Source organism: Corallococcus sp. AB045 (assembly GCF_003668895.1).
Taxonomy (GTDB): Bacteria; Myxococcota; Myxococcia; order Myxococcales; family Myxococcaceae; genus Corallococcus; species Corallococcus coralloides.
Genome location: NZ_RAWN01000006.1, coordinates 1 through 102525 on the forward strand (window position 1 = coordinate 1; position 102525 = coordinate 102525).

Sequence of the window (102525 nt, forward strand, 5' to 3'; positions counted from 1 at the left end):
GGACCTGGTTGTCCGCCCCCCGCCCGCGAGCCCCGTGGACTGAGTGGCTGGTCTCTTCCCACCTGCCGCGGTCCCGGCCCTGGACCGTTTGTTCCGGTGCGGGAACCCGCGTGCTATGCCCGCCGTCTCACCACGTGGAGCGCCTCTGACACCATGAAGCAGCCTGGGACATTCCGTCTGGCCCTTGGGGCCCTGGCGCTCGCGGCGCTCCTGCCGCTGACGGCGTCGGCGCAGGCCTTCGCGGGCGGGCGGCCTCCGGGCGGCAATGGCCTGAAGGTGGGCAACGGGCGGCTGCACCCGACGCTGGAGCTGGAGACGCGGCTGGACAGCGGCGTGGGCTACTTCCGCGAGGCGGGCACGGGCCCCCTGTCCCCGGACCTGTCGGGGGAGCTGGCGCTGCACATCCGCCCCGGGCTGATGCTGGACGTGCCGTCCCCCAAGCTGGCCATCGCGCTGCGTGGCAACCTGGACTACGTGGCCTACACGGGCCTGCTCACGACGGGCTCCGGCGCGGCGTCACACCTGGAGGGCGCGGCGGACCTGGCGCTGCGGTTCAACCAGGAGAGCGAGCTGTCCGTGGAGGTGGGCGACGAGCTGACGCGCTCGGACCGCACGCGCACGGCGGCGCTGGGCGCGGGCATCCTCAGCCTCTTCAACGAGGCGCGCGTGAAGGCGCAGTGGAAGCCCGGCGGCGGCGCGCTGGAAGTCACCCCGTCGCTGGCGTACGCGATGGAGTTCTTCGAGCCCCTGGGCGGCATGACGCCCATCGGTTGCACCGACGCCGCGTGTGATCCGCTCGCCGCCAGCCAGTTCAACTACGGCAACCTGCGCCTGGGCGCGGAGGGCCGCTGGCGCTTCCTGCCCAAGACGGCGGTGGTGGTGGACACGGGCCTGCAGTACCGGGGCTACTTCAACGACACCACCACGCCCAGCGCGGCCATCCTGCACGCCATGGCGGGAGTCTCCGGCCTGGTGTCCCCGCGGATTACCCTGACTGCGAAGGCCGGCTGGAGCCAGAACCTGGGCTCGAGCGGCGGCGGCACCATGGTGGGCCAGTTGGAAGGCACGTACCTCCTGGGCCCGTCGCTCACGGTGAAGGGCGGCTACCTGCGCGCCTTCCAACCGGTGGCCGCCTACGGCACCTTCCGCGACGACCGCGTCTACGCGGAAGGACGCTCCGTGATGGGCAGCCGGCTCGCGCTGCACGCCACGGGCGCGCTGGACTTCCTCTCCTTCGCGGGCGGCCGCGGCGACACGCTGGTGACGCTGGACCTGGGGCCCGAGTATCAAATCCGCCCGTGGCTGGTGGGCGCGGTGGGCTACATGCTGGGCACGCGCTCCTCGTCGCTGGGCGCCGCTGGCCTCAACTACACCCGCCACGAAGGCTACGCGCGGGTGTCCGTCTCCTACTGAGGCCTTCCGCGCCCATGCGTTCCTCGCGGCTCCGCTTCATCCTGCCGGTCCTCCTCGCGGTGTTGGCGGCGTGTCACGCGGACACGCGCCCGCCGCCGCCTCCGCCCACGCCCGCATCGGCCGCGGAGGCCGCGGCGACGTCCGGCGGCAACCTGGGCCCCGGGGACGTGGTGGAGGTGCGCGTCTTCCAGGAGCCCGAGCACTCCGGCACCTGGCGTGTGTCGCCGGAAGGCACCATCGACTATCCGCTGTGCGGCAAGGTGTCGCTGTCCGGCCTCACCGCCAGCGCCGCGGCGGACGCGCTGCGCGATTGTCTGGCGCGCTACCTGCGCCGCCCGCAGGTGTCCGTGCTGGTGCGGGAGTACAACTCGCAGAAGATCTTCGTCTTCGGGGAAGTGCAGAAACCCGGCACCTTCCCCGTCACCGGCGAGGTGTCCATCATCCAGGCGATTACGCTGGCCGGTGGCTTCACCAAGCTGGCGGCGAAGAACAACACGCTCGTCACGCGCGTGGTGGACGGGCAGGAGCGCAAGATTCGCGTGCCCGTGGAGGACATCGGCGTGGGCCGCGAGCGCAACTTCCTGCTCCAGGCCGGCGACATCGTCTTCGTGCCGGAGAGCTTCTTCTAGTCGCGCGACGTCCAGCCGATTTCATCCAGGAAGCGCTTCGCCTGGGTCATGAGCTGGGGCGCCAGGTTCGCGCCGCTCGCCAGCACGTCGCCCTTGAGCACGTCGAAGGGCCGCCCGTCGATGTGCACGATGACGCCGCCGGCCTCCGCCACCAGCAGGCCGCCCGCGGCGATGTCCCAGGGCTTGAGGCCGAACTCGAAGTAGCCGTCGAAGCGGCCGGCCGCGACGTACGCCAGGTCCAGCGCGGCGCTGCCGGTGCGGCGCATGCCCTGCGCCAGGAGGATGAGCTGGGAGAAGAGGCCCACGGGCAGGTCCGGGCGCTCGCGCACGTCATAGGGAAAGCCCGTGCACAGGAGCGCCCGCTCCAGCGTGGCCGTGGGGCTGGCCTTCAGGGGTACGCCGTTGAGCGTGGCGCCCTCTCCCCTCGCGGCGGAGAAGAGCTCGTCGCGCATGGGGTCGTAGACGGCGCCCGCCACGGTGCCCTCCGGGCTTTCCACCGCCACGCTGACGCAGAAGTGCGGCACCTGGTGCGAGTAATTGGTCGTGCCATCCAGCGGATCCACGATCCAGCGGAAGGTGTCGGAGCCCTGCGTGGCGCCGCTCTCCTCCGCGAGGATGGCGTGGTGCGGGTGGCGCTGGCGCAGGAAGTCCAGCAGCGCGGACTCGGAGGCGCGGTCCGCGTCCGTGACGAGGTCGATGCCGCCCTTGAACTCGATGGTGCGGTGCTGGGGGAAGCGCTCGCGGAGGATGCCGCCGGCCATGCGGGCGCCCTCCTCCGCGGTGCGGCGCAGCGCGGCGGGCGTTTCCGGTTCGTGGGCCATGGATGCGGTTCCCTCGGGTGCGCGCTAGGAGGCGGGCTCGGCGAGCAGCTGCTCGATTTCCGTCTGGAACTTCTGGAGGAACTCCTCGGCGAAGCCCTCGTGCACGTGCCGGATGACGCCCTTGCGATCAATGAGGAAGGTGGTGGGCATCAGCCGCACCTTCAGCAGGCGCTCGGACACCAGCGCGTTGGCGTCCAGGAGGATGGGCAGCTCCACCTTCGCCTCCTCCAGGAAGGGAGGAATGGCGCGCACGTCCTCGTCCACGTTGAGGGCGTAGGCCTTGAAGCCGCGCGAGCCGTACTCATTCTGGAGCTGCGCATACATGGGCAGCGCGTCCTTGCAGGGCTCGCACCACGTGGCCCACACGTCCAACAGGACGACCTGTCCGCGGTCGCTCTTCAAGTCATACGGGCTGTTGTCCGGGTAGCGCTTCACCTGGAAGACCAGCGGCTGGCCCGAGGCCTTGTTCGACGACTCCAGGGCGGAGCTGCTGGAGCGCGTCCCATCACCGGTGCGGTCCGTGAGCGGCGGCAGTGATGAAGGCGACGACGAGGCACAGCCCATGGCGAACGCCAGGGCTCCCAGCGAGAGGAGGAACGGACGGCGCATGGCTCAGGTCCCCTTCCCCGCCCGGGCCTTCAGGGCGGTGAGCAGCTTGTCGATGAAGCCCCCGAAGGAGCCGTTGCTCATGACGAGCAGCACGTCGCCGGACTTCGCCTCGGAAGCGACGCGGTCCACCAGCGTCTGCACGTCGGTGGCGCCGTCCGCGGCGATGCCCTGGCCCTTGAGCGCTTCGATGAGCTTGGGGACGTTGAGTTCCTCGCCCTCGGGCACCTTGTCGTGGCGCTCGGGCACCTTGAGGCTGGCGCGCGTGGCGCCGGGGAAGGCGTGCGCGTAGTCCTCCTGGTGGATGTTGCGGCGGCTGGTGTTGGAGCGCGGCTCGAAGATGGCCCATAGGCGCCGCTCCGGGTAGCGGTGGTGGATCGCGGCGATGGTTTCGCGCACGGCGGTGGGGTGGTGCGCGAAGTCGTCCACCACGAGCACGCCGTCCACCTCCGCGCGCACCTCCTGCCGGCGCTTCACGCCCTGGAAGGTGGACAGGCCCTGCTGGATTTCGGCGAAGGTGAGGCCCAGGCCGCGCGCGGCGGCGATGACCGCGAGCGCGTTCTCCACGTTGTGCGCGCCGGACATGGGCAGCGTCACGGTGCCCAGGTCCTGGCCCTTCTCCACGATGTTGAAGTGGGCGCCCTCGGGGCCGAAGGAGATGTTCTTCGGCGTGTAGTCCGCGTCCGCGCCCTCCTTGGCCACGTAGGTGCTGACGGGCGCGGCGCCTTCACGCGCGATGCGCACGGCGTTGGGGTACGCGGCGCAGACGACCAACTGGCCGTCCTTGGGCACCAGGCGCACGAACTTCTCGAACGTGGCCTCGTAGTGGGGCAGGTCGCGGAAGATGTCCGCGTGGTCGAACTCCACGCTGGTGACGATGGCGGTGCGCGGCCGGTAGTGGAGGAACTTGGAGCCCTTGTCCCAGTAGGCGGTGTCGTACTCGTCGCCTTCCACGACGAAGTGCGGGCCCTTCCCCACGCGGTAGTTGCCCGCGTAGTTCTGGGTGACGCCGCCCACGAGGAAGGACGGGTCCTTGCCCGCGGCCACCAGCACGTGGGCCATGAGCGAGGACGTCGTCGTCTTGCCGTGCGTACCGGCGACGACCACGGAGTGCGAGCGGTCCAGGAAGAGCGTACCCAGCGCGGCGGGGAAGCTCATCTGCTTGAGGCCCCGTTCGCGCACGGCGGTGGCCTCCGGGTTCACCCGGCGGATGACATTGCCGATGATGACCAGGTCCGGCTTCGCCGAGTCCAGGTTGGCGGGCGCGTACGGCGTGCTGACGGGGATGCCCCACGTGCGGAGCATGTCGCTCATGGGCGGGTAGACGTTCTCGTCGCTGCCGGTGACGTCGTAGCCGGCGGCCTTGAGCATGCCGGCGAAGGAGCCCATGCCGGTGCCGGCCACGCCCACCAGGTGGATGCGGCGCACGGACTGCGGGTCGAGTGAGTCGAGGACGTTGCCGTTGTCGTCAGCCATGCTGCGGTTTCCTCAGGGGAGGACGTGGAGGTCGAGCGCCTCCACGACGAGCTCGTGGAAGGCGGGGCGGAAGTCGCGGATGCGCAGGTCCTGACGGCCCTGGGCCACGCGGTTGGTGATGAGCGCGACGACGAGCGACCGCCTCAGGTCCACCCAGAGGCTGGTGCCGGTGAAGCCCAGGTGGCCCACCGCGCCAGGAGGCGTGTCGCCAATGAAGCGGCCCGCGCTGGAGTGGCCCTTCGACGGAGAGTCGAAGCCCATGGAGCGGGTGCTGCCCGCCACCAGAGGATCCGTAGCGAGCGCGCGGTGCCACAACGGCCCCGGAGCAATCGCGGCATGCGTGCCCGCGGCGCCCTCCAGCACGGCCTGGCCGAAGCGGGCCACGTCCACGGCGGTGCCGAAGAGGCCCGCGTGTCCCGCGACGCCGTCCAGCACCCAGGCGTTGTCGTCATCCACCTCCGCGGGGCGGGACGGCTGGGACGGCACGTCCTTCCACAGCGACTCCTGGCCGGGAGCGGGCTCGCGCGGACGCATGGCGCCGGTGGGCGCGGTGGCGCCGTCGGTGGGGAAGTCGGTGAGGCGGTGGAAGCGGGCCCCCAGTTCCAACGGCTCCGCGACGTGGCGGTGGAAGAGCACGTCCAGCGGCGCACCACCGGCGCGGGCGAGGATGTCACCCAGGAGGATGAAGCCCACGTCGCTGTACACGGACTTCGTGCGCACGGGCGCGTCGAGCGGCGTGGCGGCGGCGGCATGCAGGACATCCGCGTGGACCTGCGCGCGGACGGAGGCAGGGCAGCCGGCGTCGAGCAGCTCCGGGTGGGCCTTGAGCGCGTCCGCGAAGAACGGGACGAAGGCGGGCAGGCCGGAGCGGTGGTAGAGCAGGTCGGCGACGGTGACACCCGCGTCGCCCGCGGGCGACCCGGGGAAGTAGCGGGACACGAGCGTGTCCGGGCCCACCTTGCCCTCGGTCCACAGGCGCAGGAAGAGCGCGGTGGTGGACATGGCCTTGGTGAGGGACGCGAGGTCGAAGCGCGTATCGCCCTTCACGTTGCCGGCGACGCCGCCGAAGACCTGCATGCCCTTGTGGAGCACCACGGCCTGGGCGGAGGGGAAGATGCCCAGCTCCACTCCGTCATCGAGCACGGCCTGGAGGTTGGCGATGGGGTGCTGGCTCATCCGGGGCTCACCGCGCCTTCGAGGAAGGTGAGGCGCGCGGCGTCCGCGTCCAGGCGCACGTGGGTGCCCAGAGCCACGGGGTAGTTGATGGCGCCATGGCCGATGGGGAAGCCCGCGGCGCAGGGCACCTTCGCGTCGCGCGCCAGCTCGCGGAGCACGTCCGCGCTGGAGTAGTTCGCGTCCTTCTCCTCGCAGGCGGTGAAGTCACCCAGGACGATGCCGCGCACGCGGGAGAAGACACCGGCGAGCCGCAGATGGGTCCACATGCGGTCGATGCGATAGGGGCGCTCGGTGACGTCCTCCAGGAGGAGCACGGCGCCGTCGAGCGGCGGCATGTACGGCGTGCCCAGGAGCCGGGAGAACACGGACAGGTTGCCGCCCACGAGGACGCCCTCGGCGGTGCCGGGGACGTAGGTGGCGTTGCCGGTGAGGGGCGGCGGGGCTTCCGCAGATTCGAGCAGGCGGAAGAAGTAGTCATGCACCTGGGTGGACTGACGGCCCAGCTGCGTGAGGACGGGCGCGTGGATGGAGACGCGGCCGAGGGCCTGGAGCGCGCAGTGGATGGACGTCAGGTCGGAGAAGCCGGTGAAGGCGACGGGGCCGGCCTTGTCGATGGGCAGCTCCGGCAACAGGCGAGAGCTGCCATAGCCGCCCCGGGCGCAGAAGATGGCGCGGGAGGCGCGGTCGAGGAACGCATGCGACAGCTCCTCCTGGCGGCGGACGTCATCCCCGGCGAGGTAGCGGTGCGAGGCGCCGATATCGGGCCGGACCACCGGGGAGTAGCGCTCGGAGAGGATGCGCAGGCCTGCCTCGAAGGGGGCCTGTTCGAAGGGGCCCGCGGGGGCGACGACCTGCACCGTGTCACGGGGACGGAGCGGAAGGGGCTTGAGCCAACGCACGCAGCGCTTCATAGCACCCGGTGCGAGGGTGAAACGGTGTTTCAGGGAGGCCGGGGCCCGAAGCGTTGAGTACCGCAGGACGGAGGAACGAGGCCCCGTGGAGCGCTCGTCCGCCCGCTCGTCACCAGAAACCTGTCCGACTGTCGGACAGGTTTGGCGCTGAGCCGCCCTACCCCGCCGTGCTGCGTTCGAGCACCGCCGCGAAGAACCCGTCCGTGCCGTGGCGGTGCGGAGTGACGAAGAGGAAGCCGTCCTGGAGGCATGCGTCCGGAAGCCACCCGGCGCCCGGAGTGACGGTCCGGAAGTCAGGGCGGGAGCGGAGGAAGTCCGCGACCACATCCTGGTTCTCCGCCCGGTTGACGGTGCAGGTCGCGTAGACGACCCGGCCACCGGGACGCACCACGTCCCCGGCACGGCCCAGGATGTCCCGTTGGATGGCGGTGTACCGGGAGAGCGAGTCCGGGGTGAGCCGGAAGCGGAGGTCCGGGCCCCTGCGGAGCGAACCCAGCTCGGAACAGGGAGCATCCGCGAGGACACGGTCGGCGTTGAGTCCCGCCGAAGGAGGCGTCCGAAGCACCTGGACGCGGTTGAGCCCTGCCCGGGAGGCGCGTTGCTGGAGCCGGTCCAGCCGTTCCGCATCCGGGTCATAGGCAAGCAGCCGGCCGGAGTCCTTCATGGCTGCGCCCAGTTGGAGCGTCTTGCCCCCTGCCCCAGCGCAAAGGTCCAGCACGGTCTCCCCGGGCCGGGCCTCCACGAGGAGCCCCAGGAGCTGGCTGCCTTCGTCCTGGACCTCGAACAGCCCCTCACGGAGGGAAGACAGGGCGTAAAGGTTCGGCCGGGGCCCGTCGACCTGAAGAGCCAGCGGGCTCCATGCCCCAGGGCGGGTCGTGACACCCTCGGAGGCCAGGCGCGCGGCCAGGGCCTCACGGGAGATGCGGGCCGGATTCACCCGGAGCGTGATGGGGCCCGGGACGTTGAGATGGGCACAGAAGTCCTCCGCCTCCACCCCCAGCTCACGGACGAAGTGGTCCGCGAGCCAGTCCGGCAGCGAGGCCCGAAGCGCCAGCGACGGAGGCGTACCGGTCCGCAAGGGCACCGGAGCCTCCAGCCCCGCCCAGGCCGCGGCATCCGAGGCAGGAACGCCCACGAGGCCATGCAGGAGCGCGAAGAGGAGCTGGGAGGGCGACGGATCCGGCGAGTCCAGGAGGAACCCCAGGCGGTGGCGCCAGAGGCCCACGTTGAAGACGGCCTCCTTCAGCGCTTGGCGCCCCTCGCGGGATAGGTTGCGGTGGGAGCGCAGGGTCCGGTCGAGGACGCGCTCGGCGGGGTCGCCCGAGAGGACGCGAGCAAGCGCTTCGGACACGAGAGGGCTCAGTCCCTGGAGCGCGGACCAGGGCTGCGAAGTAAGCCGGGAGATCGGATCGAACAGGACAGTTGACAGGGCAGGCTCGGTTCTCTAGAAGTCGCATCCGTCACGGCAACGCACCGCCGCGACGGGACATATTCCCCGATAGCTCAGCTGGTAGAGCGGGTGACTGTTAATCACCATGTCCGTGGTTCGAGTCCACGTCGGGGAGCAAAAAAAGAAGGCCCTGCCCTAAACCGGCAGGGCCTTTTTGCTTTTCCCTGATTGCCGCCTTCTCATTGGCGCTCAGAGGCGCTGCCGCTCAACGAACTTTCTTGAGTCGCAACGCAGGCCACATCGCCCCGTCAAGGTCTTCCAAGAAAATCTATTGAGGCAGCTATAGTTCGCTTATGAGCGTTCATAAGCGAGGTGCGCATTGGGCCCCCATCCTGGTCCCAGCGCTCCATGATCTCAAGCAAGCCTACGACGAAGGGAATCTAATTGCCTTTGTTGGTGCTGGCGTATCTGCCGCAGCAGGGCTCCCGACTTGGCCGCAATTAGCACAAGAACTTCTCAAATACGGGCACGCACAACAACTCAACGAAGCGGCCACCTCTGAAATCGGCTCGCTAATCAATCACTACGAACTAATCGAAGCATTCACCGAACTAAAATCCGCACTCGGCGCGACAAGCTTTTGCAATGTAATCGAGAAACATCTCAACGACCGGGACTCCCAAGTCCCAGAAGTCGCAAATTCCATAGCCAGGCTAGCACCCAAACTCAGAGCCATCATCACAACAAACCTAGATCACCTATTAGAAAGGGCATTCGCCGGCTCGTGGCAAGCGACACCCAATCCTCCCGCCGACATAGCACAGCGGAGAAATTTCATACTCAAGGCTCACGGCACTCTACTTGACAGATCGACATGGGTGTTCACGAGGGACGAGTACGATCGGGCAGTGCACAACAACCACAATCTGAAAACGCCATCAGATCAATCCTCCATGCATTCCCCGTACTTTTTATTGGCTACGGCCTTTCAGATGGAGATCTTGATGCTGCCCTATCAGAAATACGAGCATTTTCCGGCAATCAACCACCGCGACATTTCGCAATACTACCTGAAAGCAATCTTCCCGCAAGCAAAGCAAGGCGCCTTGAGCAGTCCGGCATAATACTACCCGGTCACTTGAATCCAGGTGGCGGGCGTGATCTACGGTCGGGATGACACCCGGGCAGCTCAAGAAGCTGGACGAGGCGCTGGGCGCCTACCTTGAGGAGATGGTCGCCGGCATGGGGCGACTGGAGAGACGGCGCGCCATGGAGGCCTACGTGACGGGCCTGCTGCTGGATGGGGAGCGCAAGAGCATCGAGCCGATGGCGGCCCGGCTGGTGGAGGACGCCGGGGAGGTCGAGGCAATGCGCCAGCGACTGCAGCAGTGCGTCTCGCAAGGGACTTGGAGCGACGAGGCGCTGAGGGAGCGACTGGCGCGGAAGCTGGAAGCGCGGCTGCCGGAGGTGGAAGCGCTGGTGGTAGACGACACGGGCTTTCCGAAGAAGGGGAAGCACTCGGTGGGAGTCGCCCGGCAGTACTCGGGGACGCTGGGGCGCACGGACAACTGCCAGGTGGCCGTCAGCCTGCACCTGGCTGGGGCACGCGGCAGCGGATGTATTGGTATGCGGTTGTACCTGCCCGAGGAGTGGGTGACGGACAAGGCCCGGCGCAAGGCGGCCGGAGTCCCCGAGGAGGTGGGCGCCACGCGTAAATGGGAATTGGCGCTGTCGCAGTTGGACGACGCGCTGACGTGGGGCGTGCGCAAGCACGTCGTCCTGGCGGATGCGGGGTATGGCAACTGCCGGGAGTTTCGCGAAGGCCTCACAGCACGCGGCCTGCCCTACCTCGTGGCGGTACCGGGGCAGCACAAGGTGTGGCCTCCGGGGGCGACGCCGCGCCTGCCGGTGAAGAAGGCGGGCGCGTACGGACGCCCCCGGACTCGCTTCGTCGACGACAGCGGCGTACAGCCCTGGGCGATTGAAGAATTGGCGCGCCAGTTACCCGAGGAGGAGTACCGCCGTATCAGCTGGCGCGAGGGCAGCCGCGGCACGCAGTCTTCCACCTTCGCCGCGGTGCGAATCCAGGTCGCTGAAGGCCATGTCGTGCGCAAGGCGCCCGGCGCTCCCGAATGGCTCTTGTGCGAGTGGCCGCCGGGCGAGGCCGCGCCAACGAAGTACTACCTCTCGTCTCTGCCGGAAGACACGCCTCTCAAACGCCTCGTCACCCTGGCGAAGCTGCGCTGGCGCGTGGAGCGTGACTACCAGGAGATGAAGGGCGAAGTCGGCCTGGACCACTTCGAGGGCCGTACCTGGAGAGGCTTTCACCACCACGCCACCCTATGCATGGTGGCCCATGGCTTCCTCGCGCTCCGTCGAGCGCTTTTCCCCCCGGAGGCGGATTCCCTGGACGCTGCCCCAGGTGCGCCGGCGGCTTCAGCATCTACTGCTGCGCCGCCTCGGCCATTGTCCGATGTGCCTCCGCAGACTCGGCGCTCGAGCTCCTCCTCGAGGGCCGTCACGCATCTGATCAAGTAGTAATAAGCCTCATTCGTTATCCGAACTCAGCGCAAGACCACAGAGAAGTAGTCGACATCCTAAACGCTCTCACCACCACTACAGCAGAAGCGCCCCATAACAGTGAAGCCCCCGCAAGAGCCACGCCAGTCCAAATCCCCCCCATTACAAGCCCCCAGCAAGCCCCCACCACGGAAACACACCAGACACACAACACAAGATTACACACCGCAGAACAAGAACCACCCAAGCCCAAGCGCCTGCGGTGGCTAGCCACGGCGACCGCATCAGTCTTTTCGCTTGGCATTTTTTATCGACAAGCAAAACAGCCCCCTCCTTCCCCTGCAGACTCCCAACTTCCGCAGGCATCGCCCTCCAAGCCCCAGCACACATTCCCTTCTGAATCCCCCGCTCCAAAAATACAAACCAACTCCCCACCAATAAACCCCCTAACACCACGGCAGATAGAGAACTACATTGGCGACGCATCCAAAACGGACATGCAGCGTCAGCATTTCCGAAACAAACACAAGGGAACCAGAGTCCAATGGCGAGCGATCGTGGACAACATCCACGAAAGAAGCACCTACCCCAACATCATCAGCTTTATCATGGTTTTCCACTCCGCCGAGCAGGCCGACAAGCCTTTCCCTTCCTACTATGCGGCCACATTCCCTTTCTCAGAACAAGCGAAGCTCGCAGGACTTGAGAAGGGCTCGCAAGTTCTCATTGAAGGGCGGCTAGAATTCATGAGCAATCTAAACAACGATGCAAACCTGGAAGACGCCATGCTCGTAGAAGCACAAGCCATCAACAGAGCCGATACTCAGTCAACTGACTAACGGTTCCTAGCGAAAGCGATGACCGGTCTGGCCGGCGGCAAGAGGCCTCTCCAGCTGGCACGTCACAGAGTTGGGCAACGTCAAGCAGATCCGGAGCGAGGCCATTGAGTTCCTGCGCCGACGAGGCGTAGGCGGGTTCGCCAACGGCACAGGGCCACATTGAGGTTTGGGTTCCTGCTGTCCGCTACCTGTGAGAACTTCCGAGGCGTCGACAAGGTGGCGGAGGTGAGCGCCAGGCCGAGTTGGGCTCCTGCTGCGGTGGAGAGACTGCGTCCCAAGCCGCGTCAGTTCGTTCCAACCACGGCGCAGGGGTACCCTCGACCTGCCGACAGTGGAACAGCCCGCGCTATCGCCGCTGGCGGCATAACGTTCCGCACAGGGCCAACAGCGCGGGCCTCAAGCAAGGTCCCCCATCGGAAGGTAGGAGCGTGAAGGCCATGAGGAATTGGCGTCTGCTCTTTTCCCTTCGGCACGGAGCCTTGCCTGCGTAGGGCGCCATCGAAACGCGTCCGCGGATCCACGGGACGGCTACCTCTTCGGCTCCGTGATCAATGTGCGGTGAATCCGCCATCGACCGGCAGGCAGACGCCGACCACGAAACTCGCGCCCGGACTGCACAGCCACAACACGGCGGCTGCAACCTCGTCAGCCCGACCGAGCCGTCCAATCGACTGCTCCTTCAAGATCCCCTCCATCGCGTCTGCCTGGCCCTTCAACATGTCCTGCACCATCGGCGTGTCGATGGTACCGGGGCAGACCGCGTTGATGCGGATGCCGCGCGGCGCGTACTCAACGCCCGCGCTCTTGGTCATGCCGAGCACGGCGTGCTTGGAGCCATGGTACGCCGCGCGCTGTGGGAGTCCGACCAGGCCGCCCAGCGACGAGTTGTTCACAACCGTGCCAGACCCCTGCTTACGCATGACGCGCAGCTCGTGCTTCATGCTCGCCCAAACACCGAACTGGTTGACCGCCGTAACACGATGAAAATTCTCCGCCGACTCCTCCGCGGCGTCACTCGGGGGGACCTGAATGCCAGCATTGTTGAACGCCATGTCGAGCCGGCCATACTCCGTCACTGCCCGATCGACCGCGGCGGCGACCTGCGCCTCGTCGGTGACGTCACAGGCCACACCGATGGCGATACCGCCTTCTTCGACGATCTTCGCTGCTTCCTTCGCGGCAAGATCCCCATCACGATCTGCCAGCACTACAGATGCTCCGCTCTGTGCGAAGGCTCGCGCCGTGGCGAGGCCCATTCCCATTGCAGCGCCGGTCACCAGGGCCACCTGCCCCTTGAAGTCATACGTCGGATTCATGTCTCATTCTCCAGATTGATATTGGAATACAGACCGCGAGGGAGGCCCTCGCGAACCTGCGGCCGCACGGCTACCAGGCGTAGGCTTCGGGCGCCTGGCCTCCCGGCCCCGGCCAGATTCCATCCAGCCTCGTCATCGTTTCGCTGCCTTCCGGACTCAACATGTGCCCAACGCCCTTGATGCAAAAGGGCCCAGAAATGGATGCCTTGGTAACCTGAACTTGACAATCAAGGCCGCACGCGCCGAAGCAAGGGCATGGACGACATCCCGTTCACGCAGCTCCAGGCATTCCTGGCGGTCGCCCGCGCCAACAGCTTCATCGGCGCCGCTCGCGAGCTCAGCATCTCGCGCTCGGCTGTTAGCCAGTCCGTGCAGCAGCTCGAGGAGCGCCTGCGGGTGGTACTCGTTCAGCGCACGACGCGGAGCGTCTCTCTTACGGACGCTGGGCGCCGCCTCGTCGAACGTGTCGGCCCCGTTTTCGCCCAGACCGCCGCCGCGCTCGCGGAGGTCTCCGCGAAGCCCGGTGAGGTCGTCGGGCGACTCCGGCTCTCAGTGCCGCATGCGGCGGTGTCGCTCATCCTTGAACCCGTGCTGCCAACGTTCCGCGAGAGATACCCTCGTGTCGAGATCGAGCTCGTTCTCGAAGAGCGCTTCGTGGACATCGTCGCAGGCGGCTACGACGCCGGCGTTCGCCTCAGCGAGAGCATTGAGCGTGACATGGTGCAAGTGCGACTCACAGAGCCGTTCCGCTTCGTCGTGGTCGGCTCACCCGGCTACCTGGCCAGGCACGGCCGTCCGCGGCGCCCCGAGGACCTGCTCAAGCATGAGTGCATCACGTTCCGGTCGCCGACAACTGGCGCGCTGTACGCGTGGGAACTGGAGCGGGGTCGCAAGTCCTGGCGCGTTCCGGTGCGCGGCGGCATTGCAACCAACGACGGACTCCTGTGCTCGACTCTTGCGAAGCGAGGACTCGGCCTCGCGTACTCGCCGGAAGCCTGGATTCGCGATGAATTGCGTCGGGGAGAACTCGAGGTCGTGCTCGAAGAGTATGCCCCTGGTGTGCCGGGGTACTTTCTCTACTATCCAAGTCGCAACCAGCAGTCGGCGCTCCTGCGCCTCTTCGTGGAAACCGCGAAGGGACTGCTGTTGGGGCGGTAACTGTCGGACAGGTTGACCGAGCCCGCTGCTCAGGCCATTACCAATCCACGATCATTGGCACCTTGCTCTCCCGTGAGTCCATGAGAGCAGCGCGGAGGCTTTCGGCCGCGGCCTCAGCTCTTGCGAATCCCGAGGAACGACCACCAACATGGAGATGACGCTGGCGCGGCGAGCAGGCGCCGCCGGGCCGCCGAATGGCTGACCTTCAGGGAGATGCCTGGCACCTTCCGGTCCGATGATGGAGTACGGGACACCGCTCTCCCACGCGGAGCGCATCGCCGGCGTGATGAAATCGCCGACGATGTAGCAACTGATGGGCATGCTCATGAAGTCGATTGCCATGAAGGCCTTGGATACTAGCCGAGGCGCTCTCGGCCAGGGCGAATGGGACATCCCGGAAGGAACCGACACGTCAAAGCGGATGGCTGACACGTCATTCCCCGGGCAAAGCCGCCTCCTGTCGAAGGCACTGGGAGTCATTCCCGCCATTTGAAGTGCTGGCACATCCCCTGCATTTCCCACCGAGTCGTTTCCACGCCGAACCGGAGGAACCCCATGTCCACCCTCACCCCTGTCCTCAATCTCTGTCAGAAAGCCTTTCTCCTCACCCGGGAATCCAACCGGGTGGGTGACATGCAAGGCGATACCCGGACACTGGCCAAGGCCCTGCAAACCCAGTTGAGCTCCTTCCTGGCCCTGCCGGACGTCCAGAAGGCCATGGGGGGACGATGGTCGCTGGTGTGGGGGCCGGCGGTCTTCGAGACCCAGGAGAGCGCGACGAGCTACGCGGACAATGTGATGTACGTCGCGGCGAGCCCTGACCAGTCCTCCTATGTCGTCGCCATCGCGGGGACCAACATGCATTCCGACTATGACAAGGACCAGGAGGACAACGGCGTCAACACCACGAAGCTCTGGACGGATGCGTTCCCAGGCCTGCCGTCCTACGGCGTGCCCCTGGGCATCAACCCCTGGCCCGTTGTCTCGACGGGGACCGCGTTGGGGGTCAACAACCTGCTGGGCATGACCGACACGCTGACGACCCAGAAGAGCCTGCTGGACTTCCTGCGCTCGCTCAGCGGGACCAAGACCCAGACGCTCATCTTCGGTGGCCACAGCCTGGGCGGCGCGCTGGCGCCGACGCTCGCCCTGGCCCTGTTCAATCCCTCGGGTGGGCCCCTCCACACCAGGGACTGGAACCATGTCCACGTGCTCCCCGTGGCCGGCCCCACGCCTGGCAACAAGGGCCTCTCCGAGTTCTTCCAGAAGGTGTTCCCGCCGGTCGGCACGGACGCGTTCCAGCCCCCCAACGCCTGGAACCAGAACATCTGGAACAGACTCGACGCCGTGCCACACGCATGGGTCGTCGACATGCTCAAGCGGATTCCCACCCTCTATCCCGCGAAGTGGGAAGGTGACCAGGTGCCCTCGGACATCACGAAGGCGGTCAACGGCGCGGTCCTGGCCTCGAACCTTGGCGGCGCCCTGCCCGGCCCCTACACGCAGCTCCCCAACATCCAGGCGCAGGGCACCCTCCATGGCCCCATGCCCATCACGACCGAAGAGCAGTTCTTCGCCCAGGTCGCGTACCAGCACCTGGATGCCTACGAGATCCTCTTTGAGGTCCAGGCCCTGGTCTCCGAAGGCACCCGGTCCGCGCTCCAGAAGAACCTCAAGCGGTGGTGGGACTCCCTGCCGAGGATGGCGCCCCGGGACGCGACCCGCGCCGCGTCCGGGAGCTGACGGGTCCCACCGCGGAACCTGCGAAACCTGGACTCAGGGCGCTTCGCTGTCCGGCGGCACCTGGAGCGCCAACTCCTGGCAGCTCGCGGGCATCAGGCCCTTCGCCATGGCACTCTGGCGATACTGTCTGCGCAGCTTCAAGCTTCGACTTTCCGACCCCCCACCCTCGTGATTGGGCTCATCAAGCGCCTGATCGAGCGAGCAACCGTACACCTCACCTTCGACCCGGTGGGGCATGGAGGGCGAGTCCCCCGTCCGCGGCGAATGTGGCGCGCACGTCGGCAGCGTCTCCTTCAGGCTCCACCGGGTGTACTGCCGTGACACCAATTCCAAGCGAGGCGGGATGTACTCGCTGCGGAACTGATACTCAAAGCGCGTCACGGTACGCATCATGGGCACGTGACCGCATTTCTGACGGTGCTCGAAGCGCGTCACCATTCGCGTGCGCGGCACGGAGCGGGTCGTCTTCGAGGACGGGTCATAGTGACTTTCGTAGTAGGTCTCCGAGACGGTGCGTGGCTCCGTGACGGACTGACATTGGAACTGGCTTTCAAAAACAGTCTTTGTGACAGGAACCATGTGATGCCGCATCTCGGTACGCCCCGGCGTACTTTGAAGCATCCGGCCAGTCTCAACTGAAGACTCCGGCACGATCTCCGTCCGGCACTCCACCGGCTCCCCATCCTGGTCACTCGCCAGCACGATGTGCACGTCGCTGACGTAGCGCCCCCCTGCGGCTTCCGCGCGTTTCATGAAGTCGAGCAGCAACTGGGTACCATCCTGCCTGGCACCGAAGGCAACCGATAGCTTCCACGGCTTGAAGCCGGAGGCCGCGGCCTCTTCCCTCGTTGTCAGGGTCACCCCGTTCGCCTGGTACCCCTGAGGCGTATGCATGCACCCAGCTGCAACGAGAAACACCCACGCAAAGCTCGCAACCCGTCTCAAGAGACCACCCCCTCCTATCGACCGCGCGTGCTTCATAGCAGAAGACCGGACTGACACGGAGTGGATGGCAGCCCCCCTCCTTCAGGCCGTGGGGACCGTCCCGCCATCGACGACGAACTCCGTCCCCGTCACCGAGCCCGCGCGCGGAGAAGCGACAAACGCGATGAGGTCGGCCACCTCGCGAGGTTTCACCGGACGCCCGATGGGAATGCCACCCAGCGACTGCATGATGATCTGCTTGCCGCCCTCGTAGTCGGTGCCCGTCTGCTTCGCCAGGCGCTCGGCGAGGTGCACGGCGGCCTCTGTCTCGACCCACCCTGGCGAGACGCGCACCACGCGCACGCCTTTGGGAGTCACCTCTTTCGACAGCGCCTTGCTGTACGTGGAGAGCGCCGCCTTCGCCGCCGCGTACGCCGTCGTGGATTCGGGCAAAGGCAGCTCATGCTGAATCGAGGTGACGTGGACGATGACGCCGGAGCCCTGCGCGAGCATCGCCGGCAACAGCGCGCGGTCGAGCCGCACGGCAGGCATGAGGTTCAGGTTCAGCTCTTTCTGCCATTCGTCATCCGTGAGTGCCGCGAAGCCGCCGCCCGGAGCGGTGGAGCCTCCCAGCACATTCACGAGGATGTCGATGCCACCCAGGTGCGCCATGGCCTGCCGGGCGACCTCCGCGCTGCCCTCCGCCGTCGTCACGTCGGCCGCGACATAGTGGACGTCCTTCGTGTCGCTCGGCACCGTGCGCGCCGTGGCGACGACGCGTACGCCAGCCTCGACCAGCGCCGCGACGACAGCCGCCCCGACGCCTTTGGTCCCGCCCGTGACGAGCGCCCGTCGGCCCTTCAATTCGAGATCGAAGCTCATGAGCCGATCTCCAGGCGCGTGAAGAAGCTCGCGATGGGCGCGGGCAGTTTCAAGGAAGCAGCGTGGTTCGTTGTCATGGCCATCTCAGTAATGGCGCGGTATCTCTTCCACAAGAACGCACGAAAAAGTGGGGTACATACTTTTGGGTAAGCATGACCATCACACGCCCATGACTGCGGCCAGCGGCATCGAGGGCGCCATCCAGATGCTCGAAGGCCGCTGGAAGCTGGTCATCCTCTTCCATCTCTTCGGCGGGAATACGCTGCGTTTCTCTGACCTCGAGCGCGCCATTCCCGCCGTCTCGCAGAAGATGCTCAGCCAGCAGCTCCGGCAGCTGGAGCAGGACGGCATCGTCGCGCGCACCGTGCACGCCCAGGTCCCACCGAAGGTCGAGTACCACCTGACCGACTGGGGCCAGTCCCTGTGCCCGGCCCTTGACGAGTTGCTGGCCTGGGCAGAGCGACGGCCCATGCCGGAACGTGAAGAGGATCCCTCGAAGACATAGGCGTCACTGCTCGAACCCGCTGACGGGTCACTGCCCCCAGTTGCCCAGAAAGTCGCCCATGGTGAGTCGCACGCCCTGGTTGCGCAAGATGCCGTAGGCAGTGGTCACGTGATAGAAGAAGTGGGGGATCGCGAATGCGATCAGAAACTGGTGGCCACTGGAGCGCATCGAGCCACGGCGGTGCTCGATCACGATCTCTCGTTCGAGGCCGGCTTCGAGGTCGCCTGGCGCGATCTCTCGGAGATACGCGATCGTCGCATCGAGCCGCTGGTGTAGATCCGCGAAGCTCTTTGCATCGTTCGCGGCCGGCACCCGTGGCGCACCCAGCAACTGCGCGATCGCCAACCTGGCTCCCTCCGCGGCCCAGTGGACTTGAGCGGCAAGCGTGTACATGTGCAGGTCCGCTGGCACGTCACTCGCAACGCCGCGCGTGCGCCCTTCCGCAGCGAGTTGCGCATCCAGCAACGCCGCTTCACCGATGCCACTGGCAGCGGCATGGGCTTCGGCCTTCGTCAACTGCGTTTTCAAGTTGGTCAGCCCGCGGACAAACAGACCAGCAGATAGCTCGTAGGCATTCAAAGACATGGCACGTCCTTCACCGCGTCATGCGCCAGCGCCAACCGGTCCCTACCGGCGCGTATTGAGGTGGAGCCCGAAGACCTCTCGTAACTCTATCACCTTGGCTCCGTGCTCCGGGCCCTGCCCCCCACGCGTATGGGCCAGCCCTTCAGAGGTACTTCGCGCACTCAGCCCAGTTGGGCAGGTAGCACTGCCCCCTTGTGGACTTGCCCCACGCCGCCAGGGCACTTTCCCGGCTCCGAGGACTTCACCTTCACCCAGCACTTCGGGCGCTCCTCCAGGTCGGAGGCAAAGTCGTCCTCGTCTGGCTCTGCGTCGATGGATTGCTCTTCCACTGAGCGGCCTCGAAGCACCCCCACGGCCACTGCCGCTCCGGCAAGGAGGACAGCAACTCCCATCGCCAACACCCTCATCCGATTCATGCGCCCAGCCCCCTGCGGCCTCAGGCCCCCGTCACCGGGGCCGGCGTCTCGCCGCGCGGCAGGACGCCCTGCATCACCAGGCTCAGCACCACCACCAGCGCACAGCCGATGACGTTGAACCAGAGGTAGCCCACGTCGGAGAGGAAGAAGAGGACAATCACCGTCGCCTGGGAAATGACGGCCGCCGCGAACACGGCATGGCCGCGCACGCGTTTCACGAAGAAGGCCACCAGGAAGAGGCCCAGCACCGTGCCGTAGAAGATGGAGCCCAGGATGTTGATGGCCTGGATGAGGTTGTCCAGCAGCGAAGCGAAGGTCGCGAAGGCCACCGCGACCAGCCCCCAGAACACGGTGAACAGCTTGGACGCCACCAGGACATGCCGGTCCGAGGCGCCGGGCCGGAACACCCGCCGGTAGAAGTCCACCGTCGTGGTGGTCCCCAACGCCGCCAGCTCGCTGGAGATGGAGCTCATGGCCGCGGACAGGATGACGGCGATAAGCAACCCGAACAGCCCGCTGGGCAACCAGCGCTTCACGAAGGCGATGAAGATGTAGTCCGAGTCCTTCGTCTCCGCGCCCGGAAGCGCGCGCGCCACCATGGCCTTGGCCTCCTTGCGGACCTCGCTCGCCTGCTGCTGCGCGCCCTGGAGCAGCGCCCGTGACGCCTCGCCGGCCGCCACGTCGCCCGACTCGACGGCCGACAGGTAGCGCTCCACCTCCGCGCGCTTGCCGGACTGGACCTGCTCCCACTTCGCTTCAAGCTCGGCGTATTCGGCCGCCTGCGCCGTGCCCTGCACGCGGGTGCGCAGCGCGTCGTTGAAGAGCAGCGGCGGCGTGCTGAACTGGTAGAAGACGAAGACGAGAATCCCGACGAAGAGGATGAAGAACTGCATCGGGATCTTCAGCACGCCGTTGAAGAGCAGCCCCAGCCGGCTCTCGGAGATGGAGCGGCCCGTCAGGTAGCGGCCCACCTGGGACTGGTCCGTGCCGAAGTACGACAGTGACAGGAACAGACCTCCCGTGATGCCGGACCAGAAGTTGTAGCGGTCCTGCATGTCGAAGTCGAAGCTCACCACGTTCATCCGGCCGAACGCGCCGGCGACGTCCACCGCCTTGCCGAACGACACGTGCTCCGGCAGGCGCCAGAGGATGACCGCGGCGGCCACCACCATGCCGCCCATCATCACCACCATCTGCTGCTTCTGCGTCTGGCTCACCGCCCTGGAGCCTCCCGTCACCGTGTAGAGGATGACGAGCGCGCCCATGACGATGACCGTGGGCTCCAGCGGCCAACCGAGGATGGTGGAGAGGATGATGGCCGGCGCGTAGATGGTGATGCCCGCGGCCAGCCCGCGCTGGATGAGGAAGAGGAAGGCGCCCAAGAGCCGCGTCTTCAGGTCGAATCGTGACTCCAGGTACTCGTACGCGGTGATGACGTTCAGCCGGTAGTAGATGGGCACGAAGACAGCGCTGATGATGACCATCGCGATCGGCAGGCCGAAGTAGAACTGCACGAAGCGCATCCCGTCCTCGTAGGCCTGCCCGGGGACGGAGAGGAAGGTGACGGCGCTTGCCTGCGTGGCCATGACGGCCAGGCCAATGGTGGGCCACCGCAGCTCACGGCCTCCACGCATGTACTCGTCGCTGGTGGCCATCCCTCGGGACTTCCAGAGGCCCCACACCACGATGAACGCAATCGTCCCGCCCAAAACCAGCCAGTCGAGCCCCGTCACGCGTACGCCTCGGTGAGCCCCCAGAACACGGCGACGAACAGCACGAAGGCGCCCAGCACCAGGATGTAGATGTTGCGCCAGGAGCCCAGCAGCGGCGGCGCGTCATCGAGCTCCGGCCGGCGCGCGGGGGCGGCTTCGGCGGGCTCACGAGGGGTCAGTTGGGGAGCGGTGTTCATTGAGAAAGGATGTTGGCCAACAGGCGGTAGGCGCCGGGAACCCCGGCGGGGAGCTGACGGAAGAAGGCGAGGCCCGTGTAGATGAAGGTGCCCTTGCCATGACGAGCGACCAGCAGCGCGCCCTGGAGTGGCGCCTCGCCAGCGTCGTTCATGGCGAACACGGGCTGATAGCGAGCGTCCCACGACGACGCGAAGTAGAGGCCACGCTCCTGCACCCAGCCCTCGAAGTCCGCGGCCGTCAGCGCATTGGGCGCGCGCAGCAGCGGTTCATTGGCGCGCAGCGGCGTCATCACCGCCGTCTCATCCGTCACCCGGTCGCGGCCAATCTCCAGCGGATAGGGCCCGACGAAGGACGTGAGCGGCCCCACGCGGCTGTTGGTGTTGTACTGCACCACCAGCCGCCCGCCGCCTTCCACGTACTGGAGCAGCCGCTCCCGGTGGACGGCCAGGTGCGTGTTGGCGTTGAAGGCGCGCACGCCCACGAGGATGGCGTCGAAGCGCTCCAGCTTCTCCCGGTCCAGCCGCTCCTCGGGAAGCAGCGTCACCTCGTAGCCCACCGCGCTCAGGCTCTCCGCGACGCGGTCGCCCGGGCCGGGGATGTAGCCAATGCGCTTGCCCTTCATGGCCAGGGAGAACGGCACCACCTTGGCCGTGGAGGGCTGGCGCACCGTCAACGGCGGGATGTGGGGATGGGACACGGAGAGGGCACTCCACGACCAGGCGCGGTCCCCCACGTCGACCTCCACGGAGAGGACTCCCTCCTGCGTCGAGCCCGGGGGCGGCGTCACCTGGAAGGTGACGGTGCGCTCGTCTCCGTGTGCCGCGAGCTTGAACTCGATCGACGCGGGCTCCACACGCCAGCCGGGCGGCGCCACCATCCGCACCGTGCCCGGCACCGGGTCCATCCCCGCGGCCAGCACCACCGGCACGGCACGGGACTCGCCATTGGGGAACATGAGTACGTCCTGCGCCAGCGTGGCGGTGACGGGCGGGACGACCTCGAAGTCACGGTAGAGCTCGCCGCGCACCGGATCCGTCCAGGCGTGGACCACCGGGCGCACCGCGCGGAAGCGCCGGCCCGCGACCTGGTACTCGAACGCCACCGACAGCGCGGGAACGCCCTCCGGCTGGCCGGTGAGCGCGCGGTCCTCGCCCTTGAGCGTGTAGAGCCCTCCGGTGACAGGCTCCCGGAGCCAGTAGGGCGTGGAGATGGGCGCCGTCGCCGGCAGCGTCACCGTGCGCGACAGCTTCAGGGGCACGTTCGCGCCCAGCGCCTTCCCCACGGCCTCGGGTTTCTCGCCGGGCAGCGTCAGCCCCACCCACTCGACGGCGGCGGGCGAGCGGTTCAGCGCCACCACGTCCAGCGCCACGGGCAGCCCCGGGATGCCGGTGGGCGCGGCGGCACGCACCTCCAGGAACAGCCCCGCGCAGTTGGCGATGAGCGCCTCCACCTCACGCAGCTTGGGCGCCTTCCAGGGGTGGGTGTCCGGCAGCGCGGTCAGCGCCTCGTGGACGCGGACGAGCGCGGGCAGGGAGCGGTGGGGGGCACGCGCATCGAAAGACTTCGTCGCGGCGGCCACCGCGCGGGACACGGCCTCCGAGCCCGTCCAACGCTTCCAGGAGAAGTCGAGCCCCTCGAACACGTCGCGCTTCGGAAGCGTCCCCGCCAGCGGCGTGAAGTACTCGGCGCTGGGACCCCGGTCCGCGGCCTGGCCGAAGCCCTGGCTCTTGTGCTGGCTGCGGCTCTCCGCGGCCACCTCGCCCCACGAACGCCCGAGCAACGCGTCGTAGCCGCCCACCTCCAGCTTCACGTAGCGGGACAGGTCCTCACCGGGCTTGAACGACCACGAGGAGGCGTTCTGCAGCAGGCGGTCCGCCTTCCACGGCTTCACCTCGGACAACTGCTCGGGAAAGCGCTTCGGGTCGGCGGCGGCGATGAAGGCCTCCGCCGCCAGCAGCGCGGAGGCCGTGTGGTGGCCGTGGTTCGGCGGCTCCGTGGTGAAGCGGGTGATGATGACGTCCGGCTGGAAGCGCCGGATGGCGAGCACCACATCCGCCAGCACCGCTTCATGTCCCCAGATGCGCAGCGCCTCTTCCGCGCTCTTCGAATAACCGAAGTCCCGCGCCCGCGTGAACAACTGCTCCGCGCCATCCACGCTCCGCGCGGCGAGCAGCTCGTGCGTGCGGATGAGTCCGAGCAGGGCGCCCTGCTCCGTGCCGATGAGGTTCTGCCCACCATCCCCGCGCGTCACGGACAGGTAACCCGTGCGCAGGCCGCGTTCTCCCACCAGCCACGCGAGCAGGCGCGTGTTCTCGTCGTCCGGGTGGGCCGCGACATAGAGCACACTGCCCGTCACTCCGAGCCGCTTCAGGCCCGCCGCGATTTCACCCGCGTGGAGCTGCCGAGCAGGCCGCGCCACCGCCGTCGACCCGAATCCAAGGCTCATGGCCAGCATCATTCCGAGGAGCAGGTTCCGCATCCGGACGGACCCTATACCAACCCGCGCGGTCCGCATTCATTCCGGGATGACGCCCGCCGTCACGTCCGGACGCGACGTGCGAGCACGCACTTCCGGTGGCGGGCCCGCCACGACCTGTTATCACCGCAAGCCGTGACGTCCTCGTTCTCGACCGCGTGGCTTCGCGGAGATGCGTCCGCGCTCTCCTTCCTTTCGGATGACTATCGGCACCGTGAAGCGCGCGCCCGGGCCGTGGCCGCCGCCGCGTCGCGCACGGTGTCGCCCGCGCTGCTGGACGTCCTCGCCGCGCAGAACGCGCGCCTCGCGCCGAGTCCCGCTCGGGAGCAAAACCTCGCGCAGCTCGCGCGGCCCGGCACCGTGGTGGTGGTGACGGGCCAGCAGATGGGCCTCTTCCTGGGCCCGCTGTACACGCTCTACAAAGCCGCGTCCGCCATCGTCACGGCGCGCGCGCTCCGGGAAGAAACCGGCCGGCCCTGTGTTCCCATCTTCTGGCTCCAGACGGAGGACCACGACCTTCCGGAGATTGACCACTGTGTCATCCCACGTCCGGGCGGAGGGCCCTGTCGCCTGGCGCTCGAGCTTCCGGATGCGGCAACGTCTCGAGCGCCCATTGCCCACCGACACCTGGGCCCGAGCGTCATCCCCGCCCTGGCCACCCTCCGCGCCGAGCTGGGAGCAGAACCCCACGCGGCGGAGTTCCTCTCCCTGCTGGAGCAGGCCTACCGTCCCGAGGCCACGCTCGCGCAAGCCTTCACCGACGTGCTGTCGTCCCTCTTCGCCGACGAGGGCCTGGTCTTCCTCGACCCGAGAGACGCACGGCTGGCGCCCCTGGCCGCGCCCGTGCATCGCTTCGCCCTCCAGGAAGCGGGGACACTCTCCGCGGCGCTCGCGGCCCGTGCGGAGGCGCTCACCCGCGCGGGCTACGCGGTGCAGGTCCATGTCCGCCCCGGCTCGCCGCTCAGCTTCTTCTCACCGGATGCGCTCGATGGCCCGCGCTACCGGCTGGACCCGGCGGAAGCAGGCGCCTGGAGTCTGGTGGGCCACCCGGAAGGCAGCGCCATCCCCCAGGACGCGCTGCACGCCGCCCTGGAGCGTGAACCGCTGCGCTTCACCACATCCGCGCTGCTGCGCCCCCTCCTCCAGGACACCTGGCTCCCCACGGCGGCGTATGTCGGCGGCCCGGGCGAGCTGGCCTACTTCGCGCAGCTGGCGCCGCTCTACGCCCACGCGGGCCAGCCGATGCCGCTCGCCATTCCCCGGGCCCGCTTCCGCGTGCTCGATGACCGCGCGCGCCGGTGGCTGGGCAAGGTGGGGCTCCAGCCGGATGAGGTGAACGCGCCGCGCGACACGCTGCTCACGCGGCTGGCCACGCGCAATGCCCCGGAGTCGCTGGAGACGCCCGAGTCCCTGGAGGCCCGCCTCTTCGGCGCATTCTCCTCCGAGCTGGAGCGCGTCGCCGGACAGGTGTCGGCGGTGGACGCGAGCCTCCAGGACGCGCTGCGCCGCACCCAGGGCACGGTGCGGGTCGCGGTGTCCCGCCTGACGGGCCGCTACCGCCGCGCGCTCGCCCGGCGCGATGCCACGGCGGCCGAACAGGTGGACCGCCTGCGCACGCTCCTCTTCCCGGAGGACGCGCCCCAGGAGCGTGTCCTGGGGCTGCCCTACTTCGCCTGCCGCATCGGGATGCGTGCCTTCACGAAGCAGGTGCTGGACGCGTGTGTCCCCTTCTCCGGTGACTCAAAGGACCTGACGCCATGAGCGCGACCGGCACCGCCTACAACATCGACGTCCTCGCCTTTGGCCCCCACCCGGATGACGTGGAGCTGTTCTGCGGCGGGCTGATGGCGAGCATGGCCGCCCGCGGCTACCGCACCGGCATCGTCGACCTGACGCGCGGCGAGAAGAGCTCGCGCGGCACGCCGCAGTCCCGCGCGGAGGAGACAGAAGCCGCCACCCGCGCGCTGGGGCTGGCCCACCGGGAGAACCTGGAGCTGCCCGACGGCTGGCTCAATCCGTGGGCGGGCTTCGACACGCCCGAGCCCGAGCGCGCCCGCACCGCCGCCGTGGCCCGCGTGGTGGAGGCGCTGCGCCGCCTGCGTCCGGAGCTGGTCGTCGTGCCCTGGGAGCAGGAGCGACACCCGGACCACGAGGCGGCCAGCGCGCTGGTGACGCGCGCCCTCTTCTTCGCGGGCGTGCGCAAGTTCGACGCGCAACCCGCCGCGGAGCCCTTCACGCCTCGGCAGGTCCTCTACTACCCGCTGCGGCACCTGGCCGAGCCTGGCGTCATCATCGACGTGTCCGCCGTCTACGAGCGAAAGCTGGCGGCGGTGCACTGCTACGCCAGCCAGGTGATGCCCCGCCCGGACGCCCCGCCCACGCTGGTGGGCTCACCGCTGTCGCTGTCCTCGCTGGAAGCCCGGGACCGCTTCCATGGCGCGCAGATTGGTGTCACCCACGGCGAGCCCTACATCCTCCGCGAGGCGCTGGGACTGGCCGACCCGCTCGACCACTTCCGCAGGAATAGCTTCGCCCGGCCCCTGTTCTTCCCTGCGCGCACATGAACGCCCCGCTCAACGTGGCCATCACCTGCTTTCCGACCTTCGGTGGCAGCGGCATGGTCGCCACGGAGATTGGCCTCGCGATGGCGGACCGGGGCCACCGCGTCCACTTCATCGCCCGGGACCTGCCGGTCCGGCTCCATGGCACGAACCGGAAGGTCGTCTTCCACGAGGTGACGGAGAGCGACTACCCGGCGCTCCAGCAGTCCAGCACCTATCCCATCGCGCTGGCCTCCAAGATGATTGAAGTCGCCAGCTACGAGCGCCTGGACATCCTGCACGTCCACTACGCGGTGCCGCACGCCACCGCCGCGTGGATGGCGCGCGAGGTGCTGGGCCCCAGGGCGCCGCGCGTCGTCACCACGCTGCACGGGACGGACACCACGCTGGTGGGAATCGACCCCAGCTACCTGCCGATTACGCGCTTCTCCATCATGCGCAGCGACGCGGTGACGGTGCCGTCGGCCTACCTGCGCCGCGCGACGTGGCAGGGCTTCGACATCCCCGAGAGTGTCCCCATCGACGTCATCGCCAACTTCGCGGACACCGCGCGCTACGCCCCGGTGCGAGACCGCGCCTGCCTGCGCGCGCTCTTCCCGGACCTGCAGGACCACGAGCCGGTGCTCATCCACGTCTCCAACTTCCGGCCGGTGAAGCGCATCGCCGACGTGGTCGCCATCTTCACGGAGGTCCACCGCCGCCGTCCCTGCCGGTTGGTGATGGTGGGAGACGGTCCGGAGCGCTCGCCCGCGGAGCGGATGCTGCGGGAGATGGGCCTGGAGGGCCGCGTCGCGTTCCTCGGCAAGCAGGACCGCTTCGAGGAGCTGGTCGCCGCCTCCGACGTCTTCCTGCTCCCCAGCGAGCAGGAGAGCTTCGGGCTGGCCGCGCTGGAGGCGCTGAGCTGCGGCATTCCCGTGGTGGCCAGTGACCTGGGTGGAATCCCAGAGCTCGTCACGCACGGAGAGACGGGCCTCCTGGCGCCGCTGGGGGATGTCCCCGCCATGGTCCGGCACGTGCTCACGCTGGTCGAGGACACGAAGCGCTGGCAGGGCTTCTCACGCCGCGCGCGGGCGCGGGTCCTGGAGCACTTCCAGATGGAACCCGCCATCGACCGCTACGAGGCGCTCTACCGCCGGCTCCTGACGGGGCCCCTCCGTCGCTGAGGAGCCCCGGGAGCGAAAGCGGGCTACTTCTTGTTCTTCCACTCCGCCAGGGCCTTGGAGACCTGGTCCCGGGAGAAGAAGTTCTTGTCCTTCTGCCCCAGGTCCCACGCGGTCTGCGCGGCCTTGCGGGCCTCGGCGTACCGGCCCATCTGCGACAGGACGCTCGCGCGAGTCCAATGGGCGTACCACGTGGGGTTGGCGGCCACGGCCGCGTCGGCGTGCTTCAGCGCGGCGGCAGGGTCCTTCGCGGTGCCCGCCAGGTAGTTGGCCGCGCTCGTGTGCATGCTGGCCGCGTCCTTCTCCGCCTGCTCGATGTTGGCCTTCGCGAAGGCGGCGGTGTCCACCGTGATGGGCACGGAGACGCGCAGCTTCTCCCACTCCAGGTCCAGCCGCGTGCCGGTGTCCGTGGTGTCGGTGAAGAGGTACGTCAGGCGCTCGCGCGCCGGAATCTCCGTGGTGGTGGCGCTCACCGAAGCCACGTCCTTGGAGGCGTCATAGGGCGCGCCGCCCCGCCACAGGCCCAGGTCCGTATTCAGCATCACCTTCCAGCCCTTCTGCGAGGGCAGGCTGACGATGGTGTAGGAACCGGCCGGGACGGCCTTGTCGCCGAAGGTGACCGGGTGGCTGAAGGTAATCTTCGTCGCCGCGTTGGCGCCGCTGCGCCATGCCTTGTCATTGGGGACCAGCTCTCCCCAGACCTTCCGGCCCTTCACGCCAGGGCTGGAATATTCGACGGAGATTTCGGAGACACCGACCGCCTGCGACACCTTCGCCGCGGGGCTGGGGGCCGGCAGTTGGAGCTGGGCCAGCGCGGGCGTCGCCGCCAGGGTCATGAGCGCGGAGGCCATACAGCCGAAGAGCGGGTTCCTCATGGTCTTCACTTCGTCCTTTCCGACCCGAGAAGGGTCGCAGAGCCCGCGGAGTGTAGAGACGCGCAGTCCGATGTCCACCACCGCCACCCGCCGTAACGCGCCCTTCCCAGTCGACCCAAAGAACGCGATGTTCTGTTCTTCCTCCTTTTCCCCCTCTGGAGTGAGTCGCATGCGCATCCTGACAACGTCCCTCATCGTCGCCACCCTCCTGGTCGGCTGCCAGGAGGATCCAGAACCCACGTCACCGGACTCAGGCACCCAGCTGCAGGACTCGGGCATCCCTGAGAATGATTCGGGTGTCCCGGAGAATGACGCAGGCGTCCCTGAAGACGACGCGGGCGTTCCGGAAGATCCGCTCCCCAGCGGTCCCCCGGTTCCGCAGGGCCCGCCCAACGTGCCCGAGTTCAATCCGGCCTTCCCCGGGCAGACGCGCGTCCCCGCCATCCAGACGAAGACGCCCCTCCAGACCACGGAGATTGCCTCGGGCTTCAGGAACCCCTGGGCCATCGCCTTCCTGCCTGACCAGCGCATGCTGGTGACGGAGAAGGCCACCGGCTCGCTCTACATCGTCACGCAGCAGGGCGCGAAGTCCCCCGCCGTCAGCGGCCTGCCCGCCGTGGACGCACGCGGTCAGGGCGGCCTGCTCGACGTGGAGGTGGGCCCGGACTACGCCCAGAGCCAGCTCATCTACTGGACCTATTCCGAGCCCCGTCAGGGCGGCAACGGGCTGGCGGTGGCGCGCGCGCGGCTCGTGGACGGAGCGAAGCCTCGCGTGGAGAACGTCCAGGTCATCTTCCGCATGATGCCCACGCTCGAGTCGACGCTGCACTCCGGGGGCCGGATGGTGTTCACCCCGGACGGCAAGCTGTTCGTCACGCTCGGGGAGCGCTCCATCCTCGCGGGCCGTGTCCAGGCCCAGGACGTGAAGAGCCACTTCGGCAAGGTGGTCCGCATCAACCCCGACGGCTCCGTGCCCCAGGACAACCCGTACCTGAACAACCCGGAGGCGAAGCCGGAGATCTGGTCGGTGGGTCACCGCAACGTCCTGTCCGCGGCGCTCGACAGCCAGAACCGGCTGTGGACGGTGGAGATGGGACCGCAGGGAGGTGATGAAGTGAACCGCCCCGAGGCAGGCAAGGACTACGGCTGGCCCACCATCGGGTATGGCGAGGAGTACTCCGGCGCGCCCATCCACCAGAGCACCCAGGCTCCGGGCATGGAGCAGCCCGTGTACTACTGGGACCCGGTGATTGCCCCCTCGGGGATGACCATCTACTCCGGGACCCTGTTCCCCGAGTGGAAGAACGACATGTTCATCGGCGGCCTGGCCGCCAAGGCGCTGGTGCGGCTCATGGTGCGCAACGACCGCGTGGTGGGCGAGGAGCACCTCCTCAAGGACCTGGACTCGCGCATCCGCGAGGTGGTGCAGGGCCCCGACGGCGCCCTCTACCTGCTCACCGACGCCACCAACGGCAAGGTGCTCAAGGTCACGCCGAAGTGAAGCATCCGTAGGCCACGGCGCGCTCCCCACTCCCCGAGAGAATCAAACCTCGGGGAGCGCGGGGGCGCGGTGGCTACTCCGCAGGCATCCAGGCCAGACCCAGGTTCCTGGCGCTGCCCGAGTTCACGGTCTGGATATCTCCGCCGTCCGCCAGATTGGCGCTCCGGACCACGGTCCCCAGCCAATCCGCCCAATACAGCCGCCCAGCCGTGACATCGATGGCAATCCCATGCACCGTGCCCCCCGGGTGGGTCACCAGGGCGGTGGGGCTGGCGCCGTCCAGGTTGGTGACATAGAGGCTGTCGCCGCGGGACGAGTAGTACACCTTCCCGCTGCTCGAATCGATCGCCAGGCCCACGCCCTGTCCGCCCAGGCTTGAAGCGACGGTCTCCACGTTGGTGCCATCCAGATTGAACCGCACGATCCGGGTGTTGTTGTAGGTAATGACATACGCCTTGCCGTTCGGGGCATCGAACGCGATGGCGGACGGACTATCGATTCCGCCGGCGATCTGCGTGGGATTGCTGCCGTCCAGTTCGGCGCGCATGACCCGCTTGCCGTTGAAGTCGGACCAGTACAGCTTGCGGTTCGTCGAATCGACCGCCAGCCCGCTGGGATAACCTCCGTTCGCCACGACATCGACTGCGTTCGCCCCATCACCGTCCACTCGAACGATTGCGCTGTCGCGCGTGTAGAAGACGGAACGGGTGACCGGGTCGGTTGCGACAGAAGACGCCCCGCTGATGCCGGTCTTGAGTTCAATGGCATTCGCGCTGTTCACGTCGACCCGCCACAGCGAGCCGGCGGCGGTCATCCAGTAGAGGCTCGCAGGACGGGTGACGTCGACCGTGAAGGTGGTGGAGGTGGTGTCGGAGCCGTCACCCACCGAGAGGGTGATGGTGGTGGAGCCGCTGGCGTTGGCGACGGGAACCACATTGAGGGTGCGGCTGGCGCCGGAGCCTCCGAAGACGAGGTTCACGGGGGCGTTGGGCACCAGGTCGGGATTGGAGGACGTGGCGATGACCGTGAGGCCGTCGGCGGCGGTCTCCACGTCGCCCACGGTGAAGGCCAGGTCTCCGGTCGCGCTGCCAGCAGGGATGCGCTGGTCAGCCACTGGGGAAAGGGTGGGAACGTCGTTCACCGCGGTGACGTCGACCGTGAAGGTGGTGGAGGTGGTGGCGGAGCCATCGCTCACCGAGAGGGTGATGGTGGTGGAGCCGCTGGCGTTGGGGGCGGGAACCACCTTGAGGGTGCGGCCGGTGCTGGAGCCTCCGAAGATGAGGTTCGCGGGGGTGTTGGGCACCAGGTTGGTATTGGAGGACGTCGCGGTGACCGTAAGGCCGTCGGCGAGGGTTTCCACGTCGTCCAGGGTGAAGGCCAGGTCACCGGTCGAGCTGTCCTCGGCGAGGGTCTGGGCGGCCACCGTGGAGAGCGTGGGCGCGTCATTCACCGGGGTGATGGTCAGGGTCACCGTGCCCTGGGCGCTCTGGCCCTGGCTATTGGTGGCGCGAAAGACGAGCGCATCTTCGCCATTGTAGTCGGCGCTGGGGGTGTAGGTGATGGAGCCATTGGCGCTGATCTCACTCACCGTGCCGTGGTCCGGTGCATCGACGAGGGTGAAGGTGAGTGCCCCGTTGCCGCTGGCCGGCAGGTCCACCTTGAGGGGCGTGTCTTCCACCGTCTCGAGGGTGACGCTGCGGGCTACTGGCGGGTTGCTGGGCGTCGGGTTGGTGGGCGGGTCGTCGCCGCGACATGCGCCGAGGGTGCTGGCGGCCAGTCCAACCACCAATCCGGCGCGCAATGCGGCGGCCCATCGTGAAGACAGAGATGACATGAACTTTCCTCGTGGGGAGCCCGACACGGGTGCGGTCGACATGAAGCGCCGGGATGTGGATTCGGTGCAACCTTGTTTTCGCGCACGGACATGGCTCGTCGGTGGCGTGCGAAGAGTTGATGGCAAGCCCAACCCCGCTGGGACGGGTTGAAAGCAAGACACGGCCACCCTGACTCGATCACGGGCTCGATTTCGCCTCGGCAGCCCTCTTCGCTCTTTCCACAGCCAGCAAATGCCAGACCCCGGGTGTTGCCGCAAGCCCCCCGGTCGTGCTCCACCATCACCCGTTTCGATCCAGGAGCGGGAGGCCGGGAAATGCACGCGGACAGGGTGACGCAGCACGCAGTGGTGATTGCGGGAGGGGGCCCGACCGGGCTGATGCTGGCGGCGGAGCTGGCGTTGGCGCAGGTGGACGTGGCCATCGTCGAACGGCGCGCCAGTCAGGAGGTCGCCGGCTCGCGCTCGCGCGGCCTGCACGCGCGCAGTCTGGAGGTGCTCGACCAACGCGGGATCGTCGAGCGCTTCACCTCGCAAGGGCAAGCGGTCCAGAACGTCGCGTTCGGGCAGGCGCCTCTGGACCTCAGCGACTTCCCGACGCGTCACAACCATGGGCTCGCGCTCTTGCAGGAGCGCTTCGAGCGCATCCTGGCGGAGTGGGTGGGCGAGCTGGCGGTGCCCATCTACCGTGGGTGCGAGGTGACGGGCTTCGCGCAGGACGACACCGGCGTCGGCGTCGCGCTGTCCGACGGTCGTGCGTTGCGGGCGAAGTACCTCGTCGGGTGCGACGGGGGTCGCAGCCTCGTCCGCAAGGCGGCAGGCATCGGGTTCCCGGGGTGGGACGCGTCCATCAGCTACCTCATCGCCGAGGTCGAGATGACCGGAGCGCCGGAGTTCGGCATCCGCCGGGACGAGAAGGGCACCTACGCCATGGGCAAGCTGGAGGACGGACGCGTGGGCCTCGTGCTGAGAGAGGAGCAGGTCAGCACCGGGGACGCGCCGACCCTTGATGCTCTGCGCGAGGGACTCGTCGCGCTCTACGGGACGGACTACGGCCTCTCCAGCGCCACGTCCCTCTCACGATTCACCGACATGACGCGGCAGGCGGCGTCCTACCGGGACGGGCGGGTGCTCCTGGCCGGAGACGCGGCCCACGTGCACTCACCCATGGGTGGACAGGGGCTCAACCTCGGCGTGCAGGATGCCGTGAACCTGGGGTGGAAGCTGGCCCAGGTCGTGCGCGGCGTCTCGCCGGAGAACCTGCTCGACACGTACCAGGCCGAGCGGCACCCCGTCGCGGCCCGTGCGCTGCGGAAGACGATGGCGCAGACCGCGCTGAGCCGCGGTGACGCGCGGATGGACGCCGTGCGCGAGACGCTGACGGAGTTGCTGCGGATGGACGGGCCACGCAAGCAGTACGCGGCGATGATGTCGGGGCTGGACGTCCACTACGACCTGGGAACCGGACACCCGCTGCTCGGGCGCCGCATGCCGGACCTCGACCTGGTCACCGCCGACGGCCCCCGGCGCGTGTTCCACCTGTTGCACGCCGCGCGGCCCGTGCTGCTCGACCTGGGCGAGCCCGGCACTCTCGACGTCATGCCCTGGGAGGACCGCGTCCGGAGGGTCGCTGCTCGCTACACGGGAGCGTGGGAGCTCCCCGTGCTCGGCGCGGTCACGGCGCCCATCGCGGTGCTGATTCGCCCGGACGGACACGTCGCGTGGGTCGGGGAAGGCTCGGACCAGGGTCTGCATGAGGCCCTGACCCGATGGTTCGGCCCGCCGCGTGCGACGTAACGCAGACGGCAGCGCTACAGGAACTCGTCCCCTCCCCCAGTCTCCGGCTCCTGTGCAGAGAGGAGAACATCCCCGGGCCGCTGCTCCACGCGGAGGCCCAGGCCCATGGCCGTCAACTCCTCGAGCGCGGCGAGGGCCTCCATGACGGGCGGGACATCGGCAACCCGGGCAGGCACGGCGATGCGCTCGAGACGCGAGCCCACCCGCTCCAGCAGCGCGTGCGGGGGGAGTGCCTCGATGTATCGGCCATACAGATAGGCGGGTGCGCTCAGATGGGCGACCTCGGAGGGCGAGACGGTCGCGACATACGCATCGAAGCGCGCCCTCACCTCCTCCACCGAGGCGTCCTGCCGCCACAGGCCGAGCAGCGAGCGCAGGAAGCCCATCAACGGTTGCGACTGGGACGCGCTCATCTGGGCCGAGGCGACCTCCAGCGCCCGCTCGGCGCGCGCAGGGTCGGGCTCGACGAAGAACAGCGGCAGCACCTCCACGATGCCTGGAGTGTAGAGCGGCTCCGCGAGCTGCTCCGGGGCCCCCACGAACGAGCGCAGCGTCTCGGGTTCGAGCGGCTCACCCGCGAGCCAGCGGCACCACAGCGCTTCGAGCGAGCCCGCGGCGAGCGACGCGCGGCGCAGCAGATGGGCTCGTGCCTGCTCCACGCCTCCGAACAACAAGACAGTCACCAGGTCCTCGGCGGAAGGCCCCTCGGGGAACTCGAGCGCATCCGCCCCCGTCCAGCGCGCGTACCGTTTGCGCTTCAGGTCCCGCTGGACCTCGCTCGCCACCTCGCTCCACGCGGACCAGGGCACACCGAGCGCCGCGTAGTCCCCCCGGAGGCGCTCGTCCGCGGGGGCCGAGACCTCGTTGGGGCGCTTCTTGAAGTCGGCCCGCACGCGCTTGAGTTCCTTCGCGAGCGCGGGCAGCTCCTCCGCCGGACAGCCGCCGGTCAGGAGCCGGAGGTGGGAGATGGGAACGCCGTGTAACTTGAGCAGCCAGGCTTTGAACGCCGACCAGGCGGGTGCGGAGAGGGCTCGGATTTCCATGGTCTGTCCTCGTTCAGACTGTGCCTACCCCAAACCCGGTCGCTGCGTCATGAGCTCGTCTGGGGCTGTCTGCGCAAGAAGAGGTATGCCACGCCGAGGTTGGGGAGCCAGCAGAGCCAGGCGACGATTCTGTAGGCCGGGATGAAGTCCCCCAGAGCGTAGGTCAGGACAGGCATCCAGAGTCTCAGCGTGACTGCCGCGAAGCAGGTGGCATAGCTGTAGGTCATCATGAGCCGGTGCTCTTCGAGTCGCCGGCTCTTGATGAGCCGATAGGCGGAAGCCGTGGTGTAGAGCCAGACGATGCCCAGGCTGACGAAGCCCGACGCGGCGATGACCCCACCCGTGGCGAAGAAGCCGACGTAGACGCCCGCAAGTCCGCTCAGCAGGACCGCCCCGACGTAGAGCTTTCCGAGGAGCCGGTGTGCACCTGGGCGATGGAGTCGCAGTCTCGCGACGAACTGGGTCCAGCCGACGGCCAGCGCGAGTCCTCCCAGGGCGATGTGCGTGTAGAAGGCCGCGTTCCAGACGGGGTCGGTCAGGAGCTCGCTGCTCTTCAAGGCACGGAGCCCGAAGTTCGAGTCCGCGAGGAAGTAGCTTCCGGGATAGAGGCCCACGGCTAGACAGAGGGCGGAGAAGAGGATCCAGCAGGCCTTGCTTGCCATCATGGAGACTCGTGGTTCGGAGTGGGAAGGCACAGGGCGGTAAGCGCTGACGTGCCATCAGCGCGTGTCGGTGCTGGACTGCTGAGCCTTGGCGTGGTGGCGCCGCATGGCCGCGACATCACCGGCCACGTCGGCGATATTCACCTCCAGGAGCTCTCGGGCTGGAGGATGTGCCGAGAATGTCAGCTCCACGGCGTCGACTTGATGAAGTCGATGAACGCGCGGAGCGGCACCGGCAGGTGCTTCCGACCCGAGTAGTAGAGGAAGGGCCCCGAGAAGCTCGGCCACCACCGTTCGAGCACGGGCTCCAGTTCTCCCCGGTCGAGGTAGGGGCGCAGCCAATCCTCCAAGAGATAGACGATTCCACCGCCCGCGACCGCGGACTCCACGGCGAGGTCGGTGCTCGTGTTGAGGCTGAAGAGCAGCGGTCCTTTGGTTTCGACATGGATCGTCTCTCCACGACGTTCAAACTCCCACGCAGGCACCGGTCCGCTCAGCAAGCGCCCGCGCAAGCAGTCGTGTTCGAGCAGCTCGCGAGGATGCTTCGGCCGGCCCCGGCGATCGAGGTATGCGGGCGATGCGGCCACCGCGTAGCGCTGCGTGCGCGGCCCGATGGGCACCACTACCATGTCCTGCTCGAGGCGCTCCTCGTAACGGATTCCGGCGTCATAGCCTTCCGCGACCACGTCGATGAGACGCTCTTCAGCGGTCACCTCCAGGGAGATGTCGGGGTACTTCGCGAGGAACGGCTGCACGATGCGAGGGAGGATGAGGCGCGCGGCGGCGATCGGCACATTGAGCCTCAAGCGCCCCGCGGGTCGGTCACGGAAGGTATTCACCACGTCCAGGGCCGACCGCACTTCACCCAGCGCCGGTGCGAGCCGTTCGAGCAAGCGCGCCCCCGCGTCCGTCGGCGTCACGCTGCGCGTGTTCCGGTGGAGCAAGCGAACACCCAGACGGGCTTCGAGGCGGCGGATCGCGTCCCCCAAACGGGAGGCGCTCGTGCCCGACACGCGAGCAGCGCTGCGGAACCCGCCCTCGCGGGCGACCGTCAGGAACGCCGTGAGATCAGAGAGGTCATCCATCGGTGTGCGGATTTTCGCACGACCTGTGCGGATTGCCACCGGTAGTCGCGCAGTGATTCCTTTCGTAGATGAGGTGGGCAACCTCGCTCAACCCAGGACTCTCACCGTGACCCACCGTCCCATCTCAGGCAGCTATCGCATCGGCACACACACCGTTCGCCGCGTGGGTTACGGCGCAATGCAGCTCGCCGGCCCCGGCGTCTTCGGCCCGCCCAGGGACCGCAAGGCGGCGGTCGCGGTGCTGCGAGAGGCCATCGCCCAGGGAGTCGACCATCTGGACACCAGTGACATCTACGGCCCCCACGTGACCAATCAGCTCATCCGAGAGGCGTTGCACCCGTATCGCGACGGTCTGCTGATCGCCACGAAGGTCGGCGCGGTGCGCGGTCCCAACGGTTCGTGGGAGCCTGCGTTCTCCCCCGCGGACCTCGAGCGCTCGGTCCACGACAACCTGCGCAATCTCGGGCTCGAGGTGCTCGATGTCGTGAACTTCCGGGCGATGTTCAGCGCCGCGGGCCCGGTGGAAGGCTCCATCGAGGCGCCGCTCACCGCGCTCGCGGAGCTTCAGCAGCGCGGCCTCATCCGCCACATCGGCTTGAGCAACGTCACGCCGACGCAGGTCGCCGAGGGTCGCAAGATCGCCGAGATCGTCTGCGTACAGAACCACTACAACCTGACGCACCGGAGTGACGACGCCCTGATCGACCAGCTCGCCGCCAGCGGTACGGCCTACGTGCCGTTCTACCCGCTGGGCGGGTTCACGCCGCTGCAGTCCAGCACGCTGAACGCCGTGGCCGCGCGGCTGGGCGCGACACCGATGCAGGTTGCGCTGGCCTGGCTCCTGCACCGGTCCCCCAACGTGCTGCTCATCCCGGGCACGTCCTCAATCACACACCTCCGGGAGAACCTCGCCAGTGCCTCGCTCACCCTGAGCGCAGAGGACATGGAGACCTTGAACAGTCTTGCCGAGCGGACCTGACCTCGCCGGCATGCGAGCAAGCCCCCATTCCGCCTATCCTGGGCCAGCGGGCTCGAAGCGAGCATGGGGGGAAGCATGGACAAGCACCGGCTGGAAGCGTTCAGCGACGGCGTCATCGCCATCATCATCACCATCATGGTGCTGGAGCTCAAGGTACCGCACGGCAGCGAGCTGGCCGACCTGCGGCCACTGATCCCCATCTTCCTCAGCTATGTGCTCAGCTTCGTCTACATTGGCATCTACTGGAACAACCACCACCATCTCCTGCACACCATCAACCATGTCACCGGCGGCGTGCTGTGGGCGAACCTGCACTTGTTGTTCTGGCTGTCGCTGATCCCCTTTGCCACCGGCTGGATGGGCGAAAACCATTTCTCGTCCGTGCCGCTGGCGCTCTACGGCTTCGTGCTCCTGATGTGCGCCTTCGCCTGGACGCTGTTGCAAAGCCGCCTGGTGGCGATGCAAGGCCCAAAGTCGACACTGGCGCTGGCGGTCGGGCGCGATCTCAAGGGCAGGATTTCACCGCTCTTCTACCTGGTCGGCATCGTCAGCGCCTTTTTCAACGGGTATTTTTCCGAGGCGATCTATGTGCTGGCCGCGCTGATGTGGCTGGTGCCGGATCGCCGCTTCGAGAAAGCAACGCATGCAAGTTAGTCCTCGTCCCGAGGAGTAGGGCCGCCGAGCCATGCCCGCTACCGGCTCAGCGTCACGTGCTCTCCGAGCCGGCCCATCTTGTGCGGGTTGCGCATGGCATAGATCCGGGTGATCCGGCCGCTCTCGACGACGACGCTGATGGCTGTGTCGAGGTTGCCAGCGATGTCGACCCGGAGCGAGGGCGCTCCGTTGAACCATGCGGTCGAGATCCGAGCGCCAGGGGCGAGCGTGGGGAAGCGGGACAGGAGCCCGGCCACGCGATCGCCGCCGACAATCGGGCGCCGGACCGCCGACACCACGCCGCCGCCGTCGGCGACCAGCACCACGTCGGGGGCGAGCACGTCGAGCAGGCATTTCAAATCGCCGGAGTTGACCGCGGACAGGAACCGCTCCAGGACCGCCTCTTGCTCCGCCCGGCCGACCTGCATCCGGGGCCGACGCGCGGCCACGTGCTCCCGCGCCCGGTGGGCGATCTGCCGGACGGCGGCGGGCGTCTTGTCGAGCGCCGGAGCGATCTCGTCGTACGGCATGTCGAAGACCTCCCGGAGCACGAACACCACCCGCTCGGCCGGAGTGAGGGTCTCCAGCACGGTGAGCATCGCGATCGAGACACTCTCCGCGAGCGCGAGGTCCTCGGCGACGTCGGGGCTGGTGAGCAGCGGCTCGGGCAGCCATTCACCGACGTACTCCTCCTTGCGACGGGTGAGCGTGCGCAGCCTGTTGAGCGCCTGACGGGTGACGATCCGGACCAGGTAGCTGCGCGGGTCACGCACCTCCGCCCGCCCTGCATCACCGATGTCCGCCCACCGCAGCCAGGTCTCCTGCACGACGTCCTCGGCGTCGGCCGCGGAGCCGAGCATCTCGTACGCGATCGTGAAGAGCAGGCTGCGCTGGGTGACGAAGAGGTCCTCCGAGCCTGGCGGAGCGCGGGCCGCATCGGGCGGGGCCGTCATGACGCGGACGCCTCCCCCAGCCTTGCGCTCGGCTGGGCCATCGGCTTCAACCCACACGAAGCGGCGAAGCCCTCCGACTCGATGCCCAGGGCGGTGTTGGAGCGGGTCGTCAGGTTGGCGAACCCGATCACCGTGGTGAGCTCGATGAGCGCCGCGTCCCCCATCTGCGCCCTCAGGCTCGCGACCCTCTCGTCGGTCACCGTGGGGGGCGTCTGGCTCACCGCCTCGGCATACTCCAGCACCTCCCGCTCCAGGGAGGTGAACACGTCCGACTCCCGCCACCGCGGGATCTCCCGCGCCTTGGCCACATCCAACCCATGGTTGTGGGCCATGAAATAGTTGAAGTCCAGACAGAACGAGCAGCCCACCAGCGAAGCCACCGCCATGTGCGCGTACGACTTCAGGCTCTCGTCGCACTGGTCCCACTTCTGGAGCTTCTGCCCGAAGCCCATGCTGGCCTTGAGCACCGGCAGGTGGTGCCACATCACGCCAAGCGACTTGGGGACCCGGCCGAACATCCTGCCGGCGAACATCTTCACCATGGCGCCGTAGAGTCCGGTGAGCTCCTTCGGGGGAATCCTGGTCCAGGTCATGTCTTCTCCGGGTGTCGGCATCGGGTGCCGTCGGCCTGAAGACACCGGTCGTCCGCGGGATGTGACATCCCCGAAGAGGTTTCCACCATCGAGGCGAACCTGCCTCAACCCCTGGAAATAACGCTGCTTTCTGCGTCATCGCTCCCGGCTGCTCAATGCCCGCAGATGATCAACCGTAGCCGTGACGCCACCGCAGACGATCACCGCGATGCGTGACGCGGCGGCAAGCGTCGGCGACGCCGCGTCGAGCGCGGCCAGAGCGGCCCCGCACGCGGGCTCCACCAGGATCCGGTGTTCGTCGAGAAACCGCAGTGAGGCCGCCACTGCTGCCGCATCCGACACAACGATGCTATCGACCGCGTGGCGCGTCGACCACTCAACCGCCGCGTCGCAAGGCCGCTTCGCGCCGAGCGACGTGGCGATGCTCGTAATCTCTGACAATTCGACGGGCCGCCCCTGGGCAACCGAACGCGCATAGCAGTCCGCGCCTTGGGTCTCGGCCGCGACGACCGGCACATCGCACCAACCGTTGCGCACCAGCCCTTCGAGCACACCGCACAGCAACCCGCCGCCGCCAACCGCCAGCACGACTGCGTCCGGTTTCGGTCCGGCTGCCGCCATCTCGTCGATCATCGTTGAATGGCCCTGCCACAGCACTGGATCGTCGAACGGATGCACGAACGCGTCGTGCGGGCCGATCACGGATTGCGCGAACGTGTTCGCCTCCGCCCAAGACGCTCCGTGGACGATCAACTCCGCGCCTTCGAGACGGATCAGGTCGCGTGCGCGCGCGGAGGTGCTCTCCGGAACAACGACGAGCACGGGCACGCCGAGTTCGCGACCAGAATAGGCGACCGCAATGCCCGCGTTGCCGCCCGAAGAGGACACGAAACGACGGGCGCCTGCCGCGCGCCGCGCGTCGCATACCGCACCGACGCCGCGCAGCTTGAACGAGCCGGACGGCTGCATCGCCTCGATCTTGAGAAGGACGTCCTTGCCGAGCCGGCGGGACGCGGCTTGCGAACGGAGGTAGGGAGTCTGGATATGGAGTGGCATGTGAAGAAGTGCGGCAAACGTCCGCGACGCGCGGACGGTCGTCATGACGCCGGCCAACCTAAACCGGGCCACACATACCTCCCAATACCATTCAAGGCAGTATGCTATGCCTTCCAGGTATATCGACGGAACGGACAGGCACTGCATGCGACAGGTCGAATTGCGCCATCTACGCTACTTCGTGGCGGTCGCCGAGGCCGGCAGCATGATGGCCGGCGCCCGCGCAATCGGGATTGTACAACCCGCGCTTTCCCGGCAGATCCGCGAGCTTGAGGAAGCGATCGGCACCCCGCTGTTGATCCGCCGCTCGACCGGCATCGCGCTCACCGCGGCCGGCGCGAGCTTCCTGCAGGACGCCACGCGCATGCTCGCCGAGCTGCAGGGCAGCCGCGAACGCGCGCTCCGCAGCGCGGCCGGCCAAACTGGCGAGCTGCGTCTTGGCGTGCTGCCGAACTATTTCCCGTTGCCTGTGGTGTCGAACGTTCTCAAGGCCTTCCGGAACGCCTGCCCGGACGTGATGCTGTCTATCGTGCCAATGCTGTCGGCCGAGCAGGCGACTGCGATCGCACGCGGAGAGCTCGATGGCGGAATCATGGCGTGGCGGCAGGACGAGGCGCCGCATCTGTCAGGCATGCGGCTGCTGCGCGACCGGTTCGTGCTCGCGATGCTGTCCACGCCGGGCCAGCGCTTCCGCGCGCCCCGTCAACTCGCCGAACTCGCAGGCGCGCCGTTCGTCTGGTTCGACCCGCTCCGGTCCGCCGCGCATCACCGGTTCTTGATCGAGCAGTGCCGGCGGGCCGGCTTCACGCCTCGCATCGCGCAGGTCGGCAGCGACATCCCGACGCTCATCGGGCTCGTCGCAGCCGGAATGGGCTACGCGTTCGTGCCGGAAAGCACTTCACCTACGTGCCCGCGCACGGTGCGGCTGGTCGCGATTGACGAGCTCGACGGCCGCTTCGACGTCGAATTCGTGTACGACGGCCAAGCGGGCTCGCCGGTCGTGCAACAATTCCTCGCGGCGCTGCGCGCGACCGCTAACGCATGAGCGGGGCCGCGCCGGAGGTCGCAGCGCCGACAACAAGTGCGGGGCGCTGTCTGCCTTCCTCCACCAGGACGTGCAATGCAAACGCCTGGGCCGGTGTGTCGCGGATGGCGTTCAGCCGCCCTATCCCGTCTTCCGCGACAGGAAGTAGAGGTTCCCACCTGGGTCCGTGTGCGTTGCTTCCAGCGTGAGCCCGTGCGCACGCAGCAGGTCGCGATACCCGTCGACGCTGTACGAGTGATAGCGGAACGGCACGCCATTCATCGGCGCGCCGTCGATGGAGCCGTGGGCGTCGCCCGAGGTGAAGAGGAACGCGGCGCCAGGTTTCAATGCCCTCGCGATATTGGCGATCGCCTGTTCCTGCTCTTCGTGGCGCAGGTGGAACAAGACGCCCCACGCGAGCGCGGCATCGAACGCCCGCTCCTGAAGCTCACACGACTGGATGGGCGCGCACCTCACCGGCACGTGGGGGAAGTTCGCTTGAAATCGCGCCAGCAACTCGCGGGAGCTGTCCACGCCCATCACGTGGCAGCCGTGCTCCAGCAGTACCCGCGTCAGCGGCAGTCCCGTGCCGCAGCCGGCGTCCAGCACCGAGGCACCGGCTGGAAGTGAGGCCGCGAGCGCCGTCACTTCCGGGACGCCCCTGGGGCCTGCGCGGTGGGCTGCATACCAGTCCGCGATCAAATCGTACTCGTGCACGCGTCAGCCTCCTCCATCAGAACCGAAGTCGCGGGCCACATGTGCCCTCAGGATTCGCGCGAAGCTCTCACGCTGCCTCGCACCGGAACGACATAGGGAGTCCTGCTCGGCAATCCAAAAAGAATCGAGCCGCCTCGAATCCTCGCTCACCACCTCGACGAGCGCATCGAGGAAGTGCCGGACACGTTCCGGCTCCAGTCGTGCGGAGGGTGGCACGGCATTCCACTCCTGTTCCTCCACCTGGGTGAGCACTTCCTCTTCAAAGGTGACCACCCGGAACGTGATCGAGAGGGAGTGGTCTGGACACTGCTGGGTGTCCACCCAGCGGTCGTGCTTCCGGGAGTGCCCGCCCCGTCAACCGGGCACAATCGGCGAGGTGGACGATCAAGGTCGTGGCCTCGGACGTACTGGCCCCGGCCCGCACGGCCTCCTCCCCTGCCCTGATGAGCACGCGGATGATTTCGGTCTGCGCCTCGGGCGTTTCCTGGAAGAGCTCTATCAGCGCCTCGCAGAGCCCGTAGGCCGCTTTGCGTGTCGGACGAGCAAGCAGCCTCGCCTCTATCGGCGCGAGTATCTCCATCCCGCGCTGGACCAGCTCGTGGACGATGTGGAGCAGCGCCCATTCGCCTAGCGGCTGGAGGTCGAGCGCGTCCAGGAGTTCCTCGAGCGGAGCCTGCTCTGCGTTCCTTCGCGCGAACGCCCCCTGGTCATCCGCGCTGAGGCCTATCAGCCGTTCCGGAAGTCTCATCGAGGACTCGCGGGCGCGGGGTTGACGGTGCTGACCTCGCGCGGCGCCATGAGCGCGGGAGGTGACGCGGTCAGCGAGCCCAGGTAGAGCCGGCCGTGGAATCCGTCAGGCTGCTGGGACGTGAAGAGCTTCAGGCCCGCGGCCTGCTTGGAAGACTGCCATGCCTCGAGCGCCGGGCTGATACCGAAGACGTTGCACTCCACCCCCGCAATCCAGACGTTGTAGCGGCAGGCGAACTGGGTGCCGCGCTGGAAGCCCACGTCCAGGACACGCACCGAGGGCAGGGCATTGGCCACGCGAGCGCCCATGGGCTTGAAGTCGCCATCCCAGCTCACCTCCTGGGTGCGCGCGTGGACGCTGCCCGTGAGCACCAGCGTCCAGGCCTGGGGGCGCTTCGACAGGGCGTTCAGCAGGTGCTGGGCCATCTGCGCCTCGCGCTCATTGCCGTGGGCCTTGTCGGCGTCGATGGCGACCACGGCGACATCCTTCCCGGAGACACGCAAGCGGCGGGCCTGCTCGACGAGCCACAGCATGGCGCGGCTGCTGCGTCCGTCCTGGTAGACCCGTCGCCAGAAAGCGCTCTCGGAAAGGAGCTGCTGAACGGCCGCGGAATCACCGTCGCTGGACAGGTAGCGCTCGAGGAGCGGCTGCTCCGCGGCGGGAATGGACAGCGCCAGCGTCACAGGCAGCTCCCGGGCCGTGGCCTCGCACACCATCCGCAGCGCCGCGGACGGCACCTCCTGCGTGCCCAGGGGGTCCGCCAGGAGCAGGACGCCTCCCGCGGAGAACAGGGACGAGGCGTCCTCCACGGGCACACCACACGCGGGAGCGGCGGAAGTGGCCGGGGTCACAGCCTTCTCGCCCGGGCTCCCCATCACCACCGAGTCCAGGGGAACGGGGGGATTGCCGCCCACCAGCTCCAGCGCGGGAGCCATCTCCAGCAGCTCCAGGAGCTTCTGCTCGATGGCCATGTCGCGGTAGCCATGCGCTGGCCGGTAACCCTCCAGCCCGGGAACATTGCTGAAGGCCTCCAGTTGGGGGACCTGCGCGCTGGGCTTACCGGGTTCCTCCGTAGCGTAGACCCCCTCCTGTGTGTACCTGAGGCGAAAGACACGAACGAGTGCCTGCCGGGGCCCAAGCCGCTCTCCCTGGATGTAGTAGCGCTCAGGGGGAATGACGTCCGGGATGAAGGAGGTGAACATCTCCAGTCCCCCCTCCTTCTCCATCACGGAATGGCGGTTCTTCTCCAGGACATACCGGGCCGTCATCATCGCGTCCTCGATGGGCACTTGATAGACGAGCTCGTGCGTGGGCGCCTCGTACTTGCCCGTCTCCGGGTTGTACCGGGTGAAGATACCTCGCGTGGCGGTCGCGCAGCCTACGCACCCCAGGAGTCCCAGCATCAGTCCAAGTCGTCGCATCACCCACTGGAACGATTGACGTGCGTGGACATACCGACCTCGCCCCGTTGACGGCCGAGCGCCCCTTCTGGCCCTGCCCTCATGTGTCGCACTATCGTGGGTGGATGGCGTTCTTTTGGTACCTGATGGTCACGCTGCTCGGAGCACTGGGAACCCTCGCTTCGCTGCGCGTGCTCGAGCGGCTCGTGTTCGGCGGCGGCAGCGGCTCCCTCCTCGTGCAGGCCGGCATGGGGATCGGCTGCCTGATGCTGGCGAAAAAGGCGTTGGGCAAGGCGCGCGGGCGAGGACGCCCGGCCCCGCCCACTGGGAGCGATGAGCCGAATCACTCTTAGAGCGGGTCGTGTCACCACCGCTACGGCGCGTACGAAAACCGTCCGAACGCCGCGAACCAGGTGCTCAGGCACACGACAGACTCGGACCCAAGGAGGCAGCGCTACCATCAGCGCAGCTTCAGCCTCGCCCCCAGGCCAGGGATGCCGAGGATCCATCGGGCCATCCCTTGGTTGCGAGGGTCCCGTGGCTCAGGCTGAAACTGCGCTTCGTAGTATCGCTGCTAGGGGTCCAGCCTGGCCTTGTGATTGTCGACGTGCCGGAACACCCACTCCGAGAAAGAGAGCGGAGGCCCGCGCTTGTCTTCGTAGGGCTCATCTTCAAAGCCCCAGAATACGAGGGGGTCCTCCTCACCCAGGCGGACCGCGCAGATCATCCCGCTATGCCCATGGAATGCGATGGCCAGGTGAGGACGCCCCCACCAATTCACCACCTGTGGAGGTTCCCCGTCGGCAACATAGGGGTCCTTCAAGAACACCTCTCCATCCATGCTCGCTTCCAGGAAGCACGCCAGCTGGGGACAGGCGTAATACTCACGAAGCGCACCCGGCACGGGAAGTCCGAGCCGCGCTTCGAGCTTCGCCAGGCCGTCTTCATGGGCCAAGGCGCGGAGCCATTCCGGCACCTCTTCTTGTAACCGCAGCAACTCGGGGGCGTTGAAATAGCCCCGCTCCTCGGCCACAGCCAGAGCACGCTGTAGGTATTTCATGAAATCAGCATACCCCGTCTCGATGGCACACGGGCATGGACACTCCGTCCCACCAGAAGCGTGGTCCCGGGGCAAAGTGTCACACGCCATGGCCTCCCAGCCGGGCTCCGAGAGTGTCGACTCGTGGCACACACGTTGCTACGCCTCTCAGCCGGGAGACACACATGACGCGATTGCAGTGCGGGATGGGGCTTGTCTGTCTGTTGTTGGGAGCGAGCGCGAGTGCAACGGAGCCAGATATTCGTGCCAGATTCAAAACCGATTACCGGGCACAGGGCTTCGAACAGATCAGCGCCGACAGTGCCTATGCCCGGGATGAGCTCCCAGCCGAAGGGGCACTGGCCGGTCCCTACCTCCGGCTGCTCGGTGATGTCACTCAGACCCGGAACAACTTCAAGTTCGCCAGCTGGGTGCTCTGCGTGTCACCCACCAGCGAGGAAGATGGCACCGTCCTCCTCATCGACTCCGTCAACTTGATAAAGGAGCCCGAGCAGAATGGTCCGGAGCTGATCGTCTCCTACCGGCGGGTGAAGACCCCTGGCAATCCCAAGAGCCGGGGCTGGCCCTATGCCCTCCTGATCGTACGGGGATGGCATGAGAAGGTCCGCTGCGTCTCCACCGGGTGACGCAGCGTGCGCTCGAGCGCCTTTGAAGCCTGTGCAGACCCTGCTCAACGCGTTGCATTGAACGCGGTCGCGAGCACAAGCAATGGAGCCTTGGACAGCGCTGCGAGCGCACGCGCGATGTCCAGACCCTCGTTTCGGCCGCACGGCTCCCTGCATCCACCACAACAGCGCGGTGGCGCTCCACTCACGGTGATTCCGTCAGGGCTTGTATCCACCGGGGGAGCAGTTCCTCCGCGCGCTCCGGGATGACTTCGATGCCGGGCACCCGCGAGGTGCCCGAGGGGTCGATGCTCAAGACCTCCGCCTCGCGCAGGAGCGCGATGTTGCTCACCCGGTCCGTCACGCCAACGGAGAACGACGTCCCGATGAAGAGGACCAGCGGGCGCGGAACGACATCTGCTGGGGTGTCTTCACCGGGTGACGCAGGTCCAACACCTCACGCCTTGGCGACACATCTAGGGTCGGCGTAACTGCCCTCGATTGAAGCCGGCCCACTCCGCGGCGACACTCCATTGCTCGTTTGGGCAGTGCCCTTCCGTAGCTTGGAGTGCTTCGTCCACGAAACCCTCCAACCCGTCGATGCTCTCTGCCCGTCGAATCCAATGCGGTCCGCCATGAGCAGTGACCCGGGCCTCCCAACTCGTTGAAACGACGCTCGCGGCGGTGGCCGCCATCACGAGCACATCGAATCGCTAGGCCCTCGGAGGGATTGTATCGAACTGCCGCACTCCATCCGCGACCTCGTAGTAGTCGCCCTTGTCGGCCATGTAGATGTGGACCGCGATGCGGGTGTGGGTCGGCGTGTCGAAGGCACCCATCGCGATTCCAATCCAATCGCGTTGGAGCGGGTCCCAGAACAGCGACGAGCCGCAGACGGAGCAGAACCCGCGACGCGCCTTCTCGGACGACTGGAACCAGCCGACCTTGTCCGCGCCCTCGATGGTGACGGCTGAGCGCGGCACGTCGGTCGAGACGAAGTAGTGGCCCGAGTGCTTGCGACACTTGCCGCAGTGGCAGGCGTCCGGGGCGGGCAGCACGCCCTCCACGGTGAAGCGGACCGCGCCGCACAAGCAGGAACCGCGATGCATGGACGACCTCCTCACGACGTCAGCGAACGTCCTCTGGCCACCTGCGCTCCACGCCGGTGGGGTTCTGATTGTACAGCTCCGCGAGCCGGGCCTTCACCTCCTCCAGGGTGCCGACGATGACGTAGCTCTGCGTCTTGATGTCAGCGGGCACGTTCTCCGACATGCCGAAGGTGACGCTGAGCTTGGAGCAGTTCTGCTCGGGGTCGTTGAGGTCGAACTGGTGCAGGCGGTACTGGAGGTCTGAGCGCTTCTCGTCCGGCGACCAGATGGCCATGGCATGCTCGCCCCCCTCCGTGGCGACGATGAGCGGCACGTTGCCCGCCTCGTCCACGAAGCCGCCCTCCTCCGGGGGCCTCGGTTTCTCCGAGTGCACCCGGGGGTACAAGCGCGACTCACCCGTCGCCGGGTCGAAGCGGTAGTGCTTCTCGAACTCGCCGTTGACGTAGGTGGTGGGAGCCTCGACGTAGATGGTGTCGTGGGGGGCGGCGAGGTGGATGTGGCTGTCGTATTGGATGACGTTGTCGTGACCGCCCACGCCGACGGTGATGTCCTTGGTGATGGTGTCCTCGGAAACCAGGGTCGTGTTGATGGCTTTGGGAACGCTGTTGTACTTGCCTGCATCCTCTCCCGGCTCCAGCCAGTAGGCGGGGTGCACGGTGCTGGTCATGCGGCCGGGCTGCGCGCCGTAGCCCACCACCTGCGTCGTGGACGTGGGGTTCGTACCGTTCCGGTTGCTCCCCGCCTCGGTGGGCATCAGGGCTTCGCCGTAGCCGTCCAGGGAGAAGGCCACCTGCATCTGCCGGCCATGGTCGTAGTTGTTGATGTACTCCGTGCCGCCGTAGAAGAGGCTGGTGACAGCGCCGCCGTGGCTCGCGGAGGTGCCCATCTGCACTGTCGCGTTGCCGAAGGAGGTGTCCCCGATCAACGGGCCCGTGGTGCCGTAGGGGCCCGTAGGCTTCTGGACGTCCCCTGGGCCCTGCGTCGCCGTCGTGGTCATGTCCCCGCCGGGCCACGCGGTGCCCAGGGGCTTTCCATCCTTGGAGAAGGCCTGCACCTTGCCTCCGAGGTCGACGAGGTAGCCGTTCTGGAACTCCTGGAAGGGCACCATGTCGGGCTTGCCGGCGGCGACCCGGGCGTCACGGAACGCCTTCACCATCGGGTCATCGAGGAAGGGCGGCCGGGCCTTCACGCCGTCCTCGAGGCCGGAGTTGGGGTAACCCAGGAGCGAGTTGGTGCCCTGTCGGCCGTGGGTGAAGGTGTTGTCCGAGTAGGCCTTGCAGATGTCGCCGTGCACCTCGAAGGACACCCACTGGTTGCGGTCCGTGGGGTCCAGGGCCTGTCCCGGAGGCGGGCGGCAGAAGGTGTAGAGCTGCATCTGCCGCTCGCCGGTGGCGGGGAAGTCCTGGAAGAAGGCGGGGACGTTCTCGTTGCCGGGCACGGTGGAGCGGCCCGCGGCATACATGGGCGAGCGGGAGCCATGCATGGTCTGGTCGGCCGCGACGTCCGGCAGGGTGGTGCCGCGCTTGCGGTTGAGCTCGGCTTCGGCATTGCCTTTGAACTGCTCGCACCAGGCCTGCCAATCGCTGACGGACGGGTTGGACACGTCCGGAGGAGGCGTGGTCTGGGACAGGGCCCTGAAGGGCGCGGCCGTCGAGGGACGGGACCGCGGCTCGAAGCTGCTGAGGGAGAACAGCTCTCGGAGCGTGCGCTCAGCGGTGGAGTCCTGAGACGTCGCTGACTGCGCGGCCGTGTCCGAGACCGAAGACGTCCAGACACCCTTCAGACCCGATGAGAAACGAGAAATTCCGTCCATGTAAGCCTCCCCCCTGAGGCGTGCCACGAGATTCGCTGCACTTATTACGATGGTCGGGGGAATCCATTGCCGAATGGCTGAATCGGCTCCAGTCGAACAGGCTTTCAGTGTAAAAGCGGGAATACCCCCCCACGTTCGACCAGGAGCAGCAGCGATGCCAGGAACGAGTGTCCGAGCGGAGTCTCCCCTACCGCTCTTCGTCGTGTGCGCGGTCTTCTCCCTCCTCGTGGGCTGCTCGACGCAGTCCCCCCCGGAGCTGGCGGTCGCGCGAGCGGGCGCGGTCGTTCAAGACGCCAACTTCGCCGACTCGGTCTTCGTCGGTGGCCTCCAGGGCCCCACCACCATGACCTTCGCGCCCGACGGGCGCCTGTTCATCTCGGAGAAGAATGGCGCCCTGCGTGTCGTCGTGAACGGCCAGCTCCTGGCGACTCCGTTCATGACGCTCGCCGTGGACAACGACAACGAGCGCGGGCTGATGGGCGTCGCGTTCGATCCCAACTTCGACAGCAACCACTATCTGTATGTCTATTACACGTCGGTCGCCGGCAGCATCCACAACCGGGTCAGCCGCTTCACCGCCAATGGCAATGTGGTGGTTCCCGGAAGTGAGCTGGTGCTCGCCGACTTTCCGACGCTCGACGCCGCCAACCACAACGGCGGCGCGGTCCGCTTCGGACTCGACGGCAAGCTCTATGTCTCGGTCGGAGAGAACGCGGTCTCCTCCAATTCACAGAGCCTGAACACGCCGCTCGGCAAGCTGCTGCGCTTCAACCCGGACGGCAGCATCCCCACCGACAATCCGTTCTATGCGACCGCCACCGGGCTCGCCAAGGCGACCTGGGCGATGGGGCTGCGCAACCCCTTCACCTTCGACGTTCAGCCCGGCACGGGAATCCTGTTCATCAACGACGTGGGCGAAGGCGGCTGGGAGGAGATCAACCGCGGCCAGGCCGGTGCCAACTACGGCTGGCCGATGACGGAAGGCTATTTCACGAACCGCCCGGAGCTCACGCAGCCGTTCTACGCGTACCCGCATGGCTCTGGCACGGCCGCCGGCAACTGCATCGCGGGCGGTGCATTCTACAATCCGCCCGTCACGGCCTTTCCCAGCGCCTATGTCGGTCAGTACTTCTTCGCGGACTACACCAACAATTGGATCTCACGCATCGACCCGAACACCGGTGCGCATTCGCTGTTCGCGACGGCCGCCGCGGGGCCCGTGGACCTCGATGTCGGGCCCGATGGCGCGCTCTACTACCTGTCGCGTGGCGCGGGCCAGGTGGGCCGCATCGCCTACACGGCCTCGCTGCCGCCGAGCATCGCGCAGCAACCGGCGAGCACGTTGGTATCGGTCGGCTATCCGGCGGCCTTCACGGTGTCGGCGAGCGGAGAGCCGCCTCTCACCTACCGGTGGCAGCGCAACGGCGTGGACATCGCGGGCGCGACCTCGCCGGGCTACGAGCTGACCGCCGCGCAGCTCTCCGACAGCGGCGCGCGCTTCCGCGTGGTCGTGACCAACGGGCTTGGGTCGACCACCAGCACCGAGGCCGTGCTGACGGTGACGTCCAACAAGCCGCCGGTGGCCACGATCGTGACGCCGGCCACGGGCGCGACCTACATCGCCTCCACCAACCTGACGTTCTCCGGCTCGGCCAGCGACCTGGAGGATGGCGCGCTGCCTCCGAGCGCGATGACCTGGAACATCACCTTCCATCACGACACCCACACGCACCCGGCCATGGCCGATGCCACCGGCATCGCGAGCGGCAGCTGGCCCATCCCGAGCATCGGCGAGAGCTCGGCCAATGTCTGGTATCGCCTGCGGCTCACGGTGCGCGACTCGATTGGCCTCACCCACACGACGTATCGCGACGTCCACCCCGTCACGGTCCCGCTCACGGTGACCAGCGTGCCGAGCGGACTGCAGGTCCTGATGGACGGGCGGCCGGTCGCGGCGCCGCACGAGACGACGGGCGTGGTCGGAGTCGTCCGCTCCGTGGGCGCTGAGTCGCCGCAGTATGCGAACGGCAAGTTCTGGGCGTTCTCGTCGTGGTCGGACGGCGGCGCGCAATCCCACACCTTCATCACGCCTGGCAGCGCGGCCACCTACACCGCCCTGTTCGTCGAGACCTCGGGCGGGAGCTGCTATCAGATTCAAAGCGAGCGCAGCGACAAGTGGCTCACCGTCAACACCGCGGGCAAGGTCATCGCCGGCAGCACGACTCAAGCTGGCGGGCAGGTCTTCCAGCTCGTGCCGAACGGCACCCAGTACAAGCTCAAGGGCTCGGGCGACGCGTTCCTGACGGTGGTGGCGAACCAGCTCACGATGGGCGCCAACTTCACCAGCGGAGAGTCATTCACCCAGCTGGCCTGCGGCTACGGCGGGCGCACCCGCGTCGGCTTCCGGGCCTCCGTGGGGAGCGCGCCCCATTGGAAGGAGACCGCGCCGGGCGAGCCCATCCAGAGTGGTGACGGCGGCAATGGTGGCGCCTGCAATCCGGCCGATGGCGGCGCCTGGGAGGCCTTCTACCTCGAACCGGTGGCCTGCCCGGGCGGCAGCACCGGCCCCGTGTGCGGCAACGGCACGGTCGAGAGCGGCGAGCAATGCGACGATGGCAACACCCAGCCGGGCGATGGCTGCGATGCGACCTGCCATACCGAGGCCAGCGGCAGCGCGGGCTGCTTCCGCATCCAGAGCGAGCGCTCCGACCAGTGGCTCACCGTCGACGGCGCTGGCAAGGTGGCCGCGCTCGGCACGACGCAGACCGGTGGTGAGGTCTTCGAGCTCGTCACCAGCGGCGCGAAATACAAGCTCAAGGGAGCGAGCGGCGCGTACGTGGCGGTGGTCGCGGATCAGCTCACCGTGAATGCCTCGCTCGGCACGGCGGAGTCGTTCACCCGCCACGCTTGTGGCGTCTTCGGCGGCCGCAATCGTTATGGCTTCGAAGCGACGACAGGCACCGCGCGCAACTGGAAGGAGAACACCCTCGGCGCTCCCATCCAGAGCGGCAATGGCGGCAACGGAGGCATCTGCAATCCCGCCGACACGGGCGCGTGGGAGGCCTTCTACCTCGAGCCCGCGACCTGCCCCCAATCCGGTCCGTAGTCGAAGCGCTCCATCACGGCCTTCTGGAGCGCCGTGAACGACAGGCCCACGAAGGCCTCCAGCGCCGCCTTCTGGGCTTCGCGCTGGGGGCCTGGGTTCGCCTGCTCCCCCAGGACGCGCTCTCCCTCGACGTCGGAGGAGCCATGCTCCTCGCGGCGGAAACGGACCCGCTCGCCATCGCGGAAGACCGAAGAACATCTTCATCACGCAAGGTCTAAAGCGGCCTTGGGGATGCCCTCAGCGCCGGATGCCGGTGAGCGCAAGGCGCAGCACCCGGCGCGCGGTGAGCGGATCGTTTTCGTTCGCGACGGCGATCGCGTTCGCCAGCATCATCAGGTCCTCCGGCGTGGCGCCCGCGTGAAGCGCCCCCACGGATGACGCCCGCTCCACCAGAACCTGCAGCACCTTGAGCAGCATGTCCGTGCAGCAGATGTCTTCGGCGGAAAGGCCCTCCGGGCCGGCCAGCAGTGCGGCGGCGAGCCCGCGGTGGGTCGCGGTGTAGACCGTCACCTCCTCCAGCCAGTCCGCCAGCTCGGCGGCGGGCGCCTTGCCCGGTTTCGCGGCGGCCCGCGCACAGAGCTGCGCGACGCCATCGCGGAAGACCACCTCCAGCAGCGCCTGCCGCGACGGGAAGTGCCGGTGCAGGGTCGCCGAACCTACCCCCGCCCGCCGTGCGATCTCCTCGAGCGACACCTGCGCGCCCTCCCTGGCGACCAGCTCCGCGGCGACTTCGACAATCCGCTCCCGGTTGCGTCGCCCATCCGCGCGCAACCGCTTCACCTGCTCCACGGCGCACTCCTCTTCACGAGACCCTTCTCTTTGACAAACGGGGTCCCCCTCCGTATTTAACCACGACAATAAACGGTGGGGTCCCCCACTTGTAAAGGAGCCGCCGATGAGTCGCAGCGAAGCCGTGCTCGTCACCGCCGCCACAGGACGCCAGGGTGGCGCCACCGCCCGGGCATTGCTGGCCGAGGGCCGCACAAAGGTGCGCGTCCTGGTGCGCAATCCGGAGGCGGCGAACGCCAGGGCCCTCGCGGCGGCGGGCGCGGAGGTGGTCGTCGGGGACCTGGACGATCCAGCGTCGTTGCGCGCCGCCTGCGCCGGGACGCGGGCGGTCTTCTCGATGCAGTCCCCCATCGTCTCCGCGACCGGCATCGACTTCAGCAAGGAGCGTCAGCAAGGGAGGAACCTCGTCGAGGCCGCGCTCTCCGAGCGCGTCGAGACGTTCGTGCACACCGCGACATCCGGCGTCGGCGCCCACCGCGACGTCGAGGGCTGGGCGGAGGGGCGCTGGAAATTCCAGGAGGAGTACTGGGAGAACAAGCTGGCCACGTGCGACCTCGTCCGCACCGCGGGCTTCAAGCACTGGACCGTCATCCTGCCCGCCACCTTCATGGACCACCCGATGTTGGATCCCGCCGGCTTCGTCGACGGGCGCCGGCTGCTCACGGTGGTTCGGGCCGACAAACCCATCGGGCTGATCGCGCCCGAGGACATCGGCAAGGCGGCCGCGGCGGCGTTCAACGATCCCGCGAAGTTCCATGGAGTGACGCTGGAGCTCGCGGGTGACGTGCTCACGCTTCCTCAAGTCGCTGAGGTCCTCTCACGCGTCGACGGCAAGGAGTACGTCGCCTGGTCCTCCACGATTGAAGAGGCCGTCGCGGCTGGCCTGCATCCCGGCGTGGCTCAAGGCATGACGTACATGAACGTCGCCCCGCTGCTGGCTCGGCCCGAAATCGCGCGCTCCTACGGGCTTTCGCCCATGAGCTTCGAGGCCTGGGTACGTCAGCGTCGCGAGATGACCTGACGCGTCGACGACTCACCTTCAGCTCAAGTCAGACACGGTCGCATGCGTGTCTTTCTCTACCCATCTTCCGCGCGCCCGTTTCTCGTGGTCTTGCAAGGGTGCCGTGACGTCAGACTTCTCCCCCCATGATGCGCGGTGCTGTTCCCCCCACTGAGAAATGGAGTTCGTGATGAAACACCTTCTCTTGAGCATGTTCGGGTTCGCGGGCGTTGTCGGCGCCGCGGGCATCCCCTCCGTCGCCGCGGCCCAGGTTCCGTCCCCCTCCTGGGTGGCCCAGCTCGGCGCCAACCTGGATGAGCAGGCCAACGCCGTGGCCGTGTCGGGCGCGAGCGTCTACGTGGTGGGTCAGACGACGAGCCAGCTCGGCGCCGACCCGAAGGCCGGCGGTCAGGATGCGTTCATTGCCCGGTACGACACCGCCGGCAACCTCCAGTGGGTCCGCCAGCTCGGCACCCCCGGGGCGGACCGCGCCACCGCCGTGGCCACCGACGCGGACGGCAATGCGTACATCGCTGGCACCACCTACGGTGGCTTCGACTTCTATACCAATGCGGGCGGCTTCGACGTCTTCATCGCCAAGTACGACGCCGCCGGCAACCGCCTGTGGTTGCGCCAGAACGGCACGCAGATGGATGACTTCGCCACCGGCATCGCCGTCGGCGCGGACGACACCCTTTACTTCACCGGCTATACCGGCGGGAGCTTCGCCAACGGCGGCAACCCCAACCACTACGACATCATCGCCGGGCTCTATGACACGGCGGGCAACCCGTACTGGCTCCAGCAGTACGGCAGCTCCGCGAGCGACATGGCGCGCGGCATCGCCGTCACGCCCACGCACGAGGTCTACATCGTCGGGAACACCTACGGCAGCCTCGACGGCACCACTCCGGCGGTGAACAGCGACATCTTCCTGCTCAAGCTCAACATCCTGGGCGTCCAGCAGTGGGTCCGGCAGATCGACGCGGGCGACCTGGATGACGCCAAGAGCGTCGCCGTGGGCCCCGACGGCGGCGTCTACATCGCTGGCGAGACGTTCGGCAGCCTGGACGGCAACACCAACAACGGCACCATCGACGTGCTGCTCGCCCGCTACGACAGCGCCGGCAACCGCGACTGGAGCCGCATGCTCGGAGGCGGGCAGCCCGACTACGCGTTCGGCGTCGCCGTCACCTCGGGCAACGTCGTGCAGGTCGTCGGCTACACCTCCGGGCTCGATGGCATCGCGTCCGCTGGTGGCTCCGATGCCTTCCTCACCCGCTACGACGCGCTCGGCACGAAGCTGGGCAGCCGGCTCCTGGGCACCTCGCGCCAGGACATCGCCCGCGGAGTGGCCGTGGACGCCTCCGGTAACGCCTACGTCGCCGGACAGACGGCAGGGAGCCTCGGCGGCAACACCAGCGCTGGCGGCAATGACGCCTTCCTCGTCCGCTTCTGAGCAAGGCCTCTGACGAAACCCGGGCAGGGCCCGAACGCTCCACGGCGACATCCGCCGCCGCGTTCCGGGCCCTGCCGCGGTTCGCGCGTGACTAGCGCCGGTGCTTGGAGATGAGCGCGTTCGCCGCCTCCGGCTTGCCCTGGCACTCCAGCAGCGCGCGGAGCATCAGCGGGACGACGATGGTGGCGTCCGACTCGATGACGAACATCGGCGTCGTCTCCGTCAGCTTGTCCCAGGTGATCTTCTCGTTGGGCGTCGCGCCCGAGTACGAGCCGTAGGACGTCGTCGAGTCGCTGATCTGGCAGAAGTAGGCCCACGGCTTCACGGGCTTCTGCATGTCGTACTTCGTCGACGGCACGACGCAGATGGGGAAGTCACCGGCGATGCCGCCACCAATCTGGAAGAAGCCCACGCCCTTGCCCGCGGACAGCTCCTCGTAGCGGTCGTAGAAGTCGGCCATGTATTCGATGCCGGACTTCGCGATGCTCGCGTTGCAGTCGCCCGTCTTCACGTAGGACGCGAAGATGTTCCCGAACGTCGAGTCCTCGTAGCCCGGGACGACGATGGGCAGCTTGCGCTTCGCCGCCTCCATCAGCCAGCAGGCCTCCGGGTCGCCCTCGTACGCCGAGGGCTCCAGGACCTGGATGAGCTCGTAGAAGTACTCGTGCCAGAAGCGGCGCTCGCCCTTCGCGGAGGCGTTCTTCCACATGGGGACGACGATCTTCTCCACCGCGCGGAACGCCTCGTCCTCGGGGATGCTCGTGTCGGTGACCCGGCGCATCCGCTGCTCGAGGATGCGCGTGTCGTCCTGCTTGGTGAAGTAGCGGTACTCGGGGAAGTCCTTGTACGCCGTGTGCGCGACGAGCCGGAAGAGCGACTCCTCCAGGTTGGCGCCCGTCACCGACAAGCCGTGAATCAGGCCCGAGCGGATGGCAGGCGCGAGCGTGATGCCGAGCTGCGCGGACGACATCGCGCCCGCGACGCTCCAGAACATCCGGCCGCCGCTCGACACATGCTCCCAGTAGGACAGGAGCGCGTCGCGCGTCGCGCGGGCGTTGAAGTTCTTGTAGTTCGTGAGGATGAACTCGAGGACGGGCAGTTCGGACGTGGACATGGGGCCTCCAGAAACAACGGGGTCATGACCCGGGAGGCGCCAGCCGGCGAATGCCACCCGAGGACACCCTACGGTCGCGACGAAACGTCGGACCGCCATCGGAGCGTCAAGTGGCTGCCGGCTGGGTACCACGGCAGGGGGCTCGCGGCTACGGCTTCCACGCAGGCGGCGGCCCACGGCGCCTTGAATTCGACGAGGCCCTTCGCCGCTACGGAAAGACCTGACCTTGCAGCGTGTCATTCGTTCCACCCATCAAAATACATCCATACCCGACCACTTCAGTTGCGCACCCGAGCGTCTTGGATTGCGGGACACACTGGGAGTACCATCCCAGACGCCTCTCAACCCAAGGAGCATCAGATGCCGCGGACGCTTGTCTCCGGAGTTGCCCTGAGTTTTGCCTTCGTGGTGGGAATGGCTGTTTCCTCTTCTCAGCTCGCCCCGAGCGAGGTCGTGACGAACGATGAGGCCGTGCTCGTCTCGACCGCGCCCAGCAGCGCGGTTCCGGACGAGACCACGGACGAGTCCTCGCGCTTGCTCGGGTGCTGCACGGGTGATGGCTTGTTCTGCATCAACACGGCGGCATGTCAGGCCCGCGGGGCGGGCACCTGCGGCGCGCCCTGTAACTAGCCCCCTGTCGCTGGACCGGACCTGAAGCAGGCGCTGGGGGCGTCCACGCGTCGTTGACGACCGTGCCCTGCCCCCAGCCCGTCGTGACATGACTGCCCGTGCGGCACACACTTCCAATGCCTATCTGCGCCGGGCGGTACCCTCGAGGTAGGTCCGGAAGCCGGCACCGCCGGGAGGGGCGATCTCGAACCTGACGTTGAGCGTTCCGTCTGTGTTCAGCAGATACGACAGGCGGAACCGGGGCGCGCCAGACGCCTCGTCGGTGACGAACTCAGCGCTCGCCGGGGAGCTTTCCGCACGGGCTGCGTACTGGATGACGTGCCCTTCGTTGTCGAAGTAGCTCGCACGCACCGCGCCCTGCGCTCCCGGATGGAGGACCATCAGGTCCTCGTGCCGCCCGCCCGGCGTGACGGATTCGTTCCGGCGGATCAGCACATGTCCCTGCACATCCGGCTGGAACGTGAAGGTTCCGGCGGACGCACCGGGCGTACCGCCGCCCTCCGCGTCCCAGGTCCCCATCAGGAAGGAAAAGGGCTTCAAGGCCTCGGTCAGCTCCGCCACGGCAGGGGCGGCAAGCGGCGGCTGCTCGTGACGCTGCGGGCCCGTGGCACAGGCGGAGAGCGCCTGGAGCACGAATGCACCGCGGAGGAGGGTTCGAAGAATGGACGTCGTCATGGGATGGGCAGCGCTCGAAGTACCAGGGGAGCGCAACCTACGAGCTGACCCATGACGACGCCAGGGAGGAACACCCGGACGGGGGGTATGCCCCGCGCATCACTCCCTGCCGAAGGCCTTGGCGAAGAGCTTCTCGATGCCCGACTTCTCCGGCTCGATGGCGATCGCGGGCGCGGGCACGCCCATCGCGCTGCCGAGGGCGGGGCGCAGGCCCGAGGCGATGCCCGGCTTGATGTGGTGACGCAGGTCGACCGCCACGTCCGACTTCACGTGGGTGCCCACGCCCAGGGCGGTGTTCACGTCCGCGGACTGCTTGAGGAAGCCATTCTCCAGGCCGAACTTCCCGCCCGCCTGGGCCGACGCGCCCGCCACCGCGCCCGCGGTGACCGAGCCGTGCACCCGGCCCACGTGCCCGCCCGCCGTGGCGTACGCGCCCGCCGTGGCGCCCGCGCCCACCTGACCGGAGACCATCGCCGTGGCCGTCCTCGGGTCCAAGGTGGCCACGCCCTCGGCGTAGGCGGAGGCGCCGGCCTTCGCCTCACCCTTCACGTAGCCGCCCACGTGCCGGTTGAAGTCGTGGTTCGCGCTCGCCGTGACGCCCACGCCCGTCTCCGCCTTGGCCGTCAGCGCGGCGGTGTAGGCGTGCGAGTTCGTGTCGGCCGACACGCCGGCCTGGGCCTGCGCCTTGAAGGTGTTGGCCTCGCCGGTGACCTGCGCGCTCGACACGCCCATCCGGCCCGCGTGCGACTTCTGCCACTCGTAGGAGGCGTTGGGCCCCTGGACCTCGGCCTGGGCCGAGTAGTGGTGCACGCCACCGCCGCTGTGGCTGGTGGTGGAGGCCTGCATCGACCCCATGTTGCCGCTCAGCCGGCCACCGCCGAAGGTGTCCTTCTGGTAGGGCGTGGCCGGCTTGTCGATGAACATCGTCTGCTTCGCGGCCGCGGGCGCCGTGAGCTTGTTGTCACCGCCGCTCACCGCCACATCCGTGCCTGAGTTCAGCGACCACGGGCTGTAGGACGGCTGTCCTTCGGGAGCCCCCGCGTGCTTCGGCGGCGTCGCCGTGTTCGCGGCGGGCGTCGTCGCCGTGGGCTTCGTGGCCGTCGTCGTCACCGTGGGCTTGGTGGCCGTCGTCGCCGTGGGCTTCGTGGCCGTCGTCGAGGCGGGGAGCGTCGACGCGCGCGCCGGCGGCTTGGGCTTGGACGCCGTGGAGGTCGGGAGGGTGGCGGAGCGGGACAGGGACGAACCGATGCGACGGGCCATGGGAGGAACCTCAGGAGTACGTCGAAGGGGGAGCAGTACAGCGATGCCCTGCCCTACTGCACCCGGCATGCCGAGCCCTGGTCGACCGGCGTGGCCAAAACCGGCCCGTGATTTCAATGAGTTGACGGGAGGGACTTCCCGGGAGGAAGCCGAGGGCTGGTGACAGCCGTCACCAGGAAGATGGCGCCAGTCACCATGGCGCCCGCGCTTGCCGCCCGGCGTGATTGTCCGGAAGCTGCCTGGGAATGATCGACCCACGCTTTCCCGCCAGACTCCTGGAAGACCTCTCCGAGCCGCGCACCATCGCCGGGCCGAAGACGCGCCTCGAGCTCGACAGGTGGGGCGATGAGAGCGAGGAACTGCCCTCCGGTCTGGTTCCCTTCGCCATGGATGGGGGCGGCGGCGTCTGGTACCTCGACGTCGAGGACCGTCTGAAGAAGGGCGTGGGGGCCATCTTCTACCTCCACATGAGCGAGACGTACGGCGATACCCGCTACATCGCGTCGTCCTATGACGAGCTCCTGCAGCGCGTCTCGGAGGGGCTGCATCCGGATGACCTGCCCACCTTCGATGCGCTCGCGTCGCGGCAGGCTCCGAAGGGTGTGCGAGTGCCGGGCATCGAAGGCCTGGTGGACGTCGAGCACATCCACGCGAGCACCGGCCGACCCGCGGTCGTGACCGTGCATGACAACGCGCGCTGCGAGGGAGGCTTCGTGGCCCGGGCGGGCACGTCCGTCTACATGACCGACGCGGGCCGCATCCACTTCGTCACCCTGGCCGAACGCGCGGTCGTGGACGGCATCCCGTGCGCTGGGGACACGGTGCTCGCCCCCCATCCGAAGACGGGACGCCCGCTGCGCTTCACCCCGGCCGAGCCCATCGTCATCGACGGCCTCCCGCTGGCCGCCTTCCACGAGGTCATGGTCGAGGATCCCATCTACTCCCCCAGCGTGTCCGGCGTGCTGGCCCGCGACCACGACGTGGAGGGGCTCCCCCTGGCCGCCGGCACCCAGGTGCATCTCCTCCGGGGGAAGCTCGACCAGGGAACGCTGCGCGCCGACGCGAACGTCGCGGGGACCCTGCTTCCCGCCGGCACGTGGTTCGAGTTCCTGAGCGGAACGCTCTACCGCACCCGCCCGCCGGCGACGTGACACCAGCGGGCGGAGCTCCTGCTCAAGCCGCCTGCGAGTCCGAGCGGTGCGCCTTCATGAACCGGTGCCGTCCCAGGTAGCGCTCGAAGGCCTCCAGCACCGCGTCCTGCTCCTTCAGCTTGCTCAAGCAGATGGAGCGCCCGCCCTTGAAGCGGCCCTCGCCGGTGACCTTCAGGTCCAGGTACTTCTTGAACATGCGGTCGGCGGTGGAGGCGGAGGCAATCCTGTCGAACTCGACGGGCTCCTCCCACTCCGAGCAGCTCACCTGCGAGTAGTCCATCCGAACCTCGTAGCCGGCCTCCTTGCCCTCGAAGACGAGCGCCGGGAAGAACTTCTCCACGTGCTGCCGCTCCTCGTCCGTGGACGGCTCGTAACGGCAGGCGAGCGCCAGGTCATGGGCCTGGGAGAAGCGCGCCTCGTAGGCGCCCCACAGCCGCGCCTCGATGGCCTCCGCGTCCTCGAAGGCCTCCGCCCACGAGGACTCCACGGGCTCCAGGAGCACCTGCGCCATGTCCGCGGGCTTGAGGTGGACGCCCACGTTCTCCATGCGCGCGCCCAGCGGCGGGTGTGAATCGAACGGATGGGGCGTCACCGCGCCCTGCAGGTCGTCGTGCACCGCCTCGGACTGGGCGTACTCGGAGAAGCCGTGCGCGACCCGCTGCGAGATGGCCACCGACTGGTGCTGCTCGTCCTGGGCGAAGAGCTTCGCCTCCACGCGGTCCCGGAAGCTCGAGTACGCGCCCACCTTCACCAGGGAGCGGGCGATGTCCTGCCCCGACGTGACCCCCGCCGCCAGCCGGTCCGCCGCGAGCTCACTGGCGCGACGGCTGCGGCCCAGGGACAGCTCGAACAGACCGCGGTAGGCCGCCATGAAATAGAAGACGGGGCGCGTGACGCCGCCTTCGTACAGCGTCTCCAGGTAGTGGCCGAAGTGCGAGAGCATGGGCGCCAGCCGCTTGCCGTGCCCGGTGTCGCCGCCCAGCAGGTGCCCCATCTCGTGCGCCAGCACGGCCTCCGCCTCGGAGCGCTCCAGCAGGCGCAGCAGGGACAGGCTCACGAAGAGCGTGCGGCCGGAGAGGATGCGCCCATCCACACGCACGTCGTTCTCCGTGACGAAGAAGTTGGTGTCGATGCCCGCGAGGATGTGGTCGGGCGGCGTCGTCTGGAGCCGCTCGCACAGCCGGCGTACGCAGGCCCACAGCTCCGGGGCGCGCGCCTCGGGCACCTCCTCCGCCTCCACGTCGAAGTCCATGGGCGGGCGTCGGAAGATGGCCACCACCACCAGGAAGACGGCGGCCGCCGCCAGGAGGGCCATGATGCCAATGAGCTTCGGGTAGTAGCGCTCGGCCCAGAGCGCGGTCACCCAGTAGGAGAGCCACACCAACAGCACGCCCTGCCCCAGCACCTGGATGGCGCTGGTGATGCGGAGCACGAGCCAGCCCACCACGAAGCTGCCGTACTGGAAGGGACGCGAGATGAACGCGGCCAGGCCACACAGGAGCGCGATCACCGTGGAGGCAAGCCCGAGCGCCAGCATGGCCCAGGAGGCCAGGTAGGCCCACCCGAACTGCTTCGCGTCCGAGCACGCCTCGCCAAGCCCCTTGCGGTAGCTCGCCAGCTCCTCGCTGTCGTTCTGACAGGCCACCGACGCGGGGACCCCGCGGTAGAAGGAGAGCGCCTCCTGACGGTCGGCCTCGCTCAACGTCGTGTCCCGGGCGATCTGCTTCTCGATGACTTCGAGCACCTGCGCGTCGAAGCGGTCGGAGGCATGACCGGAGAACCAGAGCCCGAACAGCGGCAGGGCGAAGAGCAGCAGCGCGGGCAACACGAAGCTGCGGACGAAACCAGGGGATTTCCGAGAGGAGGCCATGGGGATTGGTGAGGCAGCATAGCGCGCTCCATCCCAGCCCCTTCGCCCTCCAGGCGCGGCCTGTGGCCGGAGAGCCCGGCGCACCCTGACATCCAGGATCCCGAACGGAGTAGAGAGGAGGGATGTCCAGCCTCCGCCCCTATCGCGATGTGACCGACCTCGAAGCCATGGAGCGCCTCGTGGCGCGGGCCTGGGCGGAGCGCGGCCCCCATGTGGAGTGCGCGGTAGGGGACCTGACCTGGCGGATGCTGCGCAATGCCCAGGTGCGGCCGCGGGAGGAGATCATCCTGTGGGAGCCAGAGCCCGGGCAGCTTGCCGGCTTCGCGTGGGCCTACAGCAACGGCGACGTGGACCTGCTCGTCCACCCGCTCACGCACGCGGACGCCTTCGCGCAGGACGTGCTGCCCTGGGCGCGCGCACGCCCCGGAAACACCTCGCTGCCAGCCACCTTGTGGGCGCTGGAGAGCAACGGTCCGCTGCTCGCGGCGCTGCAGCGGCTGGGTTGCCGGCGCACCTCGGGCGGGTGCTACCTGCATCTCGAACTGCCGCTCCACGCGCTGCCGCCCTCGCCACCTCCGCTGCCCGCGGGCTACCGGGTGCGCGCGGTGCGCGGCCCGGAGGAGGTGGAAGCGCGCGCCCTCGTTCACCGGCGCGGCTTCGGCTCCGAGCGGATGACGACGGAAGTGTACGCGCGGCTCATGGAGGCGCCGCGCTACCAGCCAGCCTTGGACCTCGTCGCCGAGGCACCCGACGGCAGCCTCGCGGCCTGCGCGCTCGGTTGGTTCGACGAGATCAACGCGGTGGGAGAGTTCGAACCGACCGCGTGCGTCCCGGAGCACCGGCGACGCGGGCTCGTGCGCGCGCTCCTGTACGAGGGGCTGGGACGCATGCACGGGATGGGCGCCCGGCGCGCCATCGTGTACGCCTTCGAGGACAACCCGGCGTCCGTCGCCCTCTATCAGTCCTCCGGCTTCACGGTGGTGGACCGCAACCTGGGCCACCCCCTGGAGTCCCCGCGAAATAGCCCCCACTGAGTGTTCGTTCTTCCGATAGGAGAGCAACCGACCCTCCAGCGGGAGCAGAACCCATGAGCCGACTGGCCTTCCCCTCTCCTCATCCGTGGCGAATGCGGGCGCTCTCGCTCGCGGTGATGGGGGCCGCGGCCAGCCTCGCTGCCTGCGCCGCGCCGTCCGCGCTCGCGGTGTCTCCGTCCGGGGTGCCGGCGTTCAGCGAGGACATGCTGACGCCCGAGTTCTGGATCCGCCGCGCGCCGTCTCCCGATGCGGTGCTGCTCGATGCCGGCCAGGTGGCGGAGAAGCGCCTGCGCGCGTTCGGTCCGGAAGGCGGCCTGATCGACCTGAAGGGCATCCCGGCCACGCTGACACGCGCACAGGTCGCCGGCTGGGTCAGGGCTGCGCAGCAGACGCCCATCCAGGCCGTCATCAACGAACAGGGCCGTCCGGTGACGGAAGCGATGCTCGACGAGCTTCGCCAGAACGCAGCGGCCGAGCACATCCCCGAAACCTCCACCGCGCGCTACGGCCTCAGCGTGCGGCGCACGCACCTGCGGTCGCTGCCGTCCGGCCGGCAATTCTTCGCTTCGGAAGACCTGCGCGACTACGAGAGCCTGCAGGCCGGCATCCTGTTTCCGGGTGAGCCGGTCGTCATCGCGCACCAGAGCGCGGACCAGCAATGGCTGTTCGTCCAGACGACGCAGGGGCCCGCGTGGGTCCAGCGCGGCGACATCGCGGAGGGCACGGCGGACGCGGTGTTCTCCTACGTGGCGAAGGCGCCCGGGCGCGTCGTCACGGGCGACCAGGTGCGCACGGTCTTCACGCCGGAAGCACCGGAAGTGTCCGAGCTCGAGTTCGACATGGGGGTCGCGCTACCGCGGGCCGACGTGGCACCCGGCGAGCCCGTCAACGGCGCCAGCAGCTATGCATCGTGGCCGGTGCAGTTGCCGGTGCGCGAGCAGGATGGCTCGCTGGCCTTCCGGAGCGCGCTGCTGCGCCGGACCGCCGACACCGCGCCGGGCTATCTGCCGCTGACCCGCGCCAACATCCTCCGCCAGTCCTTCAAGTTCCTCGGCGAGCGCTACGGCTGGGGACACCAGTTCAATGCGCGTGATTGCAGCGGCCTGACCAGTGAGGTGTACCGCAGCATGGGGCTGGCCCTCCCGCCCAACTCCGGGATGCAGGGCAAGAGCGCGGCGCTGAACCACCGCCTCTTCACTGCGCAGGACTCGCACGCCGACCGGGTGCGCGCGCTGGAGCAGGCGCAGGTGGGCGACCTCGTCGTCGTCCCCGGCCATGTGCTGATGATCATCGGCCACGTGAACGGCGAGCCCTACGTCATCCAGGATGTCCCTTACGCCGTGTTCAAGGACCCGGCCACGCAGCAGCTCCGCAAGACGAAGCTGAACCAGGTGTCGGTCACCCCGCTGCTGCCGCTCTACGCCGACGACACGACCCTGTACGTGGACGCGATGACGAGCCTCGTGCACGTCACGCGGCCATAGGCTCATCGAGCGGCTACACCTGGAGGCTCCGCTCCGGTCGTGTGTTCGCGTACCGCGCGGGCGTCGTTCCAACGATGCGCCGGAAGTGGCGGTTCAGCTGACTCTGGTCATAGAACCCGACGCGCGTCGCGACCTCCGACGCCCGGAGGCCGCTTTCGAGCAACACCTTCGCCCATGCGATGCGCAGATGCGTGAGGTAGGCGTGCGGCGGCATCCCCACCTGGGCGCGGAACGCGCGGCAGAGATGGAACTTGTCGTAGCCGGCATGGTCCGCGAGGTCATCCAGCGTGATGGCGTCCCCCACCCGCTCGCGGAGGTACGCCATCGCCCGTCGCACCGGCCGCGTGTGGTCTGGCGTGGCGCCCCTCAAGACCGTGAACGCCTCCACGGCTTCGACCACCGCGACCTCCAGCGTGAGGCGATCCGCGCCCGCAGCGACCGCGTCGTGGAGACGCTGGAAGGGAAGGCCCCGCTCGTCGCCGAGCTTGAAGTGGGGATGCGCGACGACCTTCCCCTCATGGCGGATGCGATCGATGTCGCGCTCGGGCAGCACGACGGCCTGGTAGGTCATCGGCCCATCGTGTGCGACGTCGCGGTGCACGTCGCCTGGCTGCTTCAGGTGGATGGCGCCGGGCCCGCCAGTCCAGACCCGGCCACGCCCCCACCACTCGCTGCGCCCGCGCTCGATGCGCATGGACGCGTGGAATTCCTTCATGCCAACGCGAAGCAGGTCGGTCGTCATGCGCACGGCCCGCAGGCCAGGGAGCGAGACCGGGATCGCGTCGATGGTGAACATCCCCTCAGTGTAAGGAGCTTCCGCGGCCCTGGCTTGGCGTTTCTTGGCACGAAATCTCCGCCAAGAAGCGCCAAGCGCGCGTGTCACCTGCCCCCGTATCTCCCCGGGCATGCACGACAAACAAGTCGCCCTCGTCACCGGGGCAAACAAGGGCATCGGACTTCAGATCGCCAAGGACCTCGCCGCGCACGGCTTCACGGTGCTCGTCGGCTCACGTGACCTCGCCCGTGGTGAGGCGGCGGCGAAGACCGTCGCCGGTGACGCCCGTGCGCTCGCGCTCGACGTCACGGACGCGAGTTCAATCGCGGCCGCGGCGGAGCGCATCCGCCAGGAGCTGGGGCGCCTGGACGTACTCGTGAACAACGCGGGCATCGCCCGTTCGGGCAGGCAGGCGCCCAAGCCGGGCCAGCCGCTGGCGGAGCGCGCGAAGGCGGGCCGTGCGACCGTCGCGCCGCTCGACGAGTTCCGCACCGTGTTCGAGACGAACGTGTTCGGCGTGATCGCCGTCACGCAAGCGATGCTTCCGCTCCTTCGGGAAGCACCGGCGGGGCGCATCGTCAACGTCTCGAGCGGCGTCGGCTCGCTCACGAACAACTCGAACCCGGCGAACCCGTACCGCGCGATGTACGGCGTCTACTCGTCGTCGAAGTCGGCCCTCAACGCCATCACACTTGCCTTCGCCCTGGACCTGGAGACGACCCGCATCAAGGTGAACGCGGTGTGCCCGGGCTTCACCGCCACGGACCTCAACAACTTCCAGGGCACCCGCACCGTCGAGCAGGCCGCGCGCGCGCCCGTGCGCATGGCGCTGCTCGGGCCAGACGGCCCCACCGGCACCTACTCGGACGACCAGGGCGTCATCCCCTGGTGACGCGGGCTCCCCAACCCGGTCCACCCGCGCCCACTACAGGGGGCGCAGGGAGGCCCGGTCGATATCGACGGAATCCTCGTCGTCCTCGTCATGGCCGGGAGAGGCTTCACTGGCCCGGAAGCGCTTGCCTTCGGGCGTGACGAGGAACCAGGAGGTGGCGACCGCCGGGTCGTCCGCGGGAGGCGAGACGAGGAGCTCCTCGCCGAGCAGGGCCGCGACCCGGGTGGCCACCTCCACCGATGAAAGGCTGGGGGCTCCGCGGGTGCGGGAGGCATCGACGTAGAGGGTCACATCCGTGCGGAAGCCGGAGGACCGGAGCGCGGTCTCGACGAGCACCGCCGCATCCGCGGGACCGTCCACGTCGAAGCGCGCCACACCTTCGGGAGGGAGACCGAGCGCGCGGCCGATGCTGTCGAAGAGGCGAGCTTCCTCCACGGCACCCCGCGCGATGAATCCGACAACCTGTCTTTCCGGCTGCATGGCTCTCCCTCTCAACCCGCTTTGTACGCCTTGAGCGCGGCGTTCCTGTCGCCCTGGGACGTGCCCATCTTGTCCAGGATCTCCTTGGCGCGCGGGGTGTCGTCAAACTTGTTGTAGACCCCCAATGCCTTGAAGGCCGAGCGGTTCAGCTCATGGAACCCGGTGCCACGGATGGGATACAGCGTACCATTGTCGTGGGCCCCATAGGTCCGCCCGCCAAGCGTCCAGGTCACGGTCCCCGAATCGCTGCCCTTCTTGGCCTTGCCGTCGTTGATGTCCTTCACATCCCGGCTGACATCGACCCGCGACTCGATGACGGTGTTCTTGTCCTTGGCGACGGAGGACTGGTCGACCTTGCGGATGTAGTGCCGGTCCGCGGGCCGTGACGTGGGCTTCGCGGGCTTCTCCGCCCAGGCGGGCGGCGCGATGAGCAGGACACCGAGCGCCATCAGCACGGTGGCCAGGGTCAACGGGATGAAAGGCTTCGGGACAGCGGGACGAAGCATCGGAGGCGCTCCTGAGGAGGGTGATGCGACCGTCCGGTAAGCCTCTCACAGCTACTCCGGCGTTGGCTTGCGCTTCGCGCGCGAAGCCTTGGGCTTGCTCTTGCCCTCCAGCGCTACCGGGGCTCGGTGAGGAGAAACCGCGCGGTGAGCTCAGCCCAGGCCTCGGGGGACACCTCGTCCCTGGCGCAGACGAGCTGCTTGACGTGGGAGAGCGTTCGAGCCGGACGACGTCCCCGTCCCGGCGATGGATCATCAGCACGTCGCCGCGCCTCCTGGTTCTCCTGTCCGTCACTCATGCGCCTTCCTTTGGAACCGAGGGCTCTGTCCCATGGAATTCACAGTCCCCATGCCACGCGCTGGGCGTCCGAGCCCCTTGAGCCTGGCGCTACCGCTTCTTCGCCGACTGGCCATTCAGCGCCACCGCGGCCTTCACGAGCGCCTTGAACGCGCGCGCGTCCACCTTCTCCCCTTCCTTGATGTCGATGGCCCTCCGCGTGTTGCCCTCCAGGCTGGAGTTGAAGAGGCCCTTGGGGTCCGGGAGGTGGGCCCCCTTCGCGAACGTGAGCTTCACGGCCTTCTTGTACGACTCCCCGGTGCAGACAATCCCGTGGCACGACCAGACCGGGGTGGTCCACTTCCACTCCTCGGTCATCTCGGAGTCGGCCTCCAGGATGAGCGCCCGCATGCGGGCCAGGGTCTCCCCCCTCCAGTCCCCCAGGTCCTGGAGTCGCTGATCGATGAGTCGGGAAGCGGCTGCTCCGGTGAACTGCTCACTGCCGCTGCTACCCATGGACGGCCTCCAGCGGGCGGACAGTGACCTGCAGGCTGCGCCAGGAGCCGTACGAGAGCACCCAGAGCACGCTGGTGACCGCCGCGAAGGCCCACGCCTCCGGGCCATCTCCCACCGCGAAGTGGGCGATGAGCGCCGAGACCAGATTGATGGCGAAGCCGGCGTAGGCCCACTCCTTGAGCCGCCACGGCACCGGTGCGAGCAGCACCAGGATTCCGAGAAACTTGGCCCACGCCAGCTCCACCCGGAAGTAGCTGGGGAAGCCGAGCCGGGTGAACCCCTCCGCCGCATCTCGCAGGTTCAACTGCGCGTAGGCGGTGAAGCCCATCTCCAGGCAGAAGAGCGCGGTGGCGATCCAGAAGGTGATGGTCACGGCTTTGGGGGACGTCCTGGCGGCGACGAGCGCCGGCTTCGGCAGGGTCGATTCCATGGTGTGTTCCTTCACTCCTTCGAGTTGCTGGCCTTCCAGGTGGGACTCTGGACCCCGAACTGCTCCGCGTACTCGGAGTTCAAGCGCTGCCAGTCGTACTGCATCGCATCGGGCCCCACGATGCGGCCCATGGGGTCGCCTGAGAGGAGCTGATCGAGCACGTCGAAGCAGATGTGCCAGCCCGCGGCGCCCCACGAGATGAAGCCCCTGTCGATGTTGTGCCAGAGCGTGAGCCGGGTACCGCCGGCGTCCGTCGCCTCCAGCTCCCAGCGCAGGTCCTGCGGCCCCCAGCTGTACTCGAGCAGCTTCGGCTCTTCCGCCCGCCTCACGGTGGTCTCGGCGACCTGCGGCGTCGGCGCACCGACCGTGGAGAGCTTCACCGGCCCCACGCTGGCCATGTTCCGGTCCGCGTCGAACGGCGCCCATTCAGACAGGTGCGCGGGGTCGGTCAGCGCCTTCCACACCTTCGCCGGGGGATGACGCAGGTCCCGGACGAGGACGAGCGTCCACTTGTCGCCTGCCTTCTGGACACTGGCTCCGGCCGCGGGGCCGGGCGTGTACTTCGCACGGTGGCTCATCGTTTCTTTCCCTTCTTGGGTTCGGGTTCCTGGTCCATCCGGTCGAGATGGCGTTCGAGCGCGTCCACGTGGGCTGCCCAAAAGCGCCGGAATGGCGCGAGCCACTCATCGACCTCCATGAGCGGCTCCGGCCGGATGCGATAGACGCGCCGTTGAGCGTCGATGCGCGACTCCACGAAGCCGGCATCGCGCAGCACGCGGAGGTGCTTGGACACCGATGTCTGGGGCATCCGCAGCTGGTGCTCGATTTCGCCGACGGAGTGCTCCGACGCAGCCAGCAGGCTGAGGATGGCCCGCCGGTTCGGCTCCGCGATGATCGCGAACGATGATTCCATGTCCCGTATATGCCCACTCCTTCATATGCTCGTCAAGTCATATACGAACCCTGACGGTGCCCGCAGGGAGCAGGCCCCCTAGGATGGCGCGAACATGCTCCCTTGCCTGCTGGTTCGGACCCTGGTCGTCGGGGTGCTGCTTCTGGGCGCGGTCGGCTGCACCGGCACTGTCGGCGGTCCGGATGGCGGCGGCGGCGCGGACACGGACGCTGGCGTTGATACGGGCTCCGATGCCGGCGTCGATGCTGGAGTCGTCTCGTGCGGAGAGCAGCCCACGCGCCCTGCCCCGCCGACGAACCTCGCCGCGGCCAGCGTCTCTTCCTTCGAAGTCGCGCTGACGTGGGAGCCGTCGCCGGATGCGTTGGTCAAACACTACCGCGTGCTGCGGGGCCCGGCGCTGGTCGGTCAGGTGCTTCGACCGTCCTTCGCCCACCGTCCGGTCGTCCCGGGCGAGACGTACACGTACACCGTCACCGCGCTCACTGACGAAGGCGGCGAGAGCCTCCCGTCGAATCCGGTGACGGTGACGATCCCTGCGCCTCCGCCGGATGTGTTCTCCGCGCTGGCGGCGGGACACTGGTACGAGTTCCCTGCCTCGAACCTGCGGGCCTTCTCGCTGTCCCCTTCCCTGTACCCGTGGCTCGGACTGGGCGAGGGCATCAGCGGCATCATGGACGACTGGTCGAGCGGCGCCTTCGACACCCAGCGCGACCGGCTCTACATCTCCGGCGGCGGCCACAACGGCTACTACGGCAATGAGATCTACGGCTTCGACCTCCGGACGGGCGCGTGGGTGCGCCTGACCGATCCGGATCCCGTCGGCTCCGGGCAGGAGTGCCCCGACCGCGCGCTGGGGGTCAACTGCGCCATCCACACGTACGACGGGCTCGAGTACCTGCCGCCGCCCTTCGACCGGTTCCTCGCGATTGGTTGGGATGGCTGGCCGCAGACGGCGCTCAACCTCGACACGAACCGCTGGGAGAACCACCCCGACCTTCCGCAGCTGGGAACACGCACCGGCGCCAACAGCGCCTACGACCCCAACACGCGCGTCGTCTGGTACCACGCCGGCTCGCAGGCGCTGTCGTTCTGGGATCCTGTCACCGGCAAGTGGACGATCCGTGGCGAGGCGGATCAGCAGGGCTATTACAAGAACGCGGTCGTCGACCCGCGGCGCAAGCTCTACGTCGAGATTGGACAGGGCGTCACCGACACCACGGCCATCGACGCGCTGGGGAAGTTCGTTCCGAAGCGCGTGCGGCTCGCCACCACGGGGGCTCGGGAGATCGAGGACGGGGGCAACCCCGGCGTCGACTACGATCCGGTGACCGACCGCATCGTCGCGTGGAAGGGCGGCGGAGACGTCTACTCGCTGGACCTGGACACCCGCGTCTGGACGAAGCACACGGCGCTCAGCACGGTGGTGCCCGGTCCGGCCAACATGAACGGGACCTACGGCCGGTTCCGCTACGTGCCGAGCCTGAATGTCTTCGTGGTCGTGAACACCGTCGACACCAATGTCTTCGTGTACCGGCTCGATCCAAGGCCCGCTCGACTCTTGCGGCGCATCGACGTGACCGCGTCCACCGCGCCGGTCGAGGTGGGGATGGGTGGCAAGCTCCAGGTGACGGCGGTGTTCCAGGACGGGACCTCGGTCGCCGCCACTTCGGAGGTCACGTTCAGCTCGCTCGACCCGGAGGTGGCGACCGTGGACGCGGGCGGTACCTTCCGGGCCATCAACCCGGGCCGGGCCCGGCTGCAGGCCAGCTACACCGACCCGCTCACCCGGCGTGCGCTGGTGGGAGCGCTGGAGCTCGAAGTGGTACCGATGGCGGGCGACGTCGTGCTCGAAGCGTTGCAGGTCCAGCCGCCGCCGACGCTCAAGGTGGTTCGTGGCAGGTCGGCGGGCATCAAGGCCGTGGGCTCCTTCCATCGCGGCACCGACGTCTTCACCCGTGACGTCACCTGCGAGGCCACCTGGAGCTCCGACGCCCCGGCCATCGCCACGGTGGAGCACGGCACGGTCCAGGGACTCTCGGAGGGAACCACGACGCTCCACGCGAAGGTCGGGACGATCGCAGCCCAGGCAGCCCTGGACGTCATTCCGAATGCGACGCTTGAGCTGATCGCTTTGAACTTCCAGCCTCCCGGAGCGCCGCTGGTGTCGGGCTGGGCGGTGGCGGACGACTCCGCCTTCGATGCGGCACGGGGTTGGGGCTGGCAGGGCCCGGGCGGACTCCAGACCCGAGGCGATCGCAACGGCACCCAGGATCCGCGCCTCGCCAGCTTCGTGCTGACAACGGGCGCGAAGTTCCGGCTCCACGTCCCCGATGGCCGGTACCACGTGGCGGCCTCCGTGGGAGACAACAGCTTCGGCGTGGGCCTCGCGAGCGTGGAGTTCGCGGGCTCGGGCATCGCCTACGGCGTCGGCACGGGCAACACGGCGGGAGCCGGCATCGTCGAAGCCACGTCGGGACAGGGCCTCGTCTTCGACGTCGTGGGCGCCATCAACTGGCTCGCGGTCATGCGCGTCAACGGCCTGGAATTCAACGAGGCGCTCGCCGCGGCGAAGACCTGGTAGCGGATCACCCGGAGACCGCCCTGCGCACCGCGGGGCGTTGAGAGTGGCGCCTGACGTACTCCACCAGCCGCGGATACCCGTCCAGCAGCATCAGCGTGTTCGCGAGGTGGAGGATGGAAGCCATCACCACGTCGGCGGCGGTGAAGGCCTCACCCACGAGGAATTCACGGCCGCCGAGTCCCTCTTGGATGAGGTCGAGAGCGGCCGTGAGCCGGGTCCTGAGCTTCGCGGCCTCCCCTTCCGGGACTTCGCGCGCCACCGGCGACTGCGCGTCCCGGTAGAACTCCATCACCAGGGGGTCGAGGCTCAACTCAGCGAAGACCATCCAGCCGTAATAAGGACCGCGCTCCGCGCTCCCCACCGACGGCGCCAGATGCTTCTCCGGGAACCGGTCGGCCAGGTGCAGACAGATGGACAGGGACTCGAGCAGCGTGACGTCCCCATCCACCAGGGCGGGGAGGTCTCCCAGCGGATGCACCGCCAGGTATTCAGGAGTGGTGTTCTCCTGCCGGGCCAGGTCGAGCCTGACCAGCTCATAGGGCACGCCGAGTTCCTCCAGCAGCCAGCGGGGACGGACCGCCCGGGTCCTGAGGGCGAAGTAGAGCTTCATGGGTGGCACTCCTGTGGGTTGCGTGAGGCCACACCATGCGTCCGCCGGAGTGCCCGGACAATGCGGCCCCGGACGAACTCATTGTCAGGTTAATCTTGACGGCCATGATTCCACCGGCCGACATGCTCCTCTTCGCGACAGTCGTCCGCGAGGAGAGCTTCACCCGCGCGGCGCTCAAGCTCGGCATCACCAAGCAGACCGTCAGCGAGCGCATCCGCCACCTGGAGGAGCGGCTGGGCGTGCGGCTCCTGGAGCGGACCACGCGGCGACTGCGCGTGACGGGAGCAGGCGTGACGTACTCCGAGCGCTGCGCCGCCATCGCCGCGCTCATCGAAGAAGCGAACAGCGAGGTGCAGCAGGGCAAGGCGGATCCCACCGGCCTGATCCGGGTCTCCTCGCCGGTGCTCTACGGCCGGCGCTACCTCACGCCTGTCATCTCGAAGTTCCTCGGTCGCTATCCCCAGGCGCGGGTGGAGCTGGTGCTGGCGGACCGCCGTGTCCACCTCATCGAAGAGGGGTTCGACGTCGCCATCCACATCGGCCCGCTCAATGATTCGTCGCTCGTGGCGCGAAAGCTGGGAGAGGGCGCGGTCCGCTTCGTGGCGAGCCCCCGCTTCCTGTCGAAGCACGGCATCCCGGCCGCCAGGGAGCTTGGGTCCGCGCGCTGCATTGGATTCAGTGCGTTCGAGACGTGGGAGGCCGAGGGCGTGAAGTCCCGGATCGATCCGGTCCTGATGGTGAACGACAGCGAGCTCGCGTGCGATGCGGCCATCGCCGGGGTCGGCATCGCGCGGGTGCCGGACATCCTCTGCCAGGAGGCCATCCGGGACGGCCGGCTGAAGGTCCTCTTCGGCCCCCGGCCCGCGTCGATGAGGCCCATCCACGTCGTCTATCCCAGCCGACTGAACCTTCCCCCCAAGGTCCGGCTCTTCGTGGATGCCCTTGCCACCCTGGCCGAGCCGACGCCGTCGAAGTCCCGTGGTCGGAAGCGGAAGTGAGGCTCACCGGGGCGCGGACATGAAGCACCTCCGTGGGGGATGGACGGAACGGACCGTGCCCGCGCGAGCGCCACGTGGGGGAAAGTGTTCAGCCGATGGGGACGGCCTCGCGGCGAACCGGTCCGCTCGTGCGTCGAACGGGCCGCGCGGCTTCAGCGCAGGTGCTGGAACTTCTCGCGGTGGCTGCGGGCGACGCGCAGCTCCGCGCCGGAGGTGAGCACCACGACCATGTCCCTGCGGCCCTCGCTGCGCAGCTCGCGGATGCGGCGCGCGTTCACGATGGCCGAGCGGTGGATGCGCATGAAGCGCTCCGGCTCCAGGCGCGCCTCCAGGCTCTGCATCGTCTCGCGGTGGAGGTAGGCCTTTCCGCCCGCGTGAATCTGTACGTAGTAGTCAGCGGCCTCGATGTATTCGATTTCGTCCACGTCGAGGAACACCACCCTGCCCGCGTCGCGGATGGCCAGCCGGCGCATCCACGGCTCGGGCGGCGTGGGTGATGGTGCGGGCGTGCTGTCTCGCTCGCCGTAGGTGGAGAGCACGGACATCAACCGTTGGCTTAGGTCGGACATCCGCGCCATGCGGATCTGCGCCTTGGCGCGTCCGATGGCGTCGTGGAAGCGGTCGTCCCGGAAGGGCTTGAGGAGATAGTCGAGCGCGTGGATGTCGAAGGCGCGCAGCGCGTACTGGTCATACGCGGTGACGAAGATGACGGCGGGCACTTCGCCAGCAGCCAGCCGCGCGAGCACCTCGAAGCCGTTGAGCTCCGGCATCTGCACGTCCAGCAGGACCAGATCTGGCCGGTGCTCGCGGATGAGGCGCACCGCCTCCGGTCCGTTGCCGGCCTCGCCCACCACGCGCACCTCCGGATCCGCGGCCAGCAGCAGGCGCAGTCCCTCGCGAGCCAGGGGCTCGTCATCCACGACGAGCGTGCGGATGGCGGCGGCCGTGTTCATGCCCCGAGCGCCTCCGGCACGGCGGCCTGGAAGGGCAGCTCCAGGCGGGCGCGCACGCCGCCCCCGGCGCGGTTCTCCAGCGTGAAGACGTGGCGGTCGCCGTAGAGCTGTCGCAGGCGGTCGCGCACGTTGGCCACGCCAATGCGTCCGTCCTGGCGGTCCCAGCCGGGTGCGAGCCCGGGGCCGTCGTCGAGCACCTCCAGCACCAGCCGCGTCCCCTCGCGCGAGGCACGCAGCTCCACGCGTCCCGGACCGGAGCGGGTGGCGATGCCGTGCTTGATGGCGTTCTCCACCAGGGGCTGGAGGATGAGGCTGGGCACGAGCGCGCCAAGCGTGGCCGGATCGATGGCGCGGACCACCTGGAGCCGGTCCTGGAAGCGGGTCTGCTCAATGTCGAGGTAGCGCTCCAGGAAGTCGACGTCCTCATGGAAGGGAACGAACTGGCGGCCCGTGGTGTGGAGGGCCATGCGCAAGAGTTCACTGACGCCGGTGAGCATGCGGATGGAGCCGACGGTGTCCTGCTTGCGCACGAGCACGGAGATGGCGTTGAGCGTGTTGAAGAGGAAGTGTGGATGGAGCTGGGCGCGCAGGGCGTCCAGCTGCGCGTGCGCGAGGCGCGTCTCCAGGTGGGCCTGGGCCAGCTCCCCCTCGCGGAAGCGGCGGTGGTAGTCCACGGCGTAGCCGATGGCGAGGATGCCGCCGTAGATGAGCAGGGACAGGACGCTGTACTTGGCCATCATCAAGGGCAGCATCCGCGCCCAGGTGCTCTCCGGCAGCCACGTCTCTCCCGTGGCCCGAGCGGCGAAGTAGATGATGCTCACGTAGGGGACCATGACCGCGACGAGCGCGGCCAGGAGGACCGCGAGGCTTCGGGGCCAGATGCCGCGCTCCAGGCGGAAGCGCTGTCCAAGCGCGAGGATGACGGGCGTGGCGAACGCCCAGTACTGCCATTGCGGCACCTGCACCAGCAGCGCCCGGCTGAGCGGGTAGCCCGGCTCCCGGGCCTGGGCATAGACCCAGGTGTGGAGCGCGGTGACGACGCCCGGCACCGCGCAGACGAGCATCAGCAGCGGCACGCGGCGCAGCAGCGGCAGCAGTACGGACGGCGCCGACGCGGAGGGAGAGGTGGATTCCACGGCCAGTGGAGTCTACGCCCGAACCGGGTCCACTTCCGGACGGGTGCAGCCAAAGGGCTCCGGGTTGCAGCGAACGGGACGACGGAGCCTCGCCAGGGGCCATGTATTCTCGCGACACCTCGCTCCGCCATGGCCTCTCCCCGTCCCTCCTCTCTCGCCAGGCTCGCGGCCGTGGCCGTGCTGGTCTCCAGCGGTGTGGCGCTCGCGGACAACCCGCCGCTCACCAGCTCGAACTACGCCATCGACGTGTATCAAGGCCCGGTGCTGGCGCCGGTGCGGGTGTCGGGCCTTGCCGGCGCGTACGCCCCCATCGCGGAGGGTGTCGAGGGCATCAGCGTCAACACGGCCGCTCCAGCGGTGCGCTCGCTCTATTCGTCCAAGCACGTCGACTACGACCTGTCGCTGGCCTTCACGTTTCCCAGCTCGCTGCGCGACAGCGACTTCGACAACAACGGCGCGGTGGGCTTCGCCAACGACGACTTCATCTTCACCCAGCTTGGCGGACTGATTCAGTGGGGGCCCTGGGGGCTGGGCGGCGCCGCGTCGCTGCAGACCTATGCACTGGGACAGGACGCGAATGGACAGCTCCTCAACCTGAGCATGACCCGCTTCCAGTTCCAGCTCGCTCGCGGCTTCCTCGATGGCGAACTGACGGTGGGCGTGGGGCTGCGCGCGGTCGTCCTGGAGATCAACACCGCCGAGGACCCGAACAACAAGTTCGCCAGCATGTTCGGCGGCAACGTGGAGGCCGGTGCCCTCTGGACGCCCATGGGCGTGCCGCTACGTGCCGCGCTGACCCTTCGGGCTCCCGTCCAGGGAGGGCTCACTCCAGGCGGCCCGACCACCGCCGATGATGCGGGCAACGTGAAGGTCGCCGGCCTCTACCTGCCCGCCTCCGTCAGGCTCCCCTGGGAAATCGAAGCGGGCATCGCCTGGCAGTTCGGCGACCGCCCGCTCCAGCTTCGGTGGGGCCCGGACCGCGCGGAACGCTACAGGGCCCTGCCTCGGTCGAAGCTGCTGCTGACCGGGTCCGTGCTCATCAGCGGCGCCGTGCCGGATGCCATCGGCTTCGACTCCTTCCTGTCGCAGCAGTTGGAGCGCTCGGGGCGGCGGCTCTCGATTTCACCGCGCATTGGCGCGGAGCTGGAGCCCATCGAGAACCGGCTGCAGCTGCGCGCGGGCAGCTACCTGGAGCCCAGCCGCTTCGACACCGTCGGGGCTCGCCTGCATGGCACCGCCAGCGCGGAGCTGCGGCTGTTCCAATGGTCCGTCTTCGGCTTGATGTCGCCCGACACCTCGTGGCGCATCAGCGGCTTCGCCGACGTGTCCCGCCTCTACTTCGGCTGGGGCTTCGGCGTGGGCACCTGGCACTAGCCCTCCGTCGTTTCGAGCGGCACCGCCGGTCCAATCCAGAGGATGTCCCGGAAGGACAGGAGCCGCTCTCGGTACGAGCCGATGGGAGCGCGAGGGTGGAGGAGGATTCCCTCGTCGGAGACCTCGAGCAGGGTACCGAGGGCGTACCACGTCCCGTATTGCGTCTGGCGCAGCATCACCCCCTTGCCGAGATACGGCGTGAGGTTGGCGCGGCTGATGGCGGGACCGTGCGTGAACACGGGTTCGGCCTTGTAATGATTCAGGGGCCGCGTGGGGGCCTGGTATTGCTTCAGGAAGCCCCACTTCCCGTGCCGGGCGTCTCTCGCCTCCAGCGTCTCGCCTTCAGGCACGGGGACGCGCCGTTCCTCGAACGCGGCCTCCGCCTGGGGCTCGACGAGCGAAGGCGCCCCGTCCTCCCAGCGCGCATGCCGGGTCCCCTCGGCCCACCGCCAGGGCCAGGCATGGCGCCCCCCCACCGAGAACATCAGCCGGGGCTCGAGCTTCTCCCGCGACCCCGGAGGACACTCCACGGTGCCGTCCGGCTGTGCTCGCGTGAAGTCCCAGCCGAGTTCGGTCGGAATGAAGCGTGCGACTTCGTCCGGCCAGGGGTTCCAGTCGCTCGGGGGTGGCACGCGGCCCGGCTCCAACTCCAACGAGGAGCGGAAGCGCTGCTCTCCGGTGTTCACGTCCCAGAAGGCGATGGTGTGGGGCCCCGTTCCCACGAGCATGCCGTCCGCGCCCCAGGCCAGTCCGTCGATGCCGCTGGCACCCTCGAGCCGCCGGAGCATCTTGGGCGAGGGCCCCACCTTCCACAGCTCGACCTTGATTCCCTCACGCTTCCACGGCTCGGCCATGCCTCCCTCACGCAGCAGGCATGCGCCCATGGAGCCATCCGGCGACCAGGCCCAGCGGCCCAGGTCGCCGCTCTTGAGGGACAGGCCGAACGAACGGCGCTTCAGGTCCATCTGGCACAGGAGCTTGCCGGCCTCGAAGATGAGGACCTGCGGGAACTCGTAGCCGTTGATGAGCACGGCGAGACGCCGGCCGTCGCTGGACCAGACGTATTCCACGACCGCGAGAATCCGAATGTCGACGTCCTTGCTCGGGACGGACATCGCCCGGCCGGTGTGCCCGTTGGCGAGCCGGGGCGACTCCTCTCCGTAGGCCAGGCGGGCACCGTCCGGTGAGAACGCCACCGGCAGCTTCAGCTCATCGAAGCGGTACTCGAGGTCGCCGCTCCGCACGTCGATGGCGGAGGCGGACGGATGGGGTTCCGGCTCCGGGTCGGTGTGCGGCTCGAGCACGAACTCCTGTTTGCAATAGCCCTGGATGCGTGAGCCATCCGGGCTCCACCGCACCCAGGTATGCGGGCGCGACTTCGAAGGCTGTCCGTCCAACCGGGCCGGGCACCAGCGAATCCCTTCACTGTCCTCGTTGACCCGGGTGCCCTCCCGGAACGGGACGATGCAGCCCAGCGCACCGTCGGGCCCGGGGGTGGAGATGAACAGCTGGGTTTCATCCGGAGACCAGCACCAGGCGGGCAGGTGCCCCGTGTTCTCCACGGTCTTGGGATTGATGACACCCCACCCCGGCGGCGAGCCCCAGCGCCGGGTGACGTCCACGGTGAAGGAGGGCAGCATTCCAGCGAAGGCCCGCAGCACGCCGATGACCACCTGGTCCAGGATGACCCCGAGCCACTGCCCCGACGGCGACCACTGGAGGCAGGAGGGCTCCCGCGTCGAGCCGACCAGCGTCGTCTCGAACCCGACAGCGTCGACCACGCGCCCCGTCGCGAGCTCCCAGATGCGCACGTCTCCCCCGTGCGATTCGTCGAGGCGGTTGCTCGCGACGGCGAGGTGGCGTCCATCCGGACTGAGCGCGAAGCTGTGTTGCATGCCGATGTAGCGCGGGGTCTCCACGAGCCGTGCCCCCGCGGCCAGGACCTTGTCGGAGACACGCCGGTGGACCTCCGTAAGGCCGCGCTCACGCTCCAGCCGGAGGAGCCGTTCACGCAGCGGCGGCAGGTCCCGGCCGGGCTCGAGGTTTTCGAAGTCGGCCTGCTCGAGCAGCGCTTCGAGCTCCGCGTCGGAGCATTGGACCAGCTGGGTGAGGTTCACGAAGGGTGCTGGCATCGGCATGGAATCACTCCTTCACCCAACGATACCGCACGTCGCTCATGGACGGATGAGCGCTCCTGGCGGCAGGCCGACGCGCAGCAGCGTGCACTCGACGTGCTGGAACCCCAGCGCCAGCGCCCGCGCGGCGGCCCGGGTGTCGCGGACCTCGAAGGTGCCCTGTTCCCTGCCCTCCTCGAAGATGGCCGTCAGCAGCGCGACCTCGCGAGCCCGGGGACGGGCGAGCCGCGGCTCCACGAGCGGCAGGAGCTCCCGCAGCGCCCGGGGCGTGACGCGCAGCTGCTGGACCATCCGCTCCGCCATTCCCTGGCGCACGTCGATGAAGGTCCGCATCTTCTCCGCGGGCGTCCACGCCGCGCCCACGGCCGCCGCCAGCTTCGCGAAGGCCTCATCGCAGATGTCGTCCACCACCGCGTCGAAGAGCTCCTTTGTGTGTACGCTGGGAACCGCGTGCCCGACCGATCCCTCATCGCTGGCGTCTGCCTTGGCATGGGCCTGTCGCTGGCCGCGTGCAGGGCTCCCTCCCTCGCACGTGAAAGCCCTTCCATGACCTGGGTGAGCATTCCGGCCGCGGACGCGCGGGTCCAGTACGTGGGCCGGACGTACCGCTCCAGCACCGGGGTCGTCTTCTCCCATCCGGGCGTGACGGTTCGCGCGCGCTTCCAGGGGGACGCCGTGCGGATACGGCTCGACGACGCGGGCCAGGGCGGAGACGTGGGGACCAACCACTTCGACGTGGTGGTGGACGGGGCACCTCCCAAGCTGCTCGCGGTGCATCCCGGTCAGGGCAGCTACCTGCTCGCCAGCGGCCTCCCCGTGGGCCTGCACACGGTGGAGCTCCTCAAGCGCACCGAGTCCCTGGTGGGTGCCAGCACGCTCCTGGCGCTGGAGGTGCAGGGCGAGTTCCGGGAACCGCCCCCGCAGCACACGGGGCTCAAGCTGGAGTTCGTCGGGGACTCCATCACCTGCGGCTACGGCACCGACGTCACCTTCACCCCGGAGACGTCCTCCTCCAAGGTGCCCACCTTCACGTCGAAGCACCAGAATCCCAGACGCGGCTACGGCTGGCTCACGGCCCAGGCATTGGGCGCGGAGGCCACGTTCGTCTGCTATTCGGGGCACGGCGTGTACCGCAACCTGGACCTGTCCACGTCCGGGTTGATCCCCGCCATCTACGAGCGCGCCGTCCCGGACCACCCCGCCGCCTGGGACTTCTCCAACGGTTCGCCGGATGTGATTGTCCTCAACGCCGGCACCAATGACACGTTCGCGGGCGCGGGCACCGCCGCGTTCCTCCCGGACGAAGCGGCGTTCAAGTCCGCCTACCGGTCCTTCCTCGAACGGCTCCGTGCGCTGCATCCCCGCGCGCACATCGTCTGCACGCTGGGCAGCATGACGGATGGCTTCAAGCGGAAGGAACAGCAGGGCGTGGTGACGTCCGTGCACGTCGGCGATTGGATTTCCCAACTCGTGGCGGAGCGCCAGCGCCTGGGCGACGCCCGGGTCCACCGCCACGTGATGACCATGCAGAACCCCTTCGCTGACGGCGTCGGCGAGGACTGGCATCCCTCCGCCGCCACGCACCAGAAGATGGCGGAGTCGCTGAGCCGGTTCATCCAGGACGTCGTGCGCCCCTGAGCCAGGGCCCGCGAATCCAATCCCTCATCACGTTCTGACGGGCAAAGGCACGAGGGAGCCATCCCCCGGCATGCCGGCCTGTGATTGCCGTACGCGCGGTGCGTGGCGAAGGTTGCGTGGAACGCGAGGAGGCCTTCAAGCACCACCGAGGCCGCCCCTCCCTCATCACCGGGACAGGCAGGCGCCTCCTTCCCCAAGGCACGTATGAGTCCACTCTTCATCCTCTTCGCGGCCATGGCCCAGACACCCACGCCTCCTTCCGAAGCGGCGGATGCCTCCTCACCGGCCTCCGTCGCGGCAGCAGCAGACGAGGACGAGGACGAGGACGAGGACGAGGAGGAAGGGCCCTGGACGGGCTCGGCCGGGCTCGGCGCCTCCTTCTTCGCCGGCAACGCCCGCACCTTCACCATCACGGGCGATGCCCTGGCGGAGTACGAGTCGCCGGTGTGGGCGCTCACCCTGGAGGCGGATGGCGCCTATGGAAACGCGGCCACCGAGGACGAGGAGGAGCGGGAGGTCACGGCCCTGACGCTCGGCGGCTGGGCGCGCGGCGACTACCGCTTCACGCGCCTGCTCAGCGCCTACACCTTCCTGGGCGTGGAGACGGACCACCCCGCCAGCCTGGAGCTGCGCACCGAGGTGGAGCTGGGAGCCGGCTTCACGCTCCTGGAGCGCAAGAAGAAGTCGAAGGAGCTCTTCCTGCGCACGTACCTGGGCGCGGGCTACACCAAGGACCGCCGGTTCCAGTACACCCCCACGCGCGAGAACCTGCCGGATGTGACGCAGTGGTCGCCCGCGGTGGGCCTGGCGTTCCGCTATGACATCAACGAGAACGTGTACCTGCGCGAGGACGCCGTGCTGCTGCCGGACATCTTCGGCGACACGCGCATCCTGCTGGACTCCACCACGAAGCTGTCCGTGGACCTGACGGACCGCTTCGCGCTCACCACGTACTTCGAACTGCAACACGACAGCGCACCCGCGGCGGGCAAGGTCCGGACGGATACCTCGCTCTCCGTGGGGGCCGAGCTGGAGCTCTGAGGGATTGGAAAGGAGCAGCACTCCCATGGCCAAAGCGGCTCATTTCGACGACGTCCAGGTCCCAGGTGAGACAAAGAACAAACAGCGCACGCCGCCGAAGAAGAAGGGCATGGAGCGGGTGCTCGACGCCATCGAGCGGGTGGGCAACAAGGTCCCCCACCCCGCGGTCATCTTCGTCGCGCTGATTGCCCTCGTGATGGTGCTCTCCCACCTCTTCTACAGGCTGGGGGCCAGCGTCACCTACGAGACCATCAACCCGGACACGCACCAACTGGAGGAGACGACCACCGCCGCGAAGAGCCTGCTGACGGGCGAGGGCCTGCGCTTCATGTTCGCGGGCGTCGTCCAGCACTTCATGGACTTCAACGCGGTGGGCGTCATCATCGTCGCCATGCTGGGCGTGGGCGTCGCGGACGCGGCGGGCCTGGTGGGCGCGCTCATCCGCAAGCTGGTGGCGGTCGCTCCGGCCCGGCTCCTCACGTACATCCTGGTGTTCGTGGGCATCCTGTCGAGCATCGCCGCGGACGCCGGCTACCTGGTGCTGATTCCCCTGGCGGCGGCCGCCTACCTCACCGTGGGCAGGCATCCCCTGGCGGGCCTGGCGGCCTCGTTCGCCGGTGTCGCCGCGGTCTTCACCGTCAACATCCTGATCAAACCGCTGGACGGCATCCTGACGGAGATCACCAACGACGCCATCCACATCATGGCGCCGGACCGCTCCATCGACCTGACGGCGAACTTCTGGTTCTCCGTCGCGTCGGTGGTGATGCTGACCCTCATCGTGTCGCTCATCAGCGACAAGATCATCGAACCCCGGCTGGGTGCGTACCAGGGGGAGAAGCCGGCCACGACGGGCGCGAAGCTGTCCCCGGAGGAGTCGCGGGGGTTGAAGTTCGCGTTCTGGGGGCTCGTGGGCGTGCTGGTGTTCTTCGGCCTGCTGGCGCTGCCCCCGGGGGCTCCGCTGCGCAATCCGGAGACGGGCGCGCTCATTGGAGACTCGCCGTTCATGAACGGCCTCATCGTCGCCATCACCGTGCTGTTCCTGGTGACGGGGGCCGCCTACGGCGTCGGCGCTGGGACGATGAAGAACAGCGTGGACGTCATCAAGGCCATGGAGAAGGCGGTCGCCGGGCTGGGCGGCCTCATCTTCCTCTTGTTCATCATCAGCCAGTTCATCGCCCTGTTCACCTACACGAACATGGCGACCATCGCGGCCGTGAAGGTGGGTGATGCCCTGGAGCACGCGGGCCTGGGGGCGCTGCCACTGCTCGTCGGGTTCGTGCTGGTGGTCGCCGTCCTGGACCTCATCATGACGGGCGCCATTCCGAAGTGGGCCATCTTCGCGCCGGTGTTCGTGCCGCTCTTGATGCGGCTGAACGTGGCCCCGGAGGCCGTGCTCGCCGCGTACCGCGTGGGTGACGGTCCGTTCAACGCCATCTCCCCGTTGAACGCCTACTTCGCGCTCATCGTCACCTTCGCGCAGAAGTACCAGAAGGACGCGGGCGTGGGGACCGTGGTGGCCTTGATGCTGCCGTACGTCATCGTGGTCTTCGCCGTGTGGATTGCCCTGCTGGTAGCGTGGCAGGTGCTGGGACTGCCCTGGGGTCTCGGGTAGGCGGCGCGGGAGACACAACCATGTCGAGGGTCCACCTTCTGGCCACGGGCGGCACCATCGCGGGGAGGGCCGGCTCCGGCGTGGAGCCGGGCTACCGCGCGGGCGAGGTCGCCGTGGAGTCGCTCATCGACGCCGTCCCCGGCCTGCGCGCCCTGGCAACGCTCCGGGGCGAGCAGGTGGCCCAGGTGGGCAGCCAGGACATGGACGACGGCCTCTGGCTGCGGCTGGCGGCCCGGGTGAACGCGCTCTTCGCTGGCGACGAGGCCGACGGCGTCGTCATCACGCACGGCACGGACACGGTGGAGGAGACGGGCTACTTCCTCCACCTGGTGGTGCGGAGCGCGCGGCCGGTGGTGCTCACCGGCGCCATGCGGCCCGCCACGTCGCTCAGCCCGGACGGGCCGCTGAACCTCTACAACGCGGTCGCCGTGGCCGCCGACCCGGAGGCCCACGGCCGGGGCGCCATCGTCGTCCTCAACGACGACCTGCACTGCGCGCGCGACGTGACGAAGTCGAGCACCACGGACGTGCAGACCTTCATCTCACCGGGGCCGGGCCTGCTGGGCACCGCGCGGTACGGGCGCATCCGCTACTTCCGCCAGCCCACGCACCGGCACTCCGCCGCGTCCGGGTTCTCCGTGGACGGGCTCGAACGCCTGCCCCGGGTCGACATCCTCTATGCCCATGCCCACATGCCGCCGGACCTGGTGCGCGCCAGCGTCGCGAATGGAGCGCGCGGCATCGTCGTGGCGGGGATGGGCAACGGCAACGTCTCCACGGAAGCCGCGGGCGCGCTCTCGGAAGCGGCGGAGGCGGGCGTCGTCGTCGTGCGCAGCACGCGGGTGGTGAGCGGCGACGTGGGCCGGAACATTGAAATGGACGACGACGCCCTGGGCTTCGTCGCCGCGGACCAGCTCAACCCGCAGAAGAGCCGCGTGCTCTTGCAGCTCTGTCTGGCGCGGGGAATGGATCGCCTCGCGGTACAGGAGGCGTTCTACCGACACTAGGGCGCTCGACGCTCAGCGCCGCGAGTCGCGCTGGGTCTGGGTCCGGCGGCCCCGGGTCGAGGCATGGACCTGACGCTTGAGGGCGGAAAAGCGCTCCCGCTTCAGGGCCCCTCCCTGCTTCTTGCGGGACGCCTGCTTCGAGGCGGGGGCCTTCGCGGTGCGGCCGGCGGCGCGCGTCCGGCGCGCGGGCTTGCGTCCTCCCGTGGCCGCGCGCGTCGTCCTCCGGGGGGCCGGACGGCTCGCGGCGCGGGTGCGGACCTGCGCCTTGCGCTCGAGCAGGGCGAGCCGCTTCTCGAAGCGCTCCAGGGTGACGGCGAAGTACTCGGCCTTGCGGAGGGTGTTGCGGTTGCCCTCGGCGCGGCGGGAGCGGGAGGGCACCTCCTTGCGGAGCGCCTCCCTGCGCTGCCGCTGCGCTGCGTCCTGGTACTTCTCCATCAGGCGGCGCGCTCGCAGGATGCGTCCGCGCAGCTCTCGTGGCGAGAGTTCGGCCAGGTTGCGTGGGGCGCTGGACAGGACGAGCTGGGCTTCGCGCTCGGTGAGCAGTGACATCCGCTTCGACGGCAGTGTGCGCATGGGCTTCCCCTTCATGGGATTGCGTGGCGGAACATCCACACCTTCCATCCGCCGGCAAACCGCTCCCGGAGGCAGGGGCGAGTGACCTTCTGGATGTTGCACCCTCCCGCCGCCGTGCCCAGTTCCTCCATCAGGAGGCTTCCATGTTGACCTCGTTTCATTCACGCGCGCAGGCCGAGTTCCACCCCGCTCCCTCCATCGAATCCCCGGAGGAGACGAAGCTCGCCGTAGCGGCCACCGTGCCCACCGACGCCGGTTGTGTCGGCACGTTCCTGGGAGCGGACGAAGAGGTGAAGGCCCCCGGACTCGACCGCGCGTTCCTGAAGGCGGCGGGCTTCGAGGGCAAGGCCGGTCAGACGCTGCTCATTCCCCGCAAGGAGGGCCCACCCCTGGTCGCCGTCGGCCTGGGGGCGCGAGCACAGCTGGATGCAGGCAAGCTCCGGGATGCCGCCGCCGCGTTCGCGCGGGCCGTGGGCCAGCAGAAGCGTGTGGCGCTCCAGGTCCCGGACACCGGGAGCGTGCCGGTGGACCTCGCCGCGCAGGCCCTGACCGAAGGCGTCCTGCTCGCCCGCTACCGCTACCGGCCCTACAAGCGGCAGTCGGAGCAGGAACCGCCGCTGGAAACCCTGACGCTCGTCTCGGGTTCGAAAAACACCGAGGAGGTGGAGCAGGGAGTGATGCGCGGAGGCATCCACTCCCGCGCCACGGCGTTCGCGCGCGACCTCGCCAATTCCCCCGCCACCCTGCTGACCGCCGCTCGCATGGCGGAGGTGGCCGAGTCCCTGGCCAAACGCTGCAGCCTGGAGGTCGAGGTCTTCGACGGCGAGGCATTGGCCAATCTCGGCTGCGGAGGCCTGCTGGGCGTCAACGCCGGCAGCACGGAGCCGCCGCGGATGATCAAGCTGACGTACACGCCCAAAGGCAGCCGGGGAGAAGCCGTCCAGCCCGTGGGCCGGATCTCGCTGGTCGGCAAGGGCATCATGTTCGACTCGGGCGGCCTGGGCCTGAAGCCGAACGACCTGGTCCACGCCACCATGAAGGGCGACATGTCCGGCGCGGGCGCCATCCTCGCGGCGATGACGACGCTGAAGTCCCTGGGCTGCAGGACGGCGGTGACGGCGTACCTGATGTGCACCGACAACATGCCCTCCGGCACCGCCATGAAGCTGGGGGACGTGCTGACGGTCCGCGGCGGCAAGACGGTGGAGGTCATCAACACCGACGCGGAGGGCCGCCTGGTGATGTCGGACGCGCTCGTCCTGGCCACCGAACAGTCGCCCCGCCCCGACGCCATCGTGGACCTCGCCACGCTCACCGGGGCGTGTCAGCGCGCGCTGGGCGTGCTCAGCGCGGGGGTCATGGGCAACGACCAGCCCCTGGTGGAGCAGGTGAAGGAGTCGGGGGAGCGCACCGGCGACACCGTGTGGCAGCTCCCGCTGGACCGGCGCCTGCGGCAGGAATTGGAGTCGGAGGTGGCGGACATGAAGAACGTGGGCGGAGACAACGCCGGAGCCATCACCGCGGGCCTCTTCCTTGAGGAGTTCGTGGACGGGCTGCCCTGGGCGCACATCGACATGGCGGGGACCGCGCGGGCCGAGCGTGACCACGCGTGGCGCAGCAAGGGCGCCACGGGCTACGGCACCCGCCTGCTCATCGACTTCCTCGTGGGCTTCAAGCCCACCCGCGAAACCCGCCACTGAAAGCCCGCGCTTTCAGTCCGGGAGCCAGTCCGCGCGTCCCCGTTCGACGCGCGTCCGGCGCTCGCCCTGGAAGGAGGCCTGGACGCGCTCCGCCTGGGCGAGCAGGCGGTGGAAGCGATCCTTCTCCGTGGAGCCCTGGACGTCCGCGAGCACGCGAGCGAAGAGCGCGTGCGCCGCGGCGCGGTCCTGTGCGTCGCGCGCGAGCAGGCCCACGGTGAGGGCGATCTGGAGCACCTCCTCCAGCACCTCCGGGTCGCCCCCCGCGTAATGGAGCGGGCCATCCACGGCGAGGAAGAGGTAGTCGCGCAGCCGCATGGCCACCAGTGACACGCGCGCCCGGCCATCCGGGTCGACGACGTTCCAGTCCCCCAGGGGCAGGCCCGCCAGCCGGCGCATCACGGAACGGATTTGATGGAGCGCCTGCCGGGCCGTGTACGGGTCGTTCGCGGACGAGGACAGGGCCCGGTTCGCGACGTCGACGAGGATGCGCAGCCCCAGGGCGGGGTCGCAGTCTGGCTCGCGCGCCGACTGGATGCTCAGCGTGGCGGCGAGGTCGTTGAGCACGTGGGCGTCCACGGGCCCCCCTCCGTCCGCCACCACCCAGCCGATGACGTCCTCCTGGTCGATGTACTCGCCCACGGTGATGCAGATGCGGACCCGCACGCCCCACTTCCGGGCGTGCCGAGTGAGGTCCTGGAGGTCGACGTCCGCGAGGTAGCCCGACGATGCAGCCAGGAGCGAGGTGGCATCCGCCGGCAGCCGCAGGACCGCCGCGGGGTCCAGTGGGAGCCGCTTCAGGCGGGCCTGGATGCGGCGCTCCGTCGCGGAGACAATCAGGTCCTGCACGAGCCCGAGCACGCGCTCCACCCGCAGGAAGCGGAAGGTGCGGGCCAGGAAGACGATGAGCACGCAGAGCGCCACCAGCACCAGGATGATGGCTCCCGACAGGACGGGCCGGGGCCTGACGCCGGCGTCCTCGATGACACCCAGCTCCCGGATGGCCGTGAGGATGTAGCTGATGGAGAGGGCGAAGAAGGGAATGGCGCGGCGGAGCGGCGCGCTCTTCAAGTAGATGGGGACCAGCCGTGACGAATACTGGTTCGCCGCGGACTGGATGACCGGCGCGTTCAGGGACAGGACGATGGTGAGGATGGTGATCTGCAACCCGAGCAGCGCCCCCAGGGCGCCCCGGGTGTCGTCGACGTCCCCGGGCCAGGCATGCCCGAACAGCGCTGGCGCGGTGTCCGTCTGCACGCGGGCGAGCGCGATGCCGAGCGCGCCCCCGACGACGACCAGACCGCCCAGGACCAGCCAGGGGGGATCGCGGAGGAACCTGCGCAGGCGGCGGATGGACATTCGGACCTCGCGCTGAAGGGGCCGCCTGGTGCTAGCCCTCTTCCTCCCGGGCCTCCACCGCCTGGCCCCGGGTCAACCGCTCCGGCGAGAGCAGCTCGGCCAGCTGTTCGCGCGTCAAGAGCCCGGCGGACACCACCAGGTCCGCGATGCTGGCGTTCGTGGCCAGGGCCTCCCTCGCCAGCCGCGCCGCTGGCGCGTAGCCGATGTGCGGCATGAGGGCGGTGATGACGCCCACGAAGGACTCGACCTGGCGCGCGAGCCGCTCCTTGTTGGCGGTGATGCCCCGCACGCAGTTCACGCGCAGCGTCGCCATGGCGGCGGTCATGTACTTGAGGTTTTCGAACAGCACGTGGGCCATGACCGGCCCGAAGGCGTTGAGCTGGAGCTGCCCCGCCTCGGCGGCCATGGTCAGCGTCACGTCTCCCCCGGCGACCACGAACGCCACTTCGTTCACGACCTCCGGGATGACCGGGTTCACCTTGCCCGGCATGATGCTGGAGCCCGCCTGCATGGGCGGCAGGTTGATTTCGTTGAAGCCCGCCTGCGGGCCAGAGCCGAGCAGCCGCAGGTCGTTGCAGATCTTCGACAGCTTCATCGCGGTGCGCTTGAGGGTGCCGGACACCTCCATGAAGACGCCCACGTCGGTGGTCGCTTCAATCAGGTCCGGCGCGGTGACGATGGGGCGCCCGGTGATGTCCGCCAGGTGCGCTCGCGCGGCCTCCGCGAAGCGCGGGTCCGCGGCGATGCCCGTTCCAATCGCCGTCGCCCCCAGGTTGATCTCCCCCAGGCGGCGGGTGACGTCCTTCAGGCTCGCGTGTTCCTCCGCCAGCGTGACGGCGAAGCCTTCGAACTCCTGCTGGAGCGTCATGGGCACGGCGTCCTGGAGCTGCGTCCGGCCAATCTTCACGATGCCCGCGAACTCCTGCCCCTTGTCGCGGAACGCCTGCTCCAAGAGGTGCAGCTGGGCCAGCAGGCGCTCGACGGACAGCATCAACCCGACCTTGAGCGCCGTCGGGTAGGTGTCGTTCGTGCTCTGGCTCCGGTTCACGTGGTCATTCGGGTCCAGGTGCGCGTAGTGGCCCTTGGGGTGGCCGGCCAGCTCCAGGCCCCGGTTGGCGATGACCTCGTTGAAGTTCATGTTGGTGGAGGTGCCGGCCCCGCCCTGCATGACGTCCACGACGAACTGGTCGTGCAGCCTGCCGGCCTTGATGTCCTCGCAGGCCCGGTCGATGAGCGAGGCCCGCGTTGCATCCAGTCCCCCCAGCTCCGCGTTCGCCCGCGCCGCGGCCTGCTTCACGCAGGCGTAGCCGAAGAGCAGGTCGGGATAGACGGAGATGGGGCGCCCGCTGATGGCGAAGTTGTCCAGCGCGCGGCTGACGTTGATGCCCCAGTAGGCGTCCGCCGGGAGCTGGCGGGAGCCCAGGCCGTCGGTCTCCGTCCGGGGCGACGCGCCGTCCGTCGTCAGCGTGTGGATGCTCTTCTGGAACGTCTCTTCCGCGCGTGGGTCGGCCATCGCGGGCAACGTAGGAACGCGGGAGGCCCGGTGGGACGTGCCCTCAAGGGAAGAGGGCTGTCCACCGGGCGTCCCTGTGTCTCCTACGTCACTGCACGACGGGCGCGCACTTCGCCGGGCCGAGCGTGGCCTGGAAGTAATGCGCGTAGAGGTCCGGCGCGAGCGTGAAGTTGCAGGTGTTCACCGCGTCCGGCGACAGGTTCTGGTGCTCCTGCATGTAGCGCGCGACGTAGTCACGCACCCCGTCCGCGGAGGACCACAGCATGCGGCCTTCCTTGAACATGCTGTACCCGCCTCCGCCACCGCCGCGGTAGTTGTTGACGGCGATGCGGAAGAGCTGCTCGTCCTTCACGTCCTCGCCCTTGAAGCGCAGGTGCGTGAGCCGCGAGCCCGCGGGCTTCGTCAGGTCGTAGCCGTATTCGATGTGCGAGTAGAGGTCCCAGTTGTAGTCCGCGACGACGGGCGTGGTGGCCTTCGCGTCCGCGGGCTTCTCAGGCAGGTTCGCCGCGTCCAACTGCTTGAAGTACAGCGTGTTCATCTCCAGCGCGCGCCGGAGGATGGAGCCGGTGATCTCCATCACGTACAGCGTGTTGTCGTAGATGTAGACGCTGTAGGCGTCACGCAGGGTGACGTCCCCCTGCGGCAGCGCGACGTCATTGGAGAACAGGGCGGTCGCGGACAGGTCCACGGGGAAGCCGGCCTCCTTCGCGGCCTCCTCCTGCACGATGTTGAGCAGGTCCGACAGGGCGCTGTCCACGTAGCGGCCGGGGAAGCCGCCCGTGAAGGCCGCGGTGGTGCTGCCAATCTTCTGGTTCACGTAGGCCACCGTGGTGTCGTGGGCGGCCTGGGTGAGCTGCTTGACGTTGGCATCCTCCGCCACCGTCTCGTCCACCGCGTGGAGCTGCGAGTCGTGCGCGTCCACGCCCCAGCGCTCACCGCTCCAGGTGACGTTGAGCTGCACGTGGGCCAGGTGGCTGCCCCAGCGGTTGGGCTGCGTGAGGAGGACCTCACGGCCATCCTGCTGCTTCAACAGCATCTTCGGGATGGGCTGGTGGGTGTGGCCGGTGAGGAGCACGTCCACGTCCGCCACCTGCTGGGCAATCTGCACGGCCGGGTTCTCACCGGGGAGGTTGCCGCGGTCGGTCCACTTCGTGGCGTCCTCGTAGTCCGCGAGCCACGAGTCGGGGCTGGTCGCGCTGCCCGTCGGCTGCTTGTCCGGGCCGCCGTGGATGGCCACCACCACCACGTCCGCGCCGGCCTGCTTCATCTTCGGCACGTACGTCTTCGCGATCTCCAGCGGGTCATCGAAGCGCAAGCCGGTGATGTTGTCCTTGCGCTCCCACGTCGCCACGCCCGGCGTCACCAGTCCGAGGATGCCGACCTTCACGTCGCACACCGTGGTCATCACGTACGGGGTGAAGGCCTCGGAGCCGTCCGCGGCCTTGCGCACGTTGGCGCCCAGGAGGGGGAAGTTCGCCTCGCCCTTGAACTTGTTGAGGACGTCCTGGCCGTAGTTGAACTCGTGGTTGCCCATGGCCATGGCGGCGTAGCCCAGCTCGTTCATGGCGGCGGCCATGGGATGCTTGGACGCGTTGTCCACCTGGGCGTAGTAGGTGCCGAGCGGCGAGCCCTGGATGGTGTCACCGGTGTCCACGAGCAGCGTGCAGTCCGGGTTCTTCGCGCGCTCCTGCTTGATGAGCGTGGCCACCTTGGCCAGGCCGCGCTTCGCGTCCGGCTTCCCGGAGAAGTAGTCCCACGGGAAGATGTTGGTGTGCAGGTCGCTGGTCTGCAGCAGCGTCAGCGTGCGCGGCGACCTGTCCACCGGAGCCGGGTCGACGGGGGGATCATCATTGGAATCACAGGCGGTCATCAGCGAGCTGGCGCCCACGAGACAGAAGGTGCCAGTGCGCAGCGCGCGCATCAGGAAGGAGGAGCGGTTCAAGGGGCCTCGACCTTGTGCCATGCCGGGAGGAAATCTTCCGGAGGGGCGCGCACCCTACAGGACCCCTCTGACGTTCTGGGAATGGATGGCGCTCAATCCCCGGATGGCGGCTCCAGGTTGTCCACCACTCGGCGCAGGAGCGTCATGAACGTGGCGCGCTCGCGGTCGCTGAAGCCCGCGGTCGCCTGCTCCGCGACGTCCTCCAGCTGCTCCTTCGCCTGGGGCAGGCGCTCCCGGGCCTTGGCCGAGAGCGATATCCGGGTCGCGCGCTTGTCGTCCGGGTGCGGCTGACGCGCGATGAGCCCGTCGCGCTCCATCCGCGTGAGGAGCGCGGCCATGGTGGGTTGCTCGACGTGGGCGTACTCCGCGAGCTGCTTCTGCAGGAGCGGCCCGTGCTCCTCCAGCGCGATGACCACCGGCAGGTAGGCCATCCCGAACTCGAGCGGCCGCAACCGCTGCTCGAAGTGGCGCATCAGCAACCGGGACGCATGGTTGATCCAGAAGGTCGGTACGGCTTCGGGGTCCCAGCGGGGGGCGGTCTTCGCGCTCATTGGAGGTTGCCCGAGGAGTCCTCCAACTCCTCCTCGGCGGTCGGGTAGGCGGAGACGGCCAGCGCGATTCCCTGGTCCGCGAACCACCGGACGTCGTCGGGTGGGAAGTGGATGGAGCTGGTGAAGTGCCGCGCGGTGCCGACGAACAGCCCGAAGTCCACGACGCAGGGGACGGCCTGCTGGCGCAGCTCCGCGAGCAGGGGGGCCAGCACCTCCAGTTGCCTGCGGGCGGCGGCGACGGGGCCGTGCAGCGTGCCCTCGCCGTCCTCCACCAGGGTGAGGTTGAAGCCAGAGGTGGAATGCCTTCCCTGGCGCTGCAGCTGCTCCCCCTGGAGCCAGACGGCATCCGGGTGGCAGTCCGGGAAGCGGTCCAGCACGGACGCCACATCGAACTCCGGGGCCTGGGCCCGTAGGACCGCCACCGTCATGACACCGCTCCGTTCCCCTGCTTCGACACGTCCATGGGCCCATCCTCGACTGGAGCGGATCTTTTCGCGAGTCCGTCAGGTGCGGTGTGTTGGATCGTCCAGGGGGTCGCGGACGCTCCGGCGTCCCGACCGCGGCTGCTGACCCGAGGTCTCGAACCCATCGCTCACGTCCCCCGGGCCGCGAATCCGCCCGGGTCAGATTCCGAGAAGGTCATGCAGCCGAAACTGAACCGGCTCCTGCGGGCACTTGCCCGCGAGGGGCTCGATGTTGCTTACGACGGTCGTGTCTACACGGTCCGCCTCCAGGCGGATCCCCATGCTCCCCCCGCCGAAGTCCTCCTTCCGCCGGACCTGCCGGTGGAGGGCAAGGCGCTCCAGCAGCTCGCGGCGCTCGCCGCGCTTCATCACCCCGACGGCGGCCGCGTGAAGCAGGTGCGCGCGACGCCGGACTTCCATCCGGGCGACTCCGGGGTGGCCATCGGGTCGGTGGTCCACACGGAGGGCCTGGTGGTCCCCGGCGCCGTGGGCACGGACATCAACTGCGGCATGCGCCTGCACGTCGCGGACATCCCCGTGGACGCCTTCCTCGCCCGCCGCGACGCCTTCGTCGAGCGGATGAAGGGGCACTATTTCTTCGGCACGCGGGACGTCGCCCAGGGCTCGCGCGCCCTGGAGGCGCTGCTGCGGGACGGCCTGCCCGGCTGGCTCCTGGAGACGGAAGGCCAGCCCCTGGGCATGGCGGCCCGGATGGACCTGGGCCAGCTGGGCCGGGAGTCCGGCCGCGTCCATCTGGGCGGGGCGCTGGAGGGGGACCCGGCCTGGGCGCCCACCGGGCTGCGGCGGGAGGGCGTGGTGCGCGACCCCGGCCTGGCCACCATTGGCGGAGGCAACCACTTCGTGGAGGTGCAACGGGTGGAGGCCGTGGTGGACCGCGCGCGGGCGTGGGCCTGGGGCGTGCGGGAGGGGCAGCTCGCGTTCATGGTGCACTCCGGTTCGCGGGACATGGGCAAGCACGTGGGGCGCACCTGGCAGGAGCGGGCGCGCGCCGCGTGGCCCACGGGAGCCCCGCACCCGGCGAGCGGCATCTTCCCGCTCGCGGACCCGGCGAAGGTGCGCGAGTACCTGAAGGCGGAGGCAACGGCGGCCAACTACGCCTTCCTCAACCGGCTGCTGCTCGCGGAGCTGGTGCGGCAGACGCTGCGGGAGCTGTTCGGGGACGTGGAGGCGCCGCTCGTCTACGACGTGCCCCACAACATCACCCTGCCCTGGGAGGGCGGCTGGCTGGCGCGCAAGGGGGCCTGCCCGGCGGAAGAGGACCAGCCGGTCATCATCCCCGGCTCCATGGGCGCCACGTCCTACCTGATGCGGGGCCTGGGCAACACGAAGGCCCTGGCGTCCGCCTCGCATGGGGCAGGGCGGGCGCACTCGCGCTTCTCCATGTCACGGGGCGGCGCGAAGCACCGGGAGGAGGACCTGGGGCTGACGGGGGTGGACTGCATCGCGCTCAGGGCCGAGCGCCGCATCGAGGAGGCCCCCGCCGCCTACAAGCCCATTGGCCCGGTGGTGGCCTCCCAGGTGGACGCCGACATCGTCCGGGAGGTGGCCCGGCTGCGGCCCTTGATGACGTTCAAGGCGTGAGCGGAAGGCCCGGGGGTGACGCAGGGCGTCTGGATTCGTGGTTCCAGATGCCCTGGCGATTGGCTCGCGCGCCAATGGCTGTCCCGTTAGCTTGCGCGCCCATGTACTTCGAGACCTTTTCGCAGATGAAGAAGCAGCTGGGGCAGTTGGGCAAGTGGTTGGAGACGGCCGCGGCCCATGCCAAGGCGAAGTCCTTCGACCCGAACCTCTACCTGAACTTCCGGTTGGCGCCGGACCAGCTCCCGTTCGTGCGGCAGGTGCAGATCAGCTGTGACGCCGTGAAGCTGGCGGCCTCGCGCTTGTCAGGCAAGGCCGCGCCGTCCAACCCGGACACGGAGCAGACGCTGGAGGAACTCAGCGCCCGCGTCCAGTCCACCATCGCGTACCTGGACACGTTCACGGCGAAGGACTTCGAGGGCGCCGCCGGACGCGTCGTCACCCACCCCCGGTGGGAGGGGCAGGTGATGAACGGCGCGGACTACTTCCTGGAGAACGCGGTCCCCAACTTCTTCTTCCACATCACCCACGCGTACGCGCTCCTGCGTCACAACGGCGTCAACCTGGGCAAGGCGGACTACCTGGGGTCGCAGAGCCTCCGCGCGCCTTGAAGCCTCCGGCCTGTCGCTCCGCGAGCGACAGCGCCCACAGCGGGAAGATGCGCAGGTAGGCGTCGTAGTGGATGGCGCAGGTGCGGCTGAACACTCCGGCCAGTGGCTCTCGTGGCCACTGGCCCTCCGCCTCCTGCGTCGCGCGCAGCCACGCCACGCCCCGGCGCGTGGCCTCCGCGTTCGCGTCGCCCGCGGCCACCAGCGACAGCACGGCCCAGGACGTCATCACCGCGTGGCCCGAGCGCCCCGCCACCCAGCGGCGCTCGCGGCAGGCCTGGATGGTTTCGCTCCATGAGCCGTCCTCGCGTTGGTGGGCCTTCAGGAACGTGACGGCCTTGCGCAGTGCGGGGTCTCCGGTCCCCGCGCCCGAGGCCACCAGGCCGGTGACACCGAACCACGTGCCATAGCTGAAGCACACGCCCCAGGAACCCTCCCAGCCGCCGTCCGGATGCTGCTGGCGGCGCAGGAAGTCCGCGCCCCGCGTGATGGCGTGGCCCACCGGGGCGTCCGTGAAGGCCTCGCGCCACGCGGCCAGCGCCTGGATGCAGGCCGACGTGCACTCCACGTAGCTGGGGTCCACCATGATGCCGGCGAAGACATCCGAGGGATTGAACCGCTCCAGCCAGCGCGGCCCCCGCTGCCGCTCATAGGTGGCCCAGCCGCCATCCCGGTTCTGCAAGGACAGGATGAACGCCACGGCCTGCTCCAGGCGCTCGCGCGGCACGCGATTGAGCCCGAGCGGCTCCAACAACAGACACGCCTTCAGCGCCTCCGCCGTGCAATCGCTGATGGGCCAGCCGTGCGCGCGCGTGCTGAAGGGCCACCCTCCCCGGCTGGGATGCCGGTGGTGTCTGGCGGCGTCCGGCGAATCCTCCAGCACCTGCTGCGCCTCCAGGAAGCGGCCCGCGCGCGCCAGCGTGTCCCGCGCCCAGGCGGACTCTCCGGAGGCCACCAGCGCCTGCACCGCGAAGGCGGTGTCCCAGAGCTGGGAGGAATTGTAGCCGTTGACCGTGATGCCTTTCCGCGTCTGCTGGAGATAGTCCGGCAGGCGCTCCAGGTGGGCCCGCACCTCCGGACCGTCCGGCCGCGCCACGTGCCACACCACCATGTCGAGCACCTTGTTGATGGGCCCGATGCAGACGAAGTGCGTCGCTTCGTCCTCGCCGCGAATCAACGCCAGGGACTCCGCCAGCGCGCGTTTCCGCAGCCGCTTCGAATGGAACCGCTCATACAGGCCCAGCACGCGGTGCACGGCGCGCAATCCCAGACCGTGGGGGCTGTAGGCGTCCGTGCGGGCCACGCGTCCACGCGCCGCCTTCCAGTCCACGTCCGCGTAGGGTTGGGGATACAGCTCGCGCCGCAGCTCGGCCAACAGCGGTGTCTCCGTGGCGCGGACCCGGCGGCCGTAGAGCCAGCCCATGGGCAGGTACACCATGCGGCAGTGGCACCAGAGCCGGGAGGGATGGAACGGCAGGCCTCGCGGCAACAGCCAGAGCTCGGGAGGCACGGGCGCGAGGCCCTCGTATTCGTAGAGCCCCAGCAGGGCGAGGATGAACTTCCCCCAGGACGCACTGCCCAACGGGCCTCCCCGGGGAAGGAACCACGCCCTCGCGCGGACGAGCCCCGGGTCGTCCGCGCTGATGCCCAGCAGCCGCTGCGCGACGTAGTTGAGCACCGACGTGAAGACGAGGCTGGGCGACTCCACGTCCAGCCCCCAGCCCCCATCCGGGTTCTGGTGGGCCCGCATGTGGGCGACCATCCCGTCGCGGACGGACGCCTCCGGCGTGCGCCCCATCACATACAGCCCGGCCACGTACACCGGGCCCAGGAACAGCGGGCCGCTGTAGTCCCCCTTCCAGGAGCCGTCCGCCGCCTGCGTCCCGGCCAGTTGGTCTCGGGCCCGCCGCATCAGCTCCAGGCCTCCGCGCCGTCCCGGGGCGCCCGCGAACCGCTGGCGTAGAGCGCCCGCAGCGCTTCATCCGAGCCCACCCGCTCCTGCGTGAGCCGCATCAGCGTCGCCACCGTCTCCCGGGGAATCTTCACGGGCTCGGGTTCGAACACGGCGGGGTTGCCCTCCACCGCGTCGAGCGTCGCGGCCGCGAAGAAGAGCGGGTAGAGACAGAACAGCCGCAGGCCGGGCTCCTCCACGGGAAGCGCCAGCGAGTATTCGAGCGCGACGTCCAACTCCCGGCGCGCCACCGCCACCAGCTCATCCATCAGCGCCACGGCGTTCGCACGGAGCGAAGGCAGGGCCAGCGTGGCGGGCGTGAGGCCATGCGCGGCCATGCGGTCCCTGGGCAGCCAGCAGCTTCCGCGGTCCAGGTCTTCGCGCACGTCCTTGAGGATGTTGGTGAGCTGCAGGGCCCGGCCAAAGGCAGGCGCCCGAGTCATGAGCCGCGCCTCGCGCCAGGCGACCCGGGGAGCGCTGGCGACAAAGAGACCGGTCAGCATCTCGCCGACAACGCCCGCCACGTAATAACAATACATGAACGTCGCCTGAAGGTCGGGCAGCCCCATGACCTGCCCGCTCCCTCCATGCATCCGCTGTATCTGATTCATGCCGCCGGTCATCGTGCGCACACATCGCGCGATGGGCGGGTGGACCCAGGAGGGAAGCGAGGCCAGGGTTTCGAGCACGGCCGGTGTCTCCGACACCAGCTCGGCCTCCGCGGGTGGCACCTCGTCCCGCAGGGCCAGCCGCGCCCTTCGCGCGAAGGAGCGGGCACGGGCCTCCCAGCCCGGCTCCAGCGACACCAGGGCTCCCAGTTCGTCGAGCAATGCACCGTGAGGTGCCCCGGGGGCCTCGTCCTCCAGCGTGTCCGCGATGCGGCACAGCAGGTAGGCCACCGTCACCGCCAGGTCCAGGGGCTCGGGCAACAGCGGGATGTTGAGCGCGAAGGTCCGGGAGACCTGGGGCAAGAGTGTGCGACAGAATGATGCAACCTGCACTTTCATGCCTGCCTCCTCCGCGTGCGGCACGGCGCTTCAATGGATAATTCGTCAATGCCAGACATGGCGTCTGCGAACCGAGCGGGGGCGACGTGGGGGACACCGAGGTGGTGATAGCCGGGGGCGGGCCCGCGGGCTGCGCGGTGGCGGCGGCGCTCTCCGAGCTGGGGTGGTCCGTCCTGCTGCTGGACGCGGGCGTGGACCGGCACAAGCAGCTCGCGGGCGAACTGCTCCACCCGCCCGGGGTGCGGGACCTGCGCGCGCTGGGCTTCGGGGACGTCGTGGATGGCTGGGCGGCCCATCCCGTGAGGGGCTTCGCGGTGCGCTTCCATGCCCCCGCCCGCACGCTCGTCCTGCCCTACGGTCGCGGTGTGACAGGACTGTCGCTCGAACACGCCGCCCTCACCCTCCCCCTGCAGGAGTCGGTGTCGCGGCGGCGCGGAGTCACGGTGCGCGTCCGGGCCCGCGTGACGGCCGTGGAGCACAACTGCGAGCGCGGCGTGCGCCTGCGCTATTCGCACGCGGGCACCGAGCACACCGTGCACGCCCGGCTGCTGGTGGCCGCGGACGGACGCGCGTCGCCCGTGCGGCGGATGCTGGGCATCGCCGAGCACCACCAGCGCCTGTCCACCATGCTGGGCGTGACCGTGGACAGCGCCTGCCTCACCCACCCTGAATACGGCCACCAGTTCGTGGGCGGCGCCGTGCACGCGCTGGCGTACACCATCCAGCCCGGCGTGGCGCGAGTGATGGTGGACCTGCCCCTGGGCAGCACGGCCCAGACGCTGAAGGAGCAACCGGAGTTGCTGCTCGCCCTGCCCTCGCGGCTGAGGGAGGCCGTCATGCAGGCGCTGGAGCAGCGGCCCGCGGTGCGCATGGCCTCCAACGACGACTGGCTGGCGGAGACCGTCTGGATGGGGAGCGCCGTGCTCGTGGGCGACGCCGCCGCGTGCTGCCACCCGCTCACGGCCAGCGGCATGGCGTCGTGCTTCCACGATGCCCGCGCCCTCCAGGAGTCGCTGCACCGCTACCCGGACCACGTCGCCCGCGCGTTGGAGCACTACGCGCACGCACGGCGGCCCGCGCAGCGCACCCGCGTCGCGCTCGCCTCCGCGCTCTACAGCGCCTTCGCTGGACAGGATGAAGGCATGCACGCGCTGCGCATGGGCCTGCTGCACTACTGGGAGCACAGCCCCGGTGGCGCGCGCGCCTCCATGGCCCTGCTGTCTTCGGAGGAGCCCCGCATGCGGGTGATGGCCCGCGAGTACCTGCGCGTCGTCGCCCATGCCTTCGCCGCGATGCTCTCGCCGGACGGACCCGGGGGCAGCCTGCGGTCCGCCGCGCCGCTGTTGCGCTCCGCCGGGCCGCCCTTGCGAGGCACCATGGCGAGCGCGGTGGAACAGGTGGGGAGCTGGCTGCATCGTCGCGTCCGCCGTCCCGTCTACACGCTGGCCCGGGCGGGCTGGGCCTCACCCAGGCGCGCCTTCGCATCCAAGCGATAGCCCCGGCCGCGCCAGTCCACCTCGCGAGACAGCCGCGCGGACAGCGCCACGCCGGCCCCCAGCAGCGGAAGGACTGCCGGCACCCAGTAGTGCCGGGGCGCGACCTCCGGCCCGTGACAGGCCCGCTGGAGCCGCAGCTGGCTCCACACGGAGAAGCCGATGGGCGCCACCGACAGGAGCGCCGCGCCCCAGGCCCTCCGCGCCACCGCCGTCGCCAGCGCGCCCCATGACAGCCAGCTCACCGCGCCACGAACCCAGTGGGGCCGCGCGAAGGCGCCGGGGATGCCCGCCTCCGAGAAGAGGATCCACCGCCGGAAGATGCGCAGGAAGGCGCCCAACTCCAGCTGTCCCGTGACGACGCGCAGGGGCGCGTGGACGACGCGGTTCTTCCACCCGGACTCGTGCAGCCGGCGCCCCAGGTACATGTCATCCACGAACTGCCCGGCGGCGCAGCCCACGCCCCCGATGGCCTCCAGCGCCTGGCGCCGGAACACCATCAACTGCCCCATGATGAAGGGCAGCGCGCCATCCGGCGCCGCGGTGCACGCGACCGACGCGCCGTACCACGCGTTCACCAGCAGCCCGTAGCCCACGTCGCCCGCCAGGGGCACGTCCGCCGCCGCGTAGATGGGCGCGAACGTGGCGCCCGTCCCGCCGTCCTCCAGCAGCGCGCCCACCAGCGCCGTGAGCACTCCGGGCGAGGGCCGCGTGTCCGAATCGCTGAAGGCCAGCAACTGGCACCGGGAGCGGGCCACGCCCACCTGCATCGCGTTGAGCTTGCCCGTCATCCCCACCGGTGGCTCGCCCGCGACAATCAACTCCACCCGCTTCGCGCGCGTCGGGCGGGCGGCCACCTCCTCGCGGGTGGGGAGGAACGCCGGGTCGTCCTCGCTGTCGAAGACGAAGAGCACCTCCCACTCGCCGGGATAGTCCAGGTCCAGCAGCGCGCGCACGTTCTCGCGCGCGTCCACGTCCAGGCCCCGGATGGGCCGGATGACCGTCACCGAGGGCGGCTCGAAGTACTTCACGGGCGGAGCCGCGCGCCGCCGCAGACCGGCCATCAGCTCCCGGTGCCCGTGCACGAGCACGCCCAGCGCCGCCGCCGTCCATGCGAGGTTCCGTGCGTTCATGGCCGCACCTCCGTCCCTTGCGCTCGTGGATGTGAGCGCCTCCAGTGGCCGGGCCCCCACCAGTTCAGGTCCCCCATCAGGCGCATCATCGCGGGGACGATGAGCACCCGGACCAGCGTCGCATCCAGCGCGACCGCGATGGCCATTCCCAATCCCATCGCCTTCACCACGACCACCGACGCCAGCGTGAAGGCCGCGAACACGGCCACCATGATGGCCGCCGCGCTGGTGATGAGGCCGCCGGTCCGCTCCAGTCCTTCAGCCACCGCGTGGGTGTTGTCGCCCGTGCGCAGATACTCCTCGCGGATGCGGCTGAGCAGCAGCACCTCGTAGTCCATGGACAGGCCGAACAGCGCGCAGAACAAGAGGATGGGCAGCGACGGTTCGATGGGCCCGGGTTCGAAGCGCAGCAGCCGGTGCAGGTGCCCCTCCTGGAAGATCCACACCAGGGCACCGAACGAACCGGCCAGCGACAGCAGGTTCATCAGGAGCGCCTTCAAGGGCAGCACCACGGAGCGCAGGAGCACGAAGAGGACGATGCACGTCATCCCCATCACGAAGCCCACCGCCGCGGGCGTGTGCTCCTTCACGAAGGCCGCCGCGTCCACGTCCGTCGCCGTCTGCCCTCCCACCAGCCACCGGCCGTCGCCCACCGTGCGGTCCTCGCGCAGCGCGCGGACCAGGTTGCGCGCCTCCAGGCTGCTGGGCGCCGAGGACGTCAGCACCTGCATCACCGCGACGTTGCCGGTGACGTACGCGGCCCGCGCGGCCTGGAGCTCCGGTGGAAGGAATTGGGGTGGAGCCGCGGCCATCCGCTGGACCGTCGCCCGGTCCATGCCGGGGCCCAGGTCCACCGCGATCTCCACGCCGACCACGCCGGACATCGACGCCACCCGGCGGCTGGCGTCGTAGAGGGCGCCCGCGCGCTCCGGCGTGAGGGGACTGCCGCTTGGAAACTCCACCGCCACCAGGACGCGGGTGGCGGCCTCGCGAGGGAACAGGCGGGCCAGGGTCTCCGCGCCCTGGCGTGCCTCGGTGCCCTCGGGCAGCGTGGTGATGTCCGTGGCCGCCAGTTGCAGCCGCCGGAACGGCAGCCCCATGGCCAGGAGCAGCGTCAGCGTGGGCAACAGCACCCACCAGGGATGCCGCATCACCCAGGTGGCCAGCGCATGCCAGGCGCCGCCGCGGCCCTCCTTCCGGGCGAAGGGCAACCGTCCCCGGTCCACCCGGGGCCCCAGCCAGGCGAGCAGCGCGGGCAGCACCGTGAGCGCGAAGAGGACCGCGAAGGCCACCACCAACGCGCCGCCCAGTCCCATGGCGCTCAGGTACGAGCCCCGGAAGAAGAGCAGGCCTCCCAGCCCCACCGTGACGGCCAGCCCCGAGAACGCCACCGCCCGCCCGGCGGTGTCCAGCGTGCGCATCAGCGCGTGCTCCGTGCTGAGGCCCAGCGCGAGCTCTGAGCGGAAGCGGCTCACGATGAAGAGCGAGTAGTCGATGGCCACGCCCAGGCCGATGAGCGACACGACGTTGAGCGTGTACTGGGCCATGTTCGTGGCGTGCGACAGCAGCATCACGCCCGCCACACCGCAGAGCACCGCCAGCCCGCCCACCACCAGCGGTAGCATCGCCGCCACCACCGTCCGGAACACCCACAGCAGGACCACCAGCGCCAGCGGGAATGACAGCAACTCCGCGCGCAGCAGGTCGTGCTCCAGCAATTCATTGAGCGCGGCCAGGAAGGCCACCTTGCCGGTGAGCGTCGTCCGGAGGTCCGGGTTCTCCAGCGCCGCGCGCACGGCGGGGAACGCGGCGGTGGCCTCGCGCTCGCCGCCCTTGAGCCGCACCAGCGCCAGCAGGTCGTGGCCCGTCCTCGCCACGAAGCGGGCGCGGAAGGCCTCGGGTGCACCGATGGGCGACACCACCGATGCGACCTCTGGCAGCCGCTCCACGCGCGACAGCACGGACGTCACCGCCTGGGCGAAGCGCGGCTCGTCCGTGGTCCATTCGTCGTGATGGAAGATGACCGCCAGGGTCTGGTCGTTCGACCCCGCGGCGGCACCGCGCGCGAGCGCTTCGGCCCTCGCGGATTCGATGCCTTCGATGGTGCCGGTGGTGAGGTGCCCACCCCGGAGCAGCGCCCACACCGCCGCGGCGAGGAGCAGCAGCGCGCCCACCAGCACCCGGCCCCGGTGCCGGAACACGCCCACCGCCAGCCGGGCGAACAGGGACGGCTCGCCCCCCACCGGTGAGTCGTCCCCCTGCCCCGC

General features: G+C 68.6%; 91 protein-coding genes, 1 tRNA gene and 1 pseudogene. 37 read left to right on the top strand and 56 right to left on the bottom strand.

Going from position 1 to position 102525, the window contains the following annotated elements:
• The first annotated feature begins 153 nt into the window (after positions 1–153).
• Together D7Y21_RS02325 and D7Y21_RS02330 are read left to right on the top strand one after the other, a co-directional pair.
• Entirely contained in the window at positions 154–1413 is a 1260-nt protein-coding gene (locus D7Y21_RS02325; protein ID WP_120564949.1) for a hypothetical protein, read from the top strand.
• A 14-nt stretch (positions 1414–1427) separates the two neighbouring features.
• Complete coding sequence (locus tag D7Y21_RS02330; protein ID WP_120564950.1) at positions 1428–2042, top strand: polysaccharide biosynthesis/export family protein; 615 nt, start codon at positions 1428–1430, stop codon at positions 2040–2042.
• Here D7Y21_RS02330 and D7Y21_RS02335 read toward each other — a convergent pair.
• The 6 genes from D7Y21_RS02335 to D7Y21_RS02360 form a co-directional block, all read right to left on the bottom strand.
• Positions 2039–2863: an inositol monophosphatase family protein gene (locus tag D7Y21_RS02335; protein ID WP_121710937.1), complete on the bottom strand. Its 825-nt coding sequence runs from the start codon at positions 2861–2863 to the stop codon at positions 2039–2041. The two genes, D7Y21_RS02330 and D7Y21_RS02335, sit on opposite strands and share 4 nt — an antisense overlap.
• Before the next feature lie 24 nt (positions 2864–2887).
• Positions 2888–3472, bottom strand: coding sequence for a TlpA disulfide reductase family protein (locus D7Y21_RS02340; protein ID WP_121710938.1), 585 nt, complete (start codon positions 3470–3472; stop codon positions 2888–2890).
• Between the two features lie 3 nt (positions 3473–3475).
• A complete protein-coding gene (gene mpl / locus D7Y21_RS02345; RefSeq protein ID WP_121710941.1) occupies positions 3476–4945 on the bottom strand; it encodes a UDP-N-acetylmuramate:L-alanyl-gamma-D-glutamyl-meso-diaminopimelate ligase in 1470 nt (489 codons plus the stop codon).
• Between the two features lie 12 nt (positions 4946–4957).
• Complete coding sequence (locus D7Y21_RS02350) at positions 4958–6121, bottom strand: serine hydrolase (RefSeq protein WP_121710943.1); 1164 nt, start codon at positions 6119–6121, stop codon at positions 4958–4960.
• Entirely contained in the window at positions 6118–7032 is a 915-nt protein-coding gene (locus D7Y21_RS02355; RefSeq protein ID WP_121710944.1) for an LD-carboxypeptidase, read from the bottom strand. The genes D7Y21_RS02350 and D7Y21_RS02355 overlap by 4 nt, the downstream gene beginning before the upstream one ends.
• 157 nt (positions 7033–7189) lie before the next feature.
• A complete protein-coding gene (locus D7Y21_RS02360; RefSeq protein ID WP_199735343.1) occupies positions 7190–8383 on the bottom strand; it encodes an RsmB/NOP family class I SAM-dependent RNA methyltransferase in 1194 nt (397 codons plus the stop codon).
• Between the two features lie 141 nt (positions 8384–8524).
• Between D7Y21_RS02360 and D7Y21_RS02365 the strand changes: the two genes are divergently transcribed.
• From D7Y21_RS02365 to D7Y21_RS41360, 4 genes and pseudogenes are all read left to right on the top strand, one after another.
• Positions 8525–8597 (top strand) — tRNA-Asn (locus D7Y21_RS02365).
• 178 nt (positions 8598–8775) lie between these two features.
• Positions 8776–9599 (top strand): annotated as a pseudogene (locus tag D7Y21_RS02370) (SIR2 family protein).
• Positions 9596–10960, top strand: coding sequence for an IS701 family transposase (locus D7Y21_RS02375; protein WP_121710950.1), 1365 nt, complete (start codon positions 9596–9598; stop codon positions 10958–10960). Before D7Y21_RS02370 ends, D7Y21_RS02375 begins: the two are co-directional and overlap by 4 nt.
• A 539-nt stretch (positions 10961–11499) precedes the next feature.
• Positions 11500–11781 (top strand): single-stranded DNA-binding protein, encoded by a 282-nt coding sequence (locus D7Y21_RS41360; protein WP_147469161.1) that lies wholly within the window; start codon positions 11500–11502, stop codon positions 11779–11781.
• Positions 11782–12329: 548 nt separating this feature from the next.
• On the opposite strand, the gene D7Y21_RS02380 is transcribed toward D7Y21_RS41360, so the two are convergent.
• Complete coding sequence (locus tag D7Y21_RS02380; protein ID WP_121710952.1) at positions 12330–13097, bottom strand: glucose 1-dehydrogenase; 768 nt, start codon at positions 13095–13097, stop codon at positions 12330–12332.
• A gap of 255 nt (positions 13098–13352) precedes the next feature.
• On the opposite strand from D7Y21_RS02380, the gene D7Y21_RS02385 reads away from it, so the two are divergent.
• Both D7Y21_RS02385 and D7Y21_RS02395 read left to right on the top strand, forming a co-directional pair.
• The gene (locus tag D7Y21_RS02385; protein ID WP_121710954.1) at positions 13353–14255 is read left to right on the top strand and encodes a LysR family transcriptional regulator; all 903 of its coding nucleotides are present in this window, start codon (positions 13353–13355) and stop codon (positions 14253–14255) included.
• A gap of 633 nt (positions 14256–14888) precedes the next feature.
• Positions 14889–15998, top strand: a complete 1110-nt coding sequence (locus D7Y21_RS02395) for a hypothetical protein (RefSeq protein ID WP_233611925.1) — start codon at positions 14889–14891, stop codon at positions 15996–15998.
• A 33-nt stretch (positions 15999–16031) separates the two neighbouring features.
• Here D7Y21_RS02395 and D7Y21_RS02400 read toward each other — a convergent pair whose 3' ends face one another.
• Both D7Y21_RS02400 and D7Y21_RS02405 read right to left on the bottom strand, forming a co-directional pair.
• The gene (locus D7Y21_RS02400; RefSeq protein WP_147443274.1) at positions 16032–16859 is read right to left on the bottom strand and encodes a hypothetical protein; all 828 of its coding nucleotides are present in this window, start codon (positions 16857–16859) and stop codon (positions 16032–16034) included.
• Positions 16860–17024: 165 nt separating this feature from the next.
• Positions 17025–17804 (bottom strand): SDR family oxidoreductase, encoded by a 780-nt coding sequence (locus D7Y21_RS02405; RefSeq protein WP_121710960.1) that lies wholly within the window; start codon positions 17802–17804, stop codon positions 17025–17027.
• A 169-nt stretch (positions 17805–17973) separates the two neighbouring features.
• Here D7Y21_RS02405 and D7Y21_RS02410 point away from each other — a divergent pair, with 169 nt between their 5' ends.
• Positions 17974–18309, top strand: coding sequence for a helix-turn-helix domain-containing protein (locus D7Y21_RS02410; protein ID WP_121710962.1), 336 nt, complete (start codon positions 17974–17976; stop codon positions 18307–18309).
• Between the two features lie 27 nt (positions 18310–18336).
• Here D7Y21_RS02410 and D7Y21_RS02415 read toward each other — a convergent pair whose 3' ends face one another.
• The 4 genes from D7Y21_RS02415 to D7Y21_RS02435 form a co-directional block, all read right to left on the bottom strand.
• Positions 18337–18894 (bottom strand): DUF1993 domain-containing protein, encoded by a 558-nt coding sequence (locus D7Y21_RS02415; protein WP_121710964.1) that lies wholly within the window; start codon positions 18892–18894, stop codon positions 18337–18339.
• A 436-nt stretch (positions 18895–19330) separates the two neighbouring features.
• Complete coding sequence (locus tag D7Y21_RS02425; protein ID WP_121710968.1) at positions 19331–21043, bottom strand: sodium:solute symporter; 1713 nt, start codon at positions 21041–21043, stop codon at positions 19331–19333.
• Positions 21040–21219: a hypothetical protein gene (locus tag D7Y21_RS02430; RefSeq protein WP_120565032.1), complete on the bottom strand. Its 180-nt coding sequence runs from the start codon at positions 21217–21219 to the stop codon at positions 21040–21042. The genes D7Y21_RS02425 and D7Y21_RS02430 overlap by 4 nt, the downstream gene beginning before the upstream one ends.
• Complete coding sequence (locus D7Y21_RS02435) at positions 21216–23699, bottom strand: PIG-L family deacetylase (RefSeq protein WP_121710970.1); 2484 nt, start codon at positions 23697–23699, stop codon at positions 21216–21218. The genes D7Y21_RS02430 and D7Y21_RS02435 overlap by 4 nt, the downstream gene beginning before the upstream one ends.
• 132 nt (positions 23700–23831) lie before the next feature.
• Here D7Y21_RS02435 and bshC point away from each other — a divergent pair, with 132 nt between their 5' ends.
• Genes bshC through bshA form a run of 3 tightly spaced genes read left to right on the top strand, consistent with a single transcriptional unit; the run spans position 23832 to position 27420 of the window.
• A complete protein-coding gene (bshC, locus tag D7Y21_RS02440) occupies positions 23832–25457 on the top strand; it encodes a bacillithiol biosynthesis cysteine-adding enzyme BshC (RefSeq protein ID WP_121710972.1) in 1626 nt (541 codons plus the stop codon).
• A complete protein-coding gene (gene bshB1 / locus D7Y21_RS02445; RefSeq protein ID WP_121710974.1) occupies positions 25454–26260 on the top strand; it encodes a bacillithiol biosynthesis deacetylase BshB1 in 807 nt (268 codons plus the stop codon). Before bshC ends, bshB1 begins: the two co-directional genes overlap by 4 nt.
• The gene (bshA, locus tag D7Y21_RS02450) at positions 26257–27420 is read left to right on the top strand and encodes an N-acetyl-alpha-D-glucosaminyl L-malate synthase BshA (RefSeq protein ID WP_121710976.1); all 1164 of its coding nucleotides are present in this window, start codon (positions 26257–26259) and stop codon (positions 27418–27420) included. Before bshB1 ends, bshA begins: the two co-directional genes overlap by 4 nt.
• A 23-nt stretch (positions 27421–27443) precedes the next feature.
• On the opposite strand, the gene D7Y21_RS02455 is transcribed toward bshA, so the two are convergent.
• Positions 27444–28301 (bottom strand): DUF2911 domain-containing protein, encoded by an 858-nt coding sequence (locus tag D7Y21_RS02455; protein WP_120565037.1) that lies wholly within the window; start codon positions 28299–28301, stop codon positions 27444–27446.
• Positions 28302–28461: 160 nt separating this feature from the next.
• Between D7Y21_RS02455 and D7Y21_RS02460 the strand changes: the two genes are divergently transcribed.
• Positions 28462–29793 carry a PQQ-dependent sugar dehydrogenase gene (locus D7Y21_RS02460; RefSeq protein ID WP_121710979.1) on the top strand — a complete coding sequence of 444 codons (1332 nt, stop codon included), beginning with the start codon at positions 28462–28464 and terminating at the stop codon, positions 29791–29793.
• 73 nt (positions 29794–29866) lie between these two features.
• Here the strand turns inward: D7Y21_RS02460 and D7Y21_RS02465 are convergent, their stop codons facing one another.
• Positions 29867–31627: an Ig-like domain-containing protein gene (locus D7Y21_RS02465; RefSeq protein WP_121710981.1), complete on the bottom strand. Its 1761-nt coding sequence runs from the start codon at positions 31625–31627 to the stop codon at positions 29867–29869.
• A 315-nt stretch (positions 31628–31942) separates the two neighbouring features.
• Here D7Y21_RS02465 and D7Y21_RS02470 point away from each other — a divergent pair, with 315 nt between their 5' ends.
• Entirely contained in the window at positions 31943–33421 is a 1479-nt protein-coding gene (locus tag D7Y21_RS02470) for an FAD-dependent monooxygenase (RefSeq protein ID WP_121710983.1), read from the top strand.
• Positions 33422–33435: 14 nt separating this feature from the next.
• On the opposite strand, the gene D7Y21_RS02475 is transcribed toward D7Y21_RS02470, so the two are convergent.
• From D7Y21_RS02475 to D7Y21_RS02485, 3 genes are all read right to left on the bottom strand, one after another.
• Positions 33436–34464 carry a hypothetical protein gene (locus tag D7Y21_RS02475; RefSeq protein WP_121710985.1) on the bottom strand — a complete coding sequence of 343 codons (1029 nt, stop codon included), beginning with the start codon at positions 34462–34464 and terminating at the stop codon, positions 33436–33438.
• 47 nt (positions 34465–34511) lie between these two features.
• Complete coding sequence (locus D7Y21_RS02480; protein WP_233611930.1) at positions 34512–35129, bottom strand: DUF2306 domain-containing protein; 618 nt, start codon at positions 35127–35129, stop codon at positions 34512–34514.
• A 179-nt stretch (positions 35130–35308) separates the two neighbouring features.
• A complete protein-coding gene (locus D7Y21_RS02485) occupies positions 35309–36211 on the bottom strand; it encodes a LysR family transcriptional regulator (protein ID WP_121710986.1) in 903 nt (300 codons plus the stop codon).
• Between the two features lie 106 nt (positions 36212–36317).
• On the opposite strand from D7Y21_RS02485, the gene D7Y21_RS02490 reads away from it, so the two are divergent.
• Positions 36318–37190, top strand: coding sequence for an aldo/keto reductase family oxidoreductase (locus D7Y21_RS02490; protein WP_121710988.1), 873 nt, complete (start codon positions 36318–36320; stop codon positions 37188–37190).
• A 75-nt stretch (positions 37191–37265) separates the two neighbouring features.
• Positions 37266–37844, top strand: a complete 579-nt coding sequence (locus D7Y21_RS02495; RefSeq protein ID WP_233611932.1) for a TMEM175 family protein — start codon at positions 37266–37268, stop codon at positions 37842–37844.
• Positions 37845–37882: 38 nt separating this feature from the next.
• On the opposite strand, the gene D7Y21_RS02500 is transcribed toward D7Y21_RS02495, so the two are convergent.
• The 3 genes from D7Y21_RS02500 to D7Y21_RS02510 all read right to left on the bottom strand — a co-directional run bounded on the left by D7Y21_RS02500 (position 37883) and on the right by D7Y21_RS02510 (position 40491).
• Positions 37883–38797, bottom strand: coding sequence for an RNA polymerase sigma-70 factor (locus D7Y21_RS02500; protein WP_121710992.1), 915 nt, complete (start codon positions 38795–38797; stop codon positions 37883–37885).
• Positions 38794–39390: a carboxymuconolactone decarboxylase family protein gene (locus D7Y21_RS02505; protein ID WP_121710994.1), complete on the bottom strand. Its 597-nt coding sequence runs from the start codon at positions 39388–39390 to the stop codon at positions 38794–38796. Before D7Y21_RS02505 ends, D7Y21_RS02500 begins: the two co-directional genes overlap by 4 nt.
• Before the next feature lie 135 nt (positions 39391–39525).
• Positions 39526–40491, bottom strand: coding sequence for a pyridoxal-phosphate dependent enzyme (locus tag D7Y21_RS02510; RefSeq protein WP_233611934.1), 966 nt, complete (start codon positions 40489–40491; stop codon positions 39526–39528).
• A 100-nt stretch (positions 40492–40591) separates the two neighbouring features.
• On the opposite strand from D7Y21_RS02510, the gene D7Y21_RS02515 reads away from it, so the two are divergent.
• Positions 40592–41491 (top strand): LysR family transcriptional regulator, encoded by a 900-nt coding sequence (locus D7Y21_RS02515; protein WP_120565263.1) that lies wholly within the window; start codon positions 40592–40594, stop codon positions 41489–41491.
• Between the two features lie 120 nt (positions 41492–41611).
• Here the strand turns inward: D7Y21_RS02515 and D7Y21_RS02520 are convergent, their stop codons facing one another.
• From D7Y21_RS02520 to D7Y21_RS02535, 3 genes are all read right to left on the bottom strand, one after another.
• A complete protein-coding gene (locus D7Y21_RS02520; RefSeq protein ID WP_120565048.1) occupies positions 41612–42187 on the bottom strand; it encodes a class I SAM-dependent methyltransferase in 576 nt (191 codons plus the stop codon).
• Positions 42188–42446: 259 nt separating this feature from the next.
• Entirely contained in the window at positions 42447–42935 is a 489-nt protein-coding gene (locus D7Y21_RS02530; RefSeq protein ID WP_121710996.1) for a hypothetical protein, read from the bottom strand.
• A complete protein-coding gene (locus D7Y21_RS02535) occupies positions 42932–44356 on the bottom strand; it encodes a hypothetical protein (RefSeq protein WP_121711056.1) in 1425 nt (474 codons plus the stop codon). The genes D7Y21_RS02530 and D7Y21_RS02535 overlap by 4 nt, the downstream gene beginning before the upstream one ends.
• A gap of 125 nt (positions 44357–44481) precedes the next feature.
• Between D7Y21_RS02535 and D7Y21_RS02540 the strand changes: the two genes are divergently transcribed.
• A complete protein-coding gene (locus D7Y21_RS02540) occupies positions 44482–44688 on the top strand; it encodes a hypothetical protein (RefSeq protein ID WP_147443276.1) in 207 nt (68 codons plus the stop codon).
• 221 nt (positions 44689–44909) lie between these two features.
• Here D7Y21_RS02540 and D7Y21_RS02545 read toward each other — a convergent pair whose 3' ends face one another.
• Positions 44910–45395 (bottom strand): hypothetical protein, encoded by a 486-nt coding sequence (locus tag D7Y21_RS02545; protein ID WP_147469163.1) that lies wholly within the window; start codon positions 45393–45395, stop codon positions 44910–44912.
• Between the two features lie 164 nt (positions 45396–45559).
• On the opposite strand from D7Y21_RS02545, the gene D7Y21_RS02550 reads away from it, so the two are divergent.
• Positions 45560–46021 carry a hypothetical protein gene (locus D7Y21_RS02550; protein WP_121711000.1) on the top strand — a complete coding sequence of 154 codons (462 nt, stop codon included), beginning with the start codon at positions 45560–45562 and terminating at the stop codon, positions 46019–46021.
• Between the two features lie 184 nt (positions 46022–46205).
• Here the strand turns inward: D7Y21_RS02550 and D7Y21_RS41655 are convergent, their stop codons facing one another.
• The 3 genes from D7Y21_RS41655 to D7Y21_RS02560 form a co-directional block, all read right to left on the bottom strand.
• A complete protein-coding gene (locus D7Y21_RS41655) occupies positions 46206–46352 on the bottom strand; it encodes a hypothetical protein (protein WP_158619333.1) in 147 nt (48 codons plus the stop codon).
• Positions 46353–46713: 361 nt separating this feature from the next.
• Entirely contained in the window at positions 46714–47109 is a 396-nt protein-coding gene (locus tag D7Y21_RS02555; protein ID WP_121711002.1) for a GFA family protein, read from the bottom strand.
• Between the two features lie 19 nt (positions 47110–47128).
• A complete protein-coding gene (locus D7Y21_RS02560) occupies positions 47129–48922 on the bottom strand; it encodes a hypothetical protein (protein ID WP_121711004.1) in 1794 nt (597 codons plus the stop codon).
• A gap of 154 nt (positions 48923–49076) precedes the next feature.
• On the opposite strand from D7Y21_RS02560, the gene D7Y21_RS02565 reads away from it, so the two are divergent.
• Positions 49077–52028 (top strand): PQQ-dependent sugar dehydrogenase, encoded by a 2952-nt coding sequence (locus D7Y21_RS02565; RefSeq protein ID WP_121711006.1) that lies wholly within the window; start codon positions 49077–49079, stop codon positions 52026–52028.
• A 237-nt stretch (positions 52029–52265) separates the two neighbouring features.
• Here the strand turns inward: D7Y21_RS02565 and D7Y21_RS02570 are convergent, their stop codons facing one another.
• Positions 52266–52817 (bottom strand): TetR/AcrR family transcriptional regulator, encoded by a 552-nt coding sequence (locus D7Y21_RS02570; RefSeq protein WP_120565056.1) that lies wholly within the window; start codon positions 52815–52817, stop codon positions 52266–52268.
• Between the two features lie 106 nt (positions 52818–52923).
• Between D7Y21_RS02570 and D7Y21_RS02575 the strand changes: the two genes are divergently transcribed.
• Positions 52924–53838 (top strand): NmrA family NAD(P)-binding protein, encoded by a 915-nt coding sequence (locus D7Y21_RS02575; RefSeq protein WP_121711008.1) that lies wholly within the window; start codon positions 52924–52926, stop codon positions 53836–53838.
• Between the two features lie 169 nt (positions 53839–54007).
• Entirely contained in the window at positions 54008–55276 is a 1269-nt protein-coding gene (locus tag D7Y21_RS02580) for an SBBP repeat-containing protein (RefSeq protein WP_233611937.1), read from the top strand.
• Positions 55277–55367: 91 nt separating this feature from the next.
• Here the strand turns inward: D7Y21_RS02580 and D7Y21_RS02585 are convergent, their stop codons facing one another.
• The 4 genes from D7Y21_RS02585 to D7Y21_RS02600 form a co-directional block, all read right to left on the bottom strand.
• On the bottom strand, positions 55368–56390 hold the full coding sequence (locus tag D7Y21_RS02585; RefSeq protein WP_121711010.1) for a deoxyhypusine synthase family protein: 1023 nt from the start codon (positions 56388–56390) through the stop codon (positions 55368–55370).
• Between the two features lie 431 nt (positions 56391–56821).
• Complete coding sequence (locus D7Y21_RS41660; protein ID WP_158627213.1) at positions 56822–56968, bottom strand: hypothetical protein; 147 nt, start codon at positions 56966–56968, stop codon at positions 56822–56824.
• Between the two features lie 172 nt (positions 56969–57140).
• Positions 57141–57653 (bottom strand): FABP family protein, encoded by a 513-nt coding sequence (locus D7Y21_RS02595; protein WP_147443278.1) that lies wholly within the window; start codon positions 57651–57653, stop codon positions 57141–57143.
• A 141-nt stretch (positions 57654–57794) separates the two neighbouring features.
• Positions 57795–58955, bottom strand: a complete 1161-nt coding sequence (locus D7Y21_RS02600; RefSeq protein WP_121711012.1) for a hypothetical protein — start codon at positions 58953–58955, stop codon at positions 57795–57797.
• A 245-nt stretch (positions 58956–59200) separates the two neighbouring features.
• Between D7Y21_RS02600 and D7Y21_RS02605 the strand changes: the two genes are divergently transcribed.
• Positions 59201–60106: an SMI1/KNR4 family protein gene (locus D7Y21_RS02605; protein WP_121711014.1), complete on the top strand. Its 906-nt coding sequence runs from the start codon at positions 59201–59203 to the stop codon at positions 60104–60106.
• A 22-nt stretch (positions 60107–60128) separates the two neighbouring features.
• On the opposite strand, the gene D7Y21_RS02610 is transcribed toward D7Y21_RS02605, so the two are convergent.
• Positions 60129–61976 carry a M48 family metallopeptidase gene (locus D7Y21_RS02610; protein WP_121711016.1) on the bottom strand — a complete coding sequence of 616 codons (1848 nt, stop codon included), beginning with the start codon at positions 61974–61976 and terminating at the stop codon, positions 60129–60131.
• A gap of 122 nt (positions 61977–62098) precedes the next feature.
• On the opposite strand from D7Y21_RS02610, the gene D7Y21_RS02615 reads away from it, so the two are divergent.
• A complete protein-coding gene (locus D7Y21_RS02615) occupies positions 62099–63010 on the top strand; it encodes a GNAT family N-acetyltransferase (RefSeq protein ID WP_121711018.1) in 912 nt (303 codons plus the stop codon).
• A 53-nt stretch (positions 63011–63063) separates the two neighbouring features.
• Positions 63064–64494, top strand: a complete 1431-nt coding sequence (locus tag D7Y21_RS02620; RefSeq protein WP_233611938.1) for an SH3 domain-containing protein — start codon at positions 63064–63066, stop codon at positions 64492–64494.
• Between the two features lie 13 nt (positions 64495–64507).
• On the opposite strand, the gene D7Y21_RS02625 is transcribed toward D7Y21_RS02620, so the two are convergent.
• Positions 64508–65290: an AraC family transcriptional regulator gene (locus tag D7Y21_RS02625; protein WP_120565066.1), complete on the bottom strand. Its 783-nt coding sequence runs from the start codon at positions 65288–65290 to the stop codon at positions 64508–64510.
• A gap of 109 nt (positions 65291–65399) precedes the next feature.
• On the opposite strand from D7Y21_RS02625, the gene D7Y21_RS02630 reads away from it, so the two are divergent.
• Positions 65400–66161, top strand: a complete 762-nt coding sequence (locus D7Y21_RS02630) for an SDR family oxidoreductase (protein ID WP_121711022.1) — start codon at positions 65400–65402, stop codon at positions 66159–66161.
• A 33-nt stretch (positions 66162–66194) separates the two neighbouring features.
• Here the strand turns inward: D7Y21_RS02630 and D7Y21_RS02635 are convergent, their stop codons facing one another.
• The 6 genes from D7Y21_RS02635 to D7Y21_RS02660 all read right to left on the bottom strand — a co-directional run bounded on the left by D7Y21_RS02635 (position 66195) and on the right by D7Y21_RS02660 (position 69280).
• Positions 66195–66641 carry a hypothetical protein gene (locus tag D7Y21_RS02635; RefSeq protein WP_120565068.1) on the bottom strand — a complete coding sequence of 149 codons (447 nt, stop codon included), beginning with the start codon at positions 66639–66641 and terminating at the stop codon, positions 66195–66197.
• A gap of 11 nt (positions 66642–66652) precedes the next feature.
• Entirely contained in the window at positions 66653–67147 is a 495-nt protein-coding gene (locus D7Y21_RS02640) for a hypothetical protein (RefSeq protein WP_120565069.1), read from the bottom strand.
• Between the two features lie 385 nt (positions 67148–67532).
• Complete coding sequence (locus D7Y21_RS02645; RefSeq protein WP_120565070.1) at positions 67533–67937, bottom strand: DUF1801 domain-containing protein; 405 nt, start codon at positions 67935–67937, stop codon at positions 67533–67535.
• On the bottom strand, positions 67930–68367 hold the full coding sequence (locus D7Y21_RS02650; RefSeq protein ID WP_120565266.1) for a DoxX family protein: 438 nt from the start codon (positions 68365–68367) through the stop codon (positions 67930–67932). Before D7Y21_RS02650 ends, D7Y21_RS02645 begins: the two co-directional genes overlap by 8 nt.
• A gap of 11 nt (positions 68368–68378) precedes the next feature.
• On the bottom strand, positions 68379–68945 hold the full coding sequence (locus tag D7Y21_RS02655; RefSeq protein ID WP_121711024.1) for an SRPBCC family protein: 567 nt from the start codon (positions 68943–68945) through the stop codon (positions 68379–68381).
• Entirely contained in the window at positions 68942–69280 is a 339-nt protein-coding gene (locus D7Y21_RS02660; RefSeq protein ID WP_121711026.1) for a helix-turn-helix transcriptional regulator, read from the bottom strand. Before D7Y21_RS02660 ends, D7Y21_RS02655 begins: the two co-directional genes overlap by 4 nt.
• 94 nt (positions 69281–69374) lie before the next feature.
• Between D7Y21_RS02660 and D7Y21_RS02665 the strand changes: the two genes are divergently transcribed.
• Positions 69375–71861 (top strand): Ig-like domain-containing protein, encoded by a 2487-nt coding sequence (locus D7Y21_RS02665; protein ID WP_121711028.1) that lies wholly within the window; start codon positions 69375–69377, stop codon positions 71859–71861.
• A gap of 4 nt (positions 71862–71865) precedes the next feature.
• Here D7Y21_RS02665 and D7Y21_RS02670 read toward each other — a convergent pair whose 3' ends face one another.
• Complete coding sequence (locus D7Y21_RS02670; RefSeq protein WP_120565074.1) at positions 71866–72471, bottom strand: glutathione S-transferase family protein; 606 nt, start codon at positions 72469–72471, stop codon at positions 71866–71868.
• Between the two features lie 104 nt (positions 72472–72575).
• Between D7Y21_RS02670 and D7Y21_RS02675 the strand changes: the two genes are divergently transcribed.
• Positions 72576–73469: a LysR family transcriptional regulator gene (locus tag D7Y21_RS02675; RefSeq protein ID WP_199735344.1), complete on the top strand. Its 894-nt coding sequence runs from the start codon at positions 72576–72578 to the stop codon at positions 73467–73469.
• A gap of 152 nt (positions 73470–73621) precedes the next feature.
• On the opposite strand, the gene D7Y21_RS02680 is transcribed toward D7Y21_RS02675, so the two are convergent.
• Together D7Y21_RS02680 and D7Y21_RS02685 are read right to left on the bottom strand one after the other, a co-directional pair.
• Complete coding sequence (locus D7Y21_RS02680) at positions 73622–74422, bottom strand: LytTR family DNA-binding domain-containing protein (RefSeq protein WP_121711031.1); 801 nt, start codon at positions 74420–74422, stop codon at positions 73622–73624.
• Positions 74419–75558: a sensor histidine kinase gene (locus tag D7Y21_RS02685; RefSeq protein ID WP_121711033.1), complete on the bottom strand. Its 1140-nt coding sequence runs from the start codon at positions 75556–75558 to the stop codon at positions 74419–74421. Before D7Y21_RS02685 ends, D7Y21_RS02680 begins: the two co-directional genes overlap by 4 nt.
• A gap of 171 nt (positions 75559–75729) precedes the next feature.
• Between D7Y21_RS02685 and D7Y21_RS02690 the strand changes: the two genes are divergently transcribed.
• Positions 75730–76932 carry a hypothetical protein gene (locus D7Y21_RS02690; RefSeq protein WP_233611939.1) on the top strand — a complete coding sequence of 401 codons (1203 nt, stop codon included), beginning with the start codon at positions 75730–75732 and terminating at the stop codon, positions 76930–76932.
• Here D7Y21_RS02690 and D7Y21_RS02695 read toward each other — a convergent pair.
• Together D7Y21_RS02695 and D7Y21_RS02700 are read right to left on the bottom strand one after the other, a co-directional pair.
• Positions 76929–79070 carry a WD40 repeat domain-containing protein gene (locus D7Y21_RS02695; protein ID WP_121711037.1) on the bottom strand — a complete coding sequence of 714 codons (2142 nt, stop codon included), beginning with the start codon at positions 79068–79070 and terminating at the stop codon, positions 76929–76931. The genes D7Y21_RS02690 and D7Y21_RS02695 overlap by 4 nt on opposite strands.
• Before the next feature lie 36 nt (positions 79071–79106).
• Positions 79107–79475 carry a hypothetical protein gene (locus D7Y21_RS02700; protein WP_147443279.1) on the bottom strand — a complete coding sequence of 123 codons (369 nt, stop codon included), beginning with the start codon at positions 79473–79475 and terminating at the stop codon, positions 79107–79109.
• Positions 79476–79613: 138 nt separating this feature from the next.
• On the opposite strand from D7Y21_RS02700, the gene D7Y21_RS02705 reads away from it, so the two are divergent.
• The 4 genes from D7Y21_RS02705 to D7Y21_RS02720 all read left to right on the top strand — a co-directional run bounded on the left by D7Y21_RS02705 (position 79614) and on the right by D7Y21_RS02720 (position 84368).
• A complete protein-coding gene (locus tag D7Y21_RS02705) occupies positions 79614–80705 on the top strand; it encodes an SGNH/GDSL hydrolase family protein (RefSeq protein WP_121711039.1) in 1092 nt (363 codons plus the stop codon).
• A 204-nt stretch (positions 80706–80909) separates the two neighbouring features.
• Positions 80910–81746: a YdiY family protein gene (locus D7Y21_RS02710; RefSeq protein ID WP_120565090.1), complete on the top strand. Its 837-nt coding sequence runs from the start codon at positions 80910–80912 to the stop codon at positions 81744–81746.
• Positions 81747–81771: 25 nt separating this feature from the next.
• The gene (locus D7Y21_RS02715) at positions 81772–83361 is read left to right on the top strand and encodes an AbgT family transporter (RefSeq protein WP_121711041.1); all 1590 of its coding nucleotides are present in this window, start codon (positions 81772–81774) and stop codon (positions 83359–83361) included.
• Positions 83325–84368: a type II asparaginase gene (locus tag D7Y21_RS02720; protein WP_255427292.1), complete on the top strand. Its 1044-nt coding sequence runs from the start codon at positions 83325–83327 to the stop codon at positions 84366–84368. Before D7Y21_RS02715 ends, D7Y21_RS02720 begins: the two co-directional genes overlap by 37 nt.
• A 12-nt stretch (positions 84369–84380) precedes the next feature.
• Here the strand turns inward: D7Y21_RS02720 and D7Y21_RS02725 are convergent, their stop codons facing one another.
• Positions 84381–84941, bottom strand: coding sequence for a hypothetical protein (locus D7Y21_RS02725; RefSeq protein WP_121711060.1), 561 nt, complete (start codon positions 84939–84941; stop codon positions 84381–84383).
• Between the two features lie 143 nt (positions 84942–85084).
• Here D7Y21_RS02725 and D7Y21_RS02730 point away from each other — a divergent pair, with 143 nt between their 5' ends.
• The gene (locus D7Y21_RS02730) at positions 85085–86641 is read left to right on the top strand and encodes a leucyl aminopeptidase (RefSeq protein ID WP_121711045.1); all 1557 of its coding nucleotides are present in this window, start codon (positions 85085–85087) and stop codon (positions 86639–86641) included.
• 12 nt (positions 86642–86653) lie between these two features.
• On the opposite strand, the gene D7Y21_RS02735 is transcribed toward D7Y21_RS02730, so the two are convergent.
• The 5 genes from D7Y21_RS02735 to D7Y21_RS02755 form a co-directional block, all read right to left on the bottom strand.
• Positions 86654–87997 carry a DUF2254 domain-containing protein gene (locus tag D7Y21_RS02735; protein ID WP_120565094.1) on the bottom strand — a complete coding sequence of 448 codons (1344 nt, stop codon included), beginning with the start codon at positions 87995–87997 and terminating at the stop codon, positions 86654–86656.
• Between the two features lie 31 nt (positions 87998–88028).
• Positions 88029–89510, bottom strand: coding sequence for an aspartate ammonia-lyase (locus D7Y21_RS02740; RefSeq protein ID WP_199724507.1), 1482 nt, complete (start codon positions 89508–89510; stop codon positions 88029–88031).
• A gap of 88 nt (positions 89511–89598) precedes the next feature.
• Entirely contained in the window at positions 89599–91473 is a 1875-nt protein-coding gene (locus D7Y21_RS02745; protein WP_370038011.1) for a bifunctional UDP-sugar hydrolase/5'-nucleotidase, read from the bottom strand.
• Between the two features lie 71 nt (positions 91474–91544).
• The gene (locus D7Y21_RS02750; RefSeq protein WP_120565095.1) at positions 91545–92003 is read right to left on the bottom strand and encodes a MarR family winged helix-turn-helix transcriptional regulator; all 459 of its coding nucleotides are present in this window, start codon (positions 92001–92003) and stop codon (positions 91545–91547) included.
• On the bottom strand, positions 92000–92431 hold the full coding sequence (locus D7Y21_RS02755; protein WP_120565096.1) for a hypothetical protein: 432 nt from the start codon (positions 92429–92431) through the stop codon (positions 92000–92002). Before D7Y21_RS02755 ends, D7Y21_RS02750 begins: the two co-directional genes overlap by 4 nt.
• 213 nt (positions 92432–92644) lie before the next feature.
• Here D7Y21_RS02755 and D7Y21_RS02760 point away from each other — a divergent pair, with 213 nt between their 5' ends.
• Together D7Y21_RS02760 and D7Y21_RS02765 are read left to right on the top strand one after the other, a co-directional pair.
• Positions 92645–94069 carry an RtcB family protein gene (locus tag D7Y21_RS02760; protein ID WP_120565097.1) on the top strand — a complete coding sequence of 475 codons (1425 nt, stop codon included), beginning with the start codon at positions 92645–92647 and terminating at the stop codon, positions 94067–94069.
• A gap of 101 nt (positions 94070–94170) precedes the next feature.
• Positions 94171–94677, top strand: coding sequence for a DUF1993 family protein (locus tag D7Y21_RS02765; protein ID WP_121711047.1), 507 nt, complete (start codon positions 94171–94173; stop codon positions 94675–94677).
• Here the strand turns inward: D7Y21_RS02765 and D7Y21_RS02770 are convergent.
• Together D7Y21_RS02770 and D7Y21_RS02775 are read right to left on the bottom strand one after the other, a co-directional pair.
• On the bottom strand, positions 94625–96586 hold the full coding sequence (locus D7Y21_RS02770) for a 2,3-oxidosqualene cyclase (protein WP_121711049.1): 1962 nt from the start codon (positions 96584–96586) through the stop codon (positions 94625–94627). The genes D7Y21_RS02765 and D7Y21_RS02770 overlap by 53 nt on opposite strands.
• Positions 96586–97632 (bottom strand): squalene/phytoene synthase family protein, encoded by a 1047-nt coding sequence (locus D7Y21_RS02775; RefSeq protein WP_120565270.1) that lies wholly within the window; start codon positions 97630–97632, stop codon positions 96586–96588. Before D7Y21_RS02775 ends, D7Y21_RS02770 begins: the two co-directional genes overlap by 1 nt.
• 86 nt (positions 97633–97718) lie before the next feature.
• Here D7Y21_RS02775 and D7Y21_RS02780 point away from each other — a divergent pair, with 86 nt between their 5' ends.
• Positions 97719–99128: an FAD-dependent monooxygenase gene (locus D7Y21_RS02780; RefSeq protein WP_120565100.1), complete on the top strand. Its 1410-nt coding sequence runs from the start codon at positions 97719–97721 to the stop codon at positions 99126–99128.
• Here the strand turns inward: D7Y21_RS02780 and D7Y21_RS02785 are convergent.
• Complete coding sequence (locus tag D7Y21_RS02785; protein WP_121711051.1) at positions 99068–100258, bottom strand: glycosyltransferase family 2 protein; 1191 nt, start codon at positions 100256–100258, stop codon at positions 99068–99070. The two genes, D7Y21_RS02780 and D7Y21_RS02785, sit on opposite strands and share 61 nt — an antisense overlap.
• On the bottom strand, positions 100255–102525 hold a 2271-nt coding region (locus D7Y21_RS02790; protein WP_147469164.1), incomplete at its 5' end, for an MMPL family transporter. The genes D7Y21_RS02790 and D7Y21_RS02785, both read right to left, overlap by 4 nt.

Excerpts from the sequence above, each read along its gene's own strand:
- D7Y21_RS02745 (WP_370038011.1), bottom strand. The coding sequence starts at position 91,473 with ATGGCACAAGGTCGAGGCCCCTTGAACCGCTCCTCCTTCCTGATGCGC.
- D7Y21_RS02715 (WP_121711041.1), top strand. The coding sequence starts at position 81,772 with ATGGCCAAAGCGGCTCATTTCGACGACGTCCAGGTCCCAGGTGAGACA.
- D7Y21_RS02660 (WP_121711026.1), bottom strand. The coding sequence starts at position 69,280 with ATGGAATCATCGTTCGCGATCATCGCGGAGCCGAACCGGCGGGCCATC.
- D7Y21_RS02620 (WP_233611938.1), top strand. The coding sequence starts at position 63,064 with ATGAGCCGACTGGCCTTCCCCTCTCCTCATCCGTGGCGAATGCGGGCG.
- D7Y21_RS02350 (WP_121710943.1), bottom strand. The coding sequence starts at position 6,121 with ATGAGCCAGCACCCCATCGCCAACCTCCAGGCCGTGCTCGATGACGGA.
- D7Y21_RS02725 (WP_121711060.1), bottom strand. The coding sequence starts at position 84,941 with ATGCGCACACTGCCGTCGAAGCGGATGTCACTGCTCACCGAGCGCGAA.
- D7Y21_RS02465 (WP_121710981.1), bottom strand. The coding sequence starts at position 31,627 with ATGTCATCTCTGTCTTCACGATGGGCCGCCGCATTGCGCGCCGGATTG.
- D7Y21_RS02530 (WP_121710996.1), bottom strand. The coding sequence starts at position 42,935 with ATGAGACTTCCGGAACGGCTGATAGGCCTCAGCGCGGATGACCAGGGG.
- D7Y21_RS02535 (WP_121711056.1), bottom strand. The coding sequence starts at position 44,356 with ATGCGACGACTTGGACTGATGCTGGGACTCCTGGGGTGCGTAGGCTGC.
- D7Y21_RS02560 (WP_121711004.1), bottom strand. The coding sequence starts at position 48,922 with ATGGACGGAATTTCTCGTTTCTCATCGGGTCTGAAGGGTGTCTGGACG.
- D7Y21_RS02430 (WP_120565032.1), bottom strand. The coding sequence starts at position 21,219 with ATGAACACCGCTCCCCAACTGACCCCTCGTGAGCCCGCCGAAGCCGCC.
- D7Y21_RS02415 (WP_121710964.1), bottom strand. The coding sequence starts at position 18,894 with ATGTCTTTGAATGCCTACGAGCTATCTGCTGGTCTGTTTGTCCGCGGG.
- D7Y21_RS02605 (WP_121711014.1), top strand. The coding sequence starts at position 59,201 with ATGATCGACCCACGCTTTCCCGCCAGACTCCTGGAAGACCTCTCCGAG.
- D7Y21_RS02600 (WP_121711012.1), bottom strand. The coding sequence starts at position 58,955 with ATGGCCCGTCGCATCGGTTCGTCCCTGTCCCGCTCCGCCACCCTCCCG.
- D7Y21_RS02655 (WP_121711024.1), bottom strand. The coding sequence starts at position 68,945 with ATGAGCCACCGTGCGAAGTACACGCCCGGCCCCGCGGCCGGAGCCAGT.
- D7Y21_RS02500 (WP_121710992.1), bottom strand. The coding sequence starts at position 38,797 with ATGACGGCCCCGCCCGATGCGGCCCGCGCTCCGCCAGGCTCGGAGGAC.
- D7Y21_RS02475 (WP_121710985.1), bottom strand. The coding sequence starts at position 34,464 with ATGGAAATCCGAGCCCTCTCCGCACCCGCCTGGTCGGCGTTCAAAGCC.
- D7Y21_RS02630 (WP_121711022.1), top strand. The coding sequence starts at position 65,400 with ATGCACGACAAACAAGTCGCCCTCGTCACCGGGGCAAACAAGGGCATC.
- D7Y21_RS02760 (WP_120565097.1), top strand. The coding sequence starts at position 92,645 with ATGCAGCCGAAACTGAACCGGCTCCTGCGGGCACTTGCCCGCGAGGGG.
- bshA (WP_121710976.1), top strand. The coding sequence starts at position 26,257 with ATGAACGCCCCGCTCAACGTGGCCATCACCTGCTTTCCGACCTTCGGT.
- D7Y21_RS02540 (WP_147443276.1), top strand. The coding sequence starts at position 44,482 with ATGGTCACGCTGCTCGGAGCACTGGGAACCCTCGCTTCGCTGCGCGTG.
- D7Y21_RS02670 (WP_120565074.1), bottom strand. The coding sequence starts at position 72,471 with ATGAAGCTCTACTTCGCCCTCAGGACCCGGGCGGTCCGTCCCCGCTGG.
- D7Y21_RS02380 (WP_121710952.1), bottom strand. The coding sequence starts at position 13,097 with ATGAATCCGACGTATGACTTCAAGGGGCAGGTGGCCCTGGTGACCGGC.
- mpl (WP_121710941.1), bottom strand. The coding sequence starts at position 4,945 with ATGGCTGACGACAACGGCAACGTCCTCGACTCACTCGACCCGCAGTCC.
- D7Y21_RS02615 (WP_121711018.1), top strand. The coding sequence starts at position 62,099 with ATGTCCAGCCTCCGCCCCTATCGCGATGTGACCGACCTCGAAGCCATG.
- D7Y21_RS02730 (WP_121711045.1), top strand. The coding sequence starts at position 85,085 with ATGTTGACCTCGTTTCATTCACGCGCGCAGGCCGAGTTCCACCCCGCT.
- bshB1 (WP_121710974.1), top strand. The coding sequence starts at position 25,454 with ATGAGCGCGACCGGCACCGCCTACAACATCGACGTCCTCGCCTTTGGC.
- D7Y21_RS02695 (WP_121711037.1), bottom strand. The coding sequence starts at position 79,070 with ATGCCGATGCCAGCACCCTTCGTGAACCTCACCCAGCTGGTCCAATGC.
- D7Y21_RS02460 (WP_121710979.1), top strand. The coding sequence starts at position 28,462 with ATGCGCATCCTGACAACGTCCCTCATCGTCGCCACCCTCCTGGTCGGC.
- D7Y21_RS02585 (WP_121711010.1), bottom strand. The coding sequence starts at position 56,390 with ATGTCCACGTCCGAACTGCCCGTCCTCGAGTTCATCCTCACGAACTAC.
- D7Y21_RS02705 (WP_121711039.1), top strand. The coding sequence starts at position 79,614 with ATGACCTGGGTGAGCATTCCGGCCGCGGACGCGCGGGTCCAGTACGTG.
- D7Y21_RS02565 (WP_121711006.1), top strand. The coding sequence starts at position 49,077 with ATGCCAGGAACGAGTGTCCGAGCGGAGTCTCCCCTACCGCTCTTCGTC.
- D7Y21_RS02755 (WP_120565096.1), bottom strand. The coding sequence starts at position 92,431 with ATGACGGTGGCGGTCCTACGGGCCCAGGCCCCGGAGTTCGATGTGGCG.
- D7Y21_RS02375 (WP_121710950.1), top strand. The coding sequence starts at position 9,596 with ATGACACCCGGGCAGCTCAAGAAGCTGGACGAGGCGCTGGGCGCCTAC.
- D7Y21_RS02785 (WP_121711051.1), bottom strand. The coding sequence starts at position 100,258 with ATGAACGCACGGAACCTCGCATGGACGGCGGCGGCGCTGGGCGTGCTC.
- D7Y21_RS02495 (WP_233611932.1), top strand. The coding sequence starts at position 37,266 with ATGGACAAGCACCGGCTGGAAGCGTTCAGCGACGGCGTCATCGCCATC.
- D7Y21_RS02480 (WP_233611930.1), bottom strand. The coding sequence starts at position 35,129 with ATGATGGCAAGCAAGGCCTGCTGGATCCTCTTCTCCGCCCTCTGTCTA.
- D7Y21_RS02640 (WP_120565069.1), bottom strand. The coding sequence starts at position 67,147 with ATGCTTCGTCCCGCTGTCCCGAAGCCTTTCATCCCGTTGACCCTGGCC.
- D7Y21_RS02405 (WP_121710960.1), bottom strand. The coding sequence starts at position 17,804 with ATGAGCTTCGATCTCGAATTGAAGGGCCGACGGGCGCTCGTCACGGGC.
- D7Y21_RS02740 (WP_199724507.1), bottom strand. The coding sequence starts at position 89,510 with ATGGCCGACCCACGCGCGGAAGAGACGTTCCAGAAGAGCATCCACACG.
- D7Y21_RS02770 (WP_121711049.1), bottom strand. The coding sequence starts at position 96,586 with ATGCGGCGGGCCCGAGACCAACTGGCCGGGACGCAGGCGGCGGACGGC.
- D7Y21_RS02385 (WP_121710954.1), top strand. The coding sequence starts at position 13,353 with ATGGACGACATCCCGTTCACGCAGCTCCAGGCATTCCTGGCGGTCGCC.
- D7Y21_RS02545 (WP_147469163.1), bottom strand. The coding sequence starts at position 45,395 with ATGAAATACCTACAGCGTGCTCTGGCTGTGGCCGAGGAGCGGGGCTAT.
- D7Y21_RS02470 (WP_121710983.1), top strand. The coding sequence starts at position 31,943 with ATGCACGCGGACAGGGTGACGCAGCACGCAGTGGTGATTGCGGGAGGG.
- D7Y21_RS02435 (WP_121710970.1), bottom strand. The coding sequence starts at position 23,699 with ATGCGGAACCTGCTCCTCGGAATGATGCTGGCCATGAGCCTTGGATTC.
- D7Y21_RS02485 (WP_121710986.1), bottom strand. The coding sequence starts at position 36,211 with ATGGATGACCTCTCTGATCTCACGGCGTTCCTGACGGTCGCCCGCGAG.
- D7Y21_RS02765 (WP_121711047.1), top strand. The coding sequence starts at position 94,171 with ATGTACTTCGAGACCTTTTCGCAGATGAAGAAGCAGCTGGGGCAGTTG.
- D7Y21_RS02550 (WP_121711000.1), top strand. The coding sequence starts at position 45,560 with ATGACGCGATTGCAGTGCGGGATGGGGCTTGTCTGTCTGTTGTTGGGA.
- D7Y21_RS02505 (WP_121710994.1), bottom strand. The coding sequence starts at position 39,390 with ATGACCTGGACCAGGATTCCCCCGAAGGAGCTCACCGGACTCTACGGC.
- D7Y21_RS02625 (WP_120565066.1), bottom strand. The coding sequence starts at position 65,290 with ATGTTCACCATCGACGCGATCCCGGTCTCGCTCCCTGGCCTGCGGGCC.
- D7Y21_RS02515 (WP_120565263.1), top strand. The coding sequence starts at position 40,592 with ATGCGACAGGTCGAATTGCGCCATCTACGCTACTTCGTGGCGGTCGCC.
- D7Y21_RS02710 (WP_120565090.1), top strand. The coding sequence starts at position 80,910 with ATGAGTCCACTCTTCATCCTCTTCGCGGCCATGGCCCAGACACCCACG.
- D7Y21_RS02650 (WP_120565266.1), bottom strand. The coding sequence starts at position 68,367 with ATGGAATCGACCCTGCCGAAGCCGGCGCTCGTCGCCGCCAGGACGTCC.
- D7Y21_RS02775 (WP_120565270.1), bottom strand. The coding sequence starts at position 97,632 with ATGAAAGTGCAGGTTGCATCATTCTGTCGCACACTCTTGCCCCAGGTC.
- D7Y21_RS02610 (WP_121711016.1), bottom strand. The coding sequence starts at position 61,976 with ATGGCCTCCTCTCGGAAATCCCCTGGTTTCGTCCGCAGCTTCGTGTTG.
- D7Y21_RS02510 (WP_233611934.1), bottom strand. The coding sequence starts at position 40,491 with ATGACGACCGTCCGCGCGTCGCGGACGTTTGCCGCACTTCTTCACATG.
- D7Y21_RS02645 (WP_120565070.1), bottom strand. The coding sequence starts at position 67,937 with ATGGGTAGCAGCGGCAGTGAGCAGTTCACCGGAGCAGCCGCTTCCCGA.
- D7Y21_RS02580 (WP_233611937.1), top strand. The coding sequence starts at position 54,008 with ATGAAACACCTTCTCTTGAGCATGTTCGGGTTCGCGGGCGTTGTCGGC.
- D7Y21_RS02335 (WP_121710937.1), bottom strand. The coding sequence starts at position 2,863 with ATGGCCCACGAACCGGAAACGCCCGCCGCGCTGCGCCGCACCGCGGAG.
- D7Y21_RS02410 (WP_121710962.1), top strand. The coding sequence starts at position 17,974 with ATGACTGCGGCCAGCGGCATCGAGGGCGCCATCCAGATGCTCGAAGGC.
- D7Y21_RS02395 (WP_233611925.1), top strand. The coding sequence starts at position 14,889 with ATGCAAGGCGATACCCGGACACTGGCCAAGGCCCTGCAAACCCAGTTG.
- D7Y21_RS02340 (WP_121710938.1), bottom strand. The coding sequence starts at position 3,472 with ATGCGCCGTCCGTTCCTCCTCTCGCTGGGAGCCCTGGCGTTCGCCATG.
- D7Y21_RS02675 (WP_199735344.1), top strand. The coding sequence starts at position 72,576 with ATGATTCCACCGGCCGACATGCTCCTCTTCGCGACAGTCGTCCGCGAG.
- D7Y21_RS02355 (WP_121710944.1), bottom strand. The coding sequence starts at position 7,032 with ATGAAGCGCTGCGTGCGTTGGCTCAAGCCCCTTCCGCTCCGTCCCCGT.
- D7Y21_RS02750 (WP_120565095.1), bottom strand. The coding sequence starts at position 92,003 with ATGAGCGCGAAGACCGCCCCCCGCTGGGACCCCGAAGCCGTACCGACC.
- D7Y21_RS02555 (WP_121711002.1), bottom strand. The coding sequence starts at position 47,109 with ATGCATCGCGGTTCCTGCTTGTGCGGCGCGGTCCGCTTCACCGTGGAG.
- D7Y21_RS02575 (WP_121711008.1), top strand. The coding sequence starts at position 52,924 with ATGAGTCGCAGCGAAGCCGTGCTCGTCACCGCCGCCACAGGACGCCAG.
- D7Y21_RS02330 (WP_120564950.1), top strand. The coding sequence starts at position 1,428 with ATGCGTTCCTCGCGGCTCCGCTTCATCCTGCCGGTCCTCCTCGCGGTG.
- D7Y21_RS02325 (WP_120564949.1), top strand. The coding sequence starts at position 154 with ATGAAGCAGCCTGGGACATTCCGTCTGGCCCTTGGGGCCCTGGCGCTC.
- D7Y21_RS02735 (WP_120565094.1), bottom strand. The coding sequence starts at position 87,997 with ATGTCCATCCGCCGCCTGCGCAGGTTCCTCCGCGATCCCCCCTGGCTG.
- D7Y21_RS02665 (WP_121711028.1), top strand. The coding sequence starts at position 69,375 with ATGCTCCCTTGCCTGCTGGTTCGGACCCTGGTCGTCGGGGTGCTGCTT.
- D7Y21_RS02635 (WP_120565068.1), bottom strand. The coding sequence starts at position 66,641 with ATGCAGCCGGAAAGACAGGTTGTCGGATTCATCGCGCGGGGTGCCGTG.
- D7Y21_RS02680 (WP_121711031.1), bottom strand. The coding sequence starts at position 74,422 with ATGAACACGGCCGCCGCCATCCGCACGCTCGTCGTGGATGACGAGCCC.